The organism is Paracidovorax anthurii, assembly GCF_003269065.1.
GTDB lineage: Bacteria > Pseudomonadota > Gammaproteobacteria > Burkholderiales > Burkholderiaceae_C > Paracidovorax > Paracidovorax anthurii.
This window is the reverse complement of the sequence record NZ_QLTA01000010.1, coordinates 1-112,091: the sequence shown is the minus strand read 5'-3', so window position 1 is coordinate 112,091 and position 112,091 is coordinate 1. Positions and strand designations below refer to the sequence as shown.

General features: G+C 69.4%; 100 protein-coding genes and 2 pseudogenes (1 of these 102 running past the window's edge). 62 read left to right on the top strand and 40 right to left on the bottom strand.

Annotated elements, in window-relative coordinates; genetic code table 11:
• The 4 genes from AX018_RS07415 to AX018_RS07400 all read left to right on the top strand — a co-directional run.
• Window positions 1–348, top strand: partial view of a diacylglycerol/lipid kinase family protein gene (locus AX018_RS07415; RefSeq protein ID WP_111876664.1) — the 3' portion only. It extends 777 nt beyond the left edge of the window; 348 of the gene's 1,125 nt are visible here — the last part of the coding sequence; its start codon lies beyond the left edge, outside the window; its stop codon occupies window positions 346–348.
• A gap of 20 nt (window positions 349–368) precedes the next feature.
• The gene (locus tag AX018_RS07410) at window positions 369–1,136 is read left to right on the top strand and encodes a metallophosphoesterase family protein (protein ID WP_111876663.1); all 768 of its coding nucleotides are present in this window, start codon (window positions 369–371) and stop codon (window positions 1,134–1,136) included.
• Window positions 1,137–1,438: 302 nt separating this feature from the next.
• A complete protein-coding gene (locus AX018_RS07405) occupies window positions 1,439–2,506 on the top strand; it encodes a TRAP transporter substrate-binding protein (protein ID WP_111876682.1) in 1,068 nt (355 codons plus the stop codon).
• Window positions 2,506–5,166, top strand: a complete 2,661-nt coding sequence (locus AX018_RS07400) for a bifunctional diguanylate cyclase/phosphodiesterase (protein ID WP_111876662.1) — start codon at window positions 2,506–2,508, stop codon at window positions 5,164–5,166. Before AX018_RS07405 ends, AX018_RS07400 begins: the two co-directional genes overlap by 1 nt.
• 224 nt (window positions 5,167–5,390) lie before the next feature.
• On the opposite strand, the gene AX018_RS25900 is transcribed toward AX018_RS07400, so the two are convergent.
• Window positions 5,391–5,513: a hypothetical protein gene (locus AX018_RS25900; RefSeq protein ID WP_281269541.1), complete on the bottom strand. Its 123-nt coding sequence runs from the start codon at window positions 5,511–5,513 to the stop codon at window positions 5,391–5,393.
• A gap of 699 nt (window positions 5,514–6,212) precedes the next feature.
• On the opposite strand from AX018_RS25900, the gene AX018_RS07390 reads away from it, so the two are divergent.
• Together AX018_RS07390 and AX018_RS07385 are read left to right on the top strand one after the other, a co-directional pair.
• A complete protein-coding gene (locus AX018_RS07390; RefSeq protein WP_245951466.1) occupies window positions 6,213–6,404 on the top strand; it encodes a hypothetical protein in 192 nt (63 codons plus the stop codon).
• 3 nt (window positions 6,405–6,407) lie between these two features.
• Complete coding sequence (locus AX018_RS07385; protein ID WP_111876661.1) at window positions 6,408–6,695, top strand: hypothetical protein; 288 nt, start codon at window positions 6,408–6,410, stop codon at window positions 6,693–6,695.
• Between the two features lie 20 nt (window positions 6,696–6,715).
• Here AX018_RS07385 and AX018_RS07380 read toward each other — a convergent pair whose 3' ends face one another.
• Window positions 6,716–7,618 carry a DMT family transporter gene (locus AX018_RS07380; RefSeq protein WP_111876660.1) on the bottom strand — a complete coding sequence of 301 codons (903 nt, stop codon included), beginning with the start codon at window positions 7,616–7,618 and terminating at the stop codon, window positions 6,716–6,718.
• 118 nt (window positions 7,619–7,736) lie between these two features.
• Here AX018_RS07380 and AX018_RS07375 point away from each other — a divergent pair, with 118 nt between their 5' ends.
• From AX018_RS07375 to AX018_RS07330, 10 genes are all read left to right on the top strand, one after another.
• Window positions 7,737–8,723 carry a quinone oxidoreductase family protein gene (locus AX018_RS07375; RefSeq protein WP_111876659.1) on the top strand — a complete coding sequence of 329 codons (987 nt, stop codon included), beginning with the start codon at window positions 7,737–7,739 and terminating at the stop codon, window positions 8,721–8,723.
• Window positions 8,720–9,541, top strand: a complete 822-nt coding sequence (locus tag AX018_RS07370) for an NUDIX hydrolase (protein WP_111876658.1) — start codon at window positions 8,720–8,722, stop codon at window positions 9,539–9,541. Before AX018_RS07375 ends, AX018_RS07370 begins: the two co-directional genes overlap by 4 nt.
• 137 nt (window positions 9,542–9,678) lie before the next feature.
• Window positions 9,679–11,145, top strand: a complete 1,467-nt coding sequence (locus AX018_RS24675) for a hypothetical protein (protein ID WP_146749250.1) — start codon at window positions 9,679–9,681, stop codon at window positions 11,143–11,145.
• Window positions 11,146–11,550: 405 nt separating this feature from the next.
• Window positions 11,551–12,339 carry an SDR family oxidoreductase gene (locus tag AX018_RS07360; RefSeq protein WP_111876656.1) on the top strand — a complete coding sequence of 263 codons (789 nt, stop codon included), beginning with the start codon at window positions 11,551–11,553 and terminating at the stop codon, window positions 12,337–12,339.
• An 82-nt stretch (window positions 12,340–12,421) separates the two neighbouring features.
• Window positions 12,422–13,669, top strand: coding sequence for a styrene monooxygenase/indole monooxygenase family protein (locus AX018_RS07355; RefSeq protein ID WP_111876655.1), 1,248 nt, complete (start codon window positions 12,422–12,424; stop codon window positions 13,667–13,669).
• Between the two features lie 13 nt (window positions 13,670–13,682).
• On the top strand, window positions 13,683–14,255 hold the full coding sequence (locus tag AX018_RS07350; protein ID WP_111876654.1) for a flavin reductase family protein: 573 nt from the start codon (window positions 13,683–13,685) through the stop codon (window positions 14,253–14,255).
• 39 nt (window positions 14,256–14,294) lie between these two features.
• Window positions 14,295–15,098 carry a cyclase family protein gene (locus AX018_RS07345; protein WP_111876653.1) on the top strand — a complete coding sequence of 268 codons (804 nt, stop codon included), beginning with the start codon at window positions 14,295–14,297 and terminating at the stop codon, window positions 15,096–15,098.
• Window positions 15,099–15,111: 13 nt separating this feature from the next.
• A complete protein-coding gene (locus AX018_RS07340) occupies window positions 15,112–16,719 on the top strand; it encodes a phytoene desaturase family protein (RefSeq protein ID WP_111876652.1) in 1,608 nt (535 codons plus the stop codon).
• Between the two features lie 57 nt (window positions 16,720–16,776).
• Window positions 16,777–17,658, top strand: coding sequence for a SphA family protein (locus AX018_RS07335; protein ID WP_111876651.1), 882 nt, complete (start codon window positions 16,777–16,779; stop codon window positions 17,656–17,658).
• A 167-nt stretch (window positions 17,659–17,825) separates the two neighbouring features.
• Window positions 17,826–19,052 (top strand): methyl-accepting chemotaxis protein, encoded by a 1,227-nt coding sequence (locus tag AX018_RS07330; protein WP_170146202.1) that lies wholly within the window; start codon window positions 17,826–17,828, stop codon window positions 19,050–19,052.
• On the opposite strand, the gene AX018_RS07325 is transcribed toward AX018_RS07330, so the two are convergent.
• Window positions 19,049–20,440 carry a hypothetical protein gene (locus tag AX018_RS07325; protein WP_146749248.1) on the bottom strand — a complete coding sequence of 464 codons (1,392 nt, stop codon included), beginning with the start codon at window positions 20,438–20,440 and terminating at the stop codon, window positions 19,049–19,051. The two genes, AX018_RS07330 and AX018_RS07325, sit on opposite strands and share 4 nt — an antisense overlap.
• Before the next feature lie 188 nt (window positions 20,441–20,628).
• Window positions 20,629–21,657, bottom strand: a complete 1,029-nt coding sequence (locus AX018_RS07320) for an AraC family transcriptional regulator (RefSeq protein ID WP_111876648.1) — start codon at window positions 21,655–21,657, stop codon at window positions 20,629–20,631.
• A 667-nt stretch (window positions 21,658–22,324) separates the two neighbouring features.
• Here AX018_RS07320 and AX018_RS07315 point away from each other — a divergent pair.
• The 9 genes from AX018_RS07315 (at window position 22,325) to AX018_RS07275 (ending at window position 33,419) form a co-directional block, all read left to right on the top strand.
• Window positions 22,325–24,550, top strand: coding sequence for a thiamine pyrophosphate-dependent enzyme (locus AX018_RS07315; RefSeq protein WP_111876647.1), 2,226 nt, complete (start codon window positions 22,325–22,327; stop codon window positions 24,548–24,550).
• Between the two features lie 60 nt (window positions 24,551–24,610).
• Window positions 24,611–26,128, top strand: coding sequence for an indolepyruvate oxidoreductase subunit beta family protein (locus AX018_RS07310; protein ID WP_111876646.1), 1,518 nt, complete (start codon window positions 24,611–24,613; stop codon window positions 26,126–26,128).
• On the top strand, window positions 26,125–26,568 hold the full coding sequence (locus AX018_RS07305; protein WP_111876645.1) for an acyl-CoA thioesterase: 444 nt from the start codon (window positions 26,125–26,127) through the stop codon (window positions 26,566–26,568). Before AX018_RS07310 ends, AX018_RS07305 begins: the two co-directional genes overlap by 4 nt.
• Window positions 26,565–28,889 carry a bifunctional salicylyl-CoA 5-hydroxylase/oxidoreductase gene (locus AX018_RS07300; RefSeq protein WP_111876644.1) on the top strand — a complete coding sequence of 775 codons (2,325 nt, stop codon included), beginning with the start codon at window positions 26,565–26,567 and terminating at the stop codon, window positions 28,887–28,889. The genes AX018_RS07305 and AX018_RS07300 overlap by 4 nt, the downstream gene beginning before the upstream one ends.
• Window positions 28,890–28,907: 18 nt before the next feature.
• Window positions 28,908–30,038, top strand: coding sequence for a cupin domain-containing protein (locus tag AX018_RS07295; RefSeq protein WP_111876643.1), 1,131 nt, complete (start codon window positions 28,908–28,910; stop codon window positions 30,036–30,038).
• Between the two features lie 55 nt (window positions 30,039–30,093).
• Complete coding sequence (locus AX018_RS07290) at window positions 30,094–31,032, top strand: fumarylacetoacetate hydrolase family protein (RefSeq protein WP_111876642.1); 939 nt, start codon at window positions 30,094–30,096, stop codon at window positions 31,030–31,032.
• Between the two features lie 67 nt (window positions 31,033–31,099).
• Entirely contained in the window at window positions 31,100–32,128 is a 1,029-nt protein-coding gene (locus AX018_RS07285; RefSeq protein WP_111876641.1) for a carbon-nitrogen hydrolase family protein, read from the top strand.
• On the top strand, window positions 32,125–32,883 hold the full coding sequence (locus AX018_RS07280; RefSeq protein ID WP_281269540.1) for a maleate cis-trans isomerase family protein: 759 nt from the start codon (window positions 32,125–32,127) through the stop codon (window positions 32,881–32,883). The genes AX018_RS07285 and AX018_RS07280 overlap by 4 nt, the downstream gene beginning before the upstream one ends.
• A 92-nt stretch (window positions 32,884–32,975) precedes the next feature.
• A complete protein-coding gene (locus AX018_RS07275) occupies window positions 32,976–33,419 on the top strand; it encodes a MarR family winged helix-turn-helix transcriptional regulator (protein ID WP_111876680.1) in 444 nt (147 codons plus the stop codon).
• A 10-nt stretch (window positions 33,420–33,429) separates the two neighbouring features.
• On the opposite strand, the gene AX018_RS07270 is transcribed toward AX018_RS07275, so the two are convergent.
• Window positions 33,430–34,047, bottom strand: coding sequence for a flavin reductase family protein (locus tag AX018_RS07270; protein ID WP_111876640.1), 618 nt, complete (start codon window positions 34,045–34,047; stop codon window positions 33,430–33,432).
• Window positions 34,048–34,240: 193 nt separating this feature from the next.
• Between AX018_RS07270 and AX018_RS07265 the strand changes: the two genes are divergently transcribed.
• Together AX018_RS07265 and AX018_RS25420 are read left to right on the top strand one after the other, a co-directional pair.
• Window positions 34,241–35,266: a bile acid:sodium symporter family protein gene (locus AX018_RS07265; protein ID WP_111876639.1), complete on the top strand. Its 1,026-nt coding sequence runs from the start codon at window positions 34,241–34,243 to the stop codon at window positions 35,264–35,266.
• 980 nt (window positions 35,267–36,246) lie between these two features.
• Window positions 36,247–37,209: a hypothetical protein gene (locus AX018_RS25420; RefSeq protein ID WP_111876638.1), complete on the top strand. Its 963-nt coding sequence runs from the start codon at window positions 36,247–36,249 to the stop codon at window positions 37,207–37,209.
• Between the two features lie 14 nt (window positions 37,210–37,223).
• On the opposite strand, the gene AX018_RS07255 is transcribed toward AX018_RS25420, so the two are convergent.
• Both AX018_RS07255 and AX018_RS07250 read right to left on the bottom strand, forming a co-directional pair.
• Window positions 37,224–38,285, bottom strand: a complete 1,062-nt coding sequence (locus tag AX018_RS07255) for an NAD(P)-dependent alcohol dehydrogenase (protein WP_111876637.1) — start codon at window positions 38,283–38,285, stop codon at window positions 37,224–37,226.
• A gap of 125 nt (window positions 38,286–38,410) precedes the next feature.
• Entirely contained in the window at window positions 38,411–40,087 is a 1,677-nt protein-coding gene (locus tag AX018_RS07250; RefSeq protein WP_111876636.1) for a Na/Pi cotransporter family protein, read from the bottom strand.
• Between the two features lie 465 nt (window positions 40,088–40,552).
• Here AX018_RS07250 and AX018_RS07245 point away from each other — a divergent pair, with 465 nt between their 5' ends.
• A complete protein-coding gene (locus tag AX018_RS07245) occupies window positions 40,553–41,746 on the top strand; it encodes a hypothetical protein (protein WP_146749247.1) in 1,194 nt (397 codons plus the stop codon).
• A 59-nt stretch (window positions 41,747–41,805) separates the two neighbouring features.
• Here the strand turns inward: AX018_RS07245 and AX018_RS07240 are convergent, their stop codons facing one another.
• The 6 genes from AX018_RS07240 to AX018_RS07215 form a co-directional block, all read right to left on the bottom strand.
• A complete protein-coding gene (locus tag AX018_RS07240; protein ID WP_111876634.1) occupies window positions 41,806–42,639 on the bottom strand; it encodes a phosphodiesterase in 834 nt (277 codons plus the stop codon).
• Window positions 42,636–43,697: an ABC transporter ATP-binding protein gene (locus tag AX018_RS07235; RefSeq protein ID WP_111876633.1), complete on the bottom strand. Its 1,062-nt coding sequence runs from the start codon at window positions 43,695–43,697 to the stop codon at window positions 42,636–42,638. The genes AX018_RS07240 and AX018_RS07235 overlap by 4 nt, the downstream gene beginning before the upstream one ends.
• Window positions 43,687–44,484 (bottom strand): ABC transporter permease, encoded by a 798-nt coding sequence (locus tag AX018_RS07230; RefSeq protein WP_111876632.1) that lies wholly within the window; start codon window positions 44,482–44,484, stop codon window positions 43,687–43,689. The genes AX018_RS07235 and AX018_RS07230 overlap by 11 nt, the downstream gene beginning before the upstream one ends.
• Before the next feature lie 25 nt (window positions 44,485–44,509).
• The gene (locus AX018_RS07225; protein WP_111876631.1) at window positions 44,510–45,325 is read right to left on the bottom strand and encodes an ABC transporter permease; all 816 of its coding nucleotides are present in this window, start codon (window positions 45,323–45,325) and stop codon (window positions 44,510–44,512) included.
• Window positions 45,326–45,358: 33 nt separating this feature from the next.
• Window positions 45,359–46,372 (bottom strand): ABC transporter substrate-binding protein, encoded by a 1,014-nt coding sequence (locus AX018_RS07220; RefSeq protein WP_111876630.1) that lies wholly within the window; start codon window positions 46,370–46,372, stop codon window positions 45,359–45,361.
• Between the two features lie 69 nt (window positions 46,373–46,441).
• The gene (locus AX018_RS07215; RefSeq protein WP_111876629.1) at window positions 46,442–47,434 is read right to left on the bottom strand and encodes a LacI family DNA-binding transcriptional regulator; all 993 of its coding nucleotides are present in this window, start codon (window positions 47,432–47,434) and stop codon (window positions 46,442–46,444) included.
• 288 nt (window positions 47,435–47,722) lie between these two features.
• Between AX018_RS07215 and AX018_RS07210 the strand changes: the two genes are divergently transcribed.
• Entirely contained in the window at window positions 47,723–48,886 is a 1,164-nt protein-coding gene (locus AX018_RS07210; protein WP_146749246.1) for a hypothetical protein, read from the top strand.
• Window positions 48,887–48,931: 45 nt separating this feature from the next.
• Here the strand turns inward: AX018_RS07210 and lspA are convergent, their stop codons facing one another.
• From lspA to AX018_RS07195, 3 genes are all read right to left on the bottom strand, one after another.
• Window positions 48,932–49,432 (bottom strand): signal peptidase II, encoded by a 501-nt coding sequence (lspA, locus tag AX018_RS07205; RefSeq protein ID WP_111876627.1) that lies wholly within the window; start codon window positions 49,430–49,432, stop codon window positions 48,932–48,934.
• The gene (gene ileS / locus AX018_RS07200) at window positions 49,432–52,290 is read right to left on the bottom strand and encodes an isoleucine--tRNA ligase (RefSeq protein WP_111876626.1); all 2,859 of its coding nucleotides are present in this window, start codon (window positions 52,288–52,290) and stop codon (window positions 49,432–49,434) included. Before ileS ends, lspA begins: the two co-directional genes overlap by 1 nt.
• A 116-nt stretch (window positions 52,291–52,406) precedes the next feature.
• Window positions 52,407–53,456, bottom strand: coding sequence for a bifunctional riboflavin kinase/FAD synthetase (locus AX018_RS07195; protein WP_111876625.1), 1,050 nt, complete (start codon window positions 53,454–53,456; stop codon window positions 52,407–52,409).
• A gap of 155 nt (window positions 53,457–53,611) precedes the next feature.
• On the opposite strand from AX018_RS07195, the gene AX018_RS07190 reads away from it, so the two are divergent.
• Complete coding sequence (locus tag AX018_RS07190) at window positions 53,612–54,169, top strand: HNH endonuclease (protein WP_111876624.1); 558 nt, start codon at window positions 53,612–53,614, stop codon at window positions 54,167–54,169.
• 60 nt (window positions 54,170–54,229) lie between these two features.
• On the opposite strand, the pseudogene AX018_RS25620 reads toward AX018_RS07190, so the two are convergent.
• Window positions 54,230–54,319: pseudogene (locus AX018_RS25620) on the bottom strand (ABC transporter substrate-binding protein); the annotation flags it as partial.
• Window positions 54,320–54,350: 31 nt separating this feature from the next.
• On the bottom strand, window positions 54,351–55,307 hold the full coding sequence (locus AX018_RS07180) for a LysR family transcriptional regulator (protein WP_111876623.1): 957 nt from the start codon (window positions 55,305–55,307) through the stop codon (window positions 54,351–54,353).
• A 117-nt stretch (window positions 55,308–55,424) separates the two neighbouring features.
• Here AX018_RS07180 and AX018_RS07175 point away from each other — a divergent pair, with 117 nt between their 5' ends.
• The 7 genes from AX018_RS07175 (at window position 55,425) to AX018_RS07145 (ending at window position 63,909) form a co-directional block, all read left to right on the top strand.
• Window positions 55,425–56,513, top strand: coding sequence for a tartrate dehydrogenase (locus AX018_RS07175; protein WP_111876622.1), 1,089 nt, complete (start codon window positions 55,425–55,427; stop codon window positions 56,511–56,513).
• A gap of 43 nt (window positions 56,514–56,556) precedes the next feature.
• Window positions 56,557–57,846, top strand: coding sequence for a glycerate kinase type-2 family protein (locus tag AX018_RS07170; RefSeq protein WP_111876621.1), 1,290 nt, complete (start codon window positions 56,557–56,559; stop codon window positions 57,844–57,846).
• 62 nt (window positions 57,847–57,908) lie between these two features.
• Window positions 57,909–58,916: a tripartite tricarboxylate transporter substrate binding protein gene (locus tag AX018_RS07165; protein WP_111876620.1), complete on the top strand. Its 1,008-nt coding sequence runs from the start codon at window positions 57,909–57,911 to the stop codon at window positions 58,914–58,916.
• Window positions 58,917–59,102: 186 nt separating this feature from the next.
• The gene (locus AX018_RS07160) at window positions 59,103–60,149 is read left to right on the top strand and encodes a TRAP transporter substrate-binding protein (protein ID WP_111876619.1); all 1,047 of its coding nucleotides are present in this window, start codon (window positions 59,103–59,105) and stop codon (window positions 60,147–60,149) included.
• 112 nt (window positions 60,150–60,261) lie between these two features.
• On the top strand, window positions 60,262–60,777 hold the full coding sequence (locus tag AX018_RS07155; RefSeq protein WP_111876618.1) for a TRAP transporter small permease: 516 nt from the start codon (window positions 60,262–60,264) through the stop codon (window positions 60,775–60,777).
• A gap of 24 nt (window positions 60,778–60,801) precedes the next feature.
• Window positions 60,802–62,085: a TRAP transporter large permease gene (locus AX018_RS07150; protein ID WP_111876617.1), complete on the top strand. Its 1,284-nt coding sequence runs from the start codon at window positions 60,802–60,804 to the stop codon at window positions 62,083–62,085.
• A gap of 288 nt (window positions 62,086–62,373) precedes the next feature.
• A complete protein-coding gene (locus tag AX018_RS07145) occupies window positions 62,374–63,909 on the top strand; it encodes a methyl-accepting chemotaxis protein (protein ID WP_281269539.1) in 1,536 nt (511 codons plus the stop codon).
• A 165-nt stretch (window positions 63,910–64,074) separates the two neighbouring features.
• Here the strand turns inward: AX018_RS07145 and AX018_RS07140 are convergent, their stop codons facing one another.
• Window positions 64,075–65,391, bottom strand: coding sequence for a tetratricopeptide repeat protein (locus AX018_RS07140; RefSeq protein ID WP_111876615.1), 1,317 nt, complete (start codon window positions 65,389–65,391; stop codon window positions 64,075–64,077).
• A gap of 96 nt (window positions 65,392–65,487) precedes the next feature.
• Window positions 65,488–66,810 carry a glycoside hydrolase family 18 protein gene (locus AX018_RS07135; protein ID WP_111876614.1) on the bottom strand — a complete coding sequence of 441 codons (1,323 nt, stop codon included), beginning with the start codon at window positions 66,808–66,810 and terminating at the stop codon, window positions 65,488–65,490.
• A gap of 174 nt (window positions 66,811–66,984) precedes the next feature.
• Between AX018_RS07135 and AX018_RS07130 the strand changes: the two genes are divergently transcribed.
• A complete protein-coding gene (locus AX018_RS07130; protein WP_111876613.1) occupies window positions 66,985–68,112 on the top strand; it encodes an esterase-like activity of phytase family protein in 1,128 nt (375 codons plus the stop codon).
• A gap of 430 nt (window positions 68,113–68,542) precedes the next feature.
• Here the strand turns inward: AX018_RS07130 and AX018_RS07125 are convergent, their stop codons facing one another.
• The 7 genes from AX018_RS07125 to AX018_RS07090 all read right to left on the bottom strand — a co-directional run bounded on the left by AX018_RS07125 (window position 68,543) and on the right by AX018_RS07090 (window position 77,363).
• Window positions 68,543–69,658, bottom strand: coding sequence for an acyl-CoA dehydrogenase family protein (locus tag AX018_RS07125; protein ID WP_111876612.1), 1,116 nt, complete (start codon window positions 69,656–69,658; stop codon window positions 68,543–68,545).
• A gap of 138 nt (window positions 69,659–69,796) precedes the next feature.
• Window positions 69,797–71,002 carry an acyl-CoA dehydrogenase family protein gene (locus AX018_RS07120; RefSeq protein ID WP_111876611.1) on the bottom strand — a complete coding sequence of 402 codons (1,206 nt, stop codon included), beginning with the start codon at window positions 71,000–71,002 and terminating at the stop codon, window positions 69,797–69,799.
• A gap of 215 nt (window positions 71,003–71,217) precedes the next feature.
• Entirely contained in the window at window positions 71,218–71,661 is a 444-nt protein-coding gene (locus AX018_RS07115) for a hypothetical protein (RefSeq protein WP_111876610.1), read from the bottom strand.
• A gap of 105 nt (window positions 71,662–71,766) precedes the next feature.
• Window positions 71,767–72,168 carry a barstar family protein gene (locus AX018_RS07110; RefSeq protein WP_211322387.1) on the bottom strand — a complete coding sequence of 134 codons (402 nt, stop codon included), beginning with the start codon at window positions 72,166–72,168 and terminating at the stop codon, window positions 71,767–71,769.
• A 38-nt stretch (window positions 72,169–72,206) separates the two neighbouring features.
• Window positions 72,207–73,169, bottom strand: coding sequence for an RHS repeat-associated core domain-containing protein (locus AX018_RS25175; protein WP_170146200.1), 963 nt, complete (start codon window positions 73,167–73,169; stop codon window positions 72,207–72,209).
• The gene (locus AX018_RS07095) at window positions 73,166–76,549 is read right to left on the bottom strand and encodes a DUF6531 domain-containing protein (RefSeq protein ID WP_111876608.1); all 3,384 of its coding nucleotides are present in this window, start codon (window positions 76,547–76,549) and stop codon (window positions 73,166–73,168) included. Before AX018_RS07095 ends, AX018_RS25175 begins: the two co-directional genes overlap by 4 nt.
• Before the next feature lie 118 nt (window positions 76,550–76,667).
• The gene (locus AX018_RS07090) at window positions 76,668–77,363 is read right to left on the bottom strand and encodes a YceH family protein (RefSeq protein ID WP_111876607.1); all 696 of its coding nucleotides are present in this window, start codon (window positions 77,361–77,363) and stop codon (window positions 76,668–76,670) included.
• 62 nt (window positions 77,364–77,425) lie between these two features.
• On the opposite strand from AX018_RS07090, the gene purN reads away from it, so the two are divergent.
• Window positions 77,426–78,010 (top strand): phosphoribosylglycinamide formyltransferase, encoded by a 585-nt coding sequence (gene purN, locus AX018_RS07085; RefSeq protein WP_111876606.1) that lies wholly within the window; start codon window positions 77,426–77,428, stop codon window positions 78,008–78,010.
• 230 nt (window positions 78,011–78,240) lie between these two features.
• Here the strand turns inward: purN and xopAW are convergent, their stop codons facing one another.
• A complete protein-coding gene (xopAW, locus tag AX018_RS07080) occupies window positions 78,241–79,356 on the bottom strand; it encodes an EF-hand domain-containing protein (protein WP_111876605.1) in 1,116 nt (371 codons plus the stop codon).
• A 268-nt stretch (window positions 79,357–79,624) separates the two neighbouring features.
• Between xopAW and AX018_RS07075 the strand changes: the two genes are divergently transcribed.
• Both AX018_RS07075 and AX018_RS07070 read left to right on the top strand, forming a co-directional pair.
• Window positions 79,625–80,359: a response regulator gene (locus AX018_RS07075; RefSeq protein ID WP_111876604.1), complete on the top strand. Its 735-nt coding sequence runs from the start codon at window positions 79,625–79,627 to the stop codon at window positions 80,357–80,359.
• Window positions 80,360–80,365: 6 nt separating this feature from the next.
• Window positions 80,366–81,553 (top strand): ATP-binding protein, encoded by a 1,188-nt coding sequence (locus tag AX018_RS07070; protein ID WP_111876603.1) that lies wholly within the window; start codon window positions 80,366–80,368, stop codon window positions 81,551–81,553.
• A 169-nt stretch (window positions 81,554–81,722) separates the two neighbouring features.
• Here the strand turns inward: AX018_RS07070 and AX018_RS07065 are convergent, their stop codons facing one another.
• Window positions 81,723–81,992, bottom strand: a complete 270-nt coding sequence (locus tag AX018_RS07065; RefSeq protein WP_111876602.1) for a DUF1653 domain-containing protein — start codon at window positions 81,990–81,992, stop codon at window positions 81,723–81,725.
• Window positions 81,993–82,059: 67 nt separating this feature from the next.
• Here AX018_RS07065 and AX018_RS07060 point away from each other — a divergent pair, with 67 nt between their 5' ends.
• Window positions 82,060–83,334: an RsmB/NOP family class I SAM-dependent RNA methyltransferase gene (locus tag AX018_RS07060; RefSeq protein ID WP_111876601.1), complete on the top strand. Its 1,275-nt coding sequence runs from the start codon at window positions 82,060–82,062 to the stop codon at window positions 83,332–83,334.
• Window positions 83,335–83,499: 165 nt separating this feature from the next.
• Window positions 83,500–84,714 (top strand): DesA family fatty acid desaturase, encoded by a 1,215-nt coding sequence (locus AX018_RS07055; protein WP_111876600.1) that lies wholly within the window; start codon window positions 83,500–83,502, stop codon window positions 84,712–84,714.
• Between the two features lie 366 nt (window positions 84,715–85,080).
• Here AX018_RS07055 and AX018_RS07050 read toward each other — a convergent pair whose 3' ends face one another.
• On the bottom strand, window positions 85,081–85,542 hold the full coding sequence (locus AX018_RS07050; protein WP_111876599.1) for a hypothetical protein: 462 nt from the start codon (window positions 85,540–85,542) through the stop codon (window positions 85,081–85,083).
• A 229-nt stretch (window positions 85,543–85,771) separates the two neighbouring features.
• Here AX018_RS07050 and AX018_RS07045 point away from each other — a divergent pair, with 229 nt between their 5' ends.
• Complete coding sequence (locus AX018_RS07045) at window positions 85,772–87,322, top strand: aminotransferase-like domain-containing protein (protein ID WP_111876598.1); 1,551 nt, start codon at window positions 85,772–85,774, stop codon at window positions 87,320–87,322.
• A 128-nt stretch (window positions 87,323–87,450) separates the two neighbouring features.
• Here the strand turns inward: AX018_RS07045 and rpmG are convergent, their stop codons facing one another.
• From rpmG to trxB, 3 genes are all read right to left on the bottom strand, one after another.
• Window positions 87,451–87,621 (bottom strand): 50S ribosomal protein L33, encoded by a 171-nt coding sequence (rpmG, locus tag AX018_RS07040; RefSeq protein WP_011796484.1) that lies wholly within the window; start codon window positions 87,619–87,621, stop codon window positions 87,451–87,453.
• An 11-nt stretch (window positions 87,622–87,632) separates the two neighbouring features.
• A complete protein-coding gene (rpmB, locus tag AX018_RS07035; protein ID WP_005797187.1) occupies window positions 87,633–87,866 on the bottom strand; it encodes a 50S ribosomal protein L28 in 234 nt (77 codons plus the stop codon).
• 214 nt (window positions 87,867–88,080) lie between these two features.
• Window positions 88,081–89,040 carry a thioredoxin-disulfide reductase gene (gene trxB / locus AX018_RS07030; protein WP_111876597.1) on the bottom strand — a complete coding sequence of 320 codons (960 nt, stop codon included), beginning with the start codon at window positions 89,038–89,040 and terminating at the stop codon, window positions 88,081–88,083.
• Between the two features lie 226 nt (window positions 89,041–89,266).
• Here trxB and AX018_RS07025 point away from each other — a divergent pair, with 226 nt between their 5' ends.
• Entirely contained in the window at window positions 89,267–91,606 is a 2,340-nt protein-coding gene (locus AX018_RS07025; RefSeq protein ID WP_111876596.1) for a DNA translocase FtsK, read from the top strand.
• A 41-nt stretch (window positions 91,607–91,647) separates the two neighbouring features.
• Window positions 91,648–92,280: an outer membrane lipoprotein periplasmic chaperone LolA gene (gene lolA, locus AX018_RS07020; RefSeq protein ID WP_111876595.1), complete on the top strand. Its 633-nt coding sequence runs from the start codon at window positions 91,648–91,650 to the stop codon at window positions 92,278–92,280.
• 9 nt (window positions 92,281–92,289) lie between these two features.
• On the opposite strand, the gene AX018_RS07015 is transcribed toward lolA, so the two are convergent.
• Window positions 92,290–92,649: a DUF1304 domain-containing protein gene (locus AX018_RS07015; RefSeq protein ID WP_111876594.1), complete on the bottom strand. Its 360-nt coding sequence runs from the start codon at window positions 92,647–92,649 to the stop codon at window positions 92,290–92,292.
• Between the two features lie 309 nt (window positions 92,650–92,958).
• Here AX018_RS07015 and AX018_RS07010 point away from each other — a divergent pair, with 309 nt between their 5' ends.
• The 5 genes from AX018_RS07010 to AX018_RS06990 all read left to right on the top strand — a co-directional run bounded on the left by AX018_RS07010 (window position 92,959) and on the right by AX018_RS06990 (window position 98,171).
• Window positions 92,959–94,299, top strand: coding sequence for a replication-associated recombination protein A (locus AX018_RS07010; protein ID WP_111876593.1), 1,341 nt, complete (start codon window positions 92,959–92,961; stop codon window positions 94,297–94,299).
• 306 nt (window positions 94,300–94,605) lie between these two features.
• The gene (locus tag AX018_RS07005; RefSeq protein ID WP_111876592.1) at window positions 94,606–95,535 is read left to right on the top strand and encodes a branched-chain amino acid ABC transporter permease; all 930 of its coding nucleotides are present in this window, start codon (window positions 94,606–94,608) and stop codon (window positions 95,533–95,535) included.
• A gap of 19 nt (window positions 95,536–95,554) precedes the next feature.
• The gene (locus AX018_RS07000) at window positions 95,555–96,631 is read left to right on the top strand and encodes an ABC transporter permease subunit (protein ID WP_111876591.1); all 1,077 of its coding nucleotides are present in this window, start codon (window positions 95,555–95,557) and stop codon (window positions 96,629–96,631) included.
• Window positions 96,632–96,657: 26 nt separating this feature from the next.
• Window positions 96,658–97,440 (top strand): ABC transporter ATP-binding protein, encoded by a 783-nt coding sequence (locus AX018_RS06995; RefSeq protein ID WP_111876590.1) that lies wholly within the window; start codon window positions 96,658–96,660, stop codon window positions 97,438–97,440.
• 2 nt (window positions 97,441–97,442) lie between these two features.
• Window positions 97,443–98,171 carry an ABC transporter ATP-binding protein gene (locus AX018_RS06990; protein ID WP_111876589.1) on the top strand — a complete coding sequence of 243 codons (729 nt, stop codon included), beginning with the start codon at window positions 97,443–97,445 and terminating at the stop codon, window positions 98,169–98,171.
• Window positions 98,172–98,286: 115 nt separating this feature from the next.
• On the opposite strand, the gene AX018_RS06985 is transcribed toward AX018_RS06990, so the two are convergent.
• A complete protein-coding gene (locus tag AX018_RS06985; protein ID WP_111876588.1) occupies window positions 98,287–98,883 on the bottom strand; it encodes an outer membrane beta-barrel protein in 597 nt (198 codons plus the stop codon).
• Window positions 98,884–99,215: 332 nt separating this feature from the next.
• Between AX018_RS06985 and AX018_RS06980 the strand changes: the two genes are divergently transcribed.
• Window positions 99,216–99,863: a DUF47 domain-containing protein gene (locus AX018_RS06980; protein WP_111876587.1), complete on the top strand. Its 648-nt coding sequence runs from the start codon at window positions 99,216–99,218 to the stop codon at window positions 99,861–99,863.
• A 25-nt stretch (window positions 99,864–99,888) separates the two neighbouring features.
• Complete coding sequence (locus AX018_RS06975; protein WP_111876586.1) at window positions 99,889–100,899, top strand: inorganic phosphate transporter; 1,011 nt, start codon at window positions 99,889–99,891, stop codon at window positions 100,897–100,899.
• Between the two features lie 81 nt (window positions 100,900–100,980).
• On the opposite strand, the gene AX018_RS06970 is transcribed toward AX018_RS06975, so the two are convergent.
• Both AX018_RS06970 and AX018_RS06965 read right to left on the bottom strand, forming a co-directional pair.
• Window positions 100,981–101,436, bottom strand: coding sequence for a TM2 domain-containing protein (locus tag AX018_RS06970; protein ID WP_111876585.1), 456 nt, complete (start codon window positions 101,434–101,436; stop codon window positions 100,981–100,983).
• A gap of 31 nt (window positions 101,437–101,467) precedes the next feature.
• Entirely contained in the window at window positions 101,468–101,989 is a 522-nt protein-coding gene (locus tag AX018_RS06965; RefSeq protein ID WP_111876584.1) for a GNAT family N-acetyltransferase, read from the bottom strand.
• Between the two features lie 124 nt (window positions 101,990–102,113).
• On the opposite strand from AX018_RS06965, the gene rpsP reads away from it, so the two are divergent.
• The 6 genes from rpsP (at window position 102,114) to AX018_RS06935 (ending at window position 106,269) form a co-directional block, all read left to right on the top strand.
• Window positions 102,114–102,365: a 30S ribosomal protein S16 gene (gene rpsP, locus AX018_RS06960; RefSeq protein ID WP_111876583.1), complete on the top strand. Its 252-nt coding sequence runs from the start codon at window positions 102,114–102,116 to the stop codon at window positions 102,363–102,365.
• Window positions 102,366–102,472: 107 nt separating this feature from the next.
• The gene (rimM, locus tag AX018_RS06955; protein ID WP_111876582.1) at window positions 102,473–103,048 is read left to right on the top strand and encodes a ribosome maturation factor RimM; all 576 of its coding nucleotides are present in this window, start codon (window positions 102,473–102,475) and stop codon (window positions 103,046–103,048) included.
• Window positions 103,049–103,066: 18 nt separating this feature from the next.
• Window positions 103,067–103,837 carry a tRNA (guanosine(37)-N1)-methyltransferase TrmD gene (gene trmD, locus AX018_RS06950; protein ID WP_111876581.1) on the top strand — a complete coding sequence of 257 codons (771 nt, stop codon included), beginning with the start codon at window positions 103,067–103,069 and terminating at the stop codon, window positions 103,835–103,837.
• Between the two features lie 136 nt (window positions 103,838–103,973).
• On the top strand, window positions 103,974–104,363 hold the full coding sequence (gene rplS / locus AX018_RS06945; protein ID WP_111876580.1) for a 50S ribosomal protein L19: 390 nt from the start codon (window positions 103,974–103,976) through the stop codon (window positions 104,361–104,363).
• Between the two features lie 143 nt (window positions 104,364–104,506).
• On the top strand, window positions 104,507–105,235 hold the full coding sequence (locus tag AX018_RS06940; protein WP_111876579.1) for a CoA pyrophosphatase: 729 nt from the start codon (window positions 104,507–104,509) through the stop codon (window positions 105,233–105,235).
• A 41-nt stretch (window positions 105,236–105,276) separates the two neighbouring features.
• On the top strand, window positions 105,277–106,269 hold the full coding sequence (locus AX018_RS06935) for a CobD/CbiB family protein (protein ID WP_111876578.1): 993 nt from the start codon (window positions 105,277–105,279) through the stop codon (window positions 106,267–106,269).
• 44 nt (window positions 106,270–106,313) lie between these two features.
• On the opposite strand, the gene rsgA is transcribed toward AX018_RS06935, so the two are convergent.
• Genes rsgA through AX018_RS06920 form a run of 3 tightly spaced genes read right to left on the bottom strand, consistent with a single transcriptional unit; the run spans window position 106,314 to window position 108,985 of the window.
• Window positions 106,314–107,291, bottom strand: coding sequence for a ribosome small subunit-dependent GTPase A (gene rsgA, locus AX018_RS06930; protein ID WP_111876577.1), 978 nt, complete (start codon window positions 107,289–107,291; stop codon window positions 106,314–106,316).
• Window positions 107,292–107,312: 21 nt separating this feature from the next.
• Entirely contained in the window at window positions 107,313–107,660 is a 348-nt protein-coding gene (locus tag AX018_RS06925; protein WP_111876576.1) for a 4a-hydroxytetrahydrobiopterin dehydratase, read from the bottom strand.
• A complete protein-coding gene (locus tag AX018_RS06920; protein ID WP_111876575.1) occupies window positions 107,657–108,985 on the bottom strand; it encodes a M48 family metallopeptidase in 1,329 nt (442 codons plus the stop codon). Before AX018_RS06920 ends, AX018_RS06925 begins: the two co-directional genes overlap by 4 nt.
• Window positions 108,986–109,074: 89 nt before the next feature.
• Between AX018_RS06920 and orn the strand changes: the two genes are divergently transcribed.
• From orn to AX018_RS06905, 3 genes and pseudogenes are all read left to right on the top strand, one after another.
• Window positions 109,075–109,656, top strand: coding sequence for an oligoribonuclease (gene orn / locus AX018_RS06915; protein ID WP_111876574.1), 582 nt, complete (start codon window positions 109,075–109,077; stop codon window positions 109,654–109,656).
• A gap of 278 nt (window positions 109,657–109,934) precedes the next feature.
• A complete protein-coding gene (locus tag AX018_RS06910; RefSeq protein WP_111876573.1) occupies window positions 109,935–111,704 on the top strand; it encodes a DEAD/DEAH box helicase in 1,770 nt (589 codons plus the stop codon).
• A 108-nt stretch (window positions 111,705–111,812) separates the two neighbouring features.
• A pseudogene (locus tag AX018_RS06905) lies at window positions 111,813–112,091 on the top strand (IS3 family transposase); the annotation flags it as partial.

Genomic DNA, 112,091 nt, shown 5'->3' with positions numbered 1-112,091 from the left:
GTGTGGCACGCGGCCATCGGCCAGCTCGCGCGCGACGAGGCGGTGATCAGCCTCGCCTGCTCCGAGATGGAGGTGGAGCCCGCGAGCTGGCGGCCGCAGCAGGTCAAGGTGGCGTTCGACGGCGAGCGCGAGTGGATGCCGCCGCCGCTGCGCTTTCGCGTGGAGGACCGCCCGCTCTGGCTCGTGGTGCCCACCGCCACGGCGCGCGACGGCGATGCGGCGGCCTGGCCCGAAGGCGCGCGGGCCGATGCCGCGCCGCAGCCGCAGCCGCAGACCGTGCCGGCCGATCCCGCGCCGGTGCCCGGAGCGGTGCCCGGCACGGCGCCGGGGCTGGCCGCGGGATCGTGAGCGGGGCGGGAGCCGGGGCCATGGGCGTCCTCATGCACCTGTCGGACCTGCATTTCGGCGCGCACGACCCCCGGGTGTGCGCGGCGGTGAAGGCGCTGGCGCGCGAGCTGGACGTGGCGGCCCTGGTGGTCTCGGGCGACCTCACGCAGCGCGCCACGGCCCCGCAGTTCGCGGCGGCCCACGATTTCATCGCCGGCCTGGGAATCCCCCGGGTGCTGGTGCTGCCCGGCAACCACGACCTGCCGCTGTTCGCGTGGTGGGAGCGGCTCGGGCATGCCTACCGGCGCTATGCCCGCTGGTGGGGCGATGAGCTGGAGCCGGCCTGCGACGCCGCCGGCTTCTTCGTGGTGGGCGCCAACACCACGCGGGCGTGGCGCCACCGGCGCGGCAGCCTCTCGCGGACGCAGATCGCCGGGGTGGCCGAGCGGCTCGCGCAGGCCCCGCCGGACCGCTGGTGCATCGTCGTCACCCACCATCCGCTGGTGGCGAGGCATGCCGGCGACGCCGCGCACCGGCCGCACCGCGCGGGCGATGCGCTGGCCTGCTGGCGCGGGGCGGGCGCGCGGCTGCTGCTCTCGGGCCATGCCCACGAGCCGGGCCTGGGCGAGGCGTTGCCGGGCCTGTGGGCGGCGCAGGCCGGCACGGCCGTGTCCGTGCGTTTGCGCGCCGACGCGCCCAACAGCCTGCTCACGCTGGAGCGCACGGCCGACGCGGGTGCCTGCCTGACGCGTTGGGATTTCGACACAGGCCGGGGAGTTTTCGTGGCCCGGGGCGGCGAGCGCCTCTAGGGCCTGCCGAACCCCCTGGCGGCCCTGTGTAGCGCGTGCTCCCGGGGCGATGCGGGGCACCGATGCCCGGACCCCGGGGCACTCCGGGAAGATTTGTGACCACTTGTCAAAGACGGGAGAGATGGTAAAAAACGCAGGTTCAGGGAGGATCCCCCCGTTGGCTGCGAAAGCCCGGAGGCCATACGTCACGCATGTCCACATACCGCCGATTCCTTCACTGTCCCGTGCGCCTGGCGTTCACCCGCCATCTTGCCGCGTGCCTGGCCGTGGCCTGGGCCCTGCTGCCGGCGGGGGCCGCCACGGTGCCGGAGCGGGCCACGCCCGGGCCCGGGGCTGCCGCCGCGGCGGACGCCGGCCGCGGCCCGCAGAAGGGCGCGAGCGTGCCCGCGGCGTCCTACCGCCTGCGGATCGTGGGCAATCTCGGCGGGCTCTCCCAATACTCCCAGCGCGAGGCGCCGTTCTGGACCCAGGAGCTGTCCCGGCTGAGCGGCGGGCGCTTCACGGCGTCCATCGTGCCCTTCGACCGCGCGGGCGTGCCCGGCATCGAGATGCTGCGCCTCGTCGAGCTCGGGGTGGTGCCGTTGGGCACGGTGCTCGTGAGTTCGCTCACGGCGCAGTACCCGCAGTACACGGCCCCGGATCTTCCGGGGCTCAATCCCACGCTGGCCGATCTGCGCGCCTCGGTGGAGGCGTTCCGCCCGTACCTGCAGGCCGCGCTGCGCGAGCGGCACCATTTCGAGCTGCTGGCGGTGTACGTGTATCCGGCGCAGGTACTGTTTTGCCAGAAGCCGCTCTCGGGCCTGGCCGATCTGGCGGGGCGCCGGGTGCGCGTGTCCTCGGCGGCCCAGGCGGACTTCATGGCCGCGCTGGGGGCGGTGCCCGTGTACACCGGCTTCGGGCAGATCGTCGCGAGCCTGCAGGCCGGCGATAGCGAATGCACGGTCACCGGCACCATGACGGGCAACACGCTCGGCCTGCACCGCCTGACGCGCTATCTCTACCCGCTGCCGATCACCTGGGGCCTGTCGTTCTTCGGCGCGAACGACGAGGCCTGGGGTGCCATGCCCGCCGACCTGCGCGCGCTGCTGCTGCGCGAGATGCCCCGGCTGGAGGAGGCCATCTGGCGCGATGCCGAGGCCGAGACGGCTGAGGGCGTGGCCTGCAACAGCGGCCAGCCCGCCTGCCAGCGCGGCGAGAAGGGGGCGATGGTGGTGGTGCCGGTGTCGGCGGCCGATGATGCGCGGCGCCAGCGGCTGCTGCGCGAGGCGGTGCTGCCCAACTGGCTGCGGCGCTGCAGCGATGGCTGCGCGGACGCCTGGAGCAAGACCATCGGACGGGCGCGGGGCATTCCCGTGCCGGGGCGTCCGTGATGCCGTCGGTATCGCAGCGGTTGCGCTGGGCCGTGGGTGCCGCGGTGGCGGTGTTCGTGCTGGCGCTGGGCAGCGCGGCCATGGGGCTCATCTGGAACGCGCGGCACGTGGCCCTGGTCGAGAGCGAGGCGCAGGTCGGGCGCTTCACGGCCGGCGCCGAGGCCGCGCTCAACCGCGCGCTGCTGGGGCTGGACGTGCTGCTCGCGAGCACCGACGACATGCTCGATCTCTGGCACGAGCGGGACCCGCAGCCCGATGCCGTCTTCATCGGCCAGTTGCTGCGCAGCGCCGCGCGGCAGAACATCCTCGTGCGCACCGTGGTGCTGATGGACGGGCAGCGCACGGTGGTGGCGTCCTCCGACGGCTTCGGCGCCCGCGTGCCGCTGGAGCTGCCCATGGGCTTTTTCGACGAGGTGCTGGCGCAGTCCGTGCCCACCCTCGCCGTGAGCGCGCCCACGGTGAGCTTCGCCAGCTCCGAGCGCGTGATCTACGTGGCGCGGCCGATCCGCTCCGAGGGCGGCGGGCGGCTCGTGGCGGTGCTGCAGGTGCCGGTGAGCATGATCGCCTCCGTGCTCACCCAGGGGGCCGACATCCCGGGGCTGGAGGTCACGCTCGAGCGCGGGCGCGGCGAGCTGCTCATCGGCTCGTCCAGCCGGGGCGAGGCGCGCGGCCGCGCACGCGTGCCCCCGTTCGGCGACGAGGCGGGGGCCACGAGCGCCTGGGGCCAGGCCGCGCGGCTGAGCGGGGTGCCGTCGCTGGTGATCGCGCGCCCCATCCTCTACCAGGGGCTGTGGATCTCGTCGAGCCTGCCCGAGGCCGCGGCCCTGGCCGGCTGGCGTGTCGAGCGCAACGCGATCCTGGCCGTGGCGGCGCTCTTCGCCGCGACCATCGTGGCCGCGGGCGCCTTCACCATGGCCTATCTTGGCCGCATGAACCGGGCGCGCAACGACATCGCGCGCTCCAAGTCCACGCTGGAGCAGGCGCTGGGCGCCATGGTCAGCGGCTTCGTGCTGCTGGACGCGCAGCACCGCGTGCTGCAGTGGAACCGGCGCTACGAGGAGATATTCCCGTGGCTCAAGGACGTGATGGGCGTGGGGCAGCCCTTCCGGGCCGTGCTGGAGGCCACGGTGCACGCCCACCTGCCCGAGGCCGACGAGGCACAGCGGCGCGAATGGGTCGAGCAGCGCCTGCTGCAGCAGCGCAACCCGCGCGGCACGCACGAGCAGATGCTGCCCAGCGGCCACTTCATCCAGGTCACCGAGCGCCCCACGCCCGAGGGCGGGCTCATGATCACCTACCACGACGTGACCGAGCTGCGCCGCGCCAGCGCCGAGATCGAGAGCCTGGCCTTCTACGATCTGCTCACCGGCCTGCCCAACCGCCGCCTGCTGCTGGACCGACTCCACCAGGCCCTGGCGACGGCGCAGCGCTCGCGGCAGTTCGGCGCGCTGCTGTTCCTCGACCTCGACCACTTCAAGACGCTCAACGACACCCAGGGCCACGAGGTGGGCGACATGCTGCTGCAGCAGGTGGCGGTGCGCCTCAAGGGCTGCGTGCGTGCGACCGACACCGTGGCCCGCCTCGGGGGCGACGAGTTCGTGGTGATGCTGAGCGACCTCTCCCACGACCGGCAGGAGGCCGCCTCGCTCGCGCGGCGCATCGGCGAGAAGATCCTGCATGCCCTGGCGCAGCCCTACCAGCTGCGCACGCAGGCGCACCACACCAGCTGCAGCATCGGCGCCACCGTCTTCGGGGACGCGGCGCAGACCGCGGCCGACCTGCTCAAGCAGGCCGACATCGCCATGTACCAGGTGAAGGCCCGGCGCGGCAATGCGCTGTGCTTCTTCGACCCGCAGATGCAGGTTGTCATCAGCCAGCGCGTGCAGCTCGAAACCGACCTGCAGGCCGCCATCGCGGCGCAGCAGTTCGTGCTGTATTACCAGCCGCAGTTCTCGCAGTCGGGTGCCGTGGTCGGCGCCGAGGGGCTGCTGCGCTGGCTGCACCCCGAGCGGGGCCTGCTCGCGCCCGGCCACTTCATCGCGGTGGCCGAGGAGAGCGAACTCATCATGCTCATCGGCCAATGGGTGCTGCGCACCGCCTGCGCCCAGCTCGCGGCCTGGAGCCGCGACCCGCGCCTGTCGCAGGTGCACATCGCCGTGAACGTGAGCGCGCGCCAGTTCCGCCATCCCGACTTCGTGGCCAGCGTCTTCGACGCGCTGCACCGCGCCGGCGTGCGCCCGCACCTGCTCGAACTGGAGCTGACGGAATCCCTGGTGCTGGACAACGTGGACGACTCCGTCGCCAAGATGCACCTGCTGCGCACCAAGGGCGTGCGCTTCTCGGTGGACGATTTCGGCACCGGGTACTCCTCGCTCGCCTACCTCACGCGGCTGCCGCTGCACCAGCTCAAGATCGACCAGTCCTTCGTGCGCAACCTCGGCACCCGGCCGACCGACGACGTCATCGTGCAGACCATCATCGGCATGGCCCGCAACCTGGAGCTGGAGGTGATCGCCGAGGGCGTGGAGACCGAGGCGCAGCGGCGCTTCCTGGAGCAGCACGGCTGCGACCTCTACCAGGGCTACCTGTTCGCCCGGCCCATGCCGGCGGATGAGCTGCAGGCGCGGTACGGAGCGACCCCCGGAACCCCGGTGGTCTGAAATGAAACAACAACCCCCTGTGGCGCTTCGCGCCTCGGTGCAGCCGCCAGAGGCGGCAGCTCTTCAGGGCCGTCCAAGCCTGCGCAGGCAGGCTTGGAGCCGCGGCCTTCAGCCCCTTCTCCTGCGGGAAGGGGGACACGCCTGTGGCCGAGCGAAGCTCGCTCCACGGCGTTTGCTGGCATGGCCTGCTCCGCGGCCATCGGACGAGGGACGCAGCGCCAGTTTCATGCGTTGCGGGTGGCGCGCGGCGCCATGAATTGCTGATACGCCTTGTTGCCATCGAAGAGGGAAAAGAGAGCGCATCCGTGGTGTGCCGCTGCCAGAATCTCTTTTGCAGAGGGTTCCATGTGGCGAAAATCTTTTGAAGCCAGTGCGTGGAAGGAAACACAAAAAGCGATGGAGAAACACCGCTATGGGCAGCACGGTTTGCAATGTCTCGAACGGTTCTCCGGGATGGGGCCTCATTGACCTCTTCGTCTGGAAGCTCGTTCCAGCCCGCTGGGGTGGCGGCCGGACTTACATCCAGAAGTTCAAAGATGCCTGGGTCAGGCACAACAAGCAGTTCATCCTCAACGAATCGAAGAAATACCAATTGCCCCCGGAGTTGCTGGCGGGCGTGTGCTGGATCGAGGTCGGAGGCGACCCCAGTTTCATCGACCGCGTGGCGTTCGAAATCAGATCGTTCGATTGGAGCGGGCCACCCTGGACCGACAAGCAGGCAATCACCAACCATCCCAACAAGACATCTTTTGGAGCCGTCAGCATTCAAGTTCGCGCTGCCGCGGAAACCATGGGACTCAACCCCGCCGAACTGACATCCAGTCAAGCGAGGGGGTTGGCCGCTTGTCTGGAAAAGGATGTGTTCAATATCGAAGTGGTGGCCCGGCATCTCAGTTTTCCACGGCGCTGCGCGCCACCCACATCGCATGAAACTGGCGCGGCCCAGGCGCGGGCAGCCGCGCAAGGGCCGCCCCGCCGCGCTGGCTGCGTCCCTCTTCCCACGCGCAGCGTGAGAGAAGGGGGAAGCCGCGAAGCGGCTCAGGGGGTTGTCGTCTCATTTCAGCCAACTGGCGGCCCACGACGGATTTTCGGCGCCCCTGGGGCAGGAGCAGGTTCGTGTCATCGGTGCCCGGTACAACCGGGGAACGGGGCTGACGCTGGACCAGATCAAGAAAAACACGAGTTATGGGAATTTCATCGTGAAGTTCTGGGACCGCTTCAGCCAGTTGATTCGGTGAGCCATGCACAGATACCTGCGTTTCTGCATCCACATGGCTTGTGTCGTCGGGTTGTTGGCGATGTTCCTGGTGTCGGGCGATAAATATGAGCTTCTGTATGAAATGGACCCGTCGATACCGCCGGACAGCATCGAGGGTGGGGCCGCTGGCGGCCGGATGGTGGCTGTCGCCATCTTCCTGGCCATCCTTCTCGTGCAGGCATTCGTGATGGCGAGGGCATCGCGCATGCGGCAGCGGGTATTCCCTGCCGCATTGATATTGGCGGGGGCACTGCTGCTGATTGCTGTTTGAGCGAAAGGGCCCTGAGCCGGTCAGCGTCCCCGCGATGAGGCGACGATGCCCGCCACAATGAGCAGGAACGCTGCACCGTGGTAGAGGTGCGGCATCTCGCCCAGCACCAGCGCCGAGAGCAGTGCGGCGAAAAGCGGCGTCAGGTTGATGAAAAAGCCCGCCACGGCCGGTCCCGCGCGCTGCACGCCCACGCCCCAGCAGCGGTCGGCGAACAGGGCGGGGCCCAGGGCGATGAAGGCCAGGGCGGCGGCCAGGGGCCAGCCCCAGGTGGCGTGGGCCTGGCCCAGCGCCCACTCGCCGCCCGCGAACAGCCCGGACCACCCGAGCCCGAACACCATCTGCGCCATCAGGAACGCCGCCCAGTCCGCGCGCACGCCCGCCGGCTCGGCGGTGCGTGCCAGCAGCCAGCTGTAGAAGGCCCAGGCGATGGTGGCCAGCACCATGTAGAGATCGCCCGGAACGAGCCGCAGCGCCAGCAGCTGCGCCCACTCGCCGCGGCTCAGCACCACGAGCACGCCCGCGACGGAGAGCAGCGCGCCGGCCACCTGCGCGCGCGTCACGCGCACCCCGAAGCAGAGGGTGCCCACGGCCAGCATCCACACCGGCAGGCTCGAGCCCACGAGCGTGACGTTGAGCGGCGTGGAGGTCTGCAGCGCCATGTACTGCAGCGCGTTGTAGCAGCCGATGCCCAGCAGCCCCAGCAGCGCGTAGCGGCGCCAGTGCGGCCACAGCGGGCTGCCGGGGCGCAGCACGCCGTGGGCCAGCGGCAGCAGCACCAGGAAGGCGAGCGCCCAGCGGATGAAGTTGAGCGCGATGGGGGAGATGAGCGTGTGCACGAGGCGGCCCGTGACCGCGTTGCCGGCCCACAGCACCGGCGCGGCCACCAGCAGCGCCACGGTGCCGGGCGAGAGTCTTTGTGTCATGGGGCCGGACTGTAGCCGCCTGCACGGCGAGCGGAACCGTGGCACGATGCAGGCCGGCCGCCGCGCGCGGCCCTTTCCATTTTTCCACCGTCCGCTCTTTGACCGCAGGAGACGCCGCATGAGCCTCGCCGTCCAGATCCGCCAGCACGGCGGCCCCGAAGAACTGCACCTTGCCGAGGTGTCCGTGGGCGAGCCCGGGCCGGGCGAGATCCGCATCCGCCACCATGCCGTGGGCCTGAACTTCATCGACGTCTACCACCGCACGGGCCTCTACCCGCTGCCCCTGCCCGCCACCCTCGGCATGGAGGGCGCGGGCATCGTCGAGGCCGTGGGCGAGGGCGTCACCCACCTCGCGCCGGGCGACCGCGCGGCCTATGCGAGCCAGCCGCCCGGCAGCTACGCCGAGGTGCGCGTGATGCCCGCGAAATGCGTGTGCCGCCTGCCCGACGCCATCGACTTCGAGACCGGCGCGGCCATGATGCTCAAGGGCCTGACGGCGCAGTACCTGCTCAAGAAGACGCTGCCGGCCGGGGGGCTGCAGCCGGGCGATTTCGTGCTCTTCCATGCGGCCGCGGGCGGCGTGGGCCTCATCGCCTGCCAGTGGGCGAAGGCGCTGGGCCTGCAGCTCATCGGCACGGCCGGCAGCGACGAGAAATGCCGGCTCGCGCTCGCCAACGGCGCGGCGCATGCCATCAACTACCGCACCGAGGACTTCGCCGCGCGCGTGAAGGACATCACCGGCGGCCAGGGCGTGAAGGTGGTCTATGACTCCGTGGGCAAGGACACCTGGGAGAAGTCGCTCGACTGCCTGCGCCCCTTCGGCCTCATGGCCACCTTCGGCAACGCCTCGGGCCCGGCGCCGGCGTTCGCGCCCGGCCTGCTGGGCGCCAAGGGCTCGCTCTACGTCACGCGCCAGACGCTCTTCACCCACATCGCCACGCGCGAGGCCACGCAGGCCATGGCGGACGACCTGTTCGCCGTGGTGCAGAGCGGCGACGTGGCGATCCACATCGCGCAGCGCTACGCCCTGCGCGACGTGCAGCAGGCGCACCGCGATCTGGAGGCGCGCAAGACCACGGGCTCCACCATCCTCACCCTGGCATGAGCCCGGGCAGCGTCCCCGCCTGGGTGCCCGGCGCGCGCGCCCTGGCCCGCCGGCCCCCGGCCGCGCCGCGCCTGCCCTTCGCCGTGGCCGGGCAGGCCGTGGGCACCGTGGCGGAGGGGGTTCTGGATGAAATCGCCTCCATGTCGCCGGATTTGCTACGTTTCTTGCTATCAAAAGAGGAGTTTGACGGCGGGCCGCGCTGGCATCTGGCCTGCGATGCCGCCGATGCCACCCGGGCCCTGGCGGCGCTGGCCGATGCCCTGCGCCGGGCGGGCCGCTGCGGCCCCTGGCGTGACGAGGCCCTGGCGGTGTGCAACGCGGCCGGCGAGCGCATCGCGGTGGTGGAGCGCGGCGCCGTGCGTGCGCTGGGCATCGCCACCCGGGCCGTGCACCTGGTCGCCAGCGCCCCCGACGGCCGTATGTGGGTGCAGCAGCGCGCCTTCACCAAGCCCAGCCATCCGGGCCGCTGGGACACGCTGATGGGCGGCATGGTCAGCGCCGACGACACGCTGGAGACCGCCCTGGCCCGCGAGACCTGGGAGGAGGCCGGGCTGCGCGTCGATGCCCTGCACGCCCTGGCCCACGGCGGCCACGTGGACTTCGCCCGCCCCAGCGACGAGGGCGAGGGCGCGGGCTACATGGTCGAGCGCATCGACTGGTTCCACGCCACCGTGCCCCAGGGCATGGAGCCGGTGAACCAGGACGGCGAGGTGGAGCGGTTCGAGCTGCTGCAGCCCGCCGAGGTGCATGCGCGGCTCGCGCGCGGGGTGTTCACGCCGGAGGCGGCGCTGGTGCTGGCGGGGTTCTACGGCTGGTGAGGTCGGGGGCCGGGCACGGTGCCGGCCGGCGGCATGGGTTCGGGCGGCTGTGCGGTGCTTCGGTATCGGCTCCGCCGTGCGCAGGGGGGGCGGGTAGATTGGACTTCCACCATTCGCACATTTCTGCAGGCGGTCCCATGTTCGGTATCAATCACATCAAACGCGCGTTTGCCGGCAGTTCATCGACGACGCAAGGCACGACCAGCGCACCCTCGTCCCCGGCGCGCGGCTCCAGCCATCGGCCCACGCACGCGCAAGGCATGCCGCCAGCGCGGCAGGCAGGCGCAGGGGAGGCTGCAGGGCAGGTGGGGCCACCGAGGGCAGACCTCCGCGCGGCGAACATCAGCACCCGCCCGCCGCTGCCCTGGAACGTGGCGTCGAAACTCTACGATCCCGGCGTGATCGCAGCGGAGCGCTTGAGGGTGAATCACCAGATCATTGATCAGGCGCCGCTCGACGGTAATGCCGTCGTGATAGACCGCGCGGAGATCGAAGCTACGCTTCGGAGGAACATGGCGGAGCGTGCGAATGACAACAACGTGCCGCGCGATGAAGTCGATCGGCGGCTGAACAGCAGCCCCGAACTCCAGGCAGAGTTCAGCCGCCTCTCACAGATGGTTGAACATCAAGGCAGGGGATTCCCATACCGCCGTGCCGAGCTGGTGCACATCGCCTCCACCAATCTCGCATTCCGCGCGCAGTCCGAAGCGCAGGGGGCCCCGCAAAGAGCCCGGGCCGGGCGCACCCCTGTCCCGGGCAGCCCATCGCACCCTCCGCGCGCTGAAGGCAGGACATCTGCACCCCATTCCCCCGCGCGCGGCTCCAGCCATCGGCCCGTGAATGCACACGGCATGTCGGCGCCCCGGAATGCAGAGGACCGCAGGGCGGAAGGGCGCGCGAGTCCCCCGAGGGCCGACATCGGCGCGAATCAGCGCGGTCGGGCAAGGCTGGACTGGTCGATCGCCAGGCAGCTCTATGATCCGCTGGTTCTCATCGCGGAAGGCCGGGCGGCAATGACCGCAATGCATTCGCCGGGGAACAGCGCTGGCGTGAGGATGGATGCCGAGGAAACGGACCGCCAGATCGGAGACCGGCTCAGGGCGCAAGCCAATGCACACGCCTACTCCCGCCAGGAAGTCAGGCAGCGACTGGAAGCCAATCCGGACTTGAAAGCCGAGTACGAAGCGGTCGTGCAAAAATCGATGCGTATCGGGGCTGGCGGTCCCATCATGTTCGATGCCTTCGAGATGTTGCATATCGCCACCGCGAATCTCGCGGCCCGCGCGGAGGCTCGAGACACGTCGCCACCGCGCAGGGATTACGCCCCGCACGCCCCTGCGCGACCGCGCCCCTCTGCTCCCCCGCTTGGCGGCGAAGGCAGGGCTCCGCACGGGGTGGGCAACCCGCCCGGGCTGCCCAGCGCACCGGGCCGCCGGCCCACGCTCCAAAGGAGCGGGCAGATCGGAGGCGCGCGGCAGGCCCCGGAGAACGCGGCCGCGGCGCCGCAAAGGCCGCGGGAGCCCGCACGGGCGCCTGTGGAGGACCCGGATTTCTTCAACAGCATGGTCATGGGGCCGATACTCGGACCGAACACCGGGCGTTGAGCCCTCTGCGCGCCGTCCTGGCCATCGCCGGGCACGGCATCGCGCTTTTGTGCCCTGGGCGGGGTGGCATGCATCACCGCCGGGGTGTTGCCGCCGGGCCGACCCATCACGGCCCGAGAATTCGGTACGGGCCTGCCCGGTCCGTCGATCGAGCAGGCGCTTTGCCGATCGCGGTGCACCCGGCCTACGCGGCTCATGCGGCCCGGGGTGTGCCTGAGCCCCCTGAGGCATGCCACTCCCTGCCGATACCCGCACGCGCCGGATAGCCGGTGCGTGGGCCGGATAGGGCGATCCGGGGCCTTCCCCGCACCATGGAGTCCAAGCAGCCCGGTGCTGCGAAACAACCGGAATGCGCCGCGCGCCGCGCGGCCCGCCGGTCGGGCTCACATGCAAGGGGACACCTCCATGAAAGATCTGCAAGGCAAGGTCGCCATCGTCACCGGCGGCGCCACGCTCATCGGCGCGGCCGTGGTGCGCGCGCTGCGCGGCTACGGCATGCGCGTCGCGCTGTTCGACATCGACGCCGAAGGCGGCGCCCGCGTGGCGGCCGAGGACGCGCAGGCCACCCGCTTCTGTCCGGTGGACATCACCGACGACGCGCAGCTCGCGCGCGGCGTGGCCGACGTGGCCGGGCAGTTCGGGCGCATCGACGGCCTGGTCAACCTGGCCGCCACCTACCTGGACGACGGCGCCGCCTCGGACCGCGCCGACTGGCTGCGCGCGCTCGACGTCAACCTCGTGAGCGCCGTGATGGCCGCGCGCGCCGTGCGGCCGCACCTGGCGGCGGCGGGCGGCGGCGCCATCGTCAACTTCACCAGCATCTCATCGAAGGTCGCGCAGACCGGGCGCTGGCTCTACCCCGTCTCCAAGGCCGCGCTGGTGCAGCTCACGCGCGGCATGGCCATGGACTTCGCGGGCGACCGCATCCGCGTGAACTCGGTCTCGCCGGGCTGGACCTGGTCGCGCGTGATGGACGAGCTCACGGGCGGCGACCGCGCCAAGACCGACCGCGTGGCGGCCGACTACCACCTGCTGCAGCGCGTGGGTGATCCGCAGGAGGTGGCCGACGTGGTGGCCTTCCTGCTCTCGGGCCACGCCTCGTTCGTGACCGGGGCCGACTACGCGGTGGACGGCGGCTACTCGGCCATGGGGCCGGAGCAGGCCCGCCCGGCGATCCCGCGCCTGGCCGAGTGAGGCCCGGCGGCCCGCGCCAGCCCGATCCCTTCCCCGTTTTCCTTTTCTTTCCTTTTCTCTCTTTTCCTTCAAGGAGACTGCTATGCGTCGAATCGCGATCGTGGGCGGGGGCCAGGCCGGCCTGCCGCTGGCTTTCGGGCTGCTGGACAAGGGCTACGAGGTCACCGTGGTGACCAACCGCACGCCCGACGACATCCGTGGCGGCAAGGTCATGTCCAGCCAGTGCATGTTCGACCCGGCGCTGGAGGTCGAGCGCGCGCTCGGCATCAACGACTGGGAGGCCGCATGCCCGCCCGTGGAGGGCATCGGCTTCGCCGTGCCGCACCCGGAGCAGGCGGGCGCGAAGGTGATCGACTGGAGCGCGCGACTGGACCGGCCCGCGCAGTCGGTGGACCAGCGCGTGAAGATGCCGGCGTGGCTGGAGCAGGTGGAGGCGCGCGGCGGCCGCCTGCTGATCCAGGATGCGGGCATCGCCGAGCTGGAGGCGCTGGCCGACACGCACGACCTCGTGATCCTGGCGGGCGGCAAGGGCGAGGTGGTGCGCCTCTTCGAGCGCGATGCCGCGCGTTCGCCCTTCGACAAGCCGCAGCGCGCGCTGGCGCTGACCTATGTGCACGGGCTGGCGCCCACGCCCGAATACTCGCGCGTGTCGTTCAACCTGATCCCGGGCGTGGGCGAGTATTTCGTGTTCCCCGCGCTCACCCTGAGCGGCCCGTGCGACATCATGGTGTTCGAGGGCATTCCGGGCGGCCCGCTGGACTGCTGGCGCGACGTGAAGACGCCCCAGGAGCACCTGGCCGCCAGCAAGCGTTTCCTGGAGCAGTACCTGCCCTGGGAGGCCGAGCGCGCGCGCCATGCCGAGCTGACCGACGAGCGGGGCATCCTGGCCGGCGCTTTCGCGCCCGTCGTGCGCAAGCCCGTGCTCACGCTGCCCTCGGGCCGCCCGGTGTTCGGCCTGGGCGACGCGGTCGCCACCAACGACCCGATCACCGGCCAGGGCTCCAACAATGCCACCAAGGCCGCGAAGGTGTACCTCGACGCCATCCTGGCGCACGGCGAGCAGCCCTACACGCGCGAGTGGATGGAGCAGACCTTCGAGCGCTTCTGGGACTATGCCCGGTGGGTGGTGCAGTGGACCAACTCGCTGCTCACGCCGCCGCCGCCGCACGTGCTCAAGCTGCTGGGCACGGCCGCCGCGCTGCCCACGCTGGCCTCCACCATCGCCAACGGCTTCAACCACCCGCCCGGCTACTTCCCGTGGTGGGCCGATGCCGAAGAGGCCGAGCGCCTGATCGCGCGCCACCAGCCGCCCGTGGCGGTGGCCGCCTGAGGAGGAGAGCGCCATGTCCGCCTCTGCCTGTCTCGCACCTGCCCCCGCACCCGCCGCCGACGTCCGCCCCGACTGGGGCAGCGTGGACCTTCAGCCGCGCACCCTGCGCAACCTGCTGGGGGCCTATCCCACCGGCGTGGCCATCGTCACCACGCGTGCGCCCGACGGGCGGCCCGTGGGCCTGACCATCAACTCCTTCGCCTCGCTCTCGCTCGATCCGCCGCTGGTGCTCTGGAGCCTGGTCAACCACTCGCCCAGCCTGGCCGTGTTCCGCGACTGCGCGCACTTCGCCATCCACGTGCTGCCGCGCGAGCACGAGGCGCTGGCGCGGCGCTTCGCCAACCCCGCCGTGCCCGACAAGTTCGCCGAGGTGGCGATGGAGGACGTGCCCGAGGGCGTGCCCGTGCTCGCCGGCGCGGTGACCACGCTGGTGTGCGCCAACGACAGCGGCCACAGCCGCCATGCCGGCGACCACCTGCTGCTGGTGGGGCGCGTGGTGCGCACCGCCAGCGCGCCCGGCGTGCCGCTGGTGTTCCATGCCGGCCGCTTCACGTCGCTGGACGGCGCGCCGCAACCGGGCGCTTGAGCCCGCCTGCCTTCGACCCCGCACCGATGGATACCCGCCATGACCTCCACTGCCGCACCGTCCGCCCCGTCTGTCCTTTCCGCGCTGGCCGCCAGGCTCGCCGGGGGCGGCGTCCGCGTCGTTGACCTGACGCAGACGCTCTCGCCCTCGTTCCCCACGCTGCAGCTGCCGCCGCAGTTCGGCCAGGTGCAGCCGTTCACCATCGAGCGCATCTCGTGCTACGACGAGAACGGCCCCGGCTGGTACTGGAACAACTTCTCGTGCGGCGAGCACACCGGCACGCACTTCGATGCGCCCGCGCACTGGGTCACCGGCCGCGACCACCCGGACAACAGCGTGGACACCATCGCGCCCGGCAACTTCATCGCGCCGGCCGTGGTGATCGACGCCAGCGCCGAGGTGGCGCGCGATGCCGACTGGCTGCTCACCGTGCCGTTCCTGGAGGCCTGGGAGCAGCGCCACGGCCGCATCCCGGCCGGCGCCTGGGCGCTGCTGCGCACCGACTGGTCGCTCAAGGCGCACGATGCCGGCGCCTTCCTCAACCTGCGCGAGGACGGCGCGCACACGCCCGGCCCCACGCAGGCGGCGGTGGAGTGGCTGATCCACCAGCGCGGCGTGCACGGCTTCGGCGTGGAGACCATCAACACCGATGCCGGCCAGTCCTACGCCTGGCCCGTGCCGTATCCGTGCCACACGCTCATGCACGGCGCCAACCGCTACGGCCTGCAGTGCCTGAAGAACCTGGACCAGCTGCCGCCGCAGGGCGCGCTCATCCTGGCGGCGCCGCTCAAGATCGAGGGCGGCTCGGGCAGCCCGCTGCGCGTGCTCGCGCTGGTGGAATAGGGGAGGGCAAGCCATGGCGAACGCGCCCGATCCGCAGATCGTCTTCGTGGGCAGCGGCATCAACGCGCTGGTGGGCGCGGCCCTGCTGGCCGTGCGCGGCAAGCGCGTGCTGGTGCTGGAGCGCAATGACCGCTTCGGCGGCTGCATCCGCACCGAGGAGCTGTTCCCGGGCTACCGGCACGAGGTGATGGCCTCGTGGTATCCGCTCTTCACGGGCAGCCCGGGCTATGCCGAACTGCGGCCGGCGCTGGAGCAGGCCGGCCTGGAGTTCGTGCAGCCCGAATACGCCACCGGCCTCGTCTGGCCCGACGGCCGGGGCCTGGCGCTGCGCCAGGACCTGGACGACGCCGCGCGCCGGCTGGACGCCGCCGCGCCGGGCGATGGCCGCGCGCTGCAGGCCATGGCCGCCGAGCTGTTCGGGCGCGACGCGGCGCTCACCTTCGGCCTGCTGGGCGGCGACCCCTACGGCTGGCCGCTGCTGCGGCTGCTGTGGTCGGAGTGGCGCCAGCGCGGCACCGATGGCCTGCTGGCCTATGCCGGCGGCGCGCTGGAGAGCTTCCGCCGCTGGTCGCAGCGCACGCTGCGCTCCGACCTGGCGCGCGCCCTGATCGCGCCGTGGACGCTGCACTCCGGCCTGGGCCCGGACGATGCCACCTCGGCGCTGATCGGCAAGCTCACCTTCGCCGCCGTGGTCAGCGGCGGGATGCCGGTGGTCAAGGGCGGCGGAAGCCGGCTGGTGGAGGCGCTGGCCCGCGTCATCGAATGGCACGGCGGGCAGCTCGTCAGCGGCGCGCAGGTCGAGCGCATCGACACGCAGGGCCAGGGCCGGCGCCGGCGCGCCACCGGCGTGCGGCTGGCCGACGGCCGCACCTTCCGCGCCAGCGAGTCCGTGGTGTGCAACGTGGCGCCGGGCCAGCTCTACGGCCGCCTGCTGCCCGATGCGCCGCCCGGCGTGCGCGAGCGTGCCGCGGCCTACCAGCACGGGCGCGGCGGCATGCAGATCCATTTCGCGCTGAACGCGCCGCCGGCCTGGCGCGAGCCCGAGCTGCTGCGCGTGCCGCTGGTGCACCTCACCGAAGGGCTGGAGCAGGTCTGCGCCTCGGTCACCGAGGCCAACAACGGCCTGCTGCCGGCGCGGCCCACGCTGGGCATCGGCCAGCCGACCGCCGCCGACCCCTCGCGCGCGCCCGAGGGCGGCTGGATCCTGTGGGTCCAGATGCAGGAGCTGCCCGCGCACCTGCGCGGCGATGCGGCCGGCGAGATCGCGGTGCCGGAGGACGGGCGCTGGAACGAGGCCGTGCGCGAAGCCTTCGCCGACCGCGTGCAGGCCCGGCTGGAGCGCGTCATGCCCGGCCTGGGCCGGCGCATCGTGGGGCGGCGCGCGTACTCGCCTGCGGATCTGGAGGCGCTCAACTGCAACCTGGTGGGCGGCGATCCGTATGGCGGCCTGTGCTCGCCCGACCAGTTCTTCTGGCTGCGGCCCTTCGCCGGCAGCGACGGCGCGCGCGGCCACCGCACGCCGCTGGCCAACGTTTTCCACATCGGCGCCAGCACCCACCCCGGGCCGGGGCTGGGCGCGGGCTCGGGCTACCGGGTCGCGCAGCTGCTAGCCCGGTCCTGAGCCGCTCCGCTTTTCTCTCTGCTTTTCCCAACCCACTGACGACAAAGGAAAGAAGCCATGCGCAAGTCCGCATTGACGATGGCCCTGCTGGCCCTGGCCGGCCCGGGCGCCGCCCTGGCCACCGAGAACGGGGGGCTCGCCATCTACCCCGATGGCCTGGAGAACTACTTCGTCGGCGCGCTGCCGCCCCCCGGCGTGCACCTGCTGATGTACGGCGGCACGCTGCGCTACGACACGCTGCGCGGCAACGCCGGCCAGTCCCTGGTGCCGGACTTCAAGGTGGACGTCAACGTGCTCGCGCCGCGCATCGTCTGGGTCACGCAGCAGCAGGTGGCGGGCGGGCAACTGGCCTTCCACGCCATCGCGCCGCTGCTGGACATCAAGTTCCGCGCGGGCGGCGCCACCTTCAAGAGCTCGGGCCTGGGCGACGTCACGCTGGGCGCGGCCCTGGGCTACCACCTCTCGCCCCAGTGGCACCAGGTGGTGGGCGTGGACGTGTACGCGCCCACGGGCTCGTACAGCGCGACCGATCCCTCCAGCCCGGGCAAGAACTACTGGACGGTGCAGCCCGTGTATGCCCTGACCTACATGCAGCCCGCCGGCCTCAACGCCGACCTGAAGCTCATGTACGACGTCAACCAGCGCAACGACGACACGCGCACGCGCTCCGGCCAGGCGCTGCATGCCGACTATGCCGCCGGCTGGGGCCTGGGCAACGGCTGGGTGGTGGGCGTCGGCGGCCACGTCTTCCGCCAGGTGACGGACGACAGCGGCCCGGGCAGCGCGCAGGGCAAGGCGCGCGCCGTGGGCTTCGGCCCCTCCATCCGCTACGCGAACGACAAGGGCCTGCTGGTCACGGTCAAGTGGCAGAAGGAATACGGCGTGCGCAACCGGCCCGAGGGCAGCCAGCTCTTCGTGAAGGCCTGCATTCCATTTTGATACGGCTTCGCAATCAAACAGAGAACGGCGTTGCTTCGCCTGGGCCTGTGCTCCGGCGCTGTCTGCGGCTTCGCGCCTTGTTCTCTCTTTGATGGCCAACCCGTATGAAGCCGTTTGCGCGCAAGCCCTGGCCGCGGCACCGCAGGCGGGGCAGGAGGACAAGGATCATGGCAATCGACGACGGTGATGCGCGCCGTGCGCGCGGCATGCGCTGCGGCATGGCGGTCTGGATCGGCCTGTGCCTGCTGGCCGCCGGTGCCGGCCTGTGGGCGGCGGGCCAGGCCCGCGGCCCGGAGCCCGTGCCTCCGGGCCTGCTGCAGGCCTGGTGCCTGGCGCTCGCCGGGCTGGGCGTGTGCGGCGCGGTGGCCGGCCTGGCGATGGCCCGGGGCCTGGCAGGCGTGGCGCCGCCGCTGCGCCAGGCCGGGGAGATGGCCGCCAGCCTGGCCGAGGGCGATCTGCGCCGCTTCCACGCCGGCGCACCGGCGCAGGCCCAAGGCCTGCCGGGCCGGCTCGCGCTGCTGGCCACGCGCCTGCATGAGCGCATGTCAGCGGTGCGCGAGGGCCTGCGGGGCCTGTCGGCCTCGGCGCAGCGCATCGCCGCCGGCAATGCCTATCTGGCCAGCCGGGCGCAGGAGAGGGCGAGGGCGCTCGAACAGACCGTCTCGGCGATGGAGTCGCTGACCTCCACCGTGCAGGAGAACGCGGCGCATGCCCGCCGCGCGGACGCGCTCGTGACCGCCGGCGGCGGCATCGTGCACCGCAACGAGGCGATGATGCAGGCGCTCACGCGCCAGATGGGGCAGGTCGCGGAATCGTCCCGGCGCATGGCTGAGATCATCACCGTGATCGAATCCATCGCCTTCCAGACCAACATCCTGGCGCTGAACGCCGCCGTCGAGGCCGCGCGCGCCGGCGAGCAGGGCCGGGGCTTCGCCGTGGTGGCCGCCGAGGTGCGCGCGCTGGCGCAGAAAAGCGCAGCGGCGGCCCGGGAAATCGGCGGGCTGATCGGCGATTCGGCCCACCAGGTCGAACAGGGCCGCGCGCTGGTTGGCCAGGCCGAGGCCGCCATGCAGGACATGGTCGGCAACGCCGCCGAGGTGGCCCGCATCATCGGCGGCATCGCGCAGGCCAGCCGCGCGCAGACCGAGGGCATCGGCCAGATCGGCGCGGCCATCGCCGCCATGGATGCCACGGCGCAGGGCAATGCGTCCCGCGTGCGCGAGGTGACCGAGACCGCGCAGGCGCTCGAAGGGCAGGTCCGGGCCCTGGAGCAGGCCGTGGCGTGGTTCCGGCTGGACGATGCCCTGGCGCCTGCAGCGCCTGCCGGCGCGGTCACCGGCGTGGCCCGGCGCGCGCTGCCCATCCCGGACGCCGGAGCGCGATCCATGCCCTAGTCGTACTGCTGGTCCAACGCCCTCTTGGTGGGGATCAGGCCGAACATGCCGTCGTCATCCAGCAGTTCGGCGGCCTCGTAAGACACGAACTTCGCATGCGGGCAATGGGCTTCGATCCAGGCCCGGACCCGGGCTTCGCTGGCCTTGGGGGCCGAGAGGGCGACGACGTTCTTCAGTGGCGCGGCCGGCCCGATCACGATCCCCTCTTCGGTGTTGTCATAGTCTCGCCGGATGCGGCGGGCCTGGTTGTATGCGCGCTGCTTCGCTTCGCTGATGCCGAAGGCAACCCCTGTTTCGTCGAACCAGCGCGGCATCGCGTAATGGCCCGACCCCAAGCTATGCTTGGAGGCATAGACGTCTCCCAGCCCCACCGTGCCCCCGGTGGAGGATGCCTGGCTATTGGACTGGATATAGCTCACGTATTCGCCCGTGACGACCTTGCGGCCTTTCCGGAGGGCCTTCGCGGCGGAGCAGATCGCGCCCTCCTTGGCGATAGGACCCAGGGCAGCGGAGCCGGTGCCATGCACGAGCAGTTCGCCCTCTCGCGGAAAATTCCCGTCCCGCAGCAGTTGCCGGGCCTCTTCGACCACCTGCCGGTCCACCCAGGCCTTCGGCAATTCCACCCAGTCTCCGGGACCGTTGTATATCGGCTTGGGTACGCCGGTCTGGTGGAGCCTTTTCTCCAACAGCATCTCGGGGCGATGGTCCCTCTCGAAGAACTTGACGAGCTTGATCATGTGCGCCCGCGTCTCCATGTTGGCCTGGGGGCAGAAATGCGCCACGAAGGTGTCGAAATGCCGCAAAGGCCCGAGCCATGCCGGCGGCGACGGCGCCTGGCCGAGGGCATGGAGATGGAAAAGAAGATCCGTCAGCGCCGCGTCCTCGCGGTTGGAGTATTTCCAGTGCCCATGCGCGACCCGGTCGCACAGGCCCTGCATCGCGCTGCGCAGATGCGTCTCCAGTGCCTGGGCGGGGACGCCGGCCCCCTGCGCGATGGCTTCCAGCGATGCGGGCTGCGCCAGCGTGTGGATCGGAAGGACCGCCTGCGCCGGGGCCGCGGACAGTTGGTCGAGGGCCTCCCGCTGCATGTCGTGCCGCACCTGCTGCGCCATGCTCAGGGGCCGGCTCTCCGGGGCGGGGTCCTGCGCCTGCGTCCAGAGGCGTGGCAGGCAGGCCAGGATGCCCTGCCGGGGCCTGGGGGACTGCGGCGCAGACGCATCCCCCGCATCGCGCGGCTCCGTCCGGATGCAGGCGAGCGCATCCATCAGGCCGCTGCGCGCATGGGCCTGGCTGCGCGGCCGCGAGGCGGGGGCCCCTTCCGCCGCCGTGGCCGGAGACGGCGCGGGAGGCAATCCGTGGATCGGTCCGCTCTGGATAGGTCGGGTCATCGCGCTCATCGTGTGGGGGCGGGCGAAGCGACGGCCCTTGCGGGCCATCGCCGTTCTTTGCGATGGCCGTCCGTGCGGAGGCCACCATGCGGTCCCGACACTAATCCTGCCCCTCTTGCGCGGAGGCGCCCCGTGCGAAACATCCGCCACGGGTGCGAATGCCTCCCCGGTGCCCCGCCGTACGGCGGTCAGTGCCGGCGCAATGTCTGGCTCGGCGACTCGCCGTAGCGCTGCTTGTAGTCGCTGCTGAAGCGGCCCAGGTGGGCGAAGCCCCAGCGCAGCGCGATGCCCGCGACGTTGCTGGCCTCGCCGCCGAGCAGCTCGGTGCGCACGCGCTCCATGCGCAGGTCGCGCAGGTACTGCATCGGGCTCACGCCCAGGAACTCCTTGAAGCCCGCGTACAGGCTGCGCACGCTCACGCCCGCCACGTCGGCGAGTTGGTCGGCGCAGACGGGCTCGTGCGCATGCGCCTGCAGGTAGTCCTGCGCGCGCCGCACGTGGCGCGGCAGGATGGTGCCGCGCCGCGCGGGGGCCGTCTCGCTGTGGTTGTGCTGGTGCGAGGTGAGCAGGATGAGCGCGGCCAGTTGCTCGATCTGCGCCACCAGCAGCTTGTGCTGGGCCAGCTCCGGGTGCTGCGTCGCGCAGTCCAGCAGGTACGACAGCAGGCAGCGCCACGGGGCGCTGTCCTGCCATTGGAAGCCCAGCTCGAAGCGCAGCGGCTGGTCCAGCGGGCGGCCCAGGTGGCCCACCAGCACGCGCTCGACCTGCGGGCGCGCGATGCGCAGCATGAGCTGGTCGGTGCCGGCGCTCCAGTGCATGCAGGTCTCGTCGTCCGGGCTGAGCACGGAGGCCGTGCCGGGCGCGGACTCGACCTGGCGGCCGCCGCTGTCGATGCGGGCGCGGCCCGAGAGCGGCATCTGCACCAGGAAGAAGCTCTCCAGCGGGCCGGGCTGGATCTCGACGGCGGCGCCGTAGCGCAGCCGGCTGACCGAGACGTCGCCCAGCGAGACATAGTGCATGCGCGCATCCAGGCGTTCGCCGCCCCCCGTCTGCGCGAGCCGGTGCGGCTTCATGACGCGGCCCACGATGGAGCGGGTCTCGTCGAGGTCGCAGGAGGCGAACAGCAGCCGCTCGGGCATGCTGGAAAAGCGGTCGATCGCAAGCGGCATGGCCGGCTGGCGCAGAGCGGTGGACGGCGGGGTCATCGTGGAGAGCATGGCGGCCTTCTTTCCTGGAAGTCGGCGGTTTTCTGGTTCTGCCCGGTCTGTCCCGGCGCCGCGAGGGGCCTGCCGGGATGACCGTGTTTTGCAAGTTGCATGCCAATAGGCATGATTTTTCATGGATCGGAATGTGGCCGCGGATCTCGCGCCGAACAGGCCCTGGCCGGGTCGGCAAGGCGCCAAGGACCGTTTTTTCAGCGCCTCTCTTGCTTTGAATCAAGATCGTAGGACTGCGCGGAGATGGACAAATCAAGGAAAACCCGCAAGCCGGCCTCGAATTCCACGGATTCCATGCATGCCCGTGGCGCCGCCGTCTCTTGGTTGAATGAAAAATCATGTGATGAAGGTGGCGGAATGCACCGTGGCGCACGCACCAGCCCGGCTCCCCGCCGGGCCGCCATGCACCAACGCGGGGCGGCATCCGCGCCGTGCCGCGCCGCGCGCCTGCCGTTTTGTGGTCAGAAACGCGTGATCCGGATGCGGCGGTGCCTTGCCGGTGCCTTGCAGCCGCGCCGCACTATCCCGTTTCTGCAGCTCTCTGTCCCCTGCGTGCAGAAACTGCATTCACATGATTAATCATGGATTGACGCCATGGCATCGCCGCGTGAAAGTCGCTCCCAGGGTCCAGGACCGAAGCCGAAACCGACCAGAAAAGGGAACCACGATGGCCGAACGATCATTTGTCGAGGAAGTGAAAAAGCTGCGCATGGGCGCGGGCGAGGTATTCAGCGGCGAGGGCATCCTGGCCGTGACCAAGGCGCTGCTGGAATCCGGCGTGGCCTATGTCGGCGGCTACCAGGGATCGCCCATCTCGCACCTGATGGACGTGCTCTCCGATGCGCAGGACATCCTGGCCGAATACAACATCCGCTTCGAGAACAGCGCCAGCGAGGCCACGGCCGCCGCCACGCTGGCCGCCTCGGTCAACTACCCGCTGCGTGGCGCCATCACCTTCAAGGCCACCGTGGGCACCAACGTGGCTTCCGACGCGCTGGCCAACCTGGCCTCGGGCGGCGTCACGGGCGGCGCGCTCATCATCGTGGGCGAGGACTACGGCGAGGGCTCCTCGATCATGCAGGAGCGCAGCCATGCCTTCGCGATGAAGTCGCAGATGTGGCTGCTCGACCCGCGGCCGAACCTGCCGTGCATCGTGCAGGCCGTGAAGGACGGCTTCGATCTCTCGGAGGCCAGCAACACGCCGGTGATGCTGCAGATGCGCATCCGCTCGTGCCACCTGCACGGGCAGTTCGTCACTTCTGACAACGTGCCCCCGGCGTTCACCGTGAAGGACGCGCTGGAGAACCCCGTGCGCGACCTGAACCGCATCGTGCTGCCGCCCGCGAGCTTCCTGCACGAGCGCGAGAAGATCCAGCAGCGCTGGCCCGCGGCCGTGCGGTTCATCCAGGAGCGCGGCCTGAACGAGTTCTTCTCGGAAGGCGCCGGCGACGTCGGCATCGCGCTGCAGGGCGGCAACTACAACACCGTCATCCGCGCGCTGCAGAAGCTCGGGCTGGCCGATGCCTATGGCGACACCCAGGTGCCGCTCTATGTGATGAACGTGACCTACCCGCTGGTGGACGACGAGTTCGAGCGCTTCTGCCAGGGCAAGCGCGCCATCCTCATCGTCGAGGAAGGCCAGCCCAATTTCGTCGAGCAGAACGTTTCCGCCATCCTGCGCCAGCGCGGCCTGGACACCGCCCTGCACGGCAAGGACGTGCTGCCCCTGGCCGGCGACTACAACACCGCCACCGTGCTGGCCGGCCTGCGGGCCTTCCTGGAGCGCTACGGCATCGTCCAGCCCGAGGTGAAAAAGCCCGAGCAGCGCCGCGTCATCCCGCTGGTGGCGGCGAAGGCCCCGCAGGCCGAGCCCGCGCTGGCCGTGGCGCTGGCCGAGTCCGCGCCGGCCCCCTTGCCGCCGCTGGAGCAGATCGTGCATGCCCGCCCGCCGGGCCTGTGCACCGGCTGCCCCGAGCGCCCGATCTTCACGGCCGTCAAGCTCATCGAGCGCGAACTCGGGCCGCACCATTTCAGCGCCGACATCGGCTGCCACCTGTTCTCGATCCTGCCGCCCTTCGACCTGGGCAACACCACCATGGGCTACGGGCTGGGCGGGGCGGCCTCGGCGGCGTTCAACGTGGCGCCCGGCAGTGCGCCGGCGGGCAAGCGGGCCATCGCGGTGATGGGTGACGGCGGCTTCTGGCACAACGGCCTCTCCAGCGGCATCGTCAACTCGGTCTTCAACCGCAGCGACAACCTGACGCTGATCATCGACAACAACTACAGCTCGGCCACCGGCGGGCAGGACATCCCTTCCTCGCGCGCGCTCAACCCTTCGCGCAGCACGGGCCACGAGATCGAGCAGGCCGTCAAGGGCGTGGGCGTGGAATGGGTGCGCACCATCAAGCGCACCTACGACCTCAAGGCCATGACGAACGCGCTGCGCGAGGCGCTGACCACCAAGGTGCCCGGTCCCAAGGTGCTGATCGCCCAGAGCGAATGCATGCTCAACAAGCAGCGGCGCGAGAAGAAGCAGGTGCGCAAGGCCCTGCAGGCGGGCGAGCGCGTGGTGCGCGAGCGCTTCGGCGTCGATGAAGACACCTGCACCGGCGACCACTCCTGCATCCGCCTCTCGGGCTGTCCGTCGCTGTCGGTGCGCACCAACCCCGACCCGCTGCGCCAGGACCCGGTGGCCACCGTCATCGACAGCTGCGTGGGCTGCGGCAACTGCGGCGAGGTGGCGCACGCTGCCGTGCTCTGCCCTTCGTTCTACCGCGCGCAGATCGTGAGCAACCCCACGCGCGGGGACCGCCTGCGCCAGCGCGTGCGCACCGCCGTGATCGGCTGGCTGCAGCGTGGCGAGGCCCGCCGCCGCGCGGTGCATGCCTTCTGAGCGCCCGCCACCGTCACCGCTTTCCCGTCTCCTGTCTGTTTCCTTCCGGAGTTTCCCGTGATGTCCGCTGAACCGATCAAGATTGCCATTCTCGCCATGGGTGGCGAGGGCGGTGGCGTGCTGGCCGACTGGATCGTCGATCTGGGCGAGGCCAACGGCTGGTTCGCCCAGACCACCTCGGTGGCGGGCGTGGCCCAGCGCACCGGCGCCACCATTTACTACGTCGAGCTGTTCCCCGGCGCCGACCGGCCCGGCGCCCGTCTGCCCGTGCTGGCCCAGGCGCCCATGCCGGGAGACGTGGACATCGTCATGGCCTCGGAGCTGATGGAGGCCGGCCGCGCCGTGCAGCGCGGCTTCGTGACGCGGGACCGCACCACGCTCATCGGCTCCACCCACCGCGTCTATTCCATCGCCGAGAAGATGGCCATGGGCGACGGCCGCGTCGATGGCGACGCGCTGCTGGAGCAGGCCCGGCGCGCGGCCCGCATCTTCATCGGCTTCGACATGGCCGCCGCCGCCGAGCGCACCGGCAGCGTCATCAGCGCGGTGTTGTTCGGCGCGCTGTGCGGCTCGGGCACCCTGCCTTTCAACCGCCAGCAGTTCGAGCAGACCATCGAGCGTGGCGGCGTGGGCGTCAAGCCCAGCCTCAAGGCCTTCGCCGTGGGCTGCGAGAAGGCACGCGAAGGCGCGCCCGAGCGCCTGGCCTCCGACAAGCCCCAGCCGCGCGCCGCGGCCAGCGTGCAGGCCCGCCATCCCGCGGTCGCTCCGCTGGTGGCGCGTGCCCAGCGCTACCCGGCCGCGGTGGCCGACATCGCGGTGGAGGGCGTGCGCCGCCTGATCGATTACCAGGACATCGGCTACGCGCGCCAGTACCTCGACCGGCTCGATGCCGTGGCGGGCGCGCGCGGCACGGATACGCCGCTGCTGGCGGACACGGCACGCCACCTGGCGCTGTGGATGTCGTACGAGGACGTGATCCGCGTGGCCGACCTCAAGACGCGGGGCAGCCGCTTCGAGCGCGTGAGCGGCGAAGTGCACGCCCAGGCCGATCAGGTGCTGGAGATCCAGGAGTTCATGCACCCGCGCCTGGAGGAGATCTGCGAGACCCTGCCGGCCGGCCTGGGCCGCTGGCTGGCGCGCCCGCATGCCGTGCACCGCTGGGTGGCGCGCTTCACGCAGGAGGGGCGCATCGTGCGCACCAGCTCGCTCGGCGGCTTCCTCACGCTCTACCTGCTGGCGCGCTGGCGGTGGGGGCGGCGCCTGACGCTGCGCTACGCGCTGGAGGACGCACGCATCGAGACCTGGCTGCAGCGGGTGCGCACGCTCGCCGCCATCGATCCGGCGCTGGCGCTGGAGGCCGCGCGCTGCCAACGACTGGTCAAGGGCTACAGCGATACCCATGCGCGCGGCCTCAGGAACTACGAAACGCTGATGGCCGTGGTGGACCGCCATGCCCCCTCGCTCGCACCCTCGACGCTGCGCGAGTTGCGCGACGCGGCGCTGGCCGACGAGCACGGCCTGAAGCTGCGCGAAGGCCTGCAGCGCCACGCACTCATCCCGGAAGGAGCCCCCGCATGAACCCGCGCCATTTCTCCCGGCCGCACCGCATCCGCTTCGCCGAATGCGATCCGGCGGGCATCGTCTTCTATCCCCAGTACTTCGTGATGTTCAACAACCTGCTCGAAGCCTGGGTGGACCACCTGCTGCCGGGCGTGGGCTTCGCCGGCTACATCGGCACGCTGCGCCTGGGGCTGCCCACCGTGCGGCTGGAGGCGGATTTCCGCGCCATCAGCCGCATGGGCGACGCGGTCACGCTGAGCCTGGGCGTGGAGCAGCTCGGCGCCAAGTCGATCACGCTGGCCCTGGCCTGCACCGGCGCGGATGGCGAGCTGCGCATGAGCGTGCGCCAGGTGCTGGTCACCACGTCGCTGACGACCCACAAAGCCATCGCCATCCCGGACGTCCTGCGCCGGGCCCTGGCACCCGACACCCTCTCTGAGACAAGGAGCGCATCGTGAAAATCGCCTGCATCGGCGGCGGCCCCGCCGGCCTGTATTTCGGCCTGCTCATGAAACTGCAGGACCCCGCCCACGAGGTCGTGGTCATCGAGCGCAACCGGCCCTACGACACCTTCGGCTGGGGCGTGGTGTTCTCCGACGCCACGCTGGACAACCTGCGCGAGGCCGATCCGGTGTCGGCCGAGACCATCGCGGCGGAATTCAGCCGCTGGGACGATATCGACGTCCACTTCAAGGACCGGGCGATCCGCAGCGGCGGCCACGGCTTCATCGGCATCGGCCGCAAGAAGCTGCTCAACATCCTGCAGGCGCGCTGCGAAGAGGTGGGCGTGCAACTGGTGTTCGAGACCCAGGTGACGGACGACCAGGAGGTCGCCCGCCAGTACGGGGCCGACCTCGTGATCGCCTGCGACGGCATCAACAGCCCGGTGCGCACGCGCTATGCCGACACCTTCCAGCCCGACATCGACCAGCGCAACTGCCGTTTCGTGTGGCTGGGCACGCGCAAGGTGTTCGACGCGTTCACCTTCATCTTCGTGCCCACCGAGCATGGCTGGTTCCAGGCGCACGCCTACCAGTTCGAGAACGGACTCTCCACCTTCATCGTCGAGACCACCGACGCCGCCTGGCAGGCCGCGGGCATCGACAACATGTCGCAGGAAGACGGCATCGCCTACTGCGAGCGGCTGTTCGCCCCCTGGCTGGACGGCGAGCGCCTGATCGCCAACGCGGCGCACCTGCGCGGGTCGGCCATCTGGATCCGCTTCCCGCGCGTGATCTGCAAGCACTGGGTGCAGTGGACGCAGCCCGATGGCGCCGCGGGCCGCGAGGTGCCGGTGGTGCTGATGGGCGATGCCGCGCACACGGCGCACTTCTCGATCGGCTCGGGCACCAAGCTGGCGCTGGAGGATGCGATCGAACTTGCGGGCACCCTGAAGGCGGGCGGCGATCTGCGCGAGCGGCTGGCGCACTACGAGGCGGTGCGCAGCGTGGAGGTGCTCAAGATCCAGAACGCCGCGCGCAATTCCACCGAGTGGTTCGAGAACGTGGCGCGCTACGCCGGCCTGGAGCCCGAGCAGTTCGCCTATTCGCTGCTCACGCGCTCGCAGCGCATCTCGCACGAGAACCTGCGCCTGCGCGACCCGCAGTGGCTCGAAGGCTACGAACGCTGGCTGGCCGGCCGCTCGGGCGTGCCCGCGGCCGAGGGCCGGGCGCCGCGCCCGCCGCTGCTCACGCCGTTCACCGTGCGCGGCGTCACGCTGCCCAACCGCATCGTCGTCTCGCCCACGCTGCTGTATTCGAGCCAGGACGGCGTGCCCGGTGCCTTCCACCTCGTGCACCTGGGCAGCCGCGCGCTCGGCGGCGCGGGCCTGCTGCTGACCGAGGCCACGGCCGTCTCGCCCGAGGCGCGCACCACGCCCGGCGACCCGGGCCTGTGGAACGCCGAGCAGACCATCGCCTGGAAGCGGATCACCGACTTCGTGCATGCCGAGAGCGGCGCCCGCATCGGCGTGCAGCTCAGCCACGCCGGCCGCCGGGGCTCCACGCAACGGGGGTGGGAGCGGCCCGACCACCCGCTGGCGGAGGGCAACTGGCCGCTGGTCTCGGCCAGCGCCCTGGCCTACCTGCCCGGCATCTCGGCCGTGCCGCGCGAGGCCACGGCGCAGGATCTGGCGCGCATCCAGGACGACTTCGTGGCCGCCGCCCGGCGCGCGGCCGACGCGGGCTTCGACTGGCTGGAGCTGCAGGCGGGCCACGGCTTCCTGCTCTCGGCCTTCATCTCGCCGCTCACCAACCGGCGCACGGACGCCTACGGTGGATCGCTGGACAACCGCCTGCGCTTCCCGCTGGAGGTGGTGGCCGCCGTGCGCGCCGTCTGGCCGCAGCACCTGCCGCTGTCGGTGCGCATCTCGGCCACCGACTGGGCCGAGGGCGGCACCACGGTGGATGAGGCCGTGGAGATCGCGCGCCGCCTCCAGCAGGCCGGTGCGGATCTGGTGGATGCGTCCTCCGGCGAGGTCACGCCCGACCAGAAGCCGGTCTATGGCCGCATGTTCCAGGCGCCGTTCGCCGACCGCATCCGCAATGAGGCCGGCGTGCCGACCATCGCCGTGGGCGCCATCACCGAGGCCGACCAGGCCAACGGCATCGTCGCCTCGGGCCGGGCCGACCTGTGCGCGTTGTCGCGCCCGCACCTGGCCGACGCCGCCTGGCTGCAGCGCGAAAGCGCCCGCCACGGCTGGCCCGACGTGGAATGGCCCCGGCCCTACCAGTGGGGCCGCGAGCAGCTCGAACGCAGTTTCTCCCGCAGCCGCGCATGAATTTCCAGGAGGTGCACCATGGCCAACGCCACCTATGACCAATACCGCGAAAACGTCGCCGGCCGCGCCGACGTGGAGGACACGCCCGAGCTGGTGGCGTACTACCGCGATCTCGACCAGCTCCAGGCCGGCGCGCTGTGGACGGTCGCCAACAAGATCGAGCCCTGGCAGCCGAAATCCGAATCGGTGCCCGTGCTCTGGCGCTACCGCGACCTGCGCGGGCACGTGCTGCGCTCGGTCGAGCTGGTCACGCCCGAGAAGGCCGGCCGGCGCGTGATCTACCTGAACAACCCGGGCCGCCAGCATGTCTCGGCCGCCGTGGGCTGGCTCTATTCGGGCCTGCAGGTCATGCACCCGGGCGAGGCCGCCTCGGCGCATGCGCACTCGTCGTCGGCGCTGCGCTTCATCATGGAAGGGCGGGGCGCGTACACCATCGTCGATGGCCACAAGATGACGCTGGGCGCCAACGACTTCGTGCTCACGCCCAACGGCACGTGGCACGAGCACGGCGTGGAGGCGGAAGGCGCGACCTGCATCTGGCAGGACGGCCTGGACATCCCGCTCGTCAATGCGCTGGAGGCCGGCTTCTATGCCGTGCACCCCGACCTGCGCCAGGCCGTGGGGCACCCCGTGGACGATTCGGTCGGCATCTGGGGCGCGCCGGCCCTGCGCCCGCACAACACGGGCTGGAACAAGCCGTATTCGCCGCTCTTCAAGTACCAGTGGGAGCCGACCTACGAGGCACTGCGCCGCTATGCGCGATCCGCCGAGGGCAGTGCCTTCGATGGCCACCTCATGCACTACACGAACCCGGTCACGGGCGGCCACGTCATGGCCACCATCGGGGCCAGCATGCAGTTGCTCCAGCCCGGCTTCGCCGGCAAGGCGCACCGCCACACCGGCAGCTTCCTCTACCAGGTGGCCAAGGGGCGCGGCCATTCCATCGTCAACGGACAGCGCTTCGACTGGCAGGAGCGCGACATCTTCTGCGTGCCGTCCTGGGCCTGGCACGAGCATGCCAACGGCAGTGCGAGCGACGACGCCTGCCTGTTCTGCTTCAGCGACCTGCCGGTGATGGAAAAGCTCGGCCTCTACCGCGAGGAAGCCCTGGCCGACCACGGCGGCCACCAGCCCGTGGCGCAGCCATGACCCCCGCCGGATTCCGGCACCCCGATCCCCCATCTTTTTCCGGAGAACCCACCCCATGAAACTCGTTACCTACCGCGCCAACGTGACCGCCGCCGCCCGCCTGGGCGCCATCGTCGGCGACCTCGTCGTCGATCTGCAGCGCCTGGGCGCGCACACCGGCCATGCGCTGCCCGACGACATGCTGGCCTTCATCGACCTGGGGCCCTCGGCGGTCGCCGGCACCACGGCGCTGCTGGCCGAATGGCAAGGCCGCTGGCCGCTGGGCGTGGCCGTGCCGCTCGCCAACGTGAAGCTGCTCGCGCCCATTCCGCGCCCGCGCAAGAACATCTTCGGCATTGGCCTGAACTACGTCGAGCACGTGGCCGAATCGAGCCGCGCGCTCGACACCGCCAAGGACCTGCCCAAGCAGCCCGTGATCTTCTCCAAGCCGCCCACCACGGTGGTCGGCCCCGGCGACGCCATCGAGCACAACGCCGCCATCACGCGCCAGCTCGACTGGGAGGTGGAACTGGCCGCGATCATCGGCACGCGCGCCAAGGGCGTGCGTAAGGAGGATGCGCTGCGGTACGTGTTCGGCTACAGCCTGATGATCGACATGAGCGCTCGCGACAACCGCCGCGCCGGCCAGTGGATCTACTCCAAGGGCCAGGACACGTATGCGCCCTTCGGCCCGGTCATCGTCACCGCCGACGAGATCCCCGATCCGCAGGTGCTGGACCTGAGCCTCAAGGTCAATGGCGTGACCAAGCAAAGCTCCAACACGCGGCACATGCTGTTCAAGGTCGATGAGCTGGTCGCGGACATCAGCGCCGGCATCACGCTGGAGCCCGGCGACATCATCGCCACGGGCACGCCCGAGGGCGTGGGCGCCGGCCGCAGCCCGCAGGAATGGGTGTGGCCCGGCGACGTGATCGAGGCCACGGTGGAGAAGATCGGCGCGCTGCGCCACCCGGTGGTGGCCGTGGGCAACGACCCGCGCGCCGGCCGCGACTGACCGCCGCCCCCGGCCGCCGCCCGCGCGGCCGGGATGCTCCTCTTCCCCTTTCCTCCCCGCCATTACCATGCTTGAACTGCCCCAATTCAAGGCGGCGGCCGTGCAGGCCGCGCCCGTCTTCCTCGACACCGACGCCACGGTGGACAAGGCCTGCCGCCTGATCGCCGAGGCCGCCGGCAACGGCGCGCGCCTCGTCGCCTTCCCCGAGGTGTTCGTGGCCGGCTACCCGTACTGGAGCTGGATCGCCAACCCCATCGACGCCAGCCCGTGGTTCGAGCGCCTGGCGCGTTCGGCCATCGAGATTCCCGGCCCCGAGATCGCCAAGATCGCCCAGGCAGCTGCGCGCCACAAGACCCACGTGGTGATCGGCGTCAACGAGCGCAGCCGGCACGGCATCGGAACGATCTACAACACCGTGGTCACCATCGCCGACGACGGCCGCATCCTGGGCCGCCACCGCAAGCTCGTGCCCACCTGGGCCGAGAAGCTGACCTGGGCCCCCGGCGACGCTTCGGCGCTGCGCGTGCACCCCACCTCCATCGGGCCGCTGGGCGCGCTGGCCTGCGGCGAGAACACCAACACGCTGGCGCGCTTCGCGCTGCTGGCGCAGGGCGAGCTGGTGCACGTGGCGAGCTACATCTCTCTGCCCGTGGCGCCGCCCGACTACGACATGGCCGAGGCCATCAAGGTGCGCGCCGCCGCCCACTGCTTCGAGGGCAAGCTCTTCACCGTCGTGTCGTGCTCCACGGTATCCGAGGAGATCATCGCCGCCATGGAGCCGCTCAACCCCCGGGCGCGCGAACTGCTCACGCGCCGTAACAGCGCGTTCTCGGGCTTCCTCGGCCCCGATGGCCGCGTGATCGGCCAGCCGCTGATCGACGACGAAGGCATCACCTACGCCGACATCGACCTGGGCCGCTGCATCCAGCCGCGCCAGATGCACGACATCACCGGCCACTACAACCGCTTCGACATCTTCGACCTGCGCGTCAATCGCCGGCCGCTGCAGGCGGCGCGCTTCGACGACGAGGCACCCGCGGCCGAGTGGCTTTCGGCCCCAGGCCCCATCGACAACCCCCAGGAGACACCGCAGTGAGCATCCCCCGCACCTACCGCATCGGGCAGATCGTGCCCAGTTCCAACACCACGATGGAAACGGAGATCCCGTCCATCCTGCGCGCGCGCGAGGCGCTGCGGCCCGAGCGCTTCACCTTCCATTCGAGCCGCATGCGCATGAAGCACGTGACGAAGGAAGAGCTGGCCGCGATGGACGGCGACAGCGACCGCTGCGCGCTGGAGCTGTCGGACGCGCGCGTGGACGTGCTCGGCTACGCCTGCCTCGTCGCCATCATGAGCATGGGGCGCGGCTACCACCGCGTCTCCGAGGCGCGGCTGCACCAGCGCACGGTGGACAACGGCGGCACGGCGCCGGTGGTCACGAGCGCCGGCGCGCTGGTGGACGGCCTGCATGCCATCGGCGCGAAGAAGGTGTCCATCCTCACGCCCTACATGAAGCCGCTCACGCAGCTGGTCATCGACTACATCGAGCACGAGGGCATCGAGGTGGTGGACAGCATCTCGCTGGAGATCCCCGACAACCTGGAGGTGGGCCGCCAGGACCCGCGCGCGCCCATCGAGATCACGAAGAAGCTCAAGACCGCCGGCGTGGACGCCGTGGTGGCTTCGGCCTGCGTGCAGATGCCCTCGCTGGCCTCGGTGCAGCCCATCGAGGACCGCGTGGGCCTGCCCGTGCTGTCCTCGTCGGTCGCGACCACCTACCTGATGCTCAAGCGCCTGGGCCTGGACACGGCGGTGCCGGGCTTCGGCGCGCTGCTGTCGGGCCGGTACTGAGCATGTCGCCCGCGGGCGACGGTGCCATCGGCGGCTGGGGCGCGGGGATAGAATCCCCGCCGTTTCTGGACGTAGGCGAGGCGGCACGCGGGATGGCGAAAACCAAGGCATTCGTTGACAACTATCTGCCGGCCCTGCTGGGGCAGGCCTGGCACCTGGTGTCCACCGAGTTCCACGCCACGGTCGAGCAGAGCGGCCTGTCCGTGCTGGAGTGGCGGGTGCTCTCCACCCTGGCCAGCCAGGGGGCGATGACCATCTCGGCGCTGGCGCAGACCACCGTCAGCAAGCAGCCCACGGTCACGCGGCTGCTGCTGCGGCTGGAGGCCCAGGGCCACGTGGAGCGCGCCACCAGCCTCGACGACCGCCGCTACACCCTGGTGCGCGTCACGCGCAACGGCCGCCGCCTGGTGGCCGGCCTCATCGAGCAGGCCGACCGGCACGAGCGCGCCATCCTCGCGCCCCTGAATCCGCAGAAGGTCGAGGTGCTCAAGGAACTGCTGCACGAGCTGATCGCGCGGCACCGCCCGGGAGCCTGAGCACAGTCCGTTATTTCGGGCGTGCCATGCGCAGCAACCCCTCGGGCAGGATCTGGAAATAGTCCGCCGGTCCGCCCGCGCGCAGGATGGGCTGCGCCGCCGCCGTGTCGTAGATGCCGTCCGCCAGCAGCGCGCGGTCGATCTGCACCGCCACCACCTGCCCGAACACCATCCACGTGCCGAGCGGCACGCCGTCCAGGCCGGCCAGGCGCTGGATCTGCGTCACGCGGCATTCCAGCGCCACCGGGCTCTCCGCCACGCGCGGGGCGGCCACCTCCAGGCAGGACGCCGGCGTGAGCCCGGTCAGCGCGAACTCGTCGGCGCCGGGCACCTCGGTGCTGCTCAGGTTGACCTGTTCGGCCAGCGCGCGCGTGGCGAGGTTGCAGACGAATTCGCCCGTTGCTTCGGCATGGCGCACCGTGTCCTTGTAGCCGACGCTGGAGAAGGCCACCAGCGGCGGCCGGTAATTGAAGATGTTGAAGAAGCTGTAGGGCGCGAGGTTGGGCCGGCCATCGGCCGAGCGCGTGGAGATCCAGCCGATGGGCCGGGGCCCCAGGATGGCGGGGATCGGGTCGTGCGCGAGCCCGTGGCCCTCGGAGAGGCGGTAGCTGTGCCAGGGGGATTGCATGCGGCGTCTCGTGGTGGTGCGGGTGGATCGGACGATTCTGGTCCCGCCACCGACCTGTGCGGCAGCACGGGCCGGAAGATCCGCATGCGACGGATAGTGGCCGCAGCCTCCGGATGAAGGCCGGGTGCCGGCCCGCGGCCCGTCGCCCGGCGGGTCAATAATGCAGCCTTCCCGATCGCACCGCAGCACCGCCATGGCCCGTTCCCGTTTCCTGCCCGACAACTTCACCCTCGCATTGCTCGCCACGGTGGCGCTCGCCAGCCTGCTGCCGGCCTCCGGCGCCGTGGCCCAGGGCTTCGAAGGCGCCACGGTGATCGCCGTGGGGCTGCTGTTCTTCCTGCACGGTGCCAAGCTGTCGCGGCAGGCCATCGTGGCCGGCCTGTCGCACTGGCGCCTGCACCTGCTGGTGGTGGCCAGCACCTTCGTGCTCTTTCCGCTGATCGGCTGGGCGTTGCGGCCCGTGCTGCAGCCGCTCGTCACGCCCGAGCTGTACCAGGGCGTGCTCTACCTGTGCGTGCTGCCGGCCACGGTGCAGTCGGCCATCGCCTTCACGGCCCTGGCGCGCGGCAACATGCCGGCGGCCATCTGCAGCGCCTCGGGATCGACCTTGCTGGGCATCGTCATCACGCCGCTGCTGGTGGGGCTGGTGCTGCCCGGGGTGCCGGGCGCGCATGCCCCCGCCGGCGGTACGGCGGGGCACGACACGCTCGCGAGCATCGGCCGCATCACGGTGCAGCTGTTCGTGCCTTTCCTGGCGGGCCACCTGCTGCGCCCCTGGATCGGCGGCTTCGTGCAGCGCCGCGCCGCCGTGCTCAAGTTCGTGGACCAGGGCTCCATCCTGCTCGTGGTCTACACGGCCTTCAGCGCCGCCGTGATCGAGGGGTTGTGGCGGCAGATCCCGCTGTCCGCGCTGCTGGGGCTGCTGGCCGTGTGCGCGGTGATCCTCGCGATCGCGCTGGCCGCCACCACGTGGATCAGCCGGCGGCTGGGGTTCTCGAAGGAGGACGAGATCACCATCGTCTTCTGCGGCTCCAAGAAGAGCCTGGCGAGCGGCGTGCCCATGGCCAAGGTGCTCTTCGCGTCGCATGCCGTGGGCGCGCTGGTGCTGCCGCTGATGGTGTTCCACCAGATGCAGCTCATGGTGTGCGCGGTGCTGGCGCAGCGCTATGCGCGCCGGCCGCAGGCGGCGGAGGGCCATGCCTCCGCGGCGCAGGCCTGAGATCGTGAACACGTTCTGAAGCTTCGCAGGCACGCCAATCGCTTCGCGAATTCGCACGGTGGTGCCGTGGCGGCGGGTAGCGTCGGGAAAAACCGATGAAGCCCGGGAGCGGAATGCACGCTTGGCGTTGACGATGTCCCCGGATATCCACATGGCGCTGCCGCGGCCTCCCGCGCTGCGGATGGAGGTGATAGACCATGTCCGACCCGTTGAAGCCGAGCCGGGGCGCCGCTCCGCCGTATCCCTTTGCGCTGCGGGCGCAGGGCGGGCCCGGCGCTCCGGCTGAACGCCGCTCAAGCGCCATGCATGCCGTGCCCGACGGCATGCCGCCTGTCCGCCGGGAGACGCCGGGGAAGGGCCTTGCGCCGAGGGGGGCGATCGGCGGTGCCGAGCCTTTGGGGGGCGGCGAGTCCTTGGAGCCCGGTGGCGACCCGCGCGTCGCGCCCAGGTCTCCTTTCATTCTGAATGGCATCGAATCCCGCAGAACCCGGTTTCCCCGCCCGGCCCCGTCCGAGGACCAGGCCAGGGCGCCGAAGGACGATCCCGCGGTCCGCGGCGGCGTGCCGTCCCGCGCGCCAGAGGACCGCACCTTCACCTGGAAAGGCTTCGCCTCCAGGAGAACACGGCCCGCGGAGCCCTTGGGGGCGCCAGCGTCTACGGGGGCTTCGCGGGATGCGCAGAGCGGCTTCTCCGATTCGCCGCAGGTTTCGTCTTTCACGTGGAGAGGCTACGCCTCCAGGAGAACCCGGCGCACCGATACGCCCGCCCAGGGCCCGGCGGTCGGCGAGGCGGCTTCGGCCGGGAACGGTGCGCCTCCCGCCGCTGTGCCAGCCGCCACCGCAGCCGGCAAAGGCTCCGCGCAGCCTGCAGGCGCCCAGGTCCCCGGAGGGTGGCGGAACGGAACGCCCACGACCCTGGCACAAGCGGGGGCGGACAGCCGCGCCTCGGCCGGCCCCGGGCCGCGCACCGTTTCGCCGCCGGTGCGCGACCATTCCCTGCAGGCCTACATGACCGCCCGGGCCGTTGACGACCGGCGCCTGGACGAGGCCGAAACGGCCAGCCTGTTGCAGGCCCGGGCTTCCCTGGACGCCACGCGCCGGGCGCTGTTCCGGGGGCGCGGCAATGTGTCCACCGATATCGAGGCATCCCAAGGTGACAGCACCGTACGGACCGCGGCGGGGCGGTGGGTGGGCCGCTCGTATCTGAGCAAGAAGTACTCCGTGAAAGTGGCCATCGCGAAGTTCTGGCCCTTCAAGAAGACGGTGAAGCCGGAGCAAGGGCTGACCGCCGCCGCGGGCGCGATCGCGGCTGGCGCCGGCAACTGCGGAGAGCACGCCTTCGTGGGTGCGCTGGTCCATGCACCCCGGCTGGAGGCGGGCCAGAAGCTCCACGTCGTCGGGCATGCGGAGGTGGACCACATGTGGACGGAGATACGCAACCCCGGCGATGCGCCGCGCGATATCGTGATCGACGCATGGGGCGAGGGGCCGGTCGTCTTCGTCGAGGATGCCGAATTCGCGGCCGATCGCGAGAAGGTGAGGACCTCCCGGGTATTCGACCATGACCAGGGCGTGCAGGCCGGAGACACCGTGACCGGCTGGCTGGAAAACGACGGCGCCGGCATCGGCGCGTTCCTGGCGAAGGCCGAGGAAAAGATCGGCCCGAACTACCGGTATCCCCGGGACAAGGTGTTCTTGCCCACCCAGGTGATCTCCGCGGCGTTCGACAAGAGGGCGCGGGAGCGGCTGGAGGCGCCCGTGGATGAAAAGGTTTTTGCCGGGCTGGCGCATGAGCCGGACTTTGTGGCGCTGGCGCGCCGCCGGCGGCTGCTCAACGAAGTGGTGGCTGCCGGGGCTGCCCGTGCCACCGGCAGCAGCGTGGCGCAGGGCAGCAAGGATGCCCTGGACATCGTGAAGGAGGCGCACCACCTGAGAGGAAAGTGAGCGCCTCGCCCCGGCTATGCCGCCGCGCGCAGCGTGCCCATGTCGATCACGAAGCGGTAGCGCACGTCGCTCTTGAGCATGCGGTCGTAGGCGCCGTTGATCTCGTCCATGCGGATGGTCTCGATGTCCGAGACGATGCCGTGCTCGGCGCAGAAGTCGAGCATCTCCTGCGTCTCGCGGATGCCGCCGATCAGCGAGCCCGCGAGGCGGCGGCGCTTCATGATCAGGCTGAACACGTTGGGCGAGGGGTGCGGGCTGGCCGGGGCGCCCACCAGGGTCATGGTGCCGTCGAGCTTGAGCAGGCCGAGGAAGGCCTCCAGGTCGTGCGGGGCCGCGACGGTGTTCACGATGAGGTCGAAGCTGTTGGCGTGCGCGGCCATCTCCGCGGCGTTCTTCGACACCACGACCTCGTGCGCGCCCAGGCGCCTGGCGTCGTCGCGCTTCGCATCGGTGGTGGTGAACAGCACCACGTGCGCGCCCATGGCGGCAGCGATCTTCACGCCCATGTGGCCCAGGCCGCCCAGGCCCACGATGCCGACCTTCTTGCCCGGGCCGGCCTGCCACTGGCGCAGCGGCGAATAGGTGGTGATGCCCGCGCACAGCAGCGGGGCCACGGCGGCCAGGGAGTCCGCGCCGTGCGTGATCCTCAGCACGAAGTTCTCGCGCACGACGATTTGGGCCGAGTAGCCGCCGTAGGTGTTGGCGCCCGTGCCCTGCTCGGGGCCGTTGTAGGTGCCGGTGAAGCCGTTGTCGCAGTACTGCTCCAGGCCTTCGGCGCAGGGGGCGCAGTGCTGGCAGCTGTCCACCATGCAGCCCACGCCGACGAGGTCGCCCTCGCGGAATTTGGTCACCAGCGGCCCCACGGCGGTCACGCGGCCCACGATCTCGTGGCCGGGCACGCTGGGAAAGCGGGTGCCGGCCCATTCGCCGCGCGCGGTGTGCAGGTCGGAGTGGCAGACGCCGCAGTAGAGGATGTCGATGGCGACGTCGAGTTCGCCGGGCGCGCGCCGATCGATGGTGAGCGGCGCGAGCGGGGTGGTGGCGGACTGGGCGCCGTAGGCCAGGACAGCAGGCATGGGGTTCCTTTGGGTGGGGGCAAAACCGGGCTACCTTAGGCTATCCGGCCATGCCCCGCCAGCGGCGCCATGAAAAATCCCGGGGCCCCGCGTGGATTTTCTCCGGGGCGCGCCCGGGATGGGTTTCAGAGCCCCGTCACGTCGTGCCCCGCCCCCGTGCTGGCGATCTCCTTGCGCAGCGTGCTCGGCGTGAGCTTGCCGGCGGAGTCCAGGATGGGGTAGGCGATGGTGCAGATGTGCGAGTTGACGCGCTTGAGGTCGCTGATGAGGTCGATGTGCAGCGAGCTGGTTTCCATGCTCTGCACGGTCTTGTCGGCCAGCCGCGCGAGGTGGGTGGCCGCATAGGCGCGCTCCAGGTCGCGAAAGCGCGCCTTCTCTTCCAGGAGCTTCTGTGCGTCGCGCACGTTGCTGTTGAGGAACACGCTCATGCCCAGGCGCAGGTTGCTCACGAGGCGGCCGTGCAGTTCGGCGATCTCGGCCATGCCGGCATCCGAGAACGCGCGGCCCTTGCGGATCTTCTTGTCCTCGATGTCGGTGAGCACGCGCTCGATGATGTCGCCCACCTGCTCCATGTTGATGGTGAAGCTGATGATGTCGGTCCAGCGCCGGCTTTCTTCCTCGCCCAGCGCCTCGCGCGAGATCTTGGTCAGGTAGTACTTGATGGAGGAATAGAGCTCGTCCACCTCGTCGTCCATCTTGCGCAGGCGCTCGGACAGCTGCAGGTCGTTCTTGCGGATCACGTCGAGCATGCCGAGCAGCATGGTCTCGACCACGTCGGCCTGGTAGAGCGCCTCCCGGGCGGCGCACGAGATGGCCAGCGAGGGCGTGGAGAGGGCCGAGGGATCGAGGTGGTGCGGCCTGCGGCTCTGGGGCCCCTCGGGCTTGGGCAGCAGGCGCGTGACGGCGGTGGCCACCGACTGCGTGAAGGCGATGAAGCCCAGGCTGATGACCACGTTGAAGCCCAGGTGGAAGAGCACCACGCCCTGGGCCATGCCCGGCATGAGCGGCTGCACGTGGCGCAGCCACAGCCCCACGAAGGGCGCCACCAGCAACACGCCCATGAGCTTGAAGATCAGGTTGCCCACGGTGACCTGCCGAACCTCCACGGCCGACTTGGCGGTGGTGAGCACCGCCAGCAGCCCGCTGCCGAGGTTGGCCCCCAGCACCAGCCCGAGCGCCACGTCCATCGGCACCACGTGCGAGGCCGCCATGGCCGAGATCAGCAGCACGATGGCGAGGCTGGAGTAGGCGAGCACGGCGAGCATCGCGCCCATGGCCACTTCCAGCACCAGGTCGCTGTTGATCGAGCCGAGCATGGCGCGGATGACGGGCGAGGCCAGCATCGGCCCGCTGGCCTGCACGACCATCTCCAGCGCGAGCAGCATGAGGCCCAGGCCGATGAGCACGCGGCCCACGCGCCCGGCGGTGCTGGCCTGCCGCGAGACGAACAGCACCACGCCCACGAAGATGAAGAGCGGCGACAGCCACGACAGGTCGGTGGAGAAGAGCACCGACATGAGCGCCGTGCCCACGTCGGCCCCGCGCATCACCGCGAGCGCGGCCGGCAGCGTGATGAGCCCCTGGCCCACGAACGAGGAGGTCATGAGCGAGGTGGCCGTGCTCGACTGCACCAGCGCCGTGACGCCGATGCCCGAGAGCGCCGCCGAGAAGCGGTTGCCCATGCTGCGCGCGAGCAGCGTGCGCAGGTTGGCGCCGAACACGCGCAGCACCCCGGTACGCACGAGGTGCGTACCCCAGACCAGCAGGGCCACGGCGGCCAGCAGATTCAACAGGTGCTTCATTGAGGGTGTCGATGTCTCGTGGAGAGCGGCAGCGCTGTGGCCCGCGCCGCTGTCCGGGGGGCACAGCATACTCCTGAATCCATAGCAATCGACCAGCAATCGCGGGTGGGGTCGGGTCACATGGGCGGCCCGTGCGGCGGGAATGTCCGTTCGCATACCGGGCATCTGCTTCGCAGGGGGTGGCCTGCCCGGGAAAGCCCGTTTCTACGCTCGGCTCTTCAACTCATACATAGCACGGGAGAAGCCATGGTTATTCAACGCAAGAGCGGGCTGGAGCCGCGGACTGCCCATTCCATCGCGGCGGACACGGCGGCTGGGAATCCACCGGTACGTACGTCGAGTCCACCGCCCGGGACGACGATCACGTTGGCCGGCAGGAGCGTGACCCTGCAGACGCAGTCCAAGGACTCGGGGCCTCCACCCACCCGCACGCCTCCTCCATTGAGTGCGCCCAGGTCGAACGCGGTGCTCCATCGCAAATCCGCTGAAGAACTGTCGAAATCCTCCAATGCCGCAGCGCTTGCCGAGGCACGGGCCGGCAAAGCAGTGGCCATGGCTGAGACTGAGGCCCCTTCAGCTCGCTCTGCGGCCTACCCGGGGGAGACGGCCAACACGGCTGAATGGCGCGATTCGGCGGCCCATGGAATCCTGAAGATGGAGCGGTTCGTCAGCGATGCGGGGAAAGCGGCTGCGGGAAACCAGGAGGAGATGCAGGCCCGGATCAAAACCCTGAAAAACATGTCATTGCTCCGAGCCGAAGTGTTCCACTTCCAGGCAGAACTCCGCCAGCAGATGAGCCGCCTGAGCGAACACTCCGACAAGGCTCAGAACGAGAGTTGGGTCAAGGCGACAGCGGTCAATTTGGAGTCGGTGTTCCAGAGGGCCGAGGCCGAGGTTGAGGCACATGCCATGCCGGCGCGGCAGAACACGGTGCCCGACGCGGATTCGGATTCGGACGTGTTTGAGGACGCGCGCCTGGAATTCGATTCAGATTCGGATTCGGATTCGGATTCGGACACGGAAGTGGACACGGAAGTGAGCTCGCATGAGGGCACCGACATTGACGCGAACACGGATACGGACACCGATGCTTCGCAAGTCCAGTCCGAGCCACCGGAAGCAACGGTCAGCCCACGTGCCGGTGAAACGAGCATGCCGACCCCGCCCGCAGATCGGGATGCCTCGGTGGACGCCACTGTGATCTCCACCGACCACGTCGCCGGCTCTGCAGCTACCGAGGCACCCCCGGAGCTTTCTGAGAGCGCTGCGAATGCAGTGCGCGATGGCATGGCCCGCGATCTCCTGCGGCTCAACACCATGTACATGGGATATCACGTCAGTGGAGTGCTGGACCTCGTCGGAAACGTGCGTGCGATGGACAGACGAATCGCAAAATTGGAGGAGTTACTCGCGCAAAAAGAGGAGATGCTGCAAGACCATGCAGATCTCAAGGAGCAACTGGCTGACCCCAATCTGCCAGCCCGGTTGGAGTGGTCGCAGTTCAAGCTGTGGCGGGCGGCGGCAGAAATGAGACCCGAAGACAAGTTCGATGAGCTGGCTGCGTCGATCAGCGACATCAGGGCCAGCATGAACAGGGGTGTGGAAGCGCTGATCTGGGATAAGGGGTACAAGAGGTCTGAGATCTTCAAGAAAGACTGACGAGCGCATTCGTACCGAGAGGCGGCCTTCAAACGAGGAAACGTTGGCGGATGGGCTCCTCAATCGATGAGCCGTCCCCCGTCGTGGAACGGATACGGCCCCTCGTACCGCCCGCTGGCCGCCAGATGGCTCACGAGCCGCCCGCCTCGCGGCAGCGCGTGCACCGCGAAGCCGGGCGGCTCCAGCGTCCAGGCCGATGCGGCATCGGGCGCCAGGTCCAGACACACCTGGTGCGCGGGCGAGGGCACGGTGGCCGCCAGCGTTCCGCCGAAGCGCACCTGGATGGCGCGGTGCAGGTGGCCGCAAACCACCCGTTCCACATGCGGGTGGCGGGCCACGATGGCCTCCAGCGCCTCGGCGCCTTCGAGCAGGCCGATGGCGTCCATGTGGCCGATGAGCGTGCGGAACGGCGGGTGGTGCATGGCGATCACGACGGGCCGCTCCCGCTGCGCCTGCAGTTCCCGCTCCAGCCAGTCCAGCCGCTGCGCGCACAGGCCGCCTTCGCTGGCGCCGGGCACCACGGTGTCGAGCGCGATCAGTTGCAGGCCGCCCACGGGAACGCTGTATTGCACGAAGCCGCCCTGGCCCAGGTAGGCGTGCTCCGGAAAGCCCGCGCGCAGTTGTTCGCGGTCGTCGTGGTTGCCGGGCAGCAGGTAGAGGGGCGTGGGTGCGAGCGGCGCGAGCAGTTCGCGCAGGTGGGCGTATTCCCCGGGCCGGCCGAAGTCGGTGAGGTCGCCCGTGACCACCACGGCGTCGGGCGGCTGCGGCATGCGCAGCACGGTGTCCACCGCCTGGCGCAGGTAGGGCGCGGTGTCCAGGCGGCCATAGGCCAGCCGGCCGGGTTCGCGGATGTGCAGGTCGGAGAGCTGCAGGAGCAGGGTGGTGGCGGTCATGCGGCGGCGCTTTCGAAAACGGACAGAAGGCGGTGCGTGGCGATGCGAAAGCCTACCCGCTCGCCTTCGCGCGCGGGGTGGTCGCGGTGCACGTCCGCGACGAGGGCAGGGTGTCCCGGCACGGCCAGCGTGAGCTGCACGCGGTCGCCCAGGAAGCTGCGGCGTGCCACCTCGGCGTGGCCCCAGTCGGGCAGGGCCGGGCCGACCTCGATGTCCTCGGGGCGCACCAGCCGCGGCTCCGCGGGCTCGCCGGGCCGCGCATCGGGCAGGGCGGTGAGGTAGGGCCGGCGCAGCGCTTCGCCGGCCTGCACGCCCAGCGCGATGCGGTTCACGCGGCCCAGGAAGGTGGCCACGAAGGGGTGGGTGGGCGCGCGGTAGAGCGTCTCGTCGTCGCCCACCTGCACGATGCGGCCGGACTGCATCACGGCCAGGCGGTCGGCGATGGCGAGGGCCTCCTGCTGGTCGTGCGTGACGTGGATGGCCGTGATGTGCAGCCGGCGCAGCAGCTCGGCCAGTTCGCCGCGCAGCGATTCCTTGAGCTTGGCGTCCAGTGCCGTCAGCGGCTCGTCGAGCAGCAGCACGCGCGGGCGCACGGCCACGGCGCGCGCCAGGGCCACGCGCTGGCGCTGGCCGCCCGAGAGTTCGGCAGGGCGCTTCTGCTCCAGGCCGCCCAGGCGCACCAGATCGACCAGCTCGCCCACCACGCGGCGGCGCTCGGCCTCGGCCACGCCGCGGATCTTCAGGCCATAGCCGATGTTGGCCTCCACCGTCATCTGCGGAAAGAGCGCGTAGTGCTGGAACACCATGCCGATGCCGCGCCGCTCGATGGGCATGTGCGTCACGTCGGTGCCGCCGAAGGCGATGCGGCTGCCCGCATCGGGCGCCTCCAGGCCTGCGATGAGGCGCAGCAGCGTGGTCTTGCCGCAGCCCGAGGGGCCCAGCAGCGCCAGCACTTCGCCGGGCTCCACGGCCAGATCCGTGGGCTGCAGGCCGCGCGTGCCGTCGGCGTAGGTTTTCGCGCAGCGGACGACGTCCACGCGCGTGCGTTCAGTTTCCATGGTGTTTCTCGATGAGGTCGCCCAGGGCCTGCAGGCCCCAGAGCACCGGCAGGATGACGAGCAGGAAGACGAGGGTGTAGGCCGAGCCGATCTCGATGCGCATCGAGGCATAGCTGTCGGCCAGGCCCACGGGCAGCGTGCGCGTGAGCGGGGTGTGCAGCATCCAGGTGAGGTTGAATTCGCCCACCGAGAGCGTGAACACCATCAGGCTGCCTGCCACGATGGCCGGCAGCACGGCCGGCACCAGCACCCCCAGGAAGCGCTGCGCGAACGAGGCGCCCAGCGAGCGCGCGGCCTCCTCCAGCGAGCGCAGTTCGTCCCTGCGGAAAGCCGCGGCCACGGTGCGCACCATGAAGGGCAGCGTGAACACCATGTGGCCCACGAGGATGAAGGCGAAGCTCTGGCGAAAGCCCGCAAGCGTGCCGTAGGCCAGGATCAGCGCGAGCGCGCTCGCCAGGCCCGGCACGGCCACGGGCAGGGTGAGCCATTCCTCGAACAGCCCCGCGGCGCGCGACCGGCTGCGCGCGAGCGCGTAGGCGCAGGGCACGCCGAGCAGCAGGTTGCCCAGCACGCACAGAAGGCCGATCAGCAGCGAGGCGCCCACGGTGCCGCCGTACAGCTCCCAGACCTCGGACAGCCAGCGGGTGGTGAAGCCGCTCTTCAGGCCCACCGCATAGTTGCCCACGAGGCCGGCGACGACCGACAGGGCGATGGGCGCCAGCATGAACAGCGCCACCAGCGCGGTGAGGGCCACGAGTGGCAGCGGGGCCTGGCGTGCATTGCGCATCGCGTGCGTCCTTTTCTTCGCGGGTTCAGAAAGCGGCGGGGCCGCCCCAGCGGCGGGCCCCCCGGAGCACCAGCCACGTGATGAGCCCGAGCGCGATCGACAGGCTCGCGGCCAGCGGGAAGTTGGCGTAGTTGGTGAATTCGTTGTAGATGGTGATGGGCAGCACCTCGAACTTCGCCGAGAGCGTGAAGGCGGTGCCGAAGGCGCCCATGGCCGTGGCGAACACCACCGAGCCGCAGGCCAGCGTGGCGGGCGCGAGCTCGGGCCACCACACGTCGCGCGCCACGCGCCAGCGCGTGGCGCCGAGCGAGCGCGCGGCCTCTTCCCGCTGCGCATCCATCGCGCCGGCCGCCGCCGTGTAGGCGGCGATGGCGCGCGGCAGCGAGAAGTAGAGGTACGCGAGGAACAGCCCCGCGAACCCGTAGGCGAAGGTGGCGCGGCCCAGGCCCAGTGCGTCCGTGATATCGGCCACCACGCCCTGGCGGCCGCCCAGCAGGATCATGAAAAACCCCACGATCACGCCGGGGAACGACAGCGGCAGCGTGAGCAGCGACAGCAGCAGCCGCCGGCCCGCGAAGCGCTGGCGCGCCAGCGTGATGCCCACCAGCGCGCCCAGCAGCAGCGTGGCGGCCGTCACGCCGAGCGAGAGGCCCAGCGTCTGCAGCAGGCTGCGCAGGTAGCGGCCGTTCGTGAGCACGGCGAAATAGGCGCTCCCGCCATCGCGGGCCGGCAGCGCCAGCAGCTGCGCCACGGGCAGCAGCCAGAAGGCGGCGAAGAAGGCCGCCGCCGGCGCGGCGCAGGCGAGCAGCAGGGGGCGGGAAGGAGCGAAGCCGGACGCCATGGCGATGGGTGCGCGCGAGCGGGCCGGGGCGGCCTAGCGCACGTCCTTCAGGTAGCGGTCGGAGAAGGCCTTCTGCACGGCGGCCATGCGGGCATAGTCCACCGTCTTCGCGCGGGCGTATTCGCTCGCGGGCAGGAAGCGGGCCTGCACGTCCGCCGGCATCGCATTCGCGCGCACGGGGCGCAGATAGGCGTTGGCCCAGATCGCCTGGCCTTCGTCGGAGAGCACGAAGTCCAGCACCTTCTTCGCGTCGGCGGCGTGCGGCGCATTGGCCACCAGGCTCATCACGTAGGGCACGACCACGGTGCCCTCGGCGGGGATCACGAAGCGCACGTTGGCCTGGTCCTTGTAGCGCGCGCGGTAGGCGTTGAAGTCGTAGTCGAGCAAGATTGCGATCTCGCCCGAGAGCACGCGCGCATAGGCCGTCTGCTTGGGCACGATGGGGTCGTTCTTCTGCAGCGCCTTGAAGTAGTCGATGCCGGGGCCGAAGTCGTCCAGCGTGCCGCCGCGCGCCTGGTTCACGGCCACCGCGCCCACGTAGCCCACGAAGGCCGAGGCCGGGTCCAGGTAGCCGATCAGGCCCTTGTATTCGGGCTTGAGCAGGTCGGCCCAGGACGTGGGCACGGGCTTGCCCTTGAGCGCATCGACGTTGACCATGAAGCCCAGCGTGCCGGAGTGGATCGTGAACCAGTGGCCGGCGGGGTCCTTCAGGCCCTCGGGAATGTCCTTCCAGCCGGCGGGCTGGTAGGGCGCGACCACGCCGTCCTTCTGTGCCTGGATGGCGAAGGTCACGCCGAGGTAGGTCACGTCGGCTACGGGCCGTGCGCGCTCGGCCACCAGCTGCGCGAGCGACTGGCCGGAGTTCTTGTTGTCCGGCGGCACCGTCACGCCGGTGCGGGCCTTGATGGCGCGGATCTGGCTGCCCCAGTCGGCCCATTCGGGCGGGCAGTTGTAGCAGATGGCGACCTGCGCGAAGGCGCTGCCCGTGGCGGCCAGGCCGAGGGCGAGCGCGGCGGCGCGGGCAAGTTTCTGGAAGGTGGATCGCATCGGAGGCTCCTTGATGGGCGAGGGGGAGAGGGCGGTAAGAGAAGAGGATGCAGGGGGGCGGGCGGTCCGTCAGGCGCGGGCGCACGACTCCCCGGCGCGGAATTGGTGGGGCAGGGTCAGGCTGGCCCCGGGCGGCAGCGGCGCACCGGCGGCCATGGCCTGGATCAGCAACTCGACGCTGTGCCGGCCGATGTCGGCATTGGGCTGGGCCACGGTGCCCAGCACGGGGGTGAGCTCCTGCCCCAGCGCGATGCCGTCGAAGCCCACCACGCTCAGCTCGCGCGGCACGGCGAGGCCCGCCATGTGCGCGGCGCGCAGGCAGCGCAGGGCGATGAGGTCGTTGGAGCACACGAGCGCCGTGGGGCGCGTGGCGGCCTGCAGCAGCGCGGCCAATTCCTGAACGGCGGTCTCCACGAAGGGCACTTCCACCACGGGCGCGTCGGCCAGCCCGGCGGCGGCCATGCCCCGGCGAAAGCCCCGGCAGCGCTGCTGCGCGCGGTCGGAGGCGGCGAGATGGCCGCTCACCATGGTGATGCGCCGGTGGCCCAGCGCCACGAGCCGCGCCACCAGATCGGCCACGGCCGCCTCGCCATCCACCGACACGCAGGGGTGTGCCGGGTGGCGGTTGTAGGCCAGCACATAGGGCAGTCCGGACCCGGCCAGCCGCGCGAGCGCCCGCGAATCCCCGGGGCTGGAGACCACCAGGATCATGCCGTCCACGCGGCCCGCCTGCAGCTGGTGCACCGCGCGCTCTTCCTGCGCGAGCGCGTAGTCGGTGGTGCAGGGCAGGATGGCATAGCCCCCCAGCGCCGCCGCGCGCGCGATGCCCTCCAGGCATTCGGCGAACACCGGGTTGAGCAGCGTGGGCAGCACCACGCCGATGACGCGGCTGCGCTGCGTGCGCAGCGTGCGGGCGCTGGCATTGGGCGTGTAGCCCAGCCTTTCGGCCACACCGTGCACCAGTTCGAGCGTGGCGGGTGTGACCTTGTCCGGCAGATTGAAGGCGCGGGACACGGTGGCGACCGAAACCCCGGCTTCGCGGGCGACGTCCTGGATGGTCATGGGGTGGGGAAAATGCAGGGGAAGGCCATGTAATCGATTTCATGGCATTGAAGCGCGGCTGCGTGACGGGGTGGTGACAACCGCTGACTCGGGTGAAACGCACTGGCTTCGCACCCTGCCCAGCGCATTCGCAGCAGGTGTCAGCTAGCACGGTGATGCCCTCGTAACCTTGCCTCCCGGGACCGCATAGGGCGGCCTGGGGATGGCTTGAGAGGGCGCAAGCCCGCGCGTTCAGTGCCCGCGGGCCATCCGTTTCCCAGCCGGGCGCTGGATTCCAGGAGCCGGCCCATGGTGTCGCCGCTTTCGTCCCGAGGTCATCCATCGACTGCGCCCGCGCAGGGGCCGCCGCAGGCCGCCGTGCCGCCTTCGCCCGGCAGGCGGGCTGCCAGTGTGCAGAGCGCGCCGGTCCCCGGTTTGCGGCCGCTGGCGTCTGGTGGCGTGCCCGGGGGGGAACATGCGGCGCTGCGCCCGCGCCAGGCGCTGTCCTCCGCGTCCGAAGGCCGGTTGCGCGGCTACGTCATGGCCCTGGCCATCGACGGCCGTCATCTGGACGTCGGCCCGGATCTCGCACGGCTGCGCCAGGCCACTGCCACGGCCGAAAAAGTCCGTTGGCTCCTGCCCCTGGGCCGCGGCAACGTCATCGATGATGTGTTGCGGTCCGACCACCAGAGTTCGCGCAATGTGGAGGCCGGCCGCACCGTGAAGGATGCGCTCGTGCGCCGAGGCATGCCGAATATTCCGGCCTATGCCGCCGGAGGCCTGATCGCCCGGGCCGGCAATTGCGGGGAGTTCGCGGCCGTGGGCATCCTGCTGCATGTGCCTTTGCTGAAGGCGAAGGTGCCGCAGAGCCAGGAGGCGGAGTCGATCTACCTCGTGAAATCCCAGCGGATCGAGCACGACTGGGTGGAGCTGCGGGATGAACGGGGACCGCAGTACCACGTGGTGCTGGACCCCTGGCTGCGGGGGCCGGCGGTTTTCTCCCGCGACAGCCAGTGGGGCGGGCACCCCGACGATTTCAGGTTGGTTTCCGGGTACGACCGCGCAGCGGGATTGAAGGACCGGGAGACTTTGGACAAAACCCTCGCAACGTCGACTCCGGCGCTGCAGGCGCGCTTTCGGCGGGGCCTGCAGGAAGTCGGCCCCACGCTGCGCTACGACCCCAAGACGGTCTATCCGCCCATGTCGGTGGTGGGGCGTGGATTCGAGCGGCGGGTGCAGGCAAAGATGTCGCAACCGTTGAATGAGGCCCGGGCGGCCAGGTGGGGTGTCCCCATCGACGCGCTGGCTGTTCCGCGCAGCATGAAGACAGCTCGGCGCGCGGTACTCAACGATGTGCTGGCCGTGGGCGTGGCGCGCACGATGACCCCGGGCCTGGGAATCAAGGCGGCCCAGGGCGAGGCCCCGGAACTGCTCCACGCCGCAGGCCATCGGCTTCGCGACAAGGGCCGCTGACCGGCCCTCCCGGTCAGGAGTGCTTCGCCGGGGCCGGTCCAGGCCTCAGGAGGATTTGCGCACCCGCAGCAGCTCGTCCAGGATCAGGCACGCCGCCCCGACGGTGATCGCCGAATCCGCGAGGTTGAAAGCCGGAAAATGCCAGCCGCGCGCGTGGAAGTCGAGGAAGTCCACCACGTAGCCGTGCATCATGCGGTCCACCACGTTGCCGATCGCGCCGCCCAGGATGCTGGAGAGCGCGAAGCAGAAGAGCCGCTGCCCCGGGTGCGCGCGCAGCTGCCACACGATGAAGAGCGCGGCGGCCACGCCGATGCCCGTGAACACCCAGCGCTGCCAGCCGCCCGCATCCGCCAGGAACGAGAACGCGGCACCGGTGTTGTGGGCGCGCACGATGTTGAAGAAGCTGGTGATGGTGGTGGCGTCGCCCAGCCGGTAATAGCCCAGGATCAGCGTCTTGGTGAACTGGTCGGCCACCAGGATGAACAGTGCCCAGACCAGCCAGGGCCACAGGGCGCCGCGCCCCGCCGCATTGCCGCGGGCGGCCATCAGGCGTGCTCCCGGCGCTCGCCGGTGCCGAACAGGTTGCTGGTGCAGCGGCCGCACAGCGTGGGGTGGGCGGCGTCGTGGCTCACGTCGGCGCGGTAGTGCCAGCAGCGCTCGCATTTGGGGTCTGAGCTGGGTCGGGTCGCGATATCCATTGCGTTTCCTGCTACTAATTCGATAGCGGATGTGATGAAGACGAACTTCAGATCGTCGCCCAGGCTGGCGAGCAGCGCATGGTCCTCGGGCGGCACCGTGAGCGTGACGACGGCCTGCAGCGAGGCGCCCACCTGGCCGGCTGCGCGCAGGGTCTCGATCTCCTTGTTCACCGCGTCGCGCAGCTCGCGGATGCGCGCCCACTTGGCGGCCAGGCCCTGGTCGGCGCCGGGCAGCGTGGCATAGGTTTCCAGGAAGATGGACTCGGAGCCGCCGAACACCTTCCAGGCCTCCTCGGCCGTGAACGACAGGAACGGCGCCATCCAGCGCAGCATCGCGTGCGTGATCTGGTGCAGCGCGGTCTGGGCGCTGCGGCGCGCGAGGCTCTTGGGCGCGGTGGTGTAGAGGCGGTCCTTGAGCACGTCGAGGTAGAAGCCGCCCAGGTCTTCCGAGCAGTAGAGCTGCAGCTTGGCGACCACCGGGTGGAACTCGTACACCTTGTAGTGCGCCAGCACCTCGGCCTGGAAGGCGGCCGCGCGGGTGAGCGCGTAGCGGTCGATCTCCAGCATCTGCTCGAACGGCACGGCATCGGCCTGCGGATCGAAGTCGCTCACGTTGGCCAGCAGGAAGCGCAGCGTGTTGCGAATGCGGCGGTAGGCATCGACCACGCGCGCCAGGATCTTGTCGTCGCCCGCGATGTCGCCCGAGTAGTCGCTGGCGGCCACCCAGAGGCGGATGATCTCGGCGCCGAGCTTCTTGTTGATCTCCTGCGGGTCGATGCCGTTGCCGAGCGACTTGCTCATCTTGCGGCCCTGGCTGTCCACCGTGAAGCCGTGCGTGAGCAGGCCCTTGTACGGCGCGCGGCCGTAGAGCGCGCAGGCCAGCAGCAGCGAGGAGTGGAACCAGCCGCGGTGCTGGTCGTGGCCCTCCAGGTACAGGTCGGCCTCGGGGCCGCTGTCGTGGTGCACGCCCGGGTGCGTGCCGCGCAGCACGTGGCTGAAGGTGGAGCCCGAGTCGAACCACACCTCCAGGATGTCGGTGCTCTTGGTGTAGTGGGGCGCGTCCTCGGCGCCGAGGATGTCTTCGACCGCCACGCGGCTCCAGGCCTCGATGCCGCCCTGCTCGACGATATCGGCCGCCTGGTCGAGGATCTCCATCGTGCGCGGATGCAGCTCGCCCGAATCCTTGTGCAGGAAGAACGGGATCGGCACGCCCCAGCTGCGCTGGCGCGAGATGCACCAGTCGGGCCGGTTGGCGATCATGTCGTGCAGGCGGGCCTTGCCGTTCTCGGGGTAGAAGCCGGTGTGCTCGATGGCCTCCAGCGCAAGCTGGCGCAGCGTCTTCGGGGCCTTGTCCTTCGTGAACACGCCTTCGCCCTCGTCCATGCGGACGAACCACTGCGCGGCCGCGCGGTAGATCACGGGGGTCTTGTGGCGCCAGCAGTGCGGGTAGCTGTGGACGATGTCCTTGGTGGCCATCAGGCGGCCGGCATCGCGCAGCGCCTCGATGATGACCGGCACGGCCTTCCAGATGTGCTGGCCGCCGAACAGCGGGAAATCGGCCGCGTAGGTGCCGTTGCCCTGCACGGGGTTGAGGATGTCCTCCAGGGCCATGCCGTTGGCGCGGCAGGAGTTGAAATCCTCCAGGCCATAGGCGGGCGAGGAGTGCACGATGCCGGTGCCGTCGTCGGCGGTGGCGTAGTCGGCCAGGAACACGGGCGCGGTGCGGCGGAAGCCCTCGTGCACGTCGTGCAGCGGGTGCTCGAACTCCAGCCCGCCGAGCTTCTCGCCCGGCGTGGTGGCCAGCACGCGGCCTTCCAGGCCCCAGCGCTGCAGGCACGATTCCACGAGGGGCTCGGCCAGCACGAACAGGCCGCGGTCGGTCTCCACCAGGGCGAAGCGGATCTCCGGGTTGAGGTTCAGCGCCTGGTTGGCGGGAATGGTCCAGGCCGTCGTGGTCCAGATCACGATGAAGGCATCGCGCGCCAGCGCCGGCAGGCCGAAGGCGGCGGCCAGCGCCGCGGGGTCATGGGCCTTGAAGGCCACGTCCAGCGTGGTGCTCTTCTTGTCCGCGTACTCGATCTCGAACTCGGCGAGCGAGGAGCCGCAGTCGAAGCACCAGTACACGGGCTTGAGGCCGCGGTAGACGAAGCCGCGCTCGATCACGCGCTTGAAGGCGCGGATCTCGCCCGCCTCGTTGGCGAAGTTCATCGTCTTGTAGGGGTTGTCCCATTCGCCGAGCACGCCCAGGCGCTGGAAGTCGGCCATCTGCTGCGCGATCTGCTCGGTGGCGTAGGCGCGGCTCTTGGCCTGCATGTCGTCGCGCGAGAGGTTGCGGCCGTGCTTCTTCTCGATGGCGTTCTCGATCGGCAGGCCGTGGCAGTCCCAGCCCGGCACGTAGAGCGCGTCGAAGCCCTCCAGCTGGCGCGCCTTGGTGATCATGTCCTTGAGGATCTTGTTCACCGCGTGGCCCATGTGGATCTGGCCGTTGGCGTAGGGCGGGCCGTCGTGCAGGATGAATTTCGGGGCGCCGCAGCGCGCGTCGCGCAGCTTCTTGTAGATGCCCTTCTCGTCCCATTCCTTCACCCAGCCGGGTTCGCGCTTGGGCAGGTCGCCGCGCATGGGGAAGGGTGTGTCGGGCAGGTTCAGCGTGGCGCGGTAGTCGGTGCCGGGGCTGGCTTCGGTGGCGGAGTTCGTGGTGTCGGACATGGCTGGGCTGGAGGGGGCATGGCTGCCGGCGATGGGCGGGCCGCCAGGACGGGAAGGGTGGGGAGCCGGGACTGCGCCGGAGCGGGTTCGATGCGGGCGGACGGGCCGCGCCGGCGTCAAATTCGGTCGCGCGTGGTCTGGCGACGGGTTTCCGTGTAGCTGGCGGCGGGCGTGGAGGCGAAGTACGCCCGGGCGTCATCGCAATCCTTGGCGATGCCGGCGGTGAGGGCGTCGAAGCTGTCGTATTTCAGCTCGTCGTGCAATTTGCGCAGGAGTTCCACGCGGATGATTTTACCGTAGGCCCCCTCGGGCCCCAGGCCGGGCGGCCATTGCAGGCAATGCGTCTCCAGCAGCACGCGGCCGCCATTGACGTCATCGGGGTCGAGCGAGGGGCGCACCCCCAGGTTGGCCACGCCGGGCAGGGGCTCGTCGCCGAGGCCGTGCACGCGCACGGCGAAGATGCCGCTGGCGGCCGGCTTCCAGTGGGCGAAGCGCAGGTTCAGCGTGCGAAAGCCGTCGCCCGCGCCGTCCGCGCTCGCGCCCAGCGCGCGGCCCAGCTTGCGCCCGTGCACCACGTGGCCGCTGATGGCATAGGGGCGGCCCAGCAGCGCCGCCGCCGCGTCCATGTCGCCGCGCGCCAGCGCATCGCGCACGGCCGAGCTGGAAACGCGCAGGCCGTGCACCTCGTAGCTGTTCATGCGCGCCACCTCGAAGCCCTGGCCGCGCCCGGCCGCGTCGAGCATGGCGTAGTCGCCCGCGCGCTGGGCGCCGAAGCGGAAGTCGTCACCCACCAGCACGTAGCGCGCACCCAGGCCGCGCACCAGCACGTCGTCGATGAAGGCCTGCGGAGACTGCCGCGCGAGCCGCTCGTTGAAGGGCAGCACCACCGTCTGCTGCACGCCGCAGCGCGCCAGCTCCTCCAGCTTGTCGCGCAGCGTGCCGATGCGCGCGGGCGCGAGTCCGGGGCGCTGCAGCGCCCCGGCGAAATAGTCGCGCGGATGGGGCTCGAAGGTGAGCACGCAGCTGTCCACACCGCGGTGCGCGGCCTCGCTGCTCAGCAGCGCCAGCATGGCCTGGTGGCCACGGTGCACGCCGTCGAAGTTGCCGATGGTGACCGCGCAGGCGGGGGCGATGCCGGGGTGATGGAAGCCTCGGAAGATCTTCATCGGATTGCTAGTTTTTTGATAGCGCAATGCGCAGGTGTACCAAGCGCTGGACGCTAATCTGTCATGAAATAGGAGTATATTGTGCGGCACGGGCGGCCGCGCGCTGCTCGCGAGACATCAGCGTTCCGAATCTTGTCGTGTTGCAGGAGGATGTTGTGAAGGTCTTGAAGCTGTCGGCCCAGGGGCTGCCGCAATCGTGGATTTCGCTCGAACAGGCGGTCACGCACTATGCCGCGGGCGAGGTGCGCTGGGAGTCCGGCGGGCCCATCGCGGTCTTTCGCGGCGGGCACAACGCGCTCACGGGCGAGCAGTCGGTCATCGAGGTCAACAGCATCGTTGGCACCAAGGGCGTGCCCAACATCAATCCGTTCGACCTGCGGCCCGCCCTCACCAACAGCAAGCTCTTCGCGCGCGACCGCAACGTCTGCGCCTACTGCGGCGGGCATTTCCACGAGGAAGACCTCACGCGCGAGCACATCGTGCCGTATGCCCGCAACGGCGTGGACCACTGGATGAACGTGGTCACCGCCTGCCGCCCCTGCAACCACCGCAAGGGCCCGCGCACGCCAGAGCAGGCGCACATGCCGCTGCTCTATGCCCCCTACGTGCCCAGCCTGTGGGAGGACTTCATCCTGCGCAACCGGCGCATCCTGGCCGACCAGATGGAGTTCCTGATGGCGCACGTGCCCAAGTCGTCGCGGCTGCTGAGTTGATCCGCCCCGCCATGGGGCCCCGCGCCGCGTGCGCGGCCGCTGGCGGCGCGCGGCAGAGGGCGGCGCCACCGTGGCGCCCTGGATGCCATGCCGCGCGAGGGCATCGGCCACGAAGCCGCAGGCCCTGGCCTCTTCCACGAATGCCGCGATGCCGGGCGTGCGGCCCGCGCGGCGCTCCTCCTCATCCCGCCGCGGCGGGCGCGCGCAGCGTTTCTCCCGCCTGCGCGAAGGCCTCGGCCAGATAGTCCACGAACACCCGCACGCGGCTGGAGAGCCGGTGCCGCTGCGGATACACCGCATGGATGTCGGCGGCGGGCGTGTCGTACTGCGGCAGCACCTGCACGAGCCGGCCGCTGCGCAGGTAGCGGTTCACGTCCCACTCGGCGCGCAGCAGGATGCCGTGCCCGTCCAGCGCCCAGCGCACGGCGATTTCGCCGTCGTTGGTGCTGAGGTGGCCATGGGTCTTCACGGATTCCGCGCGCTGGCGCGCGCCCCGCCCCGCGCCGAGGCGCCACAGGCCGTAGGCCTCGTCGCCCTGGCGGATGCCGATGCACTGGTGCCGCTCCAGCTCGCGCGGGGTGCGGGGCGTGCCGTGCTGGCGCAGGTAGGACGGCGCGGCGCAGAGGATGCGGCGGTTGGGTGCGAGGCGCTGCGCGATCACGCGCGCCTCGGGCGGCTCGCCGAAGCGGATGCAGACGTCGTAGGCGTCCTCGGTGAGCGCGGGCGGGTGCACCGACAGCTGCAGCTGGATCTCCACGTCCGGGTGCCGCCGCGCGAAGCGCGAGATCAGCGGCGCGACGTGCATGCGCCCGAAGCCCAGCGTCGCGTTCATGCGCAGCAGACCGCGCGGCGCCCCGCGCGACTGGCCCAGCAGTTCGTTGAGCCCGTCGATGTCCGCGAGGATGCGGCGCGCGTGCTCCAGGAACACCTCGCCCTCGGGCGTGAGGCCCATGCGCCGCGTGCTGCGGGTGACCAGCGCGACGCCGGTGCGCGTCTCCATCTGCGACAGCCGCTTGCTCACGGCGGCGGTGGAGATGCCCAGCTCGCGCGCGGCCGCGCTCAGCGATGCGCTGCCCGCGAGGGTGGAGAAAAAGCCCAGTTCGGCGGGCTGGATGCCGGCGGATGCGGTGTTTTTCATCGTTAACCTGGATTCAACAATGGGTTGAGTTTCGCACCGATCCGGGGCGGCCTGCGCGCCCTAGAGTCCGCAGCGTCATACCACCGCATTTGCATTGCACTGGAGCAGGAGCCGCGCATGAAGACCTACAGGATCGCCACCATTCCCGGAGACGGCATCGGCAAGGAAGTGATTCCCGCCGGGCGGCAGGTGCTGGAGGCCCTGGCCGCGTCGGGCGAGGGCTTCCGGTTCGAGTTCGAAGACTTTGGCTGGGGCGGTGACTGGTACCGCGCCCATGGCGAGATGATGCCGGCCGACGGCCTGGACGCGCTGCGCGGCAAGGATGCGATCCTTTTCGGGTCCGCGGGCGACCCGCACATCCCGGACCACATCACGCTCTGGGGCCTGCGCCTGAAGATCTGCCAGGGGTTCGACCAGTACGCCAACGTGCGGCCCACGCGCATCCTGCCGGGCATCGACGCGCCGCTCAAGCGCTGCGGCCCGGGCGATCTGGACTGGGTGATCGTGCGCGAGAACTCCGAGGGCGAGTACGCCGGCGTGGGCGGGCGCGTGCACCAGGGCCACCCGCTGGAGGCGGCCACCGACGTGTCGATGATGACCCGCGCGGGCGTGGAGCGCATCATGCGCTTCGCCTTCCAATTGGCCCGCTCGCGGCCGCGCAGGCAGCTCACCGTGGTCACCAAGAGCAACGCGCAGCGCCACGCGATGGTGATGTGGGACGAGATCGCGCTGCAGGTCTCGCGCGAGTTCCCCGAGGTCGCCTGGGACAAGGAGCTGGTGGATGCCGCCACGGCGCGCATGGTGAACCGCCCGCGCACGCTCGACACCATCGTCGCCACCAACTTGCATGCCGACATCCTGAGCGACCTGGCCGCCGCGCTGGCGGGCAGCCTGGGCATCGCGCCCACGGGCAACATCGACCCCGAGCGCCGCTATCCGTCCATGTTCGAGCCCATCCATGGCTCCGCCTTCGACATCATGGGTCAGGGGCTCGCCAATCCGGTCGGCACCTTCTGGTCGTGCGTGATGCTGCTGGAGCACCTGGGCGAGGCGGCGGCGGCCGCGCGGCTCATGGCGGCCGTGGAGCAGGTCACGGCCGACCCGGCGCTGCACACGGGCGACCTGGGCGGGCGCGCCACCACCGCGCAGGTGACTGCCGCCGTGTGCGGCCGGCTGCAGGCGGGCGGCGTTCGCCGCGCCGCCTGAGCCGGGCCGTTTCCCTCGCGCGCACCGTGCCCGGCGAAGCGCCATGAGCGGCCCCACGGACCCCCGCGCGCTGCTGCGCCGCATGTTCGATGCGGCGGTCGCGGCGGCCCGGCCTGAGGTGTGCGTGCCGCCGCACCTGCCGCCGCCGCCCCGGGGCCGCACCGTGGTGATCGGCGCGGGCAAGGCCGCGGCCGCCATGGCGCGCGCGGTGGAGGCGCACTGGCCTGGACCGCTCTCGGGCCTGGTCGTGACGCGCTACGGCCACGCCGTGCCGTGCGAGCGCATCGGGGTGGTGGAGGCCGCGCACCCGGTGCCGGACGCGGCGGGCGAGGCGGCCGCGCGGCGCATGCTCGCGCTCGTGCAGGGCCTGGGTGCGGACGATCTGGTGCTATGCCTCGTCTCGGGCGGCGGCTCCGCGCTGCTGCCCCTGCCGTGGCCGGGCCTCGCGCTGCACGACAAGCAGGCGATCGGCCGCGCGCTGCTGGCCAGCGGCGCGGACATCGCGGAGATGAACTGCGTGCGCCGCCATCTTTCGGCCATCAAGGGCGGGCGCCTCGCGGTGGCCTGCCACCCGGCGCGGGTGGTGAACCTGCTGCTGTCGGACGTGCCGGGCGACGATCCGGTGGACATCGCCTCCGGCCCCACGGTCGCCGATCCCACGACCTGCCGCGATGCCCTGGAGATCGCGGACCGCTACCGGATCGCGCTGCCGCCGCCCGCGCGGGCCGCGCTGGAGAGCGGCGAGGCCGAGACCCCGAAGCCGGGCGATGCCCGCCTCGCGCGGGTCGAGACGCGGCTGGTCGCCACGCCGCAGGCCGCGCTGGAGGCCGCCGCGCACGCGGGGCGCGAGGCGGGCTGGCCGGTGCACATCCTGGGCGATGCCATCGAGGGCGAGGCGCGCGCGGTGGGCCGGGCCATGGCCGGCATCGCACTGCAGGTGGCGCGGCGTGGCCAGCCGTTTGCCGGGCCCTGCGTGCTGCTGTCGGGTGGCGAGACCACCGTCACCGTGCGGGGCGCCGGGCGCGGCGGACGCAACGTGGAGTTTCTGCTGTCGCTGGCCATCGCGCTGCGCGGCGAGCCGGGCATCCACGCCCTGGCGGCCGATACCGACGGCGTGGACGGGCGCGAGGAGATCGCGGGGGCCTGGCTCGCGCCCGACTCGATGGCGCGCGCCCGGGCGCTGGGGCTGAACCCGCGCGCGCACCTGGAGGCCAACGACGGCCACGGCTTCTTCGGGGCGCTGGGCGATGCGGTCGTCACCGGGCCCACGCGGACCAACGTGAACGACTTCCGCGCGGTGCTCATCGCGCAGGCCCCCGGCCCGGGCGGCTGAAGGGCGCCGGCCCGCGCGCCGGACGGCCAGGACGGATCACCACAACCACCAAGGAGACACGCATGCCACACCCCCATGACTTCCGCATCCGCCGTCGCCCGGTCCTCGCGGCCGCGGCCTGCGCCCTGGCCCTGGCGGGCATGGGCGCGGCCCCCGCTCGGGCCCAGGCCCAGGCCTGGCCTTCGCGGCCCATCAGCCTGATCGTGCCGTTTCCCGCCGGCGGCACGACGGACGTGCTGGCCCGCGCGCTGGGCGACCGGCTGTCGCAGGCGCTGGGGCAGCCGGTCATCGTGGAAAACAAGCCCGGCGCGGGCGCCACGCTGGGGGCCGACTACGTGGCCAAGGCCCGGCCCGACGGCCACACCCTGCTGGTGGGCGCGGTGCACCACACCATCGCGAGCAGCGTGTACCGCAAGCTGCCCTACGATTTTCAGCGCGACCTCGTCGCGGTGGGGCCCATCGCCATGGTGCCCAACGTGCTCGTGGTCAACGCCGCCGTGCCGGCCACAAGCGTGGCCGAGCTGGTGGCGCTGCTCAAGGCGCAGCCCGGCAAGCTCACCTATGGCTCGAACGGCAACGGCACGGCCCAGCACCTCATCGGCACGCAGTTCGGCAACCTCACGGGCACGGTGATGACGCACGTGCCCTACAAGGGCAGCGGGCCGCTGGCCGTCGATCTGCTGAGCGGGCAGATCACCATGTCCTTCGACACGGTCACGCCCGTGCTGCAGCACATCCGCGCCGGCAAGCTGCGGGCGCTGGCGGTCACCACGGCGCAGCGCTCCTCGGCGCTGCCCGACGTGCCCACGCTGGACGAGGCGGGCCTGAAGGGGTTCGACATCGGCACCTGGTTCGGCCTGCTGGCGCCTGCCGGCACGCCCCGGGAGGTGGTGACCCGGCTCGGTGCGGAGATGGCGAAGATCATCCAGTCGCCGGATTTCCGCAAGCGCATGGAGGACATCGGCGCCGAGCCCACGGCGGGCAGCGGCGAGCAGCTCGCGCAGAAGATCCGCGCCGAGACGGCACGCTTCGCCGCGCTGGTAAAGGAGGCGAAGGTCAGCATGGATTGACCGGAGGGCCGGAGAGGGCGGCGCGTCCCACGATGCGGTCCGGGCGGAGCGGGGGCCGCGCATTCAGGGCATTCCCGCTTTCGCGGCGGTGCGGGCGATGGACATAATCGCCGGCCGCCTCGCGGCGCACCGTCCCATCGTCCTTGTCCCGGCCCCCGGGTCCTCTTCCCTCATCGGACCGCACCCATGCGCAACGCTGCAGACTCCGCTTCCTTCGTTTCCGTTTCTTCCTTTCCACCACCCGCTGCCGGCCGCCGCCGCTGGCTCGCCGCCGCCGCACTGGCCGCCGTTGCCGGCTTCGGTGCATCCGACGCGCTCGCGCAGCAGGCCCGGGAGGTGAAGCTGGGCTATGCCCTGGCCGTGAACTCGCACTACGGCGCGGCCGCCCAGGCCTGGGCCGACACGGTGGAGAAGGGCACGAACGGCGCCTTCAAGTTCAAGCAGTTCCCCTCCAGCGCGCTCGGCGGCGAGCGCGAGCTGATCGAGGGCCTGCAGCTCGGCACGGTGGAGGCGGTGATCGTCTCCACGGGCGCCCTGAGCAACTTCGTGCCCGACGTGGGCGTGGTGGACATCCCCTTCCTGTTCCGCGACACTGCGCATGCGCGCAGCGTGCTGGACGGCGCCTTCGGCCAGGAGCTGCTGGGCAAGTTCAAGGCGCGCGGGCTGGTCGCGCTGGCCTGGGGCGAGCAGGGCTTTCGCCACCTCACCAACAACAAGCACCCGGTGAAGACGCCCGCCGATCTGAGGGGCCTGAAGATCCGCGTGACCGAGAACCCGGTGCACATCACCGCCTTCCGCACGCTGGGCGCCTCGCCCACGCCGATGTCGTGGCCCGAGGTGATCGGCGCGCTGCAGCAGGGCACGATCGACGGGCAGGAGAACCCGATGTCGGTAATCGACTCCGCCAAGCTGCCGCAGGTGCAGAAGTACCTCTCGCTCACGGGCCACGTGTACGCGCCGATGGCGCTCATCGTCTCGCCCAACTTCTGGTCGGGCCTGAACGATGCGCAGAAGGCCGCCTTCACGCAGGGCGCCAAGGCGGGCGCGCAGGCATCGAGAAAGTTCGTGGACGACGTGGAGCAGAAGGGCCTCGCCGAGGTCAAGGCCGCCGGCATGCAGGTGGTGGAGGTGGTGGACAAGGCCGCCTTCCAGAAGGCGCTGGAGCCCGCCTACAAGCAGTACGCCGCCAAGTTCGGCCAGAAGACGCTGGACCAGATCACCAGCGCCAAGTAAATCCGGCCCCGGGCCCTGCGGCTGCGCAGGGCCTCTCGCGAGCGATGCCCGGCCCGCCCGGGCGCTGCCGCTTCCGCCCTCCGCCCGTCCTGTTCCTTCTGATTCCCCTCCCATGCTCCGACGTTTCGAGCGCGCTCTCGTGGCCTGCAACCGCTGGCTGCTCATCCTCCTGCTGCTGGCCATGGCCTGCATCGTCTTCGCCAACGTGGTGCTGCGCTACACCACGGGAGACTCCATCGTCTGGGCCGAGGAGGTGGCGCGCCACCTGATGATCTGGGGCACGTTCCTGGGCGCGGGGCTGGTGCTGCGCTTCGGCGGCCACGTGGCCATCGACAACCTGCACCCCATGTTGGGCGAGCTCGGCGCGCGGGTGCTGCGCGGCGGCATCGTGGCGGCGCTGGGCGTGTTCTTCCTCGCGATGGCGTGGTTCTCGGTGCAGTACGTCTGGGCCACGCGCTTCCAGACCACGCCGGCCACCGACATCCCGTTCGCCTGGATCTACGCGGCCATGCCCGCGGGCTTCCTGCTGCTCTTCGTGCACCTGCTGTTCATGGCCCGCGGCTACGTGCGGGACGGGCGCTACGTGGAGTCCGACGAGATGGACGCCGAATCGGCGGCCTCGCTGTGATGGCCGACGCAAGGACCTGACGCCATGGCCATCACCCTCTTCGTTGCCGCCATCGTGCTGATGGCGCTGGGCTTTCCGGTCGCCTTCGCGCTTGCGATGTCGGCCTCCATCGCCGTCTTCGTGGGCGGGCGCTATCCGCAGCTCATCGTCTTCAAGGAGATGTTCACGGGCATCGACAGCTTTCCGCTGATGGCCGTGCCGTTCTTCATCCTCGCGGCCGAGATCATGTCGGGCGGCGCGCTCACGGTGGTGCTGCTGCGCTTCGCGGCGCAGTTCGTCGGGCACCTGCGCGGCGGCCTCGGGCACGCCAACATCCTCTCGCTCACGCTCTTTTCGGGCATCTCGGGATCGGCCCTGGCCGACGCGGCCGGCCCGGGCTCGATGATGGTGAAGATGATGGACAAGGCCGGCTACTCGCGCGCCTACGCGGCCGCGCTCACGGCCAGCACCGCCATCGTGGGGCCGATCATTCCGCCCTCGATCATCATGATCATCTACGCGCTGCAGGACGAGCAGGTCTCGGTGGGCGCGCTCTTCATCGCGGGCTTCGCACCGGGCATCCTGATCGCGCTGGCCATGGCGGTGGTGAACTGGCGCGTGTGCGTGCGGCGCGACTACCGTTCGCGCGAGCCGCGCCCCACGGGGCGCGAGATGCTCGCCAACAGCGTGCGCGCCATTCCCGCGCTCATGCTGGTGGTGCTGATCCTGGTGGGTATCCGCTTCGGCATCTTCACGCCCACCGAGGCCTCGGTGGTGGCCGTGTTCTATGCGCTGGTGTGCGGCAAGTGGATCTACCGCACGCTGGAGTGGAAGGCGCTGCCGCACATCGCCGCGCGCTCGGCGCTGCTCACGGCCTCGGTGCTGCTGGTGGTGGCGGCCTCGGCCGCGTTCGCCTGGGTGCTCACCATCGAGGGCATCCCGCAGCAGCTCGCGCAGACCATCGTGGGCTGGGACCTGTCGCCCGTCACCTTCCTCGTCGCGGTGAACATCCTGCTGCTGCTCTTCGGCATCTTCATGGAGCCGCTGCCGGGGGTGATGATCCTCGTGCCCATCCTCGCGCCCATCGCCAGCGCCCTGGGCATCGACCCGATCCACTTCGCGATGGTGGTGATCGTGAACCTCACGCTCGGCATGATCACGCCGCCCGTGGGCGGGCTGCTGTTCGTGACCTCGGTGGCCACCAAGGTGCCGCTGGCCGCGCTCACGCGCGAGCTGCCGCCGTTCCTGGTGGCGCACCTGATCGTGCTGGCGCTGCTCACCTTCGTGCCGGCGATCTCCACCTGGCTGCCGCACGCGCTGGGGTTCTGATACGGCTTCGCAATCAAAAAGAGAGCAGCGTTGCTTCGCCTGGCCGTGCTGCGGCACCGTCTGCGGCTTCGCGCCCTGTTCTCTCTTGGATGGCAAACCCGCATGAGCGCCCGCGGTGCAGGCGCTGCCGGTGCCGCGGGCCGGGAGACGCCGGCGGGTTTGGATACATTGCGAAGGGCGTTCCATCGCATGGCGCGAGCCGGGTGATGGCACTGCGCTGCGCCTCGCAGGCGTTTCCCGCCGGACCCGGCCCCTTTCTTTTTTCACACCATGCCGCTATTCAAAAATATGACATTGGCACAGAAGCTGGTCACGCTCGTGGTCTTCTTCCTGATCATTCTGCTGCTCGTCGGGCTCACGGGCCTTTCGCAGTTGCGCTCGATGAGCACCGCGCAGCGCGAGATGTACACGGGCACCGTCGTGCCGCTGCGCAAGGTGGTCGATGGCGGGCGGCAGGCGGCGGTGCATTTCCGGCGCATGTACCCCTACATCCTCAAGACGGATGCCAAGTCCCGTGCCGAATCGCTGACGCTGAACCAGCAGTCGGAGCAGGCCGTGCTGGACGCCATCGTGTTCCTGCGCCAGGAAGGCGCCAGCCCGGGGCTGCGCGAGACGGGGCAGAAGCTGGCGGACACCTGGGCCGGCTACAAGGCTTCCACGGCGAAGATCCAGGCGGCCGTGGAGGCCGGCAACCCCGAGGCGGCCATGGGCGAGCTGAATGCTTCCACCGACCGCCTGCATGTCGATGTGCGCAATCTGCTGCTGGAGGCCGGCAAGCAGCAGGAGCAATTGGCCCGCGACGACACCGAGCGCGTGGCGGCCTCCGTGGACCGCACGTTCTGGATCGTCTCGCTGTTGATCGGGCTGGGCGCGCTGCTGGGGGCCGTGCTGGGCTGGTGGCTGATCCGCTCGGTCCTGCGCCAGCTCGGCGGCGATCCCGCGCAGGCCGCGGCCCTTTCCCGGCAGATCGCCGAGGGCGATCTGCGCGAGACCTTCGTGGCGCAGGCGGGGGATAGCTCCAGCCTGATCCACCACCTGTCGGCCATGCGCCGCCAGCTCGCGCAGGTGATCGGGCAGGTCCGGCAGTCGGCGGAGGCCGTGTCCCAGGCTTCTGCGGAAATCTCCGCCGGCACGAACGATCTGTCGGCCCGCACCGAGCAGCAGGCCGCGGCCCTGGAACAGACGGCCGCATCGATGGACAACCTGGGGGCCACTTCGCGCCAGAACGCCGATGGCGCCCGGCAGGCCAATCAGCTGGCGGTGAGCGCGAGCACCGTGGCCGTGCAGGGCGGGGACGTGGTGGCCGAGGTGGTGCAGACCATGCGGGGCATCAACGAGTCCAGCCGCAGGATCGCGGACATCATCGGCGTGATCGATTCCATCGCGTTCCAGACCAATATCCTGGCGCTCAACGCGGCGGTGGAGGCCGCCCGTGCCGGCGAACAGGGCCGGGGGTTCGCCGTCGTGGCCAGCGAGGTGCGCTCGTTGGCCCAGCGCAGCGCCCAGGCCGCCAAGGAGATCAAGGACCTGATCGGGGCCAGCGTGGAGAGGGTGGAGCAGGGCTCGCAACTGGTGGACAAGGCGGGGGCGACCATGGCGGAGGTGGTGTCCGCCATCCAGCGGGTGACCGATCTGGTGGGCGAGATCAGCGCCGCCAGCAGCGTGCAGAGCGACGGCGTGGCCCAGGTCGGCGAGGCGGTGGCGGTGATGGACCGGAGCACGCAGCAGAATGCCGCGCTGGTGGAGGAGAGCGCCGCGGCGGCCCAGTCGATGCGGCAGCAGGCGGCGCAGCTCGTGCGGGCCGTGGACGTGTTCCGCACCTGAGCGCCGGTGGGGTACGAGGCCCCACCACCCCCGTGCCCGCCAGCGCGGGCAACGCGGGCTCATACGGGTTTGCAATCAAAGAGAGAACAAGGCGCGAAGCTGCAGACAGTGCAGTCGCACGGCAAAGCGAAGCAACGCGGTTATCTTTTTGATTGCGAAGCCGTATCAGACGCCCCGGCGTGCCGTCACGAGGAAGCCCTGCACGGGCTCGTTGTTCTCGTGGCGCAGCACGAGGTCCTCGATCTCCACGGTCTGGAAGCCGGCCGCCCGGCACACGGCCTGGGCGTGGCTGCGCTTGTGGGCGTAGCGGCCGCTGGGCTGCAGCACCATGTCGGGGCCGTCCTCGGGCGCGGTTTCGCACGAGAACATGAAGTCGCCCTGGGCCACGAGCAGGCGGTGCGCGTCGGGCACGGTGTCGGTAAGGTCGCCCGCGTAGATGAACACGTCCAGCGCGGCCACCAGGTCGTAGATCCCGTCGGGCGTGTCGCGCAGCGCGTCCAGCAGGTTCACGTGGTGGAAGCGGTCGTACACGTTGTGGCGCGCGGCCTGCTCGATCATCTTCATGGAGATGTCCACGCCGATGAGGAAGCCGTCGATGCGGCCCAGGCACACGCCCAGCAGGCCGGTGCCGCAGCCCAGGTCGAGGACGTTGAGCCGCTTGTCGGGGAAGCGCGCGAGGATCTTGTCGCCCGCGATCTTGGGAAGCCTGTACTTGAGCCCCGCGACCATGTGCTGGTCGTACAGGCCTGCGAGGCCGTCGAACAGGCCGCGGTGCAGCTCCGGCGGCTGGTGGGGCGGCGTCACGCCGTGCGCGATGGCGGTGTAGTAGGCCACGACGGAATCGCCGGGCGCGATCTCCAGCAGCGCGGTGGTGTCGGCCACGGCGCGCGCCGGGGTGCCGGCGGCGATGTAGGTCTTCACGCGGCCCAGGCGGGCCTCGGCGTTCTGCGGGTGCTCGTCGATGAGCGCGCCCCAGGCTTCCAGGGCCTCGGCGTGGCGGCCCAGGTCGCCCAGGTCGCGCGCCAGCAGGCGGCGCAGCTGCACGTCGCCCGGCACCAGTTCCAGGCCCCGGCGCAGGTGGCGGATGGCCATCTCGAGGTGGCCCGCGCGGTGCGCGATGTCCACCACGCCGGCCAGCACGATGGGGTTGCCGGGCTCCAGCGCGGCGACCTTCTCGGCCAGTTCCACGGCCTCGGTGAACTGGTTCTGGCGCGCGAGCAGCAGGGCCAGCTCCAGCAGGCCCGGGCCCCAGTCGGGGGAGATGGCGACGGCGCGGCGCAGGGCCTCGAAGGCCTTGGTGACGTTGCCGGACTTCTCGGCCATGGCGCTGGCCAGCAGGAACACGCGCGGGTCGTTGGGGATGTTCTTCTGGGCCTTGTTCAGCGTGAGCGCGGCCTGCTGCAGTTCGCCGCGCTCGATCTGGTCGCGCGCGGTTTCGAGGTGTTGGCGATTGGGGTCGGTGGAGGTGGCGGTGGCGCTCATGTCTCGTGCAGAAGTCAAAAAGCCGGGCGCGGGGCCCGGCTGCAAGGGGTGTGGCGGGATTATCCCGGATTCGCTCCGGCCCGCCCGCCCGCACTGTCAGCGCGAGCGTGACAGTTCGTCACCCACGGCCTGCACGAGTTCGCCGCCGTCGCCCGACAGCTCCCAGAACATCATGCCGCGCAGGCCCGTGAGCTTCACGAAGCGCGCCTTCTCGCGCAGGACCTGCTCGTCGTCGAGGGTCCAGAACGTGGTGCCGTCGAAGAGCCAGGCCGCGCGCGACCAGGCATCCCAGTGGCGCGTGAAGCCGGGCTTGGCGCGCACGGTCTTGACGTCGTCGATGCCGGTCTCGTAGGTGCCGGCGGGCAGGCCGGTTGCCGCCTGGTAGAGGCCGTTGCCCGTGGGCGTCACGCCGCTCCAGCCGCGCGAGTAGAGCGGCGCGCCCACCACGATCTTGCGCGGCGGCACGCCGGCCCGCAGGTAGCGGCCGACGGTTTCCACCACCGACAGCTCCTGCGCCCGGTCCGGGTCGCGCGGGCTGGGCGCGAGCGCGGCCTGGTGGTTGGTGCGGCTCTCCCACGAGCCGTGCAGGTCGTAGGTCATGAGGTTGATGAAGTCCACCGTCCGGGCCACGGAGGCCAGCTCGATCTTCGCGCTGTTCTGCGGCCCCGCGGGCGCGGCGATGGTCAGGCGCAGCGCCGGGTCGATCGCGTCGAGCTGGCGGCGGAACTCCTGCAGCAGCAGGGTGAAGTTGGCGGTGTCCTCGGGGCGCACGGTGTTGCCGGGCGCGCCCTCGGCGGCGGGGTATTCCCAGTCGATGTCGATGCCGTCGAACACGCCGGCACCCGCGCCGTCGCCCTCCGTCTCGCCACCGATCCGGCCGTGGATGAAGAGGTCGATGCACGACTTCGCGAGCGCGCTGCGCGACGTGGCCGTGAGCGCCGCGTCGGAGAACCACTTCGAGCCGTTCCAGCCGCCCAGCGAGATCAGCACCTTGAGCTGGGGATATTGGTGCTTGAGCGCGCGCAGCTGCTGGAAGTTGCCGCGCAGCGGCTGGCTCTCATCCACCGCCACGCCGTCCGCGCTTTCATCGGCCGTCCAGGGCCGCTGCACGTCCGCCCAGGCATCGCCGAGCTGGCAGCCGATGGGGCCGGTGCCGTCCGCCTGCGCGGGCTGCACGTTGCCGAAGGCGTAGTTCAGCGTGGTGATGCGGGGCAGTGCGCCCTGGGTGGCCAGGCTTTTGGCCGTGTAGCCGCGGGCATAGATGCCCCAGGACGTGAAATAGCCCACCACCTCGCGGGTGGTGGTGGCGGACTCGGCGGTGGAGGCCGCCAGGCTCTCGGGCCGGGGCGGCTGGCTCCAGGCCTGCGTGGCGGTCCATGCCAGACAGGCGATGCCCAGCGTGCGGATCCAGGATGTCATGTGCGGTGCTCCTCGTGTAGACGTGACAGGGGCCTGCACTCTGGACAGGGCACGGCGTGGCGTCAATGCGGTGGCGTGCATGCATTGCTGCGCTTGACACCGGGGTTGGCCGCAACGGATGTGTCACGCAACGGGTTTAAGGTCGGCCTTCCCGCACATTTCCAGACCCCCTCCATGCTCGGAAACCTTGCCTCCGCCGGCGCCCTCGCCCTGCTGCTGTCCGCCTGCGGTGGCAGCGACGGCGGCACCCACGACATCCAGGTGCGGCTCATCGGGGAGCAGCGGGTGGCCAACACCCTGCAGGTGGACGGCACCCTGGTGGGCGGCCTATCGGGCATCGACTTCGATCCCCGCACCAACACCTGGGTGCTGCTGAGCGACGACCGCTCCGACAAGAATCCGGCGCGCTTCTACACCGCCCGCCTGCAATACGACCTGTCGTCCTTCGCGCCGGTGCAGTTCGTGCGCGGCACGGCGCTGCGGCAGGCCGACGGCAGCACCTATCCCGGCCGCGCCACGGCCGCCGCCGGCCAGACGGTGCCGGACCCCGAGGCCCTGCGCGTCGATCCGCGCGACGGCAGCCTGTGGTGGACCAGCGAGGGCGACCGCAGCCTGGGCCTGGACCCGTTCGTGATGCACGCGGACGCGGGCGGCCGCGCCATCGCGGCGCTGCCCCTGCCACCGGCCTTCAAGGTGTCGCCCACGGCGCAGGCCGGCACGCGCAACAACGCGGCCTTCGAGGGGCTCACGCTGTCGGCCGACGGCGAAACCCTCTGGGCCGGCATGGAGGCGCCGCTCTACCAGGACGGCCCGCTGCCCACCCCCACGGCCGGGGCCACCGCGCGCCTGCTGCAGTACAGCCGCTCCGGGAGCGTGCTGCGGCAGCTGGCCTACCCGCTCGATCCCATCCAGGGCGTTCCGGGCGCGGGCAAGAACGCCGACAACGGCCTCTCGGAGATGCTGGCCGTGGATGGCAACCGCTTTCTCGTGCTGGAGCGATCGGGTGTGCAGGGCAGCGACGACCGCTACCGCATGGACATCCGCCTCTACGAGGTGGACACGCGCGGCGCGAGCGACGTGGCCGGCATCGCGTCGCTGGCGTCGGGCACGTTCACGCCCGTGCGCAAGCGCCTCGTGGTCCACCTCAACAGCCTGGGCCTGTCCACCGTGGACAACATCGAGGGCATGGCCTGGGGCCCCCGCCTCGCCAACGGCCACCGCAGCCTGGTGCTGGTGTCCGACAACAACTTCAGCGACGCGCAGGTCACCCAGTTCCTGGCGTTCGAGGTGGTGGCGGAATAGGCGCGAAGCAACCGCACGGGAGAGGGCACTTCAGTTTTTTATGGTGCAACGGCATCGCCCGCGATGCATGAAACCGGCGCTGAGCTTCCCGTCCGATGGCCGCGGAGCAGGCCATGCCAGCGGACGCCATGGAGCGGGTCTGGCCCGGCCACCGGCGTTGTCCCCCTTCTCACAGCGCGCAGCGCTGTGGGAGACGTGAGAAGGCGCGAAGCGCCACAGGGGGAACTTCAGTGATTCACAGTGCCGCGCGTTCACCGCGGCGCACGTTACTGGCGCTGCCTCATTCGTCCGATGGCCGCGGAGCAGGCCATGCCAGCGAACGCCGTGGAGCGGGCTTTGCCCGGCCACCGGCGTTGTCCCCCTTCCCACAGCGCGCAGCGCTGTGAGAGAAGGGGGAAGGCGCGCAGCGCCACAGGGGGTTGTTGTCGCATCATGCGAACACGCCCGCCGTGTCCTGCATGCGCGCGGAGACCTCGCCCAGGTGGTGCAGCGTGTCGCCCCAGGCGATCTCCAGCTGCGTGAGCTTCTTGAAGTAGTGGCTGCCGATGTATTCGTCGGTCACGCCGATGCCGCCGTGCAGCTGCACCGACTGCTGGCCCACGAAGCGCATCGACTGCCCGAGCTGCACCTTGGCGCGTGCGAGGGCGCGGCGGCGCTCCTCCGGCGGGGCACCGAGCTTGAGGCTCGCGTAATAGCTCATCGATCGCGCCAGCTCCAGCTGCATCTTCATGTCGGCCACGCGGTGGCGCAGCGCCTGGAAGCTCGCGATGGGCACGCCGAACTGCTTGCGCTGGTTCATGTAATCGACGGTGAGCGCGATGGTCTGGTCCATCACGCCCACGGCCTCGGCGCAGGCCGTGGCGATGCCGATGTCCACCGCCAGCTCCAGCGCAGCGAGGCCGTCCCCGGCGACCAGCGTGGCGGGTGCGTCGGTGCACTGCACTTCCGCCGCGCGGCTGCCGTCCTGCGTGAGGTAGCCGCGCGTGGAGACACCCGGCGCGGTGCGCGGGACGAGGAAGAGGGCGATGCGCCCCTGCCACTGCGCCGGCACCAGGAAGGCATCGGCCTGGTCGCCCGCGGGTACTATGCTTTTGATAGCAGAAACCGTATATTTTTCGGCGACTCCCGAGGCTTTTGCCTCGCAAACATCAAGCCGGTGGCGCGCCTTGCGCTCCTGGTGGGCCAGCACCACCAGCGCCTCGCCGCTCGCGATGCGCGGCAGCCAGTCGGCCTGCACGGCCCCGGGCGCGCAGTGCGCGAGCACGCCGGAGGCGACGAAGGCCTGCGCGAGCGGCTCCAGCACGATGCCCCGGCCCAGCTCCTCCATGGCCACCATCGCATCGACCGCGCCCAGCCCCAGGCCGCCATGCGCCTCGGGCACGGTCAGCGCCGTCAGTCCCAGCTCGGCCAGCTCACCATACGCCGCGCGGTCGAAGCCCCCCGCCGCCACGATGCCGCGCCGCCGCTCGAAGGCATAGCCCTTGTCCACCCAGCGCCGCACCGCATCGCGCAAAGATTGCTGGTCCTCGGAAAAATCGAAATCCATGGTGTGTCTCCAAAAGCCGGCCAGTGCAGGGCGCTCGCGCACCCCCTTCAAAGACCAGCGAAGCTCATGCGAGAACCCCCTCGCGGAGGGGGCAAGGGGGAGCCGTCCTGTCGCGCACCGCGCGGACCGTGCAGGGCGTCAGCCCAGCACGGTCTGCGCGACGATGTTTCGTTGCACCTCGTTGCTGCCCCCATAGATGGTGGTCTTGCGCAGGTTGAAGTAGGTGGAGGCCAGCGGCGCATCGGCCACCGCGCCGCCCGGGAAGCCGCCGAGCGCGCCGGCCGCGGCATCGCCCTGCCAGCCGGCTTCCATGGCCTCCTCGATGAAGGGCAGGGCATAGGGGCCGGCCGCGAGCATCATGAGTTCGGCGTAGCGCTGCTGGATCTCGCTGCCGCGGATCTTGAGCAGGCCCGCGATGTCCAGGGAGTTCTTGCCCGATTTCTCGGCCGAGAGCACGCGCAGCACCAGCATCTCCAGCGCGACGATGTCCACCTCCAGCAGCGCGATCTGGTCGCGAAAGCGCGGGTCGTCCCACACGCCCTCGGCCTTCGCGATGCGCTTCAGGCGCTCCAGCTCGCGCTTGCTGCGGTTCACGTCGGCGATGTTGGTGCGCTCGTGGCTGAGCAGGTGCTTGGCGTAGGTCCAGCCCTTGTTCTCCTCGCCGATGAGGTTCTCGGCGGGCACCTCCACGTTGTCGAAGAAGACTTCGTTGACCTCGCATTCGCCGTCCAGCAGCTTGATCGGCCGCACGGTGACGCCGGGCGACTTCATGTCCAGCAGCAGGAAGGAGATGCCCGTCTGCGGCTTGCCCTCGCTGCTGGTGCGCACGAGGTTGAACATCCAGTCGCCGTACTGGCCGAGCGTGGTCCAGGTCTTCTGGCCGTTGACGATGTATTTGTCGCCGCGGCGCTCGGCGCGGGTCTTGAGGCTGGCCAGGTCCGAGCCCGAGCCCGGCTCGCTGTAGCCCTGGCTCCACCAGACCTCGCCGCTCGCGATGCCGGGCAGGAAGCGCTGTTGCTGCTCGGGCGAGCCGAAGGCCATGATGACGGGCGCCACCATCACCGGCCCGAAGGGCACGATGCGCGGCGCGCCGGCCAGGGCGCATTCTTCCTCGAAGAGGTGCTTTTGCACGGCGGTCCAGCCCGGCCCGCCGAATTCCCGGGGCCAGCCGAAACCCAGCCAGCCCTGCTTGCCGAGGATCTTCGCCCAGCCCTGCAGGTCGTCCCGCGTGAGGCGCAGCGCGTGGTGCACCTTGTGCGCGGTCTCGGGGGGCAGGTGGCTTCGGACCCAGGCGCGAATGGTTTCGCGGAAGGCCTGCTCTTCGGGGGTGAATGCAAGATCCATGCGGTGTCTCCGTGTGATGACCGGCAGGCCCTCCGCGCCGCGATCAACGTCCCTGGAGGAGGGCGCCGGATGCGGCGGGACGGGCCTGCCGATGCGATGCCGGTGGTTGTAGCACGGTCGTGCTTTTTGCTCGTGTCCGGGGAGCGACACCCCTGGGCGGGCGTGGCGTTGAACGAGGGCGAATCCGCAGGGATGGACGGGCCGGCCACCGGCCATCAGGGCCTGGATTGGCTCAACTCTTCCAGAATGGCCCAGCGGCCGCCCTGGCAGGCGCCGATCAGCAGGGAGATGGGGCTGGTGTACTGCCGAAGCACCGAGTAGCGGCTGGCGGTCACCCGCACACCGGCTCCCTCGGGGGTGAACGCCACGGCGGAATAGGTGCTGTAGTCGCCCTTCTCCCGGGCCAGGGGCATGGCATCGCGGATCATCTGCTGGTAGCGCGCGGCGGGCACTTCAACGGCGCGCTGCTGCCCGTTCGGATAGATCCGGACATTGCGGATGCGCGCGGTGTCGCAGTAGAGGTCCGCGATGCCGGGGTCGAACGAGCGCTCGCGGGACTGGTACTGGGAGAAGATTGCCTCGGCGGGCGCCGTGGATTGGGCCCCGGCGGGATGGCAGGCCAGGAGGGTGGTGGCGAGAATCGCGAGGGGGAGTTTCATGGTTGGAATTTCTTCACTTCACGCGTGCGCCAAGCAGCGGCATTGGGGATGTATGCAGACCTTCTTCAGGTCCCATCCAATGGCTTTGTTGCACAAAGCCCTATCTCACGTTCCCCGCAATTTCGCCACAGTTTTCTCTGCCTCCAGTGGGAAAACGATGCGAAGGTCGTGATCGACGTATGCCCACTCGGAAGGTGGCTCGGCAGCATTCGGTCGTGCGATTTCCGCCCAATCGGCAAGCACCGTCTGAAGTACTTCCAAGTAAATACGGCAATCCGCAGGAGTACCCTGCAACGGGAGGTCGTTATGCAGAATCACAACCTCCTTTTGGCTGATCCAACTGAGATCACGCAGGCAGTCTTCCAAGGCATCCCAGTTTCCGCCAAAGTATTCAGGGAAGTGGCCTGCACTTGCCAGAACTGCCAGCAATTCGGTCTTGGAGCCAATCCCCGCAGGGACTTTCAGTATGAAATGGTCTTCATTGAAGATGGAGTTCTGCGACTCCACATACTCGAATGCTCTCTGTGTAACCATTTCTGCCTCGATTACGGATTCATCCGGATAAACGTACCGTAGTGATCCGGACTATAGAAAACTTCTCCACCCTGCCCGGTCACGATGCGCTGGGGACCAGGACCATTAACGCCTGGCGTCGGATGCACGTACTCCGTGTAATACCCACGCGGTTGTTGCGGTAGCAGCCCTTCCTTGTTCCCGAACACCGAGCCATCGTTCCGATGAGGGAAACTCTTGCCGGCAGCAATGCGCTCAAGCGTTGGCTTCAGATCGACGGTGCCTTGCAGCACATTGCCTGTCGCGCGGTCCGTCACTTTCACGCCATTGATGAACCGCGCCTCACCGGCAGCCCCCTTCGCCGCCAACGCACTCCCCCGATACGCCGCGATCCCCGCCCCCATGCCCCCCGGAATCCCGGGCAGGGCCGTGGCGGCGGCGTCCACCGCGATGCCCACGCCGTCTATCGCGGCGCCGCTCCAGTTGCCCGCGCGGACGTTGCCCACCAGGCTCTGGAAGCCCAGCGAGAGGTTGAAGGCGTCCCATACCGTTTCCGCGATCTTGCCGTCGGGGTCCACGTAGCGGTAGGGGTTGTTGTTGCCGTAGGCATAGCGGTTGAAGCTGTGCGGCTGCTCGGGCACGACCTCCTTGGGGTCCATGCCCGTGAACCGGCCCAGCAGGGGCATGTAGTAGCGCGCGCCCATGTAGGTCAGGCCGGTGGAGGGGTCATGGGGCTTGCCCATGAACCAGAGCCGGTTGCCGGCGCTGGCGGCGTCCGCCTGCTGGCGGTAGCCGTAGGGCAGGTAGTTTTCCTTCCAGACGACGGCGCCGCCGGCGTCGGTGGCCAGCAGGGGCGTGCCGGCCATGTCGTTGTGGAAGAAGGTGACCGTGACGGCCTGCGCCCAGGCGCCGCCCGCGCCGACGAGCAGCGTGGCGAGGAGCGCCAGGCGGCGCAGCAGGCGGCCCCAGGGGCCGACGAAGGATGCGGGGTTCATTGCGTGCTCTCCTTCTGCGCGATGCGCTTGCCGTGGAGGTAGATGTATTCCGTCAGCTTTCCGGGAGTGCCGGGGGTGTAGTCGGCCAGCAGGTTGCCGTGGACACCGTGGAATTCATGGGTCCTGGTGGTGCCCCGGAGGATCGTGGTGCGCTTCTGGTCGCCGTCGTACTCGAACTGCACGCGCGCGTCGGGATTGCCGCAGTCGATGCACCGCAGGTTGGGAACGGCGTCGTACTGGAAGGTCCGGCCCGCGCCGGCGACGAGGTTGCCGGTGGCGTCGTAGGCGTAGGTGGTGGAGAGTTCGCCGGGCACGGCGTTCAGCGCGGTGAGGCGGTTGCTGCCGTCGTACTGGTAGTTGAGCTGCTCGCTGCCGACGCGCTGGCTGGTGATGTTGCCGGAGCCGCTGTAGGCGATGGTGCCGCTGCCGTTCGGGGTGGACAGGGTGGTCAGGCGGTTCACGCCGTCGTACCCCAGCATCCGGGTGTACTGGGGATCGACGGAGTCGCTGATGCCCATGAGGTTGCCGGCGCCATCGTAGGTGTAGGCCGACTGGTGGAAGTAGCTCCCGGACCGGGAGGTGGCGAAGGAGCTGGCCCAGAGCCGCGGGTGCTGCCCGTAGTCCGACTGGACGCCATTGGCATAGGCGATGCGCTGGATCTGCCCCGAGGGCCAGTACGCCACGCTGTTGACGTAGCCGGACACCGAGGTGGGCCGGCCCAGGCCGTCGAGCCCGTAGGTCACCGTGCTCCCGGAGCGGGGGTAGGTGATGGACGTCAGGCGGTCGTTGCCGTCGTAGCCGTACCGGGCGCTCCACGAGATGCCCGCGGTGTTCAGGTTTTCCTGCACGATGTTGCCATTGCCGTCGTAGGCGAAGCTGCGGCTGGCGTCGGGGGACGAGGTGTTCATCAGCCGGTGGGCGCCGTCGTAGGCATGCGCCACGTTGCCGGTCGATCCCGGATAGGTGATGGACCGCAGGCGGTTCTGGCCGTCGTAGGTGTAGGCAATGGTGCCCAGCGTGCCGGCGCTGCGCGAGGTCATGTTGCCCGCGGCATCCCTTCCGTAGCTGGTGGTTCCGCTTTCGGGGTGGGTGGCGGACGAGAGGTAGTAGTTGCCGTTGTAGCCGTAGCTGCGCATCACCCCCGCCTGGACGATGTCCGTGACGAGGTCGCGGCTGTTGCGGGCGATGGTGAGGTTGGTGGCGGGCTCCGCGGTGGAAACCGCCATCAGGAACCGCCTGTCGGGGTCTCCGTAGGCGCGGTAGACGTGCGTGGTGGCCTTGCCGCGCTCGTCCGTCACCGTCTGCGTGCCCGCGCCGTAGCTGATCATGCGCGCCGTGCCGTCGGCGTTCGCGATGCGCACCGGGCGGCCGAGCACGTCGTACTGGTAGGCCGTGCCCGCGCTGGTGCCGGGGTTGGATTCGAAGACCTTGCGGCCCAGCGCGTCCACCGCGAAGGACCGGACGATGCCGCCGGTGTTGATGGAGATCGCGTTGCCGAAGCCGTCGTACTGGGTGGTCTCGGACAGCATGCCGCGGCCCACGATCCGGGACGCGGCGCCGTACGAGAGGGTGACGGGGTTGCCCGTCGGGTAGGCCACGGAGATGAGCCGGTTGAGGCCGTCGTAGGCGTAGCCGAAGGTCTGGCCGCCGCCATTCGTCTCGGAGGTCACGTTGCCCGCGTCGCTGACCGTGCGGGAGATCGAGATCCCCTCGGGCTGCTGCTCCGCCTGGGCGATGCCGCGCTTGTAGGAGCCGTAGGTGTGCGTGACGCCGCGGGGGAAGGTGGTGGAGGCGATGTTGCCCTGGCTGTCGTAGGCATGGCGGGTGGTGACGCCGTCCCGGGTGATCGACGTCATGTTGCCGTTGGCATCGAAGGTCCGGGAGACCTGGGCGCCCGAGCGGTTGTCGTTCTGCAGCTGGTGGAGGATCCACTTGGATGGATTGACGTAATACGTGAGCTGCGACGTGCGGTTGCCCGATTGCGGCCCCGATTCGGTCACCGTGCCGGGGTTGCCGTAGCCGTCGAAGCCCGAGTAGCTGGTGGTGTGCGAGGCGCCGTCGCGCACGATGGTCTTCTGGGTGAGCAGCGGGGCGTTGACCTCGCCCGCATCCACCTTGAGCACGAAGGCCCCGGGGCGGAAGTTGTTCTCGCTGGAGATCTTCTGTTTGCCCCAGGTGTAGGTCTCCGTCTGCAGGCCGCCGATCGCCTTGGAGGCCAGCAGCCCCACCATCCACACCGTGCCCGAGCTGGAATAGTTGGGGCCGATGTGGCGATAGACCGTGGTGCCGTCGGGTGCGTTGACCGTGGTGGTGTCGTAGCTGCCGGGCGCGCCCGGCGCGTAGCTGAACGACCACGTGCCGCCGGTGCTGCGCGTCTTGCCGGTCACCACGGTGGAGCGGCTGGCGGGGTTGGCCTGGTTGTCGAAATAGACGAAGCCGTAGGTGTAGGCGATGCTTCCACCCTCCGGATGCATGACGCGGCGGACCACGTGGCTGCCCGGGGCGCTGTTCAGGTTGCCGTTGTACTCGTAGTTCCAGGCGGTGCCCCCGGGCCGGGTGACGGCGGTGAGGTGGTACTTGCCGGTGTATCCGCTGATGGCCTGGTAGCCGTAGCTGAACGTCTGCCCGGCGCTGGAGATGGCGGTGATGCGGCGGCTGGCCAGGCCGCTGTCCGCGTACGAGAAGCCCACGGAGCGCCCGTCGCTGGTGGTGACGCCGGAGATCTGCGGGGAGGCCTCCGCGGCATAGGCGATGGTGGCGGAGTTGCCGTTGCGGTCCGTGATGCGGGTGGTGAACCAGGCATAGACGGGGTTGACGCCGGAGCCCACGTTCACCAGCTGGGTCATCTGGTACTGGGTGCCGCCGGGCGAGGTGACCAGCAGGCCGCCGGCGCCCGAGGTGATGCAGTCCGCGCGCCACCGCTGGGTCGTCAGCATCAGGGGCGACGTGCTGCCGGTGAAGGCCAGCAGCTGCCGGCTGCCGTCGGGCAGCTCCAGCACGGGGTTGTCGGCGACGCTTTGCGCGTTCTTGTTCCCGCAGAGGGTGGTTTCCCGGCTTTTCAGCACCCTGCCGAAGTGGATGTTCCAGCCCACGCCGGCCAGCGACTCATGCGTGGCGGGGTTGGTGGGCTCGACCGATGCGCTGTTGTAGGAGCGGATGATCTTGAGGTCGAACTTGCCGTTGCCCGGCAGGTGCATGTCCACGTAGTGGAGCTGCAGGGACCCGGTGAACGGATCGACGTGCTCGCCGAAGCCCTGGTTGACGTAGTCCCTGTTGGGGTAGATGCCCGGGTCCTTGTAAAAATCGGGTATCACCTCCTGGGCCGCGATCGCGAGCGGCACAGCCCACAGCGCGGAGAAAACCGCATCCCTCGTCCTCATCTCGTGTCCTTGTTCCGTCGAATGGAACCTGCCTTTCTATCCGAGGCTTCCTGCGGGCCGGGCAGGAAGTTTCATGAATATGTTTTATGGGATGTATGAATTGATGCGGATGTTGGCGTCATTCCTGCCCGGGGAGCGGCACCCCGAGCTGGCCGCACAGCGCGGCGAGCGACTGGCGCAGCGCCGCCACCTCGGCTTCCAGCGCGGCCACGCGCCCGGCCAGGGCCGGGTCGGCCTCGTGGGCAGGCGCGGGGGCGGCGGATGCGGGATAGGCGGCCGTGAGCGCCTCGGCGCTCACGGGCCCGCACAGCAGGTGCGCCCAGCGCGGCTCCCGGGCGCCCGGCGCGCGCGGCAGCAGCACGACCAGCGGGCCGCCCTTCTCGTCGCTGCGCGACTGCAGCTCGTCGAGGAAGGCCTCCACCGAGGAGATGTCCGCGAAGCGGTGCCAGCGCTCGGTGTTGATGCGCAGCTCGCCGGCCGTCTGCGGGCCGCGCAGCATCAGCAGGCCCAGCAGCGCGGCCGACTGGTCGGGCACGCCCACGGCGCGCGTGAAGTTGTGCTCCCAGCGCGTGGCGCGCTGGCCGCCGATCTCCATGGCCAGCGCGCGCTGGCGCAGGCTGTCGAGCGCCTCGCGGGCCTCGGAGTCGGTGAGCGCCATCACCGGCTCGCGGCTCGATTTCTGGTTGCAGCCGGTGACCACCGCGTTGAGCGTGAGCGGGTAGCTGTCCGGCACGGTGCGGGCCTTTTCCATGAGGGTGCCGAGCACGCGGGCTTCGGCGGCGGAGAGGGGCTGGAGGCGGGGATCGAAGGGCATGGAGCGGCCTGGAAGGTGCGGGGAAAAACGATGGGGAAGGACGCGGCGATAATCCGCGCCCCATGAAGAACATCGTGATTTTGATCTCGGGCGGCGGCTCCAACATGGCGGCCATCGTGCGCGCCGCGCGGGAGCAGGACTGGGCCGGCCGCCACGGCGCGCGGGTGGCGGCGGTGCTGAGCAACAAGGCCGGGGCGCCGGGCCTGGCCTGGGCGCGGCAGGAGGGCATCGCCACCGAGGCGCTCGACCACAAGGCCTACGGGTCGCGCGAGGACTTCGACGCCGCGCTCATGCAGCGCATCGACGCGCACGAGCCGGCCCTGGTGGTGCTCGCGGGCTTCATGCGCATCCTCACCCCCGGCTTCGTCGCGCACTACGCGGGCCGGCTGGTCAACATCCACCCCTCGCTGCTGCCGGCCTTCCCGGGGCTGGACACGCACCAGCGCGCGATCGACGCGGGCTGCCAGGTGGCGGGCGCCACGGTGCACCTCGTCACGCCGGAGCTGGACGCCGGGCCCATCCTCGCGCAGGGCGTGGTGCCCGTGCTGCCGGGCGACACGGCCGCCGACCTGGCCGCCCGCGTGCTGGTGCAGGAGCATGCCATCTATCCGCGCGCGGTGATCGGTCTTTTGCTATCGAAAAAATAGCTGAAGAGATCGTGTTTACGGCGACGTGAAGGCAATTTGACCCCGGAAACCTCCCGGGCGACCCCGGCGGCGCCCCGTGCGGGGGCCGCGAGGCGCCGGCCCCCGCAGTTCGTCCACTGACGGGCTTCGCAGCACTGCGGGGAACAGGCAACCGGTGCGCCGGCCCTGCCCCGGCCGGCGGAGCATGGGTGCCGGCAGGGGAGGGCGCGGGGCCGGGGCGCGCAGGCCGATCAGGCCAGGGCGCTGACCGTGCTGGAGCGGCTGCTCTCCGCCCAGCCGCTGGCCGTGGCCTCGTACTGGCGGCGGGCCAGCGCGGCGAGCTGGGCCAGGTCGATGCGGCCGCTGCTGTTGCTGCTGCTGGTGTCCGACGACGACGAGGATGACGAGGATGACGACGAGGCAGTGGACGACGACGTGCCGCTGGCGGTCGCCGCCGCGTACTGGCTCGTCAGCTGCGCGATGAAGCTCTGCGCCTCGGAGTCGCTCACCTTCTTGTCGCCGTCGGTGTCGATGGCATTGAAGAGGGCGGTGATCGCATCCGTCTCGCTGCTGGCATCGCTGGAGGCCACCGCGCCCGCCGCGCGCTCGGCGGCCGACACCACGCCGTCCTCGTTGGTGTCCAGCGGGTCGTAGCTGGTGCTGCTGCCGGACGACGACGAGGCGCTTGATCCTTGGGCGCCGCCCGGTCCGCCCGGGCCACCCGGTCCGCCGGGCGGGGGCGGCGGCATGCCGCCGGCCATGCCCTGCGCGCCGCCGGCCTCGCCCTGTGCGCCGCCGGAGGGGCGGCCCGCGTCGAACTCGGCCTGCGAGAGCTTGCCGTCGCCGTCGCTGTCGAGCTGGCTGAACGCCTCGTCGCTGCTGGTGCCCGTGGCGCTGGCCGTGCCGCCGGACATCTTCTCCAGCAGCGCCTGCAGCTCTTCCTTGCTCACGCTGCCGTCGCCGTCCTGGTCCACCTTGCCGAACAGGTCGTCGCCGGCCTGGCCGGTGGCGCCGCTGCTGCTGGTGCCGCTGGTGCTGCGCGCCTGGGCGAAGTCCATGGTGGAGCGCTGGGGCATCAGGCTCTCCAGCGTCTTGCCCAGCTCCTGCGCGTTCAGGCTGCCGTCGCCGTCGCTGTCGTACTGGGTCACGAGGTCGGTGGCGCTGGTGGTGGCGCTGTCCGCGCCGCCCTTCTTCGCCACCTTGTCGAGCAGGCCCTGCAGCTCGGTGCCGCTCACGCCGCCGCTGCCGTCGGCGTCCAGCTTCGACAGCAGCTCCTCGGGCGAAGGCGGCCCGCGCCGCTGCGTGCGCTGCAGGCTGGCGGCGGAGGACCACGCGCTGCTGCTGCCGACACTACTGATGGTCGTCATCGTCGTTCCTTTCAATGATGGGGTTGGCGGCCCCGCCGCCCGCGCGGGCCCTGGAGCCTGGGAGACCACGGCGGGATGCCTGGGCCTGTGGGGCATTCTTGGCGGCGCGGGTAACGGCGTTTTGTCGCGTTTGTACCGGCGCTGGTACAAGAGGCGTTTCCAAGGTCGGAACAGCGGGGCAAAAGCCGCCCTGTTCGGCGCGACCGCGCCGCGCGCCGCTGCATACACTGCGGCGAACGCCTTTTCTTCACCCTCCTGCGCCCGCGCCATGCAACACATCCTCGTGGTCGATGACGACGACGACATCACCGCGCTGCTGACCGGCTACCTCGGCCGCTTCGGCTACGCGGCCCACGCCGCGCACGACGGCGCGGCCATGCGCGCCCGCATGGCGGAGCAGCCCATGGACCTCGTGGTGCTCGACCTCATGCTGCCCGGCACCGACGGCATGACCCTGGCGCGCGAGCTGCGCGCCACCTCCTCCGTGCCCCTCATCATGCTCACCGCCCGCGCCGACGCCTACGACCGCGTGCTGGGGCTGGAGCTGGGCGCCGACGACTACATGACCAAGCCCTTCGAGCCGCGCGAACTGGTGGCGCGCATCCACAGCGTGCTGCGCCGCGCCGCCGCGCAGGGCCGCCCGGCGGCGCCCGCGCCCGCCGCGCCAGCCGACGTGGTGCGCTTCGACGGCTGGGCGCTGCACAGCGTCGAGCGCCACCTGGTCTCGCCCGGGGGCGTCACCGTGCCGCTGTCCAACGCCGAATTCCGCCTGCTGTGCACCTTCCTGCGCATGCCCCGGCGCGTGTGCAGCCGCGACCAGCTCATGGAGCACGCGCGGGGCCGCGCCATGGAATCGTTCGAGCGCAGCATCGACCTGCTCGTGTCGCGGCTGCGCCACAAGCTCTCCGACGACCCGCGCGCGCCCTCGCTCATCAAGACCGTGCGCGGCTCGGGCTACCTCTTCAACATCCAGACCGTGCAGGGCCTCGCGGCCCGCGCCTGAGCGGCCATGCGCGCCACGCCGCAGGCGGAGCCCGCCGAGCCGCCGTCCGCGCCCACGGGCTGGCGCGCCGCCATCGCCCGCCGCCTGCCCGATTCGCTGTTCGGCCGGCTCGCGCTGCTGCTCTTCGTGGCCGTGCTCGCCAGCCACGTGCTGGCCCTCACGCTGATGTTCGAGCTGCACCCCGGGCCGGGCCCCCGTCCCGATCCCGGCAACGGCCCCGGTGCCTCCCAGGCCCCGGGCGCCGCGCCGCCCCCCGCCTGGGCGCCGCCGGAGGGCGACGGCGCGCCGCCGCCCCCACGGCACCCGCCGCCGCCCAGGCACGGCGGCTGGTGGCACCCCGGGCTGCTGCTGGACATCGGCGTGCGCCTCGCGGCGCTCATGCTCGCGGCCTGGTGGGGCGCGCGCTGGCTGGCCCAGCCCCTGCACCGGCTCGCCGCCGCCGCGCGCCAGCTCGGCGCCGACATCCACCGCCCGCCGCTGCCCGAGGACGGCACCGCCGAATGCCGCGAGGCCAGCCGCGTCTTCAACCAGATGCAGGCCCGCATCCGGCGCCAGCTCTCCGAGCGCGACCGCTTCGTGGCCGCCGTCTCGCACGACCTGCGCACGCCCCTCACGCGGCTGCGGCTGCGTGCCGAATCCCTGGCCGGCGAGGTCGAGCGCACCGCCTTCACGCGCGACATCGCCGAGATGGACGCCATGATCACCGCCACCCTCGACCACCTGCGCGGCGTGGCTGGCGCCGAGCCGCTGGCGCCGCTGGACGTGCGCGCCCTCATCGAAAGCCTGGTGGACGACGAGCAGGCCTGCGGCCACGACGTCCGCTTCGAGGGCGATGCCCGCCCGCTGCCCGCCCGCGCCGGCGCGCTGCGCCGCTGCCTGGACAACCTCGTGGGCAATGCCGTGCGCTACGGCGGCGGCGCCGAGATCGCCCTGGAGGACGGGCCCGGCGCCGTGCACATCCGCGTGCGCGACCACGGGCCCGGGCTGTCCGAGGAACACCTGGCCCGCGTGATGGAGCCCTTCTACCGCGTCGAGGCCTCGCGCAACCGCCACTCCGGCGGCGTGGGCCTGGGCCTGTCGATCGCCCGCGACATCGTGCAGCGCCACGGGGGCACGCTCACGCTGGCCAACGCGCCGGGCGGCGGGCTGGTGGCCACGGTGGTGCTGCCCCGGGCCTGGGAGGGCGGGGGCTGAGCGGACTGGTGATTGCTATCGAATATGTAGCAAAGTATGCAGCGCCGACAGCGACATGGCGTCCGTGGGGCTTGGAATGGCAGGTGAACGGGCCGACCTGGCGCGCCACGCCCGTTTGCTATCGAAAGAATAGCTACTCCGATAGCAAATACGGCGACATGGCGCGGTTTCAGTCCGTATCCGCCCCCGGGTCCACGCGCTCGAAGCGCGGCCGGGTTTGTCCGCCGACGTCCACCGTCTCGGCGAACATCGCCGCCGGCCGCACCCACAGCCCGCGCTCGCCGTAGAGCGCGCGGTACACCGTCATCGGCTCCAGGCTCTCGCTGTGGCGCGCGGTGCCGATCACCTCGTAGAGCATGCCCTTGTAGTGGCGGTAGAGGCCCGGTGGCGTTTCGGGCAGGGGCGGCAGATCGCCGTCGGGGTGGGAGGGGCTGTGCATGGGGCGCATTGTGCGGCGCTCGGCGTGGTGGGGGAGCGGGAGGCGGGGGGATGGGACAATCCCGCCCATGCACCCGAAAGCCCTCCTGGATGCCTGCGCCGAACTGGTCAGGCTCACCCTCACCTTCGAACACCCCGCCGATGCCGTCGTGTCCCGCTATTTCCGGGACCACCGCTCCCTCGGCCCGCGCGAGCGGGCCACCCTGGCCGAGACGGCCTACACCGTGCTGCGCAAGAAGCTGCTGTTCGAGCAGCTTGCGCGCTCGGGCTCCGGCCCGCGCGAGCGGCGCCTGGCCATCCTGGGCTTCCACGGCCCGCGCGATTTCCTCAAGAGCGCACTCAACGACACCGAGAAGAACTGGCTCGACCAGTGCGATGCGGTCGCGCCGGCCGACCTGCTGGAGCCGCACCGCCACAACCTGCCCGAATGGCTCGTGCAGCCGCTCAAGCGCCAGGTCGGGGAGGGCTTCTGGGCGCTGGCCGAGAGCCTCTCGCAGCCGGCGCCGCTCGACCTGCGCGTCAACGACCTGAAGGACAAGCGCGCCGACGTGCGCAAAGAGTTGGCCAAGGCCGGCATCCCCGCCGTGCCCACGCCGTACTCCCCCTGGGGGCTGCGCGTGGACGGCAAGCCCGCGCTCACCAAGCTCGATGCCTTCACGCGCGGCGCCATCGAAGTGCAGGACGAGGGCTCGCAGCTCCTCGCGCTGCTGCTGCAGTCCCGGCGCGGCGAGATGGTGGTGGATTTCTGCGCGGGCGCGGGCGGCAAGACGCTCGCCATCGGCGCGGCCATGCGCAGCACCGGCCGGCTCTATGCCTTCGACGTCTCGGCCCACCGGCTGGACGCCCTCAAGCCCCGGCTCGCGCGCAGCGGCCTCTCCAACGTGCACCCGGCCGCCATCGCGCACGAGCGCGACGACCGCATCAAGCGCCTGGCGGGCAAGATCGACCGCGTGCTGGTCGATGCGCCGTGCTCGGGCCTGGGCACGCTGCGCCGCAACCCCGACCTGAAATGGCGCCAGTCGCCCCAGGCCGTGCAGGAACTGGTGGCCAAGCAGACCGCCATCCTGGAGAGCGCCGCGCGCCTGCTCAAGCCGGGCGGCCGGCTGGTGTATGCCACCTGCAGCATCCTGCCCGAGGAAAACGAGGCCATCGCCGAGGCCTTCGGCGCGGCCCATCCGGACTTCGCGGCGGAGGACGTGGGCGCGCTGCTGGCCCAGCTCAAGGTGGAAGGGGCCGAGGGGCTGTGCAGCGGCGGTGCCAGCGGCACTGGATATCTGCGCCTGTGGCCCCACCTGCACCAGACGGACGGCTTTTTCGCGGCCGTCTGGACCCGCAAGGGCTGATGCGCTCCCCCGCGGTGACCTGCGGGTAAGTCCGGAGGGGCAATACACCCCATTCCGGGTGGGTATGGGCCCTCCGGGCGGGGGCGCCTCCTAAAATTCCGCCACGGCCCGCGGCCCCGTGGCTGCCGACGATATTCCACCCTTTTACGCCAAGGCGTCACACGTATGCACTTTCCCGACTGGGCCGTTCTGAATGCCATGATCGACTGGATGTCGAGCGGCCTGCTGGGTCTGTCCTGGTGGGAGATCGTCCTCTATACGCTGGTGACCACCCACATCACGATCGCGGGGGTCACCATCTTCCTGCACCGCTCGCAGGCGCACCGGTCGGTGGATCTCGGGGCCGTGCCCTCGCACTTCTTCCGCCTCTGGCTCTGGATGGGCACCGGCATGGTCACCAAGGAGTGGGTGGCCATCCACCGCAAGCACCACGCCAAGTGCGAGACCGAGGACGATCCCCACAGCCCCCAGACGCGCGGGCTGGACACCGTGATGTGGCGCGGCGCCGAGCTGTACCGCGCCGAGGCCGCCAACCCCGAGACCCTGAAAAAGTTCGGCCACGGTACGCCGGACGACTGGGTGGAGCGCAACGTGTACAGCCGCTTCGCATGGCAGGGCGTGGGCCTCATGCTCATCATCGACCTGCTGCTTTTCGGCGCCATCGGCGCCACCGTCTGGGCCGTGCAGATGCTCTGGATCCCGTTCTGGGCGGCGGGCGTCGTCAACGGCATCGGCCATTTCTGGGGCTACCGCAACTTCGAGGCGCAGGACGCCAGCACCAACCTCGTGCCGTGGGGGATCGTGATCGGCGGCGAGGAGCTGCACAACAACCACCACACCTACCCCACCTCGGCCAAGTTCTCGGTCAAGCCGTATGAATTCGACATCGGCTGGGTCTACATCAGCCTGCTGCGCCGGCTGGGCTGGGCCACCGTCAAGAAGGTGCCGCCCAAGCTGCGCCTGGGGGCCGTCAAGCCCGTGGCGGACGAAAAGACGCTGGAGGCGCTGATCGCCAACCGCTACGAGGTCATGGCCGGCTACGCGCGCGGCGTGCGCCGCGCCTGCCGCGAGGAGATCGCCTCGCTCAAGGCCCGCAAGGCGGACGCTTCCGTGCTCCAGGCCGCGCGCCGCTGGCTGCACCGCGATGCCGAGAAGGTCCCCGCCCGCGTGCTGGCACAGCTGGCCCGCGCGCGCGAGGCCCATCCCGTGCTCGACAAGATGGTCACCATGCGCGAGGAGCTGCGCCAGCTCTGGATGAACACCTCCCACTCGCGCGAACAGCTCACCGCCGACCTGCAGGCCTGGTGCCGCCGCGCCGAGGAAAGCGGCGTGGCCGCATTGCGCGAATTCTCCCTGCGGCTGCGGGCCGCCCAGGCCTGAACCAACACGTTCCCCCCTGCGGTGGGTGCTTTGCGCTTTCCCGCTTTTCCTGCTGAGCGGGAGGGCAGGGGAGGGGTTCCCGCAGCCTGGCCAGGCCGACGCCACGGCGTCGCCGGCATGGCCTGCCGCGCGGTCCTCGGATCGGCGGCACGGGATGCCGCCGGCATGCATCGCGGCTGGGGCGGCGCACCATGAACCACTGATACGGTTTTTCCATCAAAGAAACCACGGTGTTGCGTCGCTTGGCTGTGCCACAGCACGGTTTGCAGCGTCGTGCCTTGCGCTCTCTTTGGCACCTGTTCGCGCAAAAGCCCGCGACCCCATGGCGGGGTGCGGGCCGGAGGGGCCTGACAGGGCCGGGGCGCGTCAGCGCGCCGTCGTGGTTTCCGGGCCGTGCGGTGCGCGCAGGCGGCCTTCCGTTCCGCGCAGGGCTGCGGCGATGGCCCGCCACACATCCCCGAGGATGCGCGCTGCATCCGCGAACGGAGCGAGGTGGAAGGCGGGCACCGGCGCGGGCTCCACGAGCATGGCCTGCGCCGTCTCCGCGCCCGCGTTCGACACCTCCATCCATACCGCCGGCGCGTTCGCATCGGCCACGCGGCATTGCCCTTCCTCCAGCCCGCCCAGGGGGGCCTGGGGGGCCATCACCTGGCCCCAGACCATCGGCCCCGCATTCAGGGCCAGGCGGCCGCGCTCGGCCCGCAGCATGCCGCCGGGCGGCAGGCAGATCAGCGTCTTCTCGCCGGGGCGCAGCGAGAGCCGCACGGTGGCGCCGGCAGAGGTGTCCTCGGGACGGGCGGCTTGCGTGGATCGATCGGTGGAAGGCATGGTTTTCTCCTCGAACGCGAAATCGAATAAGTTTGGAATAGCCCTAATCCTAGGGATAACCCTGGATTCCGAAAATGCACAGGCGCCGTGGCGTTGGGGTGGAACAGTGCGTGTTGCCGTGTCTCTGTTATGGTTCGCCGGGAGGTTTCCTGTATCTGTCCAGGCCCTGTATGCCGGGGCATCATGAATCTGCGCACCTGCGCCTTCCCTGCCACTCCTCTGTTCGCCTATGTCCGCTCCCGCCGCCGAACGTCCCGAAGCGCCCGGTTCCGCCGCGGCCCCGCAGCCCCGATACCGCCAGCTGGCAGCGCTGTACGAGCAGGCCGTCGCCACGGGCAGCCTCCAGCCCGGCATGCGCCTGCCGTCGGTGCGCGAGCTGTGCCAGCGCCACGGCGTGAGCCTCACCACCGCGCTCCAGGTGCTGCGGCACCTGGAGGACCAGGGCTGCGCCGAGGTGCGCGAGCGCGTGGGGTATTTCGTGCGCGTGCCCGGCCGCGTGACGCTGCTGCCGGCCGCCCGCGAACCCGAGGTGCATGAGCCCCTGTCACCGGATCCGCACGTCTTCGCCGGCATCAACGAGCGCATTTCCGTGTTCCTGGAGAAGGCCCGCCTCGCGGGGCCCGGTGTGCTCGATCTCGGCAGCGCCATGCCCGCGCCCGCGCTCTTCGATGCCCAGGCCCTCAACCGGCTGGCCATGCGCCTGCTGCGGGAACAGCCGGACATCCTGGTGTACGGCCCGTCCGCGCCCACGACGCATCCCGAGTTCCAGCGGGCCATGGCGCACAACGCGCTGGGCTTCGGGCTCAGCCTCGCGCCGGGGGACATCGGCGCCACGCATGGCAACTCGGAAGCCGTGAACCTCGCGCTGGACGCCGTGGCCGCGCCCGGCGACGTGATCGCGGTGGAGTCGCCCACCTTTTTCGGCATCCTGCAGGCCATCGAGGTGCGCGGGCTGCGTGCTCTCGAAATCCCCTGCAGCCCCCATACCGGGCTGTCGCTGGAGGCGCTGGAGCTGGCGGCACGCAACGAACCCCGCCTCAAGGCCGTGGTGGTGGTGCCGCATCTGCAGATGCCCCAGGGCAGCGTGATGCCCGATGCCCACAAGGAGCGGCTCGTGGCCCTGTGCGTGGAATACGGCCTTGCGCTCATCGAGGACGACATCTACCGGGAATTCGTCGAGTCCCCCCAGCCCCTGCGCCCCGCCAAGGCCTGGGACCGGCCCGGGGATGCGGGGCAGGTGATCTACTGCGCCTCCCTCAGCAAGAGCTTCGCGCCGGGGCTGCGGCAGGGTTGGATGAGCGCCGGCCGCTGGCATGCCCGCGTGCAGATGCTGAAGTTCGCCCGCACCCGGAACATGCAGACCTGGTCGCAGCTCCTGGCCGCGCGCACCGTGGATTCGCCAGCCTACGAGCGCCATCTGCGCCGCATGCGCACCCAGCTGCGCGAGCAGCGCGAAGCGTCGGCGCGGGCCGTGGCGCAATACTTTCCCGTGGGAACGCGCCTGAGTCTGCCGCCCGGTGGCATCAGCCTCTGGCTGGAGTTGCCGGCGGGCCTGTCCTCCACCCGGCTGTACGACGAGGCCCTGGCCCGGGGCATCCGGGTGGCGCCGGGGCCCATGTTCTCCAACACCGGCCGCTACGACCACTTCCTGCGGTTGAGCTGCGGCATGCCTTTCACGCCGCAGGTGGAAGAGGGCTACCGCGTGCTGGGCGAACTGCTGGAGCGCCAGCAGGCCGGCGGCTACCCGGCCGGCGCGGGGTGCCTGCGTGCCGTCGCATGATCGGGCTGCCCCGGTGTTTCCGGGGTGGGGTGCCTGTGTGAGGAATCCTCCGCGCAGGCCGGCGGGGATGGGTGGGCATAAAAAAACCGCCCTCGGTGGGGCGGTTTTTCTTGAAGCGGCCAGAGGCCTTACTTCAGCTTCATTTCCTTGTACTCGACGTGCTTGCGAGCCTTGGGATCGAACTTGATGATCGACATCTTCTCAGGCATCGTCTTCTTGTTCTTGGTGGTGGTGTAGAAGTGGCCGGTACCCGCGGTGGATTCCAGCTTGATCTTGTCGCGTCCGCCTTTGGTTGCCATGGTGCTACTCCTTAAGCTTGGCCGCGTGCACGCAGGTCGGCGAGCACGGAGTCGATGCCATTCTTGTCGATCAGGCGCAGGGCGGCGCTGGAAACGCGCAGACGCACCCAGCGGTTTTCGCTCTCGACCCAGAAACGGCGGTATTGCAGGTTCGGCAGGAACCGGCGCTTGGTTTTGTTGTTGGCGTGGGAAACGTTGTTCCCGACCATGGGCTTCTTGCCCGTTACGTCGCAGACGCGTGCCATGAGGACACTCCGATTTTTCAAACACAGCCGCAGGACATGCACGCTCCGCGTGATTGCGGAGCCTGTCCCTGTGGCCTCACCTCGCCAGATAGGGTGGCGGTAACCCGATGTTTTTGCCGATCAGCCAGTGCGATGCACTGCATTGCGGGTGCAATGGTTCAGCAAAGCCGCCGATTATATAGTGCGGCTTTGCAGGCTGTCCAGCCGCAGCGGTTCAGTTTCCGCCTTCCTGCTCCAGGAAGCGCTGCGCATCGAGCGCGGCCATGCAGCCGGTGCCGGCGCTGGTGATGGCCTGGCGGTACACGTGGTCCTGCACGTCCCCGGCGGCGAACACGCCCGGCACGCTGGTTTGCGTGGCGAAGCCCTTGAGGCCGCCCTGCGTCACGATATAGCCGTTCTCCATCGCGAGCTGGTTCTCGAAGATGCCGGTGTTGGGCGAGTGGCCGATGGCGATGAAGCAGCCCTGCAGCGCGATCTCCTGCGTGCTGCCATCCTGGGTGCTCTTGATGCGGATGCCCGTCACGCCGCCGTCGTTGCCCAGCACCTCGTCCAGGGTGTGGAAGACCTTGAGTTCGATCTTGCCGGCCGCGACCTTGTCGTTGAGCTTGTCCACGAGGATGGGCTCGGCCTTGAACTTGTCGCGCCGGTGCACCAGGGTCACCTTGCGGGCGATGTTGGAGAGGTACAGCGCCTCTTCCACGGCGGTGTTGCCGCCGCCCACCACGCACACGTCCTGCTCGCGGTAGAAGAAGCCGTCGCAGGTGGCGCAGCCCGAAACCCCGCGGCCCATGAAGGCTTCCTCGGACGGCAGGCCCAGGTACTTGGCCGAGGCGCCCGTGGCGATGATGAGCGCATCGCAGGTGTAGGTGCCGCTGTCGCCCTTGAGCGTGAACGGGCGCTTGCCCAGGTCCACCTCGTTGATGTGGTCGAACACCACCTGGGTCTTGAAGCGCTCGGCGTGCTCCAGGAAGCGCTGCATCAGCTCGGGGCCCTGCACGCCATTCACATCGGCGGGCCAGTTGTCCACCTCGGTCGTCGTCATGAGCTGCCCGCCCTGGGCGATGCCCGTGATCAGCACGGGATTCAGGTTGGCGCGCGCGGCGTACACGGCGGCGGTGTAGCCGGCCGGGCCGGAACCCAGGATCAGGACTTTGGCGTGTTGCGTAGTGGACATGGTGAAAGGTAAGAGTTTGTGAGCCGCCGCATCGCGGAAGCCTCCCGCACTTGCGGACGGGACCCGGGAGTATCAACCCGGCCGCGCGCCGTGCGCGGGCGGGGTTTTCAATCGGGTCGATTGTAAGAAGCCATGGAAAGCCGTGGCCCGCCAGGGGCGCAAGCGGTGCCGGGAGGGCATCCGCCGGGCCGGGGGCTTGGGGTAAGCTTGCCGCGCTCTTCGACTTATGACGTACTCCCTCAATACCCTCAATGCTTCTTCCGGGGGCAAATCCGCGCCGCGCAGCATGGCCGCGCGCTTCGGCCACGAGATCGGCCTGGTGGTCGGCCTGCTGGCCCTGGTCTTCTGGCTGCTCGCGCTGGCAAGCTATTCGGCGCAGGACGCCGCCTGGTCCACGTCCGGTGCCCAAGATGGGAAGCTGATGGCCAACTGGGCCGGCCGCCTGGGCGCCTGGCTGGCCGACAGCAGCTACTTCGCCCTCGGTTTTTCGGTCTGGTGGTGCGTGGCCGCCGGGGCGCGTGCCTGGATCGCGTCGCTCGCCCGCTGGATGCGTGGCGGCGATGCGGCCACGGCGGGCGGGCAGAGCCCGCTCGCGCGCCGCCTGATGTTCTGGTGCGGCCTGGCGCTGCTGCTGTGCGCAAGCACCGCCCTGGAATGGTCGCGCCTCTACCGGCTGGAGCCCCTGCTGCCCGGCCACGCGGGCGGCGTGCTCGGATACCTGACCGGGCCGGCGGGCGTGAAGTGGCTGGGCTTCACGGGCTCCGGGCTGGTGGGCGTGATCGCCGTCATCGCGGGTGCCGCCCTGGTGTTCCGCTTCTCGTGGGGGCAACTGGCCGAGCGCCTGGGTGGCCGTATCGACGCGCTGGTCCAACTGGGCCGCGCGCGCCGCGAAAAGGCGCGGGACCTCGCCGCCGGCAAGCGGGCGGCGCGCGAGCGCGAGGAAGTGGTGCAGGAAGAGCGCCACGAAATCCAGGAGCACCACCCGCAGCCCGTGCAGATCATCGAGCCCGTGCTCACCGACGTGCCGCAGAGCACGCGCGTGGTGAAGGAGCGGCAGAAACCCCTGTTCACCGAGATGCCCGACAGCCGCCTGCCGCAGGTGGACCTGCTCGACGGCGCCCAGGCGCGGCAGGAAACCGTGGCGCCCGAGACGCTGGAGATGACCAGCCGCCTCATCGAGAAAAAGCTCAAGGACTTCGGCGTGGACGTGCGCGTGGTGGCCGCCATGCCGGGCCCCGTCATCACGCGCTACGAGATCGAGCCCGCCACGGGCGTCAAGGGCTCGCAGGTGGTCAATCTCGCCAAGGACCTCGCGCGCTCGCTCTCGCTCGTCTCCATCCGGGTGATCGAGACCATTCCGGGCAAGAACTACATGGCGCTGGAGCTGCCCAACGCCAAACGCCAGTCCATCCGGCTTTCGGAGATCCTCGGCTCGCAGGTCTATCACGAGGCCAAGAGCCTGCTCACCATGGGCCTGGGCAAGGACATCGTGGGCAACCCGGTAGTGGCCGACCTCGCCAAGATGCCGCACGTGCTGGTGGCGGGCACCACGGGCTCGGGCAAGTCGGTGGGGATCAACGCGATGATCCTTTCGCTGCTCTACAAGGCCGAGGCGCGCGACGTGCGCCTGCTGATGATCGACCCGAAGATGCTGGAGATGTCGGTGTACGAAGGCATCCCGCACCTGCTGGCCCCCGTGGTCACCGACATGAAGCAGGCCGCCCACGGCCTGAACTGGTGCGTGGCCGAGATGGAGCGGCGCTACAAGCTCATGTCCAAGCTGGGCGTGCGCAACCTCGCGGGCTACAACGTGAAGATCGACGAGGCCAAGGCGCGCGAGGAATTCATCTACAACCCCTTCAGCCTCACGCCAGAGGAGCCCGAGCCGCTGGAGCGCCTGCCGCACATCGTGGTCGTCATCGACGAGTTGGCCGACCTGATGATGGTGGTGGGCAAGAAGATCGAGGAGCTGATCGCCCGCCTGGCGCAGAAGGCGCGTGCGGCCGGCATCCACCTGATCCTGGCCACCCAGCGCCCCAGCGTGGATGTGATCACCGGCCTCATCAAGGCCAATATTCCCACCCGTATCGCGTTCCAGGTCAGCAGCAAGATCGACAGCCGCACCATCCTCGACCAGATGGGCGCCGAGGCGCTGCTGGGCATGGGCGACATGCTCTATATGGCCAGCGGCACGGGCCTGCCGATCCGCGTGCACGGCGCGTTCGTCTCCGACGAGGAGGTGCACCGCGTGGTGAACTATCTCAAGTCCCAGGGCGAGCCCGACTACATCGAGGGCGTGCTCGAAGGCGGCACGGTCGATGGCGACGATGGAGCCTTCGGCGAAGGGGGAGGGGGTGAAAGCGGCGAAAAAGACCCCATGTACGACCAGGCGGTGGAAGTGGTGCTCAAGGACCGCAAGGCCAGCATCTCCTACGTCCAGCGCAAGCTGCGCATCGGCTACAACCGCTCCGCACGCCTCCTGGAGGACATGGAGAAGGCCGGTCTCGTGAGCGCCCTCACCGCCAGCGGCCAGCGCGAAGTGCTGGTGCCCCACCGCGGCGAGTGATTGCCGGCCCGCCGCGGCCCCGTGACAAGGATGGAACGACGATGAAACAGTGGTTTGCTATGGTTTTCATAGCTGCATGTGTCCAGAATGCAGCGGCAGATGGACTGAAGAGCCTGGAATCCTTCATGAAGGGCTCCCAGGCCGGGCGCGCGGACTTCACGCAGACCGTGACGGCCCCGCCCAAGGACGGGCAGGCCGCCCGCACCAAGACCTCCAGCGGCACCTTCGAATTCCAGCGGCCCGGGCGCTTCAAGTTCGTGTACGCCAAGCCTTTCGAGCAGACCATCGTGGCCGACGGCAAGACCCTGTGGCTCTATGACGCTGACCTGAACCAGGTCACCCAGCGCGCACAGGCCCAGGCCCTGGGCACGACGCCCGCCGCCCTGCTGGCCTCGGCGCCGGATCTGCAGGCGCTGCGCAAGGATTTCGCGCTGGAGTCGGCGCCCGACCAGGACGGACTGCAGTGGGTGCAGGCCACGCCGAAGGCCAAGGAAGGCCAGCTCAAGAGCGTGCGCGTGGGCTTCCAGGGCGAGCAGCTGGCGGCGCTGGACATCCTCGACAGCTTTGGCCAGCGCTCGGTGATCCGGTTCAGCAATCTGCAGTCGAGCGCTTCGCTGCCGGCATCCACCTTCGAATTCAAGGCGCCGCCCGGCGCGGACGTGGTGCGCCAGTGACGGCCCGGCTCAGGCGAGCCAGAGCAGCGCGAGGCCGATCGCGGCGGGCACCGCCTGGATGAAAAGGATCTTGCGGGATGCGGTGGCCGCGCCGTAGAGACCGGCCACCAGGACGCACAGCAGGAAGAACGCGATGACCGAGTGCCCCTGGGGGCCACCGAGCCAGAGCCCCCAGAACAGCCCCGCGGCCAGGAAGCCGTTGTACAGCCCCTGGTTCGCCGCCAGCACCCGCGTCGCCGCCGCGCGCTCGGGCGTCTGGCCGAAGGCGCGCAGCCCGGCCGGCCGCTCCCAGAGGAACATTTCCAGCACGAGGATGTAGACGTGCAGCACGCCGATCAGGGCGGCGACGGTATGGGCGGCGAATGACATGGATGGACTCCTCCGGACGAAATGGGTTGGAATGGGGCCGGCGGGCCGTGTGTGCGGCCGCCAGTGGCGCGCATTGTGCGCGAGCATGCCGTGGTGCGCGGACGCATGCCGGACAGGCCTGTTCTCCGCCGGCGTGCCATGGCCCGGCCGGGCGATGCCCCGCCTTGGTGCAGGGTCTCGGGGGCATGAATAATCCGGCGGGCAGGCGGGGGGTGTCCTGCTTCCCCCTCGCGCCGGTTCTGGCTCCGGTCATTCCATCCGTCCATCCACGTACGACTTCTTTCTTTCCGCCGCATCCCGCATAGCTCCATGGCCGATCTGTTTTCCGCTCCTCCTTCCGCGCCGCTGGCCGAAGCGCTGCGCCCCGCCAGCCTGGACGAGGTGATCGGCCAGTCGCACCTCATCGGGCCGGGCAAGCCGCTGCGGCTCGCCTTCGAATCCGGCAAGCCGCATTCGATGATCCTGTGGGGGCCGCCCGGCGTGGGCAAGACCACGCTCGCGAGGCTGACCGCCAGCGCTTTCGGCTACGAATTCATCGCCCTGTCGGCGGTGTTCTCCGGGGTGAAGGAGATCCGGGCCTCGATGGAGCAGGCCGAGCACCATCTGGCGCGGGGCCGGAAGACCATTCTTTTCGTGGACGAGATCCACCGCTTCAACAAGAGCCAGCAGGATGGCCTGCTGCCGTTCGTGGAGTCGGGTCTCGTGACCTTCGTGGGCGCCACGACCGAGAACCCGTCTTTCGAGGTCAATTCCGCGCTGTTGTCCCGGGCGCAGGTCTACGTGCTGCAGGCACTGACGGACGACGAGCTCCGGCAGCTCGTGCGCCGCGCGCAGGAGAAGGTGCTGGAGCATCTGGCGTTGGACGATGCCGCCGTGAGCACCCTCGTGGGGTACGCCGACGGCGATGCGCGCCGCCTGCTCAATCTGCTGGAGCAGACCGACACGGCCGCGCGGGCCGCGGGTGCCGCGCAGGTCGATGCCGCGTTCCTGCAGAGTGCGCTCACGCTCAACGCGCGGCGCTTCGACAAGGGCGGGGACCACTTCTACGACCAGATCTCCGCCCTGCACAAGTCCGTGCGCGGGTCGCATCCCGATGCGGCGCTCTACTGGCTGTGCCGCATGCTGGATGGTGGCGCCGACGCCAAGTACCTCTCGCGCCGCATCGTGCGCATGGCGTGGGAAGACGTGGGGCTTGCGGACCCGCGCGCGCTGCAGATCGCGAACGATGCCGCCGCCACCTACGAGCGCCTCGGCTCGCCGGAGGGGGAACTGGCCCTGGCGCAGGCCGTCCTGTATCTTGCGATCGCGCCCAAGAGCAATGCCGGCTACATGGCCTACAACCAGGCCCGGGCCTTCGTCCAGAAGGACAAGTCCCGCGAGGTGCCCGTGCACCTGCGCAATGCGCCGACCCGGCTCATGAAGGAGTTGGGCCACGGAAAGGCCTACCGGTATGCCCACGACGAGCCGCAGGCCTATGCGGCGGGAGAAACCTACCTTCCCGACGCGATGGACGAGCCGGGATGGTACCGACCCGTGTCGCGCGGGCTCGAAGCCAAGATCGCGGAAAAGCTCGCGCATCTGCGGCAGCTCGACGATGCCGCGCGGCAGGCATCCGGACCTGGCGCGGCGCCGTCCTCCACGGCGGAGTGACCCCGCTTCGGCCTTGCATGCCGGCGGCTCGACCGGGCATGCCGGAGGCCGAGGTTCCGACAGTCATCACAGCGCCGCGGATCAGTGTTCCTAATGGCGTAGATGCCGTGCTGATGGACTAAAAATCCTCGGGAAAACCCCGCCCGGCCGTGGTAAGGCGGCGCGATGCATCTGGCTACAATCCCGCACCAAACCCGCGTGGCACCTGTCCTGGCGGGTTTTTTGCTACATGGCAATCGGGCCCAAAAGGCTGAACCGATTCCCGGGCCATCACGGCAGGGACGTCACAAACGAAGGACTTTTTCTATGGACATTTTGCTGCAGCAGATCATCAACGGTCTGGTCCTCGGCAGCATGTACGCCTTGATAGCCCTGGGCTACACCATGGTGTACGGCATTATTCAATTGATCAATTTCGCCCACGGGGAAGTGCTGATGATCGGCGCTCTCACCAGTTGGAGCTGCATCGGCCTGATGCAAGAGGCCATGCCCGGTGCGCCGGGCTGGCTCATCCTCCTCCTGGCCACCATCATCGCCTGCGTGGTCGCCGCCACCCTCAATTTCGTCATCGAGAAGGTCGCCTACAAGCCGCTGCGCACCAGCCCCCGCCTGGCGCCCCTGATCACCGCCATCGGCATGTCCATCCTGCTGCAGACGCTGGCCATGATCATCTGGAAGCCCAATTACAAACCCTATCCCACGCTGCTGCCCACCACCCCGTTCCAGCTGGGCGGGGCGGTGATCACCTCCACGCAGGTGCTGATCCTGGCCGTCACCGCGGTGGCGCTGGCCTCGTTGGTCTATCTCGTCAACTACACCAAGCTGGGCCGCGCGATGCGCGCCACGGCGGAGAATCCGCGCGTCGCGGCGCTGATGGGCGTCAAGCCCGACATGGTGATCTCCGCCACCTTCATCATCGGCGCGGTGCTCGCGGCGATCGCGGGCATCATGTATGCGTCCAACTACGGCACGGCCCAGCACACCATGGGCTTCCTGCCCGGCCTCAAGGCCTTCACCGCGGCCGTGTTCGGCGGCATCGGCAACCTGGCCGGCGCGGTGGTCGGCGGCATCCTGCTGGGGCTCATCGAGGCCATCGGCTCCGGCTACATCGGCACGCTCACGGGCGGCCTGCTGGGAAGCCACTACACCGACATCTTCGCCTTCATCGTGCTCATCATCGTCCTGACGCTGCGCCCCTCGGGCCTGCTGGGCGAGCGCGTGGCCGACCGTGCCTGACACACAAGGAGCCCCTTCCGTGAAAAACACCAAGCTCCAATGGATCTTCGGCGGCATCGCATTGCTCGTGCTGCCCCTGCTGCTGCAGTATTTCGGCAACGCCTGGGTGCGGATCGCCGATCTGGCCCTGCTCTACGTGATGCTGGCCCTGGGCCTGAACATCGTGGTCGGCTATGCCGGCCTGCTGGACCTCGGCTACGTGGCCTTCTATGCCGTGGGCGCGTACCTCTTCGGCCTCATGGCCTCGCCCCATCTCTCCGACACCTTCGCGGGTTTTGCGGCGATGTTCCCCAACGGCCTGCACACGTCGCTGTGGATCGTGATCCCGCTCGCGGCATTGGTGGCGGCGTGCGTGGGTGCGTTGCTCGGGGCCCCCACGCTCAAGCTGCGTGGCGACTACCTCGCCATTGTTACGCTGGGCTTCGGGGAAATCATCCGCATCTTCCTGAACAACCTCGACCATCCCGTCAATCTGACCAACGGCCCCAAGGGTATCGGCCAGATCGATTCCGTGAAGGTCTTCGGTCTGGATCTGGGGCGGCGCCTGGAGTTGTTCGGGTTCGACATCAGCTCCGTCACGCTCTATTACTACCTGTTCCTGGTGCTGGTGGTGTTCAGCGTCATCATCTGCTACCGCCTGCAGGATTCGCGTGTCGGCCGCGCCTGGATGGCCATCCGCGAGGACGAGATCGCCGCCAAGGCCATGGGCATCAACACCCGCAACATGAAGCTGCTGGCCTTCGGCATGGGTGCTTCGTTCGGCGGCGTGTCGGGCGCCATGTTCGGTGCCTTCCAGGGCTTCGTCTCCCCCGAATCCTTCAGCCTGATGGAGTCGGTGATGATCGTCGCCATGGTGGTGCTGGGCGGCATCGGCCATCTGCCGGGCGTGATCCTGGGCGCCGTGCTGCTGTCGGCCCTGCCGGAAGTGCTGCGCTATGTGGCCGGCCCGCTGCAATCCATGACGGACGGCCGGCTCGACTCCGCCATCCTGCGCCAACTGCTCATCGCACTGGCCATGATCATCATCATGCTGCTGCGTCCGCGCGGCCTGTGGCCAGCGCCCGAGCATGGCAAGAGCCTGGTGCGGAAGTCCTGAGAACCACCCCTTCGAGAGCAACGAACATGGCAGAAACAACCAACGAGGTGGTGCTGAAGGTCGCCGGCATTTCCAAGCGATTCGGCGGGCTGCAGGCCCTCTCCGACGTGGGCATCACCATCCAGCGCGGTCAGGTCTATGGCCTCATCGGCCCCAACGGCGCCGGCAAGACCACGTTCTTCAACGTCATCACCGGCCTCTACACGCCTGACAGCGGCAACTTCGAACTCGCGGGCAAGCCCTACGAACCCACGGCCGTGCACGAGGTGGCCAAGGCAGGCATCGCCCGTACCTTTCAGAACATCCGCCTCTTCGCCGAAATGACGGCACTGGAGAACGTGATGGTGGGGCGCCACATCCGCACCAAGTCGGGGATCATCGGCGCCGTCTTCCGCACCAAGGGCTTCAAGGACGAGGAGGCGGCCATCGCCAAGCGCGCCCAGGAGCTCCTGGACTACGTGGGCATCGGCAAGTACGCCGATTTCAAGGCGCGCACGCTGTCCTACGGCGACCAGCGCCGCCTGGAGATCGCCCGGGCCCTGGCCACCGATCCTCAATTGATCGCGCTCGATGAGCCAGCCGCCGGCATGAATGCGACCGAGAAGGTGCAACTGCGCGAATTGATCGACCGGATCCGCCAGGACAACCGCACCATCCTGCTCATCGAACACGATGTGAAGCTGGTGATGGGCCTGTGCGACCGCGTCACCGTGCTCGACTACGGCAAGCAGATCGCCGAGGGCACGCCTGCCGATGTGCAGAAGAATGAAAAAGTGATCGAGGCCTACCTGGGCACCGGAGGACATTGAGCATGGCCGAGACATCCAGCAAAGTACTGCTTTCCGTGAAGGGCCTGAAAGTGGCCTACGGGGGCATCCAGGCCGTGAAAGGCGTGGATTTCGAGGTCCGCGAGGGCGAGCTCGTATCGCTCATCGGCTCCAACGGCGCGGGCAAGACCACCACGATGAAGGCCATCACCGGCACCCTGGCGATGAACGATGGCGACATCGAGTATCTGGGGGAAAGCATCAAGGGCCGGGGCGCCTGGGATCTCGTGAAGAAGGGGCTCGTGATGGTGCCCGAGGGGCGTGGCGTGTTCGCGCGCATGACCATCACCGAGAACCTGCAGATGGGCGCCTACACGCGCAACGACAAGGCCGGCATCGCTGCCGACATCGAGAAGATGTTCACCATCTTCCCGCGCCTGCGCGAGCGCAAGGACCAGCTGGCGGGGACCATGTCGGGCGGGGAGCAGCAGATGCTTGCGATGGGCCGCGCGCTCATGAGCCAGCCGAAGGTGCTGCTGCTCGACGAGCCCTCCATGGGCCTGTCGCCGATCATGGTGGACAAGATCTTCGAGGTGGTGCGCGACGTCTACGCGCTCGGCGTGACCATCGTGCTGGTGGAGCAGAACGCCAGCCGTGCGCTGGCGCTGGCCGACCGCGGCTACGTCATGGAGTCGGGCCTCATCACCATGACCGGCCCCGGCCTGCAGCTGCTGAACGATCCGCGCGTGCGCGCCGCGTACCTGGGCGAGTGACCACCCGTCCGGACCCCGGGCCGCAGTGGCGGCGGGGAGTGCATGAGAAAAGCCCCGAGAGGGGCTTTTCCCTTTCTCGGAGCCTGTGTGTGGTGGCCGACTGGGGCCTTGGCGCTCAGTAGCGGTACTGCACGCCCAGCGTGGTCATGTCCACGTCCGATTTGCCGTCGGCAAAGTGCAGGCGATGGCGTTCCCACTCGACCACGGCGGCCCATTGGGGATTGAAGGCCCAGCGCAGGCCGCCGCCGAAGGAGAGGCCGAAGCCGTTGTCGTTGCCCGTGGTCACGCCAAAGCCGGGGTTGCCCGAGGTCTTGGTGCGGCCGTAGGTGGTGCCGACCTTCCCGAAGACATCGAACTGGGTGCCGATCGGGGCGCGGCCCACCAGGCTGAGGTTCAGGCCCTGGGCCTTGGTTTCTCCCCCGATGCGGTGGGCGCTGCCGAAATTCAGGTAGCCGAATTCGACGCCGAAGTTGGGGTTGAAGTAGCCGCCCGTGTAGAGCTTCCAGGCGGTGTCGCTGTCATCGAAGTTGAAGTTGCCCGTCCCGCTGCGGAGGTCGTATTTGGACTTGCCTCCGCTCAGTCCCAGATAGCCTTGCTCGGTACTGGGTATGACGGAATTGCGGGAGGAGGTCTGGGCGTGGACCGCCACCGCGCCGCAGGCGAGTGCAATGGCGCAGGAAAGAAGCCGGACCGGGTGTTTCTGTTTCTGCATGGAGAGAGTCCTTGGAGGGTTGGGCCAATCGACGAGGGCGAGCGAGCATCAAGGTGCGCGGGCCATCGCCCTTGAACGGGATCGAACGTCCATTGGAAGCCCGGGATGCGCAAAGGTTTGTGGGCGCTCACGTGCCGTGCTCGTAGGAATCTTCCGACGTTCTTTCTCCCGGCCGGGTTCAAGATCGCCCATCTGTGGGCATATCGCCGCATCGCGGGGTTGCAGTGAAAGGCGCGCTTAAACTCGCGCCTTTCTTGAAACCGTCATCTTTTCGTCACATTCGCGGCAAAGCCGCCCGTGGCGCATGCCTGAAAGCAATCCCAGGAGTCCGCATGTTGTTTGGAAAGCTGTTGCCCCGCGAGGGCAATTTTTTCGAGATGTTCAACCAGCATGCGGATCGCATCGTGGAAGCAGCCCGCGCGTTTGCGCAGCTGGTGGCCAATTACAACGATCCGCATCTGCGGGACAAGTACAACCAGGACGTCGACAACGCCGAGCGGGCCGCGGACCGCGTCACGCACGAGGTCAATCGCGCGCTGCACAAGACGTTCATCACGCCCATCGACCGCGAGCAGATCCATTCGCTCATCAACACGATGGACGACGTGGCGGACCTGATCCAGGATTCGGCCGAGACCATGGCGCTCTATGACGTGCGCCACATGACCGAGGAGATTTCCCGCCTGACGGATCTGAGCCTCAAGTGCTGCGAACGCCTGCGCGATGCCGTCAGGCTGCTCGACAAGATCGCCGACCCGGCCGTGGCGGAGGCGGCCATCAAGACCTGCGAGGAAATCGACCGCCTGGAGGGCGATGCCGACCGCGTAATGCGCAGCGCGATGAGCAAGCTCTTCCGCGAGGAGCCCGATGTGCGCGAAGTGCTCAAGCTCAAGGCCATCTACGAGTTGCTGGAGACCATCACCGACAAGTGCGAGGACGTGGCCAACCACATCGAGGGCATCATCCTCGAGAACTCCTGATCTCCGGCGGTCGCAGGTTTAAAGCATGGAAACCGTACAAACCGCCCTGTGGGTCGTGGTCCTCCTGGTCGCGCTGGCCATCCTGTTCGATTTCATGAACGGATTCCACGATGCTGCCAATTCGATCGCGACGGTCGTTTCGACCGGGGTGCTCAAGCCCACGCAGGCCGTGGTCTTTGCCGCGTTCTTCAATTTCATCGCCATCTTCGTCTTCCATCTGAGCGTGGCCGCCACGATCGGCAAGGGGATCGTGCAGCCCGGGGTGGTCGATACCCACGTGATCTTCGGCGCGCTGGTGGGGGCCATCACCTGGAATGTCATCACCTGGTACTACGGCATTCCGAGCAGCTCGTCGCATGCGCTGATCGGCGGCATCGTCGGCGCGGTCATCGCCAAGGCGGGAGCCGGGGCGCTGATTTCGGCGGGCATCCTCAAGACCGTGGCCTTCATCTTCGTGTCGCCGCTGCTGGGGTTCCTGCTGGGCTCCCTCATGATGGTGGCTGTGGCGTGGATCTTCCGGCGCACCCGTCCGAGCAAGGTGGACAAGTGGTTCCGCAGGCTGCAACTGCTGTCGGCCGGTGCCTACAGTCTGGGGCACGGCGGCAACGATGCACAGAAGACCATCGGGATCATCTGGCTGCTGCTCATCGCGACGGGCTATGCGTCGGCCTCGGACACGGCCCCTCCCACCTGGACCATCGTGGCGTGCTATCTCGCGATCGGCCTGGGCACGATGTTCGGCGGCTGGCGCATCGTCAAGACCATGGGCCAGAAGATCACGAAGCTCAAGCCCGTCGGCGGCTTCTGCGCCGAGACGGGCGGCGCGATGACGCTGTTCCTGGCGACCGCTCTGGGCATTCCGGTGTCCACCACGCACACGATCACCGGCGCCATCGTCGGCGTCGGGTCCACGCAGCGTGCCAGCGCCGTGCGCTGGGGCGTGGCGGGCAACATCGTCTGGGCCTGGATCCTGACCATCCCGGCCAGCGCTTTCGTGGCGGCCATCGCCTATTGGGTCAGCCTGCAGCTGTACTGATCCACGGTGGCGGGGCGCGGAGGGTGGTTTGCTCCTTTTTTGGGAGCAATCTTTCCAGATTTCACGGCGACATGGAGCCGATTACTGTGAAATCTTCCGCGCTTCCTCGATCTGGTACTCGAAATAGCGCTGGAAGCTGAATGCGAGGCTTGCCATCAGCACGGCCGTGCCCACCAGCAGCGACAGTGCGATCGCGAAAATCGTGAACCAGTGGGTTCGGCCTGCCGGTGCATCCAGGGGCGCCTGGGGATTGAAGCGGGCGTTCCACCGCTCCGGCGTCATGAGGCCATAGAGGATCGCGCGCAGGGCGCATCCGGCGATCGTGAAGCCCAGCAGGGGAATCAGTACCCAGCTGAGGTGGTCATCCTGCCCCCACTGCTGCACGCGCTGGATGCCGTGGATGCCCAGCGCCGTGGGAATCGGCAGCATCCAGCCGATCAGGTCAGCGGCCCCGTAAAGATAGAAGCGGTGCAGGCCCAGCGGACCGCCCAGGAAGGCGAGCCAGGCGGCGATGGTCTTGTTGCGGGTCCGGGTCATGGCGTTGCGCTGCCTCAGTGGGTTTCCGGGATCATTCAGGGGCCGTGGTGTCGCCTGCGCCCAGCGACTTTTCCATGAGCACGATGTCGCGCCAGGCCCCGAACTTCCAGCCCATGGAGCGCATCACGCCGATCTGCGAAAACCCCGCTGTGCGGTGCACGCCCACGGAGCCCGTGTTGGCCGAATCGCCGATCACCGCCAGCAGTTTGCGCACGCCCGCAGCCTCGGCGGCAACGCACAGGGCCTCCAGCAGCTGGCGGCCGATGCCCTGGCCGCGCGCCGTCTCCGCGACATAGATCGAGTCTTCCGCGGAAAAACGGTACGCGGGCCGGGGCTTGAACCAGTTCGCATAAGCGAACCCGAGGATTTCGCCGTTGTCCTCGGCCACCAGGTAGGGCAGGCTGCGTGCCAGCACATCGGCGCGCCGGGTCGCCATTTCGGCGGCGCCCGGCGGCTCTATCTCGAAGGTGCCGGTGCCGTGGAGCACATGGTGCGCGTAGATGGCGGTGATGGCCGCGACGTCTTCGTCGCGGCTGGGGCGGATGGTGGGCATGCGTGAGTCGGGGCTATAATCACTGGCTTTGCAGCGTGTCGCTGGCCGGGTGGCCATGTCGCGTGTCTCAAACGCCGCAAAAAAACCTCAGCAGCATTTGCTGTACCCACCCGAAGGATTCATTATGGTCGTGATTCGACTCTCCCGCGGCGGCTCCAAGGGCCGTCCGTTCTTCAACATCGTCGTGGCCGACAAGCGCGTGCGCCGCGATGGCCGCTTCATCGAGCGCCTGGGCTTCTACAACCCCACGGCCAAGGGCGGCGAAGAAGGCCTGCGCATCGCCCAGGATCGCCTGACGTATTGGACGGGCGTTGGCGCCCAGACGTCTCCGACCGTGGAGCGTCTGATCAAGCAAGCCGCCAAGGCGGCTGCCTGATCACAGCGCCCAGCGCGTTTTCCGGGTGATCGACTGCCCGGATGAGGCGGGTTCCGTCGCTGTAGCGTGCGGAGCCCGCCTTTTTCATTGATTCATTCCTCTCGACCATGCCGAATCTTCCCGTCCTGGATCCCGCCGATCTGCCCCCTGATGCGGTGGAGGTCGGGCGCATCGCGGATGCATGGGGGATCAAGGGATGGTTCAAAGTGCTGCCCCACAGCGCCGATCCCGAGGCGCTTTTCTCGTCCAAGCGCTGGTATCTGCTGCCCAGCGAGAAAGGCGCAAAAAGCTTCTTCACCGGCACGGTGCTGCTCGCCATCCGGCAGGCGCGGGAGCATTCCGGCTCCATCGTGGCGCAGGCGCAGGGCGTGGATGACCGCGATGCCGCGGATGCCTTGCGCGGCGCGCGCATTTTCATTCCCCGTTCGAGCTTCCCCACGGCCGCGGAGGATGAGTATTACTGGGTGGATCTCATCGGTCTCGATGTCGTCAATCGCGAGGGCCTTGCGCTGGGCAAGGTGCGTGAATTGCTGGCGACAGGGCCCCAGACCACGCTGGTGCTGACCCAGGAGCAGGAAGGTGGGAAGGCGCTCGAACGGATGATCCCGTTCGTGTCGGCCTTCGTGGACCAGGTGGATCTGGCGGGGCGCCGCATCGTGGTGGACTGGCAGCCCGACTACTGAGGGTGGTGCCCGGCTGCCATGCGCTTCGACGTCATCACTCTCTTTCCCGAAATTTTTGCGCCGTTCCTCGCGAGCGGCGTCACGCGGCGTGCCTATGCGTCCGGCCTGGTGGACGTCCGGCTCTGGAATCCGCGCGACCATGCCGAGGGCAACTACCGCCGGGTGGACGATCGTCCCTTTGGCGGCGGGCCGGGCATGGTGATGATGGCGGAGCCGCTCGAGCGTTGCCTGCAGGCGATCCGGGCAGACCGGGCCGAACCGCGCGATGCGCAGGCTCCCCTCGTGCTGTTTTCCCCGATCGGCCGGAGGCTGGACCATGCGGGGGTCGTGGAGTGGTCAAGCCGTGGCGACGGGGCGGTGCTGCTCTGCGGCCGCTATGAAGGGGTCGATCAGCGCTTCATCGACGCGCATGTCGATTGCCAGTGGAGCCTGGGCGACTTCGTGCTCTCGGGCGGCGAGATACCCGCCATGGCGTTGCTGGATGCGGTGGCGCGGTTGCAGCCGGGCGTCCTGAACGACGAGGGCAGCCACCAATCGGACAGCTTCAATTCCGCACTCGACGGATTGCTGGATTGCCCCCACTACACCCGCCCCGAAGAGTGGCAGGGCCACGCGGTGCCGCCCCCCTTGCTGACCGGGCACCACGCGCAGATCGAGCGCTGGCGCCGCGATCAGCGGCTGATCGTCACGGCGCGGCATCGCCCGGACTTGATCGACGTGGCGCGAGCCGCAGGCCGCCTGAGCCGCGCCGATGAGGCCATCTTGGCGAAAACGGCCGGCTTGCTATAATCAGAGGCTTTTCGATCCTCTGTCCGGCCGCTGACGGGCCACATACGCCAACAACATCTGGCGAATCGCCCCAGCACCTTGCGTCAATCCCGACGCCTGCCAATTCTGGCGCGGTCATGATCGTTGGATGCCTCAAATGAATCTGATCCAGACCCTCGAGCAGGAAGAAATCGCCCGCTTGAACAAGACCATTCCCGAGTTCGCGCCTGGCGACACGGTCATCGTGAGCGTGAACGTGGTGGAAGGCAACCGCAAGCGCGTGCAGGCCTATGAAGGCGTGGTGATCGCCAAGCGCAATCGCGGCCTCAACAGCGGCTTCACCGTGCGCAAGATCTCCAGCGGCGAAGGCGTGGAACGCACGTTCCAGACCTACAGCCCGCTGATCGCCAACATCGAAGTCAAGCGCCGTGGCGATGTCCGCCGCGCCAAGCTGTACTACCTGCGCGACCGTTCGGGCAAGTCGGCCCGCATCAAGGAAAAGCTGCCCTCGCGCGTCAAGGTTGCCACGCCTGCCGCTGCTGCCTGAGGTTCTCCGCTTTCTCTGGCACGAAGCCGCTACAGTCACCTGTAGCGGCTTTTTTCATGGCGCTTGGCTCCGTGGCTGGTGCCGTTGCCGGTGGAGGCCGCCAAGCCGCCCACTTCCTCGCCACCAAGCCGCGTCGGGCTTTCATGTCTTCTTCCCCTTCTCATGCTCCTGTCCCCGGGCCTGCCGTTGCGCTGACTGCGCTGCCGGGCTTCGATCCCCGGCGCGTGCCGGTGCTGCGTGAGGATGAACGCTTGCCTGCGGTGCCGCTGGCGGCGCAGACGCCGGATGCGCTGCGGCGGCGTTTCGCGGCACCTCCGGCCTGGACGCCCGACGTCTTGCGGGAGCGGGCGATGACGGATCGCCCTCCAAGGGATGCCGCCGTGCTGGTGCCCATCGTGCTGCGGGAATCGCCCACGGTGCTGCTGACGGAGCGGACGGCGCATCTGTCCACGCACTCCGGACAGGTCGCCTTTCCCGGTGGGCGGGTCGATCCGGAAGATGCGGATGCCGCCGCCGCGGCGCTGCGTGAGGCCCGCGAGGAGGTCGGACTGGATGAGCGGCATGTGGAGGTGCTGGGCACCTTGCCGCTGTACGTGACCGGAACGGCTTTCGCCATCACGCCCGTGGTTGCGCTCGTGCGGCCGGAGTGCGAGCTGAACTCCAATCCCTATGAGGTCGCCGACGTGTTCGAGGTCCCCCTGGCGTTCCTGCTCGACCCTGCAAATCACCACAGGCATGCCATGGAGGTCGATGGCATTCGCCGTGAGTGGTTCTCCATGCCCTATACGGATCCGGCAACCGGCGCACTGCGTTTCATCTGGGGTGCGACGGCGGGCATGCTGAGAAACTTCTATCGCTTCATGCGGGCGTAGCGCGGCTGGCGCGGTGGGGTCCGCCCAGTATGATTGCCGGCATGAGTTTCTTTGCCATCCTCATGGCGCTGCTGATTGAGCAGGCCCGCCCGCTGGCGCGCAGCAACCCGATCCATGCCGGAGTGCGCGCATGGGCGCTGTCCGTGAGCCGCAACTTCGATGCGGGCAAGTCCCACCATGGCTGGGTGGCCTGGACCCTGGCCGTGTGCGTGCCTTCGCTGATCGTGCTGGGCGTGCACTGGCTGTTGTGGTCGGTGGTCGGGTGGCCTGCCGCGATGGTGTGGAGCGTCATCGTGCTGTACGTGACCCTGGGCTTCCGGCAGTTCAGCCACCATTTCACGGACATCCGCGATGCGCTCGAAGAGCGTGACGAGGATGCGGCCCGCGCCCGCCTCGCCGCCTGGCAGCAGGTGGATGTCGGGTTGCTGCCGCGCAGCGAGATCGTGCGGCATGTGATCGAGTATTCGGTCATCGCTGCGCACCGCCATGTGTTTGGCGTGCTGGCGTGGTTCTCCATCTTTGCCGCGCTGGGGCTGGGGCCGACGGGTGCGGTCTTCTACCGGCTCTCCGAGTTCGTGTCGCGGCACTGGGGGGCTGACAGCCGCCGCGCCAGCGTGGCGAATCCTGCCAGCGTGTCCTTGCAGCGCGCCTCGGCCCAGGCCTGGACCGTGGTGGATTGGCTGCCCGCGCGTTTCACAGCCCTCAGTTTTGCGGTGGTGGGCAGCTTCGAAGAGGCGATCGATGGCTGGCGTTTCCATGCGCAGCATTTTCCCAATGACAACGATGGCGTGATCCTGGCGGCCACTGCGGGGGCCATCAACGTGCGCCTGGGAGGCGAAGCCCTGCCGGCGCGTTCAGACCTGTTGTCCGACGGCGTGCTGAACCCCGATGCGGGAGAAGCCGGCAGCGACAGCACGCCCGGCCGCGAGCCGGAGGTGGGGCATCTGCGCAGCGTGGTGGGCCTGGTCTGGCGGTCCGTCGTGGTGTGGATGCTGCTGCTGGCGCTGCTTTCGCTGGCGCGGCTGCTGGGGTGAGTGATCTGCCGGTGCCTGTGGGGTGCTGGCGGCTCTCGGGAAAGTTACCAATGCCGGTGCTCGCTCAGCTCGGCATATAGGTTGCTATATATCTGATAGCGGCTGGCGCTGATTCCATGCCGACATGGCGCAGGTTTTCCTTGAAGCTCATCCACGCGGGCCATGACGGCGCAGCCCGGCTCGTGCAAATGGGTGCAGTTGTAGAACTTGCAGTGCGCCGCATGCTGGCCGATGTCTGGCATGAGCCTTGCCAGATCGGCCGCGGCAATATGGTGCAGGCCGAATTCCTGGAACCCGGGGGAGTCGATGAGCGCTGTGGTGCGCTCCGCTTCATCCACCCAGTACCACGTCGTTGTCGTCGTGGTGTGTTTCCCTGAGTTCAGTGCCTGGGAGATTTCGCCCGTCTGCGCGCGCGCGTGGGGCACCAGCAGGTTGATGAGCGTGCTCTTGCCGGAGCCCGATGGCCCGAGGACCAGGGTGGTCTTGCCGCTCAGCTGTTCCCAAAGCGCGGTCTTGTCCACCTCCCCGGATTGGGTGAGCGACAGGGGCAGGACGCGGTAGTGGTGCTGCCCGGGGCCCTCGCCGCCCATGTGGCGGTAGGGCCAGAGGCGTTCCCACGCCCGCTCGAACGGCTCGACCAGATCGCTCTTGTTGAGCGCGATGAGCGGCGTGATGCCTTCGGCCTCGGCGGCGATGAGCGCCCGGGCCAGCTGGCTTTCCGAGAACACGGGCTCGGCGGCGATGAGAATCAGGACCTGATCCAGGTTGGCCGCGAACGACTTCGTGCGGATCTCGTCCTGCCGGTAAAACAGGTTGCGGCGCTCCTGCACCTTTTCGATCGTGCCTTCCTCGCCCTGTCCGGGCGGAGGCGCTTGCCAGAGGACCCGGTCGCCCACGACGGAATGGCTCTTCTTGCCGCGCGGGTGGCAGATACGCCGCGTGCCGTCGGGGCTCTCAACCAGGCAATGCCGTCCGTGGCTGGCGACCACCAGGCCTTCGCGGGGTGTACTGCGCTCAGCCATGTCGCGGACCCCTGCGGCGCTTCATGCGGATGCCGTCAGAAGCGCATCGAATCGGGCGGCGCACTCGAAGTCCGTGGCGGAAATGCCCTGGACATCGTGGGTATTGAGCCGGACCACGCAACGGTTGTAGTGCACCGAGAGGTCCGGGTGGTGGTCCTGCGCATTGGCGATGAATGCGACCGCATTCACGAAAGAAATGGTTTCGTGGTAATCGGCGAAGCGGTAGGTCTTCTCGATCGCGACGGCGGTGCCGTCACCGCTCAGGGCCCAGCCTTGCAGCTCGGCCAGGCGGGACACGATTTCCGTGGGGTTGAGCGCGCGCCGGGTGAGCGCGGACCAGTCTTTCTTGGTGAGCATGGAGTGGGTCATGGGGAGGGTGTGGGCAAGGGCATGCGCGCCAGCCGCTCGCTGGCGGGCGGGTGGGAGTAGTAGAACCGTGCATACACCGGGTCGGGTGTCAGCGTGGAGGCGTTGTCTTCGTAGAGCTTGAGCAGTGCCGAGGCGAGATCGCCGCCCTGGGCCTGTGCCATGGCATAGGCGTCGGCCTCGAATTCGTCGCGGCGGGAGAGTTGTGCGAAGACGGGGGAAATGAAGAAGGTCAGCACGGGCGTTGCCAGCAGGAAGAGCAGCAGTGCCAGCGCGTCGTTGGGCGCAGGGGATGGCATGCCCGGCAAAGACAGATTGGGCTGCACGCCCAGGCCGAAATAGAACCATGGCTGGCCCGACAGCCAGCCCAGCAGGGCGAACCCGAGCAAGGTCATCGCGAACATTCCGACCATGCGGCGGGTAATGTGGCGATGCTTGAAATGGCCGAGTTCGTGGGCGAGCACGGCCTCGACCTCGCCAGGGTGGAGCTGCTTGAGCAGGGTGTCGTAGAACACGACCCGCTTGGCTGCGCCGAAGCCCGTGAAATAGGCATTCGAATGCGCACTGCGGCGGCTGCCATCCATCACGAAAAATCCCTTCGCCATAAAACCGCAGCGTTGCATGAGGGCCGTGACACGGGTCTTCAGGGACTCGTCCTCCAGCGGCTGGAAGCGGTTGAAGACCGGCGCGATGAAAAGCGGGTAGATCACCATCAGGAGGAGGCTGAACGCTGTCCAGGCCCCCCAGGCCCACAGCCACCAGAGCGAACCGGCCGCGCCCATCAGCCAGAGGATGAGGGCCGCGATGGGCAGGCCGATCAGCGTCCCCATCAGTGTGGATTTGGCAAGGTCCCAAAGCCAGAGGCGTGCGTTCGTCTTGTTGAACCCGAAACGTTCTTCGAGGACGAATGTCCGGTAGATCGCCATGGGCAGGTCGATAAGGCCATTGATCACGGCGAAGGCCCCCAGCAGGGCCAACTGCTGGACCATGCCCCCGCCGAGGACGGAGAGCAGTGCCTGGTTGAGGGTATCCAGCCCGCCCAGCAGCGTCCAGCCAAGCAGTATCGCCGCGCCCAGTGCGGTGTCCAGCAGGTCCAGCCGGGCCTTGGCGATGGTGTAGTCCGCGGCCTTCTGATGGGCCGGGAGCGGAATGCGGGCCGCGAAGGCCTCGGGCACTGCATGCCGATGGCGTGCCACGTGGCGCATCTGCCGGGATGCCAGCCAGAAGCGCGCCACCAGGCCTGCGAGCAGCAACAGGGCGAAGATGGCTGTCAACAGTCCGGCGGGTGTGGCGAAATAGGACAACGAGGAGGAGGGGGGCGCGAGCATGTGCCGGAAGTTTAGGGCAATGCCACGGGGTGGCCCGAGGCGTGGGTCGCCAAGACCGAACGTGCCAGGCCTTGGGCGACAATTCCGCCATGTCCGATACCGACTTTGCTCCCCCGCCGCCTGTCCTTGCCAAAACCGACCAGAACTTCGTCTGGCTCGACTGCGAGATGACCGGCCTGAACCCTGAAACCGATCGTCTGCTCGAAATCGCCGTCGTGGTGACGGGGCCGGATCTCGAGCCGCGCGTGGAGGGGCCCGTATTCGCCATCCACCAGTCCGATGCGCTGCTGAATGGAATGGATGCCTGGAACAAGGGGACGCACGGCCGCAGCGGATTGATTGAGAAAGTGCGGGCCTCCACCGTGACCGAGGCGCAGGCGGAGCAGGCGATCCTGGAGTTCCTGGCCCGCTATGTCCCGAAGGGCGTGGCCCCCATGTGCGGCAACAGCATCGGCCAGGATCGCCGGTTTCTCGTGAAATACATGCCCAGGCTGGAAGCGTTCTTTCACTACCGCAATGTGGACGTGAGCACGCTCAAGGAGCTTTCCAAGCGATGGAAGCCCGAGGCCTACTCCACGTTCAAGAAAGCCCAGCGGCATACGGCGCTGGCGGACGTGCACGAATCGATCGACGAACTGGCGCACTATCGCCGGCATTTGCTCGCGCTTTGATCCAGTCGCTGGATTGCGGGAAAACCCGAACCGTGCGAGAATCAAGGGCTTGCGCGGAAATGCTCCTCTTGGTGAGCCGAATTTTCGTGCAATCTGTGCATCTCCCCTTCACACCGGGCCGTGGCCTGCCGCAGCAATGCGGTCTGGAATTGCCACACCAATGCCCACCTGCCCCGCCACGCGGGCGCTGGTTTCGTTGAATGGTTGATGTTTTTTAACCATTAACGAAGCCTCCGCAGGCATGCGCCTGCGTCCGTCTTCGTGTGAGAAACATATTCATGACCGACACTTTGCCAGTGCAGGGCGACTCCGCGCCTGCAGATTCTTCTTTCGTGGCTGCTTCCGATGCCTGCGATGTGGTGACGACTTCCGCGGAGGTCGCTGCGCAAGCGCCTGAAGCGCCCAATGGTTTCGTGCAGCTGGGGCTGGCCCCCGAACTCGTGCAGGCCGTCGCCGATCTGGGCTACACCCAGCCCACGGGTGTCCAGGAGCGGGCCATTCCCCTCGCCATGGGCGCTGGCAGCGCGGAGGGGCGTTTCATCGACCTGATGGTGTCGAGCCAGACGGGCAGCGGAAAGACCGCGGCCTTCCTGCTGCCGGTGCTCCACACCCTGATCCACCAGCAGGCACAAGCCCAGGCCGCTGCCCGTGCCGAGCAAGAGGCCGCAGCTGCCGAAGCGGCGGCGCGCGGCGAGCCGTCTCCGAAGCGCTCCAAGCGCAAGGATCCGACCAATCCTCGCCACTTCAAGGCCGCCACGCCGGGCGCGCTGGTGCTGTGCCCCACCCGTGAACTGGCGCAGCAGGTGGCGCACGATGCGATCGAGCTGGTGCGCCACTGCCGTGGCCTGCGCGTGGCGAACGTCGTTGGCGGCATGCCTTACCAGTTGCAGATCGCCAAACTGCAAAATGCCAACCTCGTCGTCGCCACGCCGGGCCGGCTGCTGGATTTGCAGCGCTCGATGCAGATCAAGCTCGATCAGGTGCAGTTTCTCGTGGTGGACGAGGCGGACCGCATGCTGGACCTCGGCTTCTCCGATGATCTGGCCGAGATCAACGAACTCACCAACCAGCGCAAGCAGACGATGATGTTCAGCGCCACGTTCGCGCCGCGCATCCAGCAGTTGGCCATGCGTGTCATGCACGACGGCGGTGCATCGGTCAAGAAAGTGCAGATCGATTCCCCTCAGGAGAAGCACGCCAACATCAAGCAGATGCTTTTCTGGGCCGACAACGCGCAGCACAAGCGCAAGATGCTGGATCACTGGCTGCGCGACACGTCCATCAACCAGGCCGTGGTCTTCGCGAGCACGCAGGTGGAGTGCGATGGACTGGCCAACGACCTTCAGCAAGATGGCTTCTCCGCAGTGGCCTTGCATGGCGCCCTGAGCCAGGGCCTGCGCAATCGCCGGTTGATGGCGCTGCGCAATGGGCAGGTGCAGATTCTGGTGGCCACGGACGTGGCGGCCCGCGGCATCGACGTTCCCACGATCACGCACGTCTTCAATTTCGGCCTGCCGATGAAGGCGGAAGATTACACGCACCGCATTGGTCGCACGGGCCGCGCAGGCCGTGATGGCCTGGCGGTGACGTTTGCCGAATTCCGCGATCGGCGCAAGATCTTTGACATCGAGGGATACAGCAAGCAGCCGTTCAAGGCTGAAGTGATTCCGGGACTGGAGCCGCAGCAGCGCTTCCCGCAGGCCCGCGCGGACTTCGCGCCCGGTCGGGGCCATCGCAGCGATGGGTTCTCGCGGGATCGCAAGGGCGGTGGTGGTTTCGGCGATCGTGGAGCGCGGGGCGGCTCCCATGGTGGACCGCGGCCGGAGCGTGGCTCTTTCGGTGGGCAACGGGATACCGACGGCTATGGGCGCAAGCAGGGCTTCGGCGATGCAGGCCGGGGACCCGGTGGCAGCGCACCACGAGGCGCTGCGGGTGCGGCCGCGCCTCGCGGAGGCTTCGGTGATCGCCGAGGCAGTGCGGGTGGCTTCGGTGGAAAGCCGTTCGCTCCCCACGACGCCAGAAAGCGCCCGGCCCGTTCACCGCGCTGAGCGAGAATCCAGGCCATCCAGAAGCCGACCCGCGGGTCGGCTTTTTTCATGGGCATGACCCGTCCTGCCAGGTGTTGACACCTTTTCGTGAAGGAAAGGGCAACAGTGATGGAATCGAGAGTTCGGCGCAGCCAGCGAGACTACACGCTGGCTTTTAAGTTGGGCGTTGTCGAGCAGGTGGAAAAAGGCGAGCTGACGTACAAGCAGGCACAAGAGCGCTACGGAATTCAGGGCCGCTCGACGGTGCTGGTGTGGCTGCGCAAGCACGGACGCCAGGGGTGGGGGCGTGGTGCATCATGTGCAGCTATGCCATTGGACAAGACCCCCAGCGTGTTGACGCCCGAGCAGCAGATCAAGGTGCTGCAGGTGCAACTGAAAGAGGCGAAC

What these genes read in the sequence shown, in the direction of transcription:
- AX018_RS07370 (WP_111876658.1), top strand. Translation starts at nt 8,720, where the DNA reads ATGAGCCCGGGCAGCGTCCCCGCCTGGGTGCCCGGCGCGCGCGCCCTG.
- lolA (WP_111876595.1), top strand. Translation starts at nt 91,648, where the DNA reads ATGAAACAGTGGTTTGCTATGGTTTTCATAGCTGCATGTGTCCAGAAT.
- xopAW (WP_111876605.1), bottom strand. Translation starts at nt 79,356, where the DNA reads ATGACGACCATCAGTAGTGTCGGCAGCAGCAGCGCGTGGTCCTCCGCC.
- AX018_RS06940 (WP_111876579.1), top strand. Translation starts at nt 104,507, where the DNA reads ATGTCTTCTTCCCCTTCTCATGCTCCTGTCCCCGGGCCTGCCGTTGCG.
- AX018_RS07325 (WP_146749248.1), bottom strand. Translation starts at nt 20,440, where the DNA reads ATGACCCGACCTATCCAGAGCGGACCGATCCACGGATTGCCTCCCGCG.
- AX018_RS07150 (WP_111876617.1), top strand. Translation starts at nt 60,802, where the DNA reads ATGGCCATCACCCTCTTCGTTGCCGCCATCGTGCTGATGGCGCTGGGC.
- AX018_RS06975 (WP_111876586.1), top strand. Translation starts at nt 99,889, where the DNA reads ATGGAAACCGTACAAACCGCCCTGTGGGTCGTGGTCCTCCTGGTCGCG.
- purN (WP_111876606.1), top strand. Translation starts at nt 77,426, where the DNA reads ATGAAGAACATCGTGATTTTGATCTCGGGCGGCGGCTCCAACATGGCG.
- AX018_RS07140 (WP_111876615.1), bottom strand. Translation starts at nt 65,391, where the DNA reads ATGAGCGCCACCGCCACCTCCACCGACCCCAATCGCCAACACCTCGAA.
- AX018_RS07275 (WP_111876680.1), top strand. Translation starts at nt 32,976, where the DNA reads ATGGCGAAAACCAAGGCATTCGTTGACAACTATCTGCCGGCCCTGCTG.
- AX018_RS07320 (WP_111876648.1), bottom strand. Translation starts at nt 21,657, where the DNA reads ATGCTCTCCACGATGACCCCGCCGTCCACCGCTCTGCGCCAGCCGGCC.
- AX018_RS07015 (WP_111876594.1), bottom strand. Translation starts at nt 92,649, where the DNA reads ATGTCATTCGCCGCCCATACCGTCGCCGCCCTGATCGGCGTGCTGCAC.
- AX018_RS07010 (WP_111876593.1), top strand. Translation starts at nt 92,959, where the DNA reads ATGGCCGATCTGTTTTCCGCTCCTCCTTCCGCGCCGCTGGCCGAAGCG.
- AX018_RS07025 (WP_111876596.1), top strand. Translation starts at nt 89,267, where the DNA reads ATGACGTACTCCCTCAATACCCTCAATGCTTCTTCCGGGGGCAAATCC.
- AX018_RS07410 (WP_111876663.1), top strand. Translation starts at nt 369, where the DNA reads ATGGGCGTCCTCATGCACCTGTCGGACCTGCATTTCGGCGCGCACGAC.
- AX018_RS07295 (WP_111876643.1), top strand. Translation starts at nt 28,908, where the DNA reads ATGGCCAACGCCACCTATGACCAATACCGCGAAAACGTCGCCGGCCGC.
- AX018_RS07065 (WP_111876602.1), bottom strand. Translation starts at nt 81,992, where the DNA reads ATGCACAGCCCCTCCCACCCCGACGGCGATCTGCCGCCCCTGCCCGAA.
- trxB (WP_111876597.1), bottom strand. Translation starts at nt 89,040, where the DNA reads ATGTCCACTACGCAACACGCCAAAGTCCTGATCCTGGGTTCCGGCCCG.
- AX018_RS07330 (WP_170146202.1), top strand. Translation starts at nt 17,826, where the DNA reads ATGGCAATCGACGACGGTGATGCGCGCCGTGCGCGCGGCATGCGCTGC.
- lspA (WP_111876627.1), bottom strand. Translation starts at nt 49,432, where the DNA reads ATGGCCGCCCGCGGCAATGCGGCGGGGCGCGGCGCCCTGTGGCCCTGG.
- AX018_RS06935 (WP_111876578.1), top strand. Translation starts at nt 105,277, where the DNA reads ATGAGTTTCTTTGCCATCCTCATGGCGCTGCTGATTGAGCAGGCCCGC.
- AX018_RS07310 (WP_111876646.1), top strand. Translation starts at nt 24,611, where the DNA reads ATGTCCGCTGAACCGATCAAGATTGCCATTCTCGCCATGGGTGGCGAG.
- AX018_RS07160 (WP_111876619.1), top strand. Translation starts at nt 59,103, where the DNA reads ATGCGCAACGCTGCAGACTCCGCTTCCTTCGTTTCCGTTTCTTCCTTT.
- AX018_RS07360 (WP_111876656.1), top strand. Translation starts at nt 11,551, where the DNA reads ATGAAAGATCTGCAAGGCAAGGTCGCCATCGTCACCGGCGGCGCCACG.
- AX018_RS07305 (WP_111876645.1), top strand. Translation starts at nt 26,125, where the DNA reads ATGAACCCGCGCCATTTCTCCCGGCCGCACCGCATCCGCTTCGCCGAA.
- AX018_RS07230 (WP_111876632.1), bottom strand. Translation starts at nt 44,484, where the DNA reads ATGCGCAATGCACGCCAGGCCCCGCTGCCACTCGTGGCCCTCACCGCG.
- AX018_RS07135 (WP_111876614.1), bottom strand. Translation starts at nt 66,810, where the DNA reads ATGACATCCTGGATCCGCACGCTGGGCATCGCCTGTCTGGCATGGACC.
- trmD (WP_111876581.1), top strand. Translation starts at nt 103,067, where the DNA reads ATGCGCTTCGACGTCATCACTCTCTTTCCCGAAATTTTTGCGCCGTTC.
- AX018_RS07290 (WP_111876642.1), top strand. Translation starts at nt 30,094, where the DNA reads ATGAAACTCGTTACCTACCGCGCCAACGTGACCGCCGCCGCCCGCCTG.
- AX018_RS07340 (WP_111876652.1), top strand. Translation starts at nt 15,112, where the DNA reads ATGGCGAACGCGCCCGATCCGCAGATCGTCTTCGTGGGCAGCGGCATC.
- AX018_RS07270 (WP_111876640.1), bottom strand. Translation starts at nt 34,047, where the DNA reads ATGCAATCCCCCTGGCACAGCTACCGCCTCTCCGAGGGCCACGGGCTC.
- AX018_RS07375 (WP_111876659.1), top strand. Translation starts at nt 7,737, where the DNA reads ATGAGCCTCGCCGTCCAGATCCGCCAGCACGGCGGCCCCGAAGAACTG.
- AX018_RS06965 (WP_111876584.1), bottom strand. Translation starts at nt 101,989, where the DNA reads ATGCCCACCATCCGCCCCAGCCGCGACGAAGACGTCGCGGCCATCACC.
- AX018_RS07380 (WP_111876660.1), bottom strand. Translation starts at nt 7,618, where the DNA reads ATGACACAAAGACTCTCGCCCGGCACCGTGGCGCTGCTGGTGGCCGCG.
- AX018_RS07060 (WP_111876601.1), top strand. Translation starts at nt 82,060, where the DNA reads ATGCACCCGAAAGCCCTCCTGGATGCCTGCGCCGAACTGGTCAGGCTC.
- rplS (WP_111876580.1), top strand. Translation starts at nt 103,974, where the DNA reads ATGAATCTGATCCAGACCCTCGAGCAGGAAGAAATCGCCCGCTTGAAC.
- rpmG (WP_011796484.1), bottom strand. Translation starts at nt 87,621, where the DNA reads ATGGCAACCAAAGGCGGACGCGACAAGATCAAGCTGGAATCCACCGCG.
- AX018_RS07070 (WP_111876603.1), top strand. Translation starts at nt 80,366, where the DNA reads ATGCGCGCCACGCCGCAGGCGGAGCCCGCCGAGCCGCCGTCCGCGCCC.
- AX018_RS07170 (WP_111876621.1), top strand. Translation starts at nt 56,557, where the DNA reads ATGAGCGGCCCCACGGACCCCCGCGCGCTGCTGCGCCGCATGTTCGAT.
- AX018_RS07045 (WP_111876598.1), top strand. Translation starts at nt 85,772, where the DNA reads ATGTCCGCTCCCGCCGCCGAACGTCCCGAAGCGCCCGGTTCCGCCGCG.
- AX018_RS25900 (WP_281269541.1), bottom strand. Translation starts at nt 5,513, where the DNA reads ATGGAACCCTCTGCAAAAGAGATTCTGGCAGCGGCACACCACGGATGC.
- AX018_RS07055 (WP_111876600.1), top strand. Translation starts at nt 83,500, where the DNA reads ATGCACTTTCCCGACTGGGCCGTTCTGAATGCCATGATCGACTGGATG.
- rpmB (WP_005797187.1), bottom strand. Translation starts at nt 87,866, where the DNA reads ATGGCACGCGTCTGCGACGTAACGGGCAAGAAGCCCATGGTCGGGAAC.
- AX018_RS07220 (WP_111876630.1), bottom strand. Translation starts at nt 46,372, where the DNA reads ATGCGATCCACCTTCCAGAAACTTGCCCGCGCCGCCGCGCTCGCCCTC.
- AX018_RS07235 (WP_111876633.1), bottom strand. Translation starts at nt 43,697, where the DNA reads ATGGAAACTGAACGCACGCGCGTGGACGTCGTCCGCTGCGCGAAAACC.
- AX018_RS07155 (WP_111876618.1), top strand. Translation starts at nt 60,262, where the DNA reads ATGCTCCGACGTTTCGAGCGCGCTCTCGTGGCCTGCAACCGCTGGCTG.
- AX018_RS07225 (WP_111876631.1), bottom strand. Translation starts at nt 45,325, where the DNA reads ATGGCGTCCGGCTTCGCTCCTTCCCGCCCCCTGCTGCTCGCCTGCGCC.
- AX018_RS07385 (WP_111876661.1), top strand. Translation starts at nt 6,408, where the DNA reads ATGCACAGATACCTGCGTTTCTGCATCCACATGGCTTGTGTCGTCGGG.
- AX018_RS06995 (WP_111876590.1), top strand. Translation starts at nt 96,658, where the DNA reads ATGGCAGAAACAACCAACGAGGTGGTGCTGAAGGTCGCCGGCATTTCC.
- orn (WP_111876574.1), top strand. Translation starts at nt 109,075, where the DNA reads ATGTCCGATACCGACTTTGCTCCCCCGCCGCCTGTCCTTGCCAAAACC.
- AX018_RS06990 (WP_111876589.1), top strand. Translation starts at nt 97,443, where the DNA reads ATGGCCGAGACATCCAGCAAAGTACTGCTTTCCGTGAAGGGCCTGAAA.
- AX018_RS07250 (WP_111876636.1), bottom strand. Translation starts at nt 40,087, where the DNA reads ATGAAGCACCTGTTGAATCTGCTGGCCGCCGTGGCCCTGCTGGTCTGG.
- AX018_RS07130 (WP_111876613.1), top strand. Translation starts at nt 66,985, where the DNA reads ATGCTCGGAAACCTTGCCTCCGCCGGCGCCCTCGCCCTGCTGCTGTCC.
- AX018_RS07090 (WP_111876607.1), bottom strand. Translation starts at nt 77,363, where the DNA reads ATGCCCTTCGATCCCCGCCTCCAGCCCCTCTCCGCCGCCGAAGCCCGC.
- AX018_RS06910 (WP_111876573.1), top strand. Translation starts at nt 109,935, where the DNA reads ATGACCGACACTTTGCCAGTGCAGGGCGACTCCGCGCCTGCAGATTCT.
- rimM (WP_111876582.1), top strand. Translation starts at nt 102,473, where the DNA reads ATGCCGAATCTTCCCGTCCTGGATCCCGCCGATCTGCCCCCTGATGCG.
- AX018_RS07355 (WP_111876655.1), top strand. Translation starts at nt 12,422, where the DNA reads ATGCGTCGAATCGCGATCGTGGGCGGGGGCCAGGCCGGCCTGCCGCTG.
- AX018_RS07095 (WP_111876608.1), bottom strand. Translation starts at nt 76,549, where the DNA reads ATGAGGACGAGGGATGCGGTTTTCTCCGCGCTGTGGGCTGTGCCGCTC.
- AX018_RS07195 (WP_111876625.1), bottom strand. Translation starts at nt 53,456, where the DNA reads ATGAAGATCTTCCGAGGCTTCCATCACCCCGGCATCGCCCCCGCCTGC.
- AX018_RS06970 (WP_111876585.1), bottom strand. Translation starts at nt 101,436, where the DNA reads ATGACCCGGACCCGCAACAAGACCATCGCCGCCTGGCTCGCCTTCCTG.
- AX018_RS07180 (WP_111876623.1), bottom strand. Translation starts at nt 55,307, where the DNA reads ATGAAAAACACCGCATCCGCCGGCATCCAGCCCGCCGAACTGGGCTTT.
- AX018_RS07240 (WP_111876634.1), bottom strand. Translation starts at nt 42,639, where the DNA reads ATGACCGCCACCACCCTGCTCCTGCAGCTCTCCGACCTGCACATCCGC.
- AX018_RS06920 (WP_111876575.1), bottom strand. Translation starts at nt 108,985, where the DNA reads ATGCTCGCGCCCCCCTCCTCCTCGTTGTCCTATTTCGCCACACCCGCC.
- AX018_RS07315 (WP_111876647.1), top strand. Translation starts at nt 22,325, where the DNA reads ATGGCCGAACGATCATTTGTCGAGGAAGTGAAAAAGCTGCGCATGGGC.
- AX018_RS07210 (WP_146749246.1), top strand. Translation starts at nt 47,723, where the DNA reads ATGGTGTCGCCGCTTTCGTCCCGAGGTCATCCATCGACTGCGCCCGCG.
- AX018_RS07215 (WP_111876629.1), bottom strand. Translation starts at nt 47,434, where the DNA reads ATGACCATCCAGGACGTCGCCCGCGAAGCCGGGGTTTCGGTCGCCACC.
- AX018_RS06980 (WP_111876587.1), top strand. Translation starts at nt 99,216, where the DNA reads ATGTTGTTTGGAAAGCTGTTGCCCCGCGAGGGCAATTTTTTCGAGATG.
- AX018_RS07345 (WP_111876653.1), top strand. Translation starts at nt 14,295, where the DNA reads ATGACCTCCACTGCCGCACCGTCCGCCCCGTCTGTCCTTTCCGCGCTG.
- AX018_RS07255 (WP_111876637.1), bottom strand. Translation starts at nt 38,285, where the DNA reads ATGCCTGCTGTCCTGGCCTACGGCGCCCAGTCCGCCACCACCCCGCTC.
- ileS (WP_111876626.1), bottom strand. Translation starts at nt 52,290, where the DNA reads ATGTCCGACACCACGAACTCCGCCACCGAAGCCAGCCCCGGCACCGAC.
- AX018_RS07335 (WP_111876651.1), top strand. Translation starts at nt 16,777, where the DNA reads ATGCGCAAGTCCGCATTGACGATGGCCCTGCTGGCCCTGGCCGGCCCG.
- AX018_RS07165 (WP_111876620.1), top strand. Translation starts at nt 57,909, where the DNA reads ATGCCACACCCCCATGACTTCCGCATCCGCCGTCGCCCGGTCCTCGCG.
- AX018_RS06925 (WP_111876576.1), bottom strand. Translation starts at nt 107,660, where the DNA reads ATGACCCACTCCATGCTCACCAAGAAAGACTGGTCCGCGCTCACCCGG.
- AX018_RS07005 (WP_111876592.1), top strand. Translation starts at nt 94,606, where the DNA reads ATGGACATTTTGCTGCAGCAGATCATCAACGGTCTGGTCCTCGGCAGC.
- AX018_RS07115 (WP_111876610.1), bottom strand. Translation starts at nt 71,661, where the DNA reads ATGAAACTCCCCCTCGCGATTCTCGCCACCACCCTCCTGGCCTGCCAT.
- AX018_RS07265 (WP_111876639.1), top strand. Translation starts at nt 34,241, where the DNA reads ATGGCCCGTTCCCGTTTCCTGCCCGACAACTTCACCCTCGCATTGCTC.
- AX018_RS07120 (WP_111876611.1), bottom strand. Translation starts at nt 71,002, where the DNA reads ATGGATCTTGCATTCACCCCCGAAGAGCAGGCCTTCCGCGAAACCATT.
- AX018_RS07125 (WP_111876612.1), bottom strand. Translation starts at nt 69,658, where the DNA reads ATGGATTTCGATTTTTCCGAGGACCAGCAATCTTTGCGCGATGCGGTG.
- rpsP (WP_111876583.1), top strand. Translation starts at nt 102,114, where the DNA reads ATGGTCGTGATTCGACTCTCCCGCGGCGGCTCCAAGGGCCGTCCGTTC.
- AX018_RS06985 (WP_111876588.1), bottom strand. Translation starts at nt 98,883, where the DNA reads ATGCAGAAACAGAAACACCCGGTCCGGCTTCTTTCCTGCGCCATTGCA.
- AX018_RS25175 (WP_170146200.1), bottom strand. Translation starts at nt 73,169, where the DNA reads ATGAACCCCGCATCCTTCGTCGGCCCCTGGGGCCGCCTGCTGCGCCGC.
- AX018_RS07050 (WP_111876599.1), bottom strand. Translation starts at nt 85,542, where the DNA reads ATGCCTTCCACCGATCGATCCACGCAAGCCGCCCGTCCCGAGGACACC.
- AX018_RS07285 (WP_111876641.1), top strand. Translation starts at nt 31,100, where the DNA reads ATGCTTGAACTGCCCCAATTCAAGGCGGCGGCCGTGCAGGCCGCGCCC.
- AX018_RS07350 (WP_111876654.1), top strand. Translation starts at nt 13,683, where the DNA reads ATGTCCGCCTCTGCCTGTCTCGCACCTGCCCCCGCACCCGCCGCCGAC.
- AX018_RS07175 (WP_111876622.1), top strand. Translation starts at nt 55,425, where the DNA reads ATGAAGACCTACAGGATCGCCACCATTCCCGGAGACGGCATCGGCAAG.
- rsgA (WP_111876577.1), bottom strand. Translation starts at nt 107,291, where the DNA reads ATGGCTGAGCGCAGTACACCCCGCGAAGGCCTGGTGGTCGCCAGCCAC.
- AX018_RS24675 (WP_146749250.1), top strand. Translation starts at nt 9,679, where the DNA reads ATGTTCGGTATCAATCACATCAAACGCGCGTTTGCCGGCAGTTCATCG.
- AX018_RS07145 (WP_281269539.1), top strand. Translation starts at nt 62,374, where the DNA reads ATGACATTGGCACAGAAGCTGGTCACGCTCGTGGTCTTCTTCCTGATC.
- AX018_RS07400 (WP_111876662.1), top strand. Translation starts at nt 2,506, where the DNA reads ATGCCGTCGGTATCGCAGCGGTTGCGCTGGGCCGTGGGTGCCGCGGTG.
- AX018_RS07075 (WP_111876604.1), top strand. Translation starts at nt 79,625, where the DNA reads ATGCAACACATCCTCGTGGTCGATGACGACGACGACATCACCGCGCTG.